Origin of the sequence: Pseudoalteromonas aliena SW19 (assembly GCF_014905615.1) — a bacterium.
GTDB classification, from domain to species: Bacteria; Pseudomonadota; Gammaproteobacteria; order Enterobacterales; family Alteromonadaceae; genus Pseudoalteromonas; species Pseudoalteromonas aliena.
In genome coordinates this window covers 1-115,343 of record NZ_AQGU01000017.1, presented here as the reverse complement: position 1 = coordinate 115,343, position 115,343 = coordinate 1, and the positions used below count along the sequence as shown (strand labels likewise).

Sequence of the window (115,343 nt, the reverse complement as noted above, 5' to 3'; positions counted from 1 at the left end):
CTACTTTAAATTCAGCAGGCACTACTTTTTCAAGCTTTTGTTCTACGGCGACAACATCTTTACCCATAGCAAGCTTGGTACGATTAGAAACACGAAATATATGTGTATCCACGGCTATTACAGGCCAGCCAAAGGCGGTATTGAGTACAACATTAGCTGTTTTACGGCCAACGCCTGGAAGGGCTTCTAGGGCTTCACGATTTTCTGGCACGATGCTGTTATGTTCATCTACCAATATTTGGCACATTTTATACACGTTGGCCGCTTTTGAATTAAATAAACCGATTGTTTTTATATAATCACGCAGTGTGTCGTGGCCTATATCTAAAATGGCTTGTGGTGTATTGGCAACAGGAAATAGTTTTCGGGTTGCTTTATTAACACCGACATCGGTTGCTTGTGCTGAAAGTGTTACGGCTACCAGTAATTCGAACGGGCTTGAATATTCAAGCTCGGTTTCTGGGTGTGGGTTGTTATCGCGTAAGCGAGACAGTATTTGGTGACGTTTTTCTTTATTCATGCAACTTAAAACGCATTAGCTTTTGCTAAGTTAATGCGCTTTCCCCTTAAGTTAAACTAGTAACACGTGCACGAGGGCCTTTTTCAGCCTCTGGCGGTGCGATTTGTTTTGATTTTATTTGTGCGTCTATTACGTTTTTAGCCGCAATAAGCAGCCCTAGGCCTAAAAATGCGCCGGGTGGCAAAATGGCGAGTAAAAATTGGTTATCAAAGCTAAATACTTCAATGCGTAAGCTTTGTGCCCACGGGCCTAGTAATAAATCGGCGCTGTCGAATAACGTACCTTGGCCAATTAGTTCACGCATAGCACCTAAAACGACCAGCACAATCATAAAGCCCAAGCCCATCATTAAGCCATCAAAGGCTGATAGGTGAATTGGGTTTTTAGATGCGTAGGCTTCAGCACGGCCAATAATGGCGCAGTTAGTAACAATCAACGGAATGAAAATCCCTAATGATTGGTAAAGCCCAAATGTATAGGCGTTCATGAGTAACTGCACTATGGTTACAAAGCCTGCGATGATCATGACAAACACCGGAATACGAATATCTTTTGGTACCCAGTTTCTTACGATTGATACGCTTACGTTAGAGCCGACTAAAACAAGCAGTGTTGCAAGCCCTAGGCCCAATGCGTTAGTGATTGTAGAAGTAACAGCTAGCAGCGGGCACAGGCCTAACAGCTGCACTAGGGCAGGGTTGTTTACCCATACACCTTCTTTATATAATGTTTTTAATTCGCTCATTTAGTTACCTCTGCACATGTGGCGTTAGGTGCCGCAAAAATAGCATCAAATTCACTCTGTGCGAACAGTACTGCGTTTTTTACTGAGCCAACCACTGCACGAGGCGTAATGGTGGCTCCTGTGAACTGATCAAATTGTCCCCCGTCTTTTTTAACAGCCCAGCGAGCATCGTTTTCGCTTTGCACTGTTAAACTTTTAAAGGTGGTGATCCAAGAGGATTTTTTAACTTCTACCTTATCACCTAAACCAGGGGTTTCTTCGTGTTTAGTGGTGCGCACGCCTGCAATAGTACCATCACTTAAAACGGCCGTTAGCAAGTTAATGTCACCACTGTAACCACTTGGCGTGACATGCCTTACAACAAGGGCAACGGGTTTGTTATTTTTGCGGGCGCGATAAATTATTTGATTAGCATAAGGGCCTAACCGTTCATCTGAAATAATAACGCAATCGGTTGAAAGCGCGTTATCGTAAGTACTCGGGTCAAGCACTTCTTGCAATTGAGACGTCAGATGTAATTGCTCTTGTTCGGCAATTTTATCGGCTGTTAATGCATTAATTGACGCAACGAGCCCCGTGGTTACAAGGGCAAATGCGGTTAAAATAGCGCCATTTTTAGCCATAGATGAAATAATCATTTTACTGCTCCATGCCCATAAGTACGTGGTTGCGTGTAGTAGTCAATCAATGGCACTGCAATGTTTAATAACAGCACTGCAAACGCAACGGCATCCGGAAAACCACCAAAAGTACGAATTAAATACACAAGTAGACCAATTAAAGCACCGTAAATTAAACGACCTTTATTAGTTGTTGCGGCTGAGACAGGATCGGTCGCAATAAAGAATGCCCCCATCATAGTGGCACCACTTAATAAGTGAAATATTGTACCAGGCTCAGTTCCTGGCGCTGCAATATAACCAATGGCGCTGCACATAGCTAAGCTTGCAATAAAGCTCACTGGGATATGCCAGTTAATGACTTTTTCTTTAAGTAGGTATAAACCACCGGCTAAAAAGCCTAAATTAACCCACACCCAGCCAAGGCCTGCCCATTCATTAAATAATGATTTTTGCATGCTTTCGGTCACCGTTAAGCCGTGGCCAATATCGGTTTTAATAGTATCAAGAGGTGTTGCCATCGTGATGCCATCAATACCTGCACGGACTTGGTCTAAGCTGTAACCAAGAGAGGTGAAGTCGGTAAATATTATGCGCAGTTGTTCAGTAAATCCAATCGGGTTATTTAATAAATCAGTCACTGGTAACCATGAGGTCATTTGCACCGGAAATGAGACTAATAACAGTACATAGGCTGCCATTGCAGGGTTAAATAAGTTAAACCCTAAGCCGCCATATAATTGTTTAACGATAACAATAGAAAATAAGCAACCAATAATAATTATCCACCACGGGGCTAAAGGCGGAATGCTTAACGCTAATAACACAGCGGTTAGCCACGCACTGCCATCACTTAATGCAGGCCAAATAGGGCGCTTACGCAAAAACATTATGGCCGCTTCAAAAACCGTTACTGCAGTTAATGCCAGTACTAACTGAATGAGCACGCCAGTGCCAAAAAATACAACTTGAGCAATGAGTCCAGGAATACACGCAGCTATAACGGTGAGCATTAATCGCGTTAACGATTTATGACTGTGATTATGCGGCGAACTGGCCATGGTTAATTTCATGACTGATCATTTCCTTCTTTTTGTAACTTTTTGGCTTTTGCTCGGGCAATAGCGGCAGCAACAGCTGCTTTTTTCTTATCGTCGCTTGATTTAGGTACGTTAGCGTCAATAGAGCTAGATGAATTGTCAGTATTATCGGGTGCGCTTGGTGTTTCTGCGTCTTGAAGTGCTTTAGCCGCCTTTTTGGCTTTGGCACGGGCAATCGCAGCGGCAACGGCTGCTTTTTTGTCATCAACTGGTGCGTCGGTTTGCGGCGCTTCACTAATGGCAGGCTCTGCATTTTCTAATGCTTTAGCTGCTTTTTTCGCTTTGGCGCGTGCAATAGCAGCGGCAACGGCTGCTTTTTTGTCATCAACTGGCGCTTCGCTTTGTGGCGTTTCACTAACGACTGGTTCGGCGTCTTCTAATGCTTTGGCCGCCTTTTTGGCTTTGGCGCGTGCAATCGCAGCGGCAACGGCTGCTTTTTTGTCATCAACTGGCGCATCAGTTTGTGGTGCTTCACTCACGGTTGGCTCTGCGTCTTCTAATGCTTTGGCCGCCTTTTTGGCTTTGGCGCGAGCAATAGCAGCGGCTACCGCAGCTTTTTTATCATCAACTGGCGTATCAGTTTGCGGCACTTCACTCTCAGCAGGCTCAGTAGCTTCATTTGCTTGCGCTGCTTTTTTAGCTTTAGCGCGGGCAATAGCAGCGGCAACGGCGGCTTTTTTGTCATCAACTGGTGCATCGCTTTGTGGCGTTTCACTCACGGCTGATTCATCTGTTTGAGATTTTTGATCTTTATATTTTCGCGCTTGTTCTTTACGAAGTGCGCGTTCTTTTGCGACTTCACTATTATCAGGCTCTAACTCAGCTGATTGATCGCCGAGTTTTTTAGCTTTAGCACGGGCGATAGCGGCAGCAACAGCCGATTTTTCATCGCCATTATCTGATTTACTTTTAACGCGGGCTAGCGCATCAGCCACTTTTTGTTTCTCGTCAGCTGATTTAGCCGCAGGCTTGCGTTTATGACGGTTTTGCCTTTCTTCTTGCTCGCGATCTAAGCGCTCTTTACGTGCATCAAAACGCTCTTTTGCGCGATCGGCTTTAATTTTATCAGCCTGTTGTTCTTTTATTTCCATTTTGGCGACACGGTAGTATTGCACAAGTGGGATTTCACTTGGGCAAACATAGGCACATGCACCACATTCAATACAATCAAATAAATTGTGTTCCTGGAGTTTGTCGTATTCTTTTGATTTAGCAAACCATTGTAATTGTTGCGGTAATAAAGAGGCAGGGCAAGCATCAGCACACGCACTACAGCGAATACAGGCTTTTTCAGGGCCAGGCTCTGCAAGTTCTTTATGATCAGGCGCTAGTATGCAGTTAGTTGTTTTTACAACGCCAATACGGACTGTGGGCAGAGTAAAGCCCATCATCGGGCCGCCCATAACAACGCGTTGCTGTGGTACAGGTGAAAAACCTTGGCAATCAAGTAAGTGTTTTATTTCAGTGCCTAATAAAGCCCACACATTACCTGGTTTATGAATAGTATTACCCGTAACAGTCACTACTCGTTCAATGAGTGGCTTACCTTCGTACACAGCTTGCTGCACGGCAAACAATGTACCTGTGTTGTGTACAAGTACGCCAATGTCAGCCGGTATGCCGGCGCTTGGCACTTCACGATTAGTGAGTAACTTAATAAGTTGTTTTTCACCGCCCGATGGGTAAATAGTCGGGACCGTTTGCACAATTATTTTTTCGTTATGCTCAGCCGCCTTACTCATCGCTATGATAGCTTCGGGTTTGTTATCTTCAATGCCTACAATACATAGCGTTGGGTTTAGCAACTGTTGCATGAGTTCCAGGCCTTGAATGACCTCAATTGCATGCTCACGCATTAAGGTGTCGTCGGCTGTAATATAGGGTTCACACTCAACCGCATTAACAATCAAAAACTCAATCGGTTGCTTTGTGTCAGCTTTTATATAGGTAGGAAAACCTGCGCCGCCCATACCGCTAATGCCTGCTTGATGAATTATATTTACTAATTCGTCGTGACTCAGCGTTGTTGGATTATTAATTGGGTTAAGTGCCACCCATTCATCTTTACCATCTGGTTCAATAACAACACTTAGCTCTGGTAATGCAGAAGGGTGCGCCGAAGGCTGTGGAGCTATGTCAGTAATAATACCCGAACTTGGTGCATGCACAGGTACTGACCAGTTTGCAGTAGGAGCCGTTAAAGCTTGGCCTTTAAGTACATGTTGGCCTTTTTCGACAAGTAACTTACCGTTTGCGCCTATGTGTTGCTTTAGCGCCACTACGAGCTTATCGGGCAATGGTAGGCGCGTAATGCTCGCACTATTAGAGAGTGATTTTTGTTGTGGTGGGTGTATGCCGCCAGAAAATGGCCAAACAACCCCTTTTTTTATTTGTTCAAGTAACTTATCCACTCAAACCTCTAATCTATTTGTGTAACTGGAATAGCATCTAGCTGCCATTTCCAGTTTTGTTTAGTTTCGGCTACAGGCAGCATATCAATGCAATCTACAGGGCAGGGCTCAACACATAAATCGCAGCCGGTACATTCATCAATTAATACCGTGTGCATTTGGCGAGTAGCGCCTAAAATAGCGTCAACAGGGCAAGCCTGAATACACTTAGTACAGCCAATACATTCGTCTTCGCGAATGTAGGCTACTGTTTTTATTGGCTCTGCTTGTTCGCCGCCGGCAAGTGGTTTTTCATCAACACCCATTAAGCCTGCAAGCTTTTTCATGGTTGCTTCGCCGCCAGGTGGGCATTTATTTATTTCATCACCATTTGCAATTGCTTCTGCATAGGGACGACAACCAGGGTAGCCACATTGTCCGCACTGGGTTTGCGGTAAAATGGTGTCTATTTGCTCAACAATGGGATTGCTCTCTACGCGAAATCTTATCGCAGCAAATCCTAAAATCAACCCAAAAACCAGCGCTAGTGAGCCAAGCGCAATTAAGGCATAAAACAAGGTCATATTAAAATTTCACTAATCCGGTAAAGCCCATAAACGCCATCGACATTAAGCCTGCGGTTATCATGGCAATAGAGGCGCCTTTAAAAGGGGTGGGTACGTCAGCTGCTGCTAAACGCTCACGTAATGCTGCAAATAATACCAGCACCAACGAAAAGCCAACCGCAGCGCCAAAACCATACACTGCCGATTGTAAAAATGAGTGATCTTCTTTGATATTTAATAAGGCGACACCTAATACAGCACAGTTAGTGGTTATTAGCGGTAAAAATATTCCTAATAAGCGATACAGAGTTGGGCTCGTTTTACGTACCACCATTTCGGTAAATTGCACCACAACGGCAATCACTAAAATAAAGCTCATTGTGCGCAAAAACTCGATGTCGAGTGGAATTAAAATATACTGATTTACTAAATAGCTGGTAACAGAGGCGAGCGTAAGCACAAAAGTAGTCGCCAAAGACATACCAATAGCCGTATCAAGTTTCCCTGATACGCCCATAAAAGGACATAAGCCTAAAAATTGTACTAATACAAAGTTATTAACCAGAACAGTACCAATCAATAACAAGACATATTCAGTCATACGAGCCTCGCGCTATTAAAATCATAGGTATTATCCTTTTTTCTGATGTGATTAACAACATATGCAGTGATTATCATTTAAATAAACGATATTAATTTAAGGGGTAACAACAAAGGTGTAAAAATACTGTGATTTGTATGTGATCTTTACTTTAAAATTATGACTTTAATAGTACAAATTTATAAAAAACGATCACACTAATATATACTTTAAAACTAAAAAAGTAGGGGGATAAGTGTTTGGGAGGTGGCCGTTACATATCTTTAGGTTTTTCTATGTAATAGCCTTGTACACCATCTAAAAGAAGAGTCTCAACAATATGCTTTTCTTCTTGACTTTCAACACCTTCTGCAAACACGCTAACACCTATTCTGTGTGCTAAGTCGACCATAAGTCGCATAAAGTATTGATTGTTTTTGTCATCTTCTAAACCACGAGTGTAGCTTGCATCCATTTTAATAAAGTCAGGCTTTAAATCACGGAAAAATTTAAATGAGGTTAAACCAACACCAAAGCGTTCAACAGTAATACGAGCACCAACTCGATGTACCATATCAATAAAGCGTTTACTGGCTTTAATATTTTGTTGTAAACCAAATTCACTCACTTCAAAAATAAGTTTTGACGCAATGTGCGTATCTTTTAGCAAGCGTCGCTCTAACCAAATGACAAATTGATCATTATGCGCACTTGAGGCGGTTACATTCAGCCCAAAGTTTTTTTCAGAAAGGTTGCGAGTTTTTATTTTCTCAAGTGAAGAATCAATAATTAACTTATCTATATCTATGGCCATATCAAGCTTTTCGGCCATTGCTAAAAACGAAGCGGTAGGAAGCGTTTGGTTTTCTTCGGTTTTAAAGCGAACTTGAATTTCGGCATAGGCTTTACTGTTTTTACCTAAAGGCATAATGTTTTGCATAACTAAATGAACGCGCTTGGATTCAATAACTTCGTTAATTACTTTACGCCAGTTTTGATTACCAAAACCTGCACTTACATTGTTAATTAAGTCGGTTTCGCGTTGAACGTGCCATGCATTTACTTGTTTTGATTGCGCCATACTCATGGCGTTATCAACAATCGAAAGCAGCTCGCCTAACGGTTTGCCTTTTTCGTAGCCCACAATTCCCGTGTTAGCTACTGAGCTTAGTTCTTGGTTTTGTTGATACTGCGTAAAACGAGACTGTAAGTTTTCGCCAAAGCGCTCAGCTTCTTTCAAAGGCACATGAGGCAGTACGACAGCAAAATCAGAACTATTTAATCGAAACACTTGGCTGCCTGTATAAGTGCCACTTATGTGTTTAACTATATCTGCAACAGCTTTGACGTATTCGTCGCCTTTTTGGTAGCCACGTGTTTGATTTATAATTTGCAGTTCGCTACAGCGGATCATTGCGAGTGATCCGAATGTACTTTGTTCTACGTTTTCAATATTTTTTTCGTAATACTCAACAAACATATTGCGGTTGCCAAGTGCCGTAATTACATCTTTATACGCTTCTTGTTTAATACTTAATGCAGCATTTTGAATGTCGTCATTTTTTGACTTTAAAAAGTAGGACAAACGGTTAAAGCTCGGCACGAGATCTTTACCTAGCTTTTGCAATTTAGAGCCGTCTAATGCAATTTTTAAATCGTTACTTGCTTGGTTTTGGTTGATATAAATATCGATGACATCGGCAATAGTCATACTGATATTTCTATTCAAACGATAAAAAATAGATTTCATTAAAATAACAGGAATAATGACTAAAATAGCAGACATAAAAAACACAATAAAAAACGATGTTTGCAGTTGTTCGCCAAGATGCTGAATATTAATTGTAAATTCAACTTTAATATCGGCTGCGGTATTAACTGCAAACTGTGGTCGTACAGAATTAAAAACAGACTCTATAAACTGAGCAAACACAGGGAGGCGAGCAGGGGAGTTTATAGTGAATACTTCAGCCCCTTGGAAGTCTCTTAACGTAAAGCGTGAGAATGTTTTACCATCGGCAAGCGCGTTTTTTAAATTTTGGGCGGCTTCGTCATTAAAAGAAGAATTATCAATATATTTCGTTATTGTATTTTGCGCATTTATTTGTGCGTCGCTTACTGCGCTATCAAACTGAGCGGATATAAAGTAAGTTCCTGCAACTACGCATAATAGCCAAGAGATAAGTTGTATAAGAATAAGTTTTTTAAAGCCGGCCATTTTTAAGTCTTTTAATTCGAAAGGGAAGGGATCAAATATTAGATTAATAAACTAAGTTTAATGCATTCAATCATGCTTTAGTTATGGCGTTTATGGTAGTGTAATTTAAGAGGAATGTCTATGAAATTATTAGAATTGGCTCCCCCTCCCCGACTCGAACGGGGGACCTGCGGATTAACAGTCCGTCGCTCTAACCAACTGAGCTAAGGGGGAACTAAAGTAGTGCTGTTATTATGATTTGGCTCCCCCTCCCCGACTCGAACGGGGGACCTGCGGATTAACAGTCCGTCGCTCTAACCAACTGAGCTAAGGGGGAACTACATACCATAATCATAAACTTGGCTCCCCCTCCCCGACTCGAACGGGGGACCTGCGGATTAACAGTCCGTCGCTCTAACCAACTGAGCTAAGGGGGAATCGTTTATGGTTGAAAAACTTGGCTCCCCCTCCCCGACTCGAACGGGGGACCTGCGGATTAACAGTCCGTCGCTCTAACCAACTGAGCTAAGGGGGAAGCGTCTTGCCTTTCAACGGGGCGAAATATTAATGACCTCACCGCAAACTGTCAACATATAAAAGATCATAAATTGAAAAAAGAGGTTTATTCGTTGTTTTTATACTCAATCTGCGTGTTTTCTGGCTTTATTTAGATTTTTTTCCAGAAATTTTAGGTGCTAGAACACGATGTAAATTGCTTTTTTATTTAATTTATAGTGTTCATTGAGTAAATAAAATACAGCTTTTAAGTACTTAGTTAACGAAAGTCAGCTAAAAAACATAAAAAGAAGGTTTCATTCTTTTTATAAAAATAGTCTTTGTTCTTTTTAAATGAGCAGGTTTTTGTAAATCTGGTTTTAAGTACAATTTAAAATAAATTAATTTTTACGTAAAACAGTTCTCATTTTATACGCACGTTAAAGATAGCGAATGAATAGTTCAAAAATAATACAATCAATAACTTGCGGTATACTTATACAAAATTTATTTAGCCTAACACAAGTGATAATAGAGACTGTTTTACTGGTGAATGTGTTTTTTTGTTGAAATTGTAAAAATGGCATTAATAGAACATCTGATGTTGGTAAAGACTAACTAAAGAGTTTGGTTCTGTGAAAGCCTTTATAAATGCGGCTTTGAATGAGTTATCCACGGTTTCTGTGGATAACTCTGTTTATGAAACCTGAAGAACATTAGCGGCACTAGAGCTGTAGGGTGCTACACCGATTTCAAGCTTTTAAATCATTATTTTTATATCTATAAAAAACAATAGGTTAATCTTTTTGGTTTGTATCAGGGAACCTGATGAAAGAAATTATTCGTCACGATAAATCAAAGCATTGCTTTGTGCGAAAAAGCATCAGTAATAAGTGGCTGTTTGTAATAAAAGTAACGAAAATGTGTTTTAATTGTTTTTTAGGCTGTTAAGGCTCTATTTTAACAAAAATACGTAAAAATCCACATTAACTCTTTTTTAAAATCCTTACTTAAGCGGCTACTACAAATCTATTGATAAATCCGTGGCTTGAATTGCCTTGATGCTTTAAAATGATCAGCTCAGTAAAAGAGGCTAATTTATACCATGCGCGCAATTTCAAAAACTCAGACTCGCCCTGATTTACTAAATGATCCAATTCCTGCAACACTTAAAAAAATGACCATTCCGATGATTTTTGGCATGATCACTTTGATGATGTTTAATATTGTTGATACATTCTTTATTAGTTTATTAGGTACAGACCCACTTGCTGCCGTGAGCTTTACGTTTCCTGTTACGTTTACGGTTATTAGTTTGGCAATTGGATTAGGGATAGGCACCTCTGCGGTAATCGGTAAAGCGCTTGGCAGTAATAAAATAGATGAAGCGCGCTTTGATGCAAGTATTTCTATACTAGTGGCGTTTGTTTTAGTGCTTATTTTATCGTTTATTGGGTATTTGCTAATCGATCCCATTTTTACGTTATTAGGCGCAGGCCAGCAAGTACTTCCTTTGATACATGAATACATGAATGTGTGGTTTATTGGTAGTGTATTTTTAATTACGCCAATGATTGGTAATTCGGTATTACGTGCCAGTGGCGATACTAAAACGCCAAGTATTGTGATGGGCGGAGCAGGGCTTATAAACGCAGTACTCGATCCCCTTCTTATTTTTGGATTTGGGCCTATTCCAGCAATGGGTATCCAAGGCGCGGCCATTGCGAGTGTAATTGCATGGGGGGTTGCAGTCGTTATTATTTTATATGTACTGATAGTAAAAAAACGATTGTTGAGTTTAAAAGCAGGTTCTCAAACAGTGATCGGCGCTATTCGTAAAATGTTAAAAATAGGTTTACCTGCCGCAGGGGCAAACATGTTGACTCCAGTTGCAATGGCTGTAATGACTGCTATGGTTGCTCATCATGGTCCAGAAGCCGTTGCTGCATTTGGTGTTGGCAGCAGGATTGAGTCTATAGCCAGTATCCTTGTACTTGCTTTGTCGATGACACTCCCGCCGTTTGTGAGTCAGAACTTTGGGGCAGGTAAGTTATGCAGAGTAAAAGAGGCCTACATTGGTACTTTAAAGTTTGTAATGATTTGGCAATTCGTCATTTATATTATCTTAATTGCCCTTTCTGGCTTTATTAGCCAAATGTTTGGTAAAGAGCAAGCGGTTATAGATGTTATAAAACTCTTTATCTATACCATTCCATTAAGCTATGGCTTGCAAGGAGTGATCATATTATCTAATTCTTCGTTTAATGCATTACACAAACCAATGAATGCATTATTTTTAAGTGCTATTCGTTTATTTGTTTTCTACTTACCATTTGCTTATATAGGCAATGAACTTGCTGGTTTAACTGGCCTATTTATTGGTGCCGCGTTGGGTAATTTATTTACCGCATTAGTATCTTATAAGTGGTTTGTAAAAGAGCTTGAAGCTTTGAGCCGTCAATCGTTAAAGGAGTGCACTAATTGAGCGATCATTTTCAACTAAAATCACACTTTAAGCCAGCGGGCGATCAGCCCACGGCTATTAAACAGCTGTGCGAGGGATTAGAAGCTGGACTTGCGCACCAAACTTTACTCGGTGCTACAGGTACAGGTAAAACCTTTACTATGGCTAATATTATTAACGACTTAAATCGTCCGACAATAATAATGGCGCATAATAAAACACTAGCCGCACAGTTATACGGTGAGATGAAAGAATTTTTTCCTAAAAACGCCGTTGAATATTTTGTATCGTATTACGATTACTACCAACCAGAAGCGTATGTTGTGTCAAGCGATACATTCATCGAAAAAGACGCGTCTATTAACGAACACATCGAGCAAATGCGTTTAAGTGCCACCAAAGCACTGCTTGAGCGCCGCGACACCATTATTGTGGCATCAGTATCGGCTATTTATGGTTTGGGTGACCCTAAGTCATACATGAAAATGATGCTGCTTTTAAAAGTGGGCGAAAAAGTAGATCAACGCGACATGCTGCGCCGTCTTGCCGAAATACAATATACCCGCAACGACATAGATTTTAGCCGTGGTACTTACCGTGTACGCGGTGAAGTGGTTGATATATTTCCGGCAGAATCTAGCACCTTCGCAATTCGCGTAGAAATGTTTGATGATGAAATAGAGCGCTTGAGTATTTTTGACCCGCTTACTGGCGCCGTCGAAAAGCATATAATACGCACCACTATTTATCCAAAAACACACTATGTTACCCCGCGTGAAAAAATACTCGGTGCTATCGATAAAATACAAGAAGAACTCAAAGAGCGACGAGCCCAGTTACTCAGTGCCAATAAATTAGTAGAAGAGCAACGCGTAACACAGCGTACGCAATATGATATAGAAATGATGCGGGAGCTAGGTTATTGCTCTGGGATAGAAAACTACAGCCGTTATTTATCAGGTCGTACGCCTGGCGATCCGCCGCCAACATTACTTGATTACTTACCAGACGACGCATTAATGATTATTGATGAATCGCACGTAACCGTATCGCAAATTGGCGCTATGTATAAAGGCGACAGAAGCCGTAAAGAAAATCTTGTTGAATATGGTTTTAGAATGCCCTCAGCAATGGATAACAGACCGCTACGTTTTGAAGAGTTTGAAGCCATAGCACCGCAAACTATTTATGTATCGGCAACGCCAGGCGACTTTGAATTAGAGCGCTGCGTAGGTGAAATAGCAGAGCAAGTAATTCGACCTACAGGTTTGCTTGATCCACTCATAGAAGTACGCCCAGTGGGGGATCAGGTTGATGACCTCCTATCAGAAATTTATAAAAGTGTGGAGAAGGGCGAGCGGGTACTGGTCACCACATTAACCAAGCGTATGTCGGAGGATTTAACCGACTATTTAAGTGAGCATGGTGTAAAAGTACGTTACTTGCATTCTGACATAGATACAGTTGAACGAGTCGAAATTATTCGCGATTTACGTGCGGGAGTCTTTGATGTGTTGGTGGGTATTAACTTACTTCGAGAGGGCCTGGATATGCCAGAAGTGGCGCTAGTAGCGATACTTGATGCAGACAAAGAAGGCTTTTTACGCTCTGCACGTTCAATTATTCAAACCATTGGTCGTGCTGCTCGTCACTTAGATGGTCGCGCAATTTTATACGGTGATAAAATTACAAAATCGATGGCTAAGGCCATGGACGAAACAGCGCGCAGACGCGAAATTCAGCATGCTTATAATATTGAACACGGTATTGAACCGCATTCGTTAGCCAAAAAGATTCTTGATGCGATGGACATAGGCGAAGACGCTGGGCCTAAAGATAACCTTAGACTTGTTCGTAAAGACTCTAAAAAGGTACTTAGTGCGAAAGAAATTTCAGTACAAATTAAGCAGCTTGAAACCAAAATGCATGCATACGCAAGCGATTTAGAATTTGAAAAAGCGGGCTCCGTTCGCGACGAAATACATGAACTACAACAACAGTTGATTAATTAACAATGACAGCAAACTTTACACCTATTATTACTGCGCTTGAAGACGCGCCAATTTTAAAAAATGAACTATGTCGTGTTTTTCATGGGCGAGGCCACAGCGTCGAAGCGCTAAGCCACATTAATTTAGACTTTTATCCGCCCAGTTTATTTTTGGTCTCGTACGACGAAATTGATGAGCAAACACTAAGTGAGCTCACTGATGCTGTGTGGCAATGGGCGCAAAAAAACCAGCCAGAGCTTATTACGTCACTTGTTTATCAGCAACGTGCTGGCGTGCAAAGCCAAAACACCGTGGTTTACGGGCAATTGCCGAGCCAACATGTTGTAACCGAAAACGGCATTCGTTTTTTAGTGGATTTACAAAGCCGTCAAAATACCGGAATATTTCCCGATATGCGCAGTGGCCGTGAATTTGTAATGGCGAACAGTAAGCACGGCAAAGTACTTAACTTATTTTCGTATACGTGTGGGTTTTCTTTGGCGGCCATGCAAGGTGGTGCAGACCATGTAATGAATATGGACATGAGTAAAGGCGTACTTAAGGTTGGTAAGCAAAACCATCAATTAAATGGTTTTGACAAAGGCGTCAGTTTTTTACCACATGATATTTTAAAGTCGTTTGGAAAATTAAAAAAAGCAGCCCCGTTTGACTTAATTATTGTTGATCCGCCAAGTTTTCAAAAGGGGAGTTTTATTTTAACGAAAGACTATCAAAAAGTGTTACGCAGGCTACCAGAGTTACTAAGTGATACAACAAAGCTGCTACTTTGCGCTAATAGCCCAGAGCTGAGCGAGGACGCATTTAAAGCACTTATTACAGAGCATACGCAAGGCGCTATTGAGTTTGTTGAACGTTTATCACCTACAGCACGCTTTATTGAAGTGGACAGCGACAGAAGTTTAAAGGCGCTTGTCTATAAAACGTCACAAACACCTGCTTAAATGAAACTGAGCAAACGTTTAGCGACTATAGATGCGTTAATTACCGAACCTGAAGATATAATTTGGGATTGCTGTTGCGATCATGGTTATTTGGGCTTAGCGCTACTAAAACGAAACGCAGCTAATAAAGTCGTTTTTGTTGATATAGTGCCTGATTTAATGGCAAATTTAGAGTTACTACTTTTAAGAGTAAGTAGTGCTCAAAGCATGCATTCAAACAACGATCAATGGCAAGTGTTGTGCAAAGATGTAGGTACTATCAAATTAACCAGTGATACTAAGCAAGTTGTTGTTATTGCAGGTGTCGGTGGTGAGTTACTGCTAAAGCTTATGCAGCAAGTAGTGGCTAATAATAGTATGCACATAATACAAAATGTACGTTTTATTTTATGCCCGGTACAGCATACTTATACATTAAGAACGGGTCTTGATTTATTAGGGTTAGGCTTGCTTAGCGAGCAAATAATTGTAGATAACAAGCGTTTTTACGAAGTAATTGAAGTTAGTTTTAATAGCAACACTACACTTAGCAAAACGGGTGATATGATGTGGCAATATGATAACGCAGTGCATAAAGCCTACAAGCAGCAGTTGCTAAATCATTATACTAAAATGCTTAATAAAGATGCTCTTTACTATCAAAAAGTTATAACAGACTATCAAGGACTCATCGATAGTTAAAAAAGCCTAAAATTGAGGCGCACGTGTGATCTAATTACGACATTGAAGACGTAATATGGTTACAGTTAATATCTTGCCTAGTGCAGGTTTATTTGGTTTATTTATGTCAGATAAAAATAGTCACCTTAATACGTTATTTAGTAACGAACAAAAATGGCAACACAGCTATGAGCAGCCAATCTCTTACGCACCGCTTGTGCAATTAGCTAATAATAGCTGGGTAGTTCCCCAGCATTTTTTACGCTACAAACATACGTTAAATAGCGTGAATAAAGTGCTCGAGAGTATTGAGTTTTCAGCTCATTTTAGAGTGCTTGCTGCACAAAAAGGTGAAGAAATTTATCTGCAAGTAGCTGTTCTCAGCCCTGACAATTATCAAAAAAATGATTCTCATAGCGAAAGTAAAGCCAAAAAACTTTTATTTGGTAGACGCTGGATTGTAGAAGAAAACTTACCGACTTCTGAGCTTATTCAAACTGCATTTTTAGCACTAAAAATAGCACGTGAACACGAAGTACGAGAGCTATTTCAGCTTATTCAAGATGGTTCAATAAGCACGCCTTTTAATAATCATCACGACTTACCGGTAATGGCGCAAAACCCTGAGTTAGTTATTGCAAACAGCAATGAAGTCAGTATTAATAATATTATTAAGCGTGTTGTATTTGCGGATGCAGCCATTGAGCTTAAAAGTCATCAAGCAATTACAGCCGAACAGCACTTGTTCACTGTTGAGTTGCAATGCAGTAATTGCCAATTAAGTGAGTTTAATAACAAAACGTTGGCTTTTTTAACAAGCGATGCATCAGCTAACAGCTTTTTACATGGTTTTATTTCTGCTTTAGTAAATACGAGTAATGATTATGTCAGCGAGCAATTCAAATACCAAGGATTTACACGTTTTAGTAAAAATGTGGCAGTAGCACAAATTGGTAAGCTAAGTATTGCAATGCGCTCACCAAGTACGGTCGGGCTTTGCTCTATGGGTAAGCAACACGCTAATCAATTAAATTTTGAAATAGACAGTGGGCGAGCACCACAAGGCTGCGGGCAAGCTATTGGCGGGTTTTTAGCTGCTCACGGCATAGAGCAGCCAGAAAACGCGCACTTATATCCTGATTATTTATAACAACTTAAAGCTTATTAATTTCATCTTTAACGCTAAAGCTTGAATCAGTAACAATGGCCTCAAGTGTTTGTACACGCTCTTTTAATGCAAGCACTTGTGCGTTTGTTTCAGCTAGTTGTTTATGGGCATCGCTGTTGTTGTTTTGCATTTTATGCTTAAACTCAAGATGCTTTTTATACATATCATAAAGTACTCCTGAGCCAACTGAAATCAGTACAATCAGTACAACCATCGTAGTTCCAGACATAACCTCATTCCTTATTATTCGTTAATGATTTAAGTATAACCTTTAAGTGCTTTTGATAAAGCTGACAATTGTAACTTAATTTGTATGGCTAATGTGAATCTTGGGTAGGGAGTCTATCTTTGGCAGTTATTTAACTTTTATAGCATTGGTTTGATCTAATTAATCAAGCAAGCAATAGCTTAATACCGGTCCGCATCAATGTTTTATCAATTTGAGGGCTTATACCAAACTGCATAAATCTTTGATCAATTTAACGAATTAAATTGCACTATAACGTCGTTAAAAATTTTTTATTTAGAATAACTAGATACAAAAATTTTTGCCTAGTTCTAGCGTAATTTTCTTAACGTTAAATAGACCCCATATATAAGCAGATTGGTATTAAACCTGACGATAACAGAGCTAAAAACTTCTGCTATGCGATTGGGTGGATTAGAAAGTAGGTCCATGCAGAAACAATTGCTGAGAATAATTAAGTAGTGAAATTTTGGATTGTTATCGACAATGCTTTCTTATCTCAAAATAGCGCACTTAATTAAGCGAATTAGTATAGTTAAAAAAGATTTATAAATTTAAAGTTGGATCTGTGGGAGTTTAATAAAAATATTTTTAATGATCTATGTGGTGAGTGATACAGAGCTTTCACGAGTGACCATCTCCATTATTTGTGAATGGTGGCGATGCTCTTTTTTTACAGCTTAGATAATTACCCACATAGAATTTTATACTGTAAAAATTCATAGTGTTTGTTTATAAAAGAATATTTATTGATTTTAACAAGGAGAATTTTTAGAAATGCTTCTATGTGGTGGGTGATTACTTGGCTTGATACTAGTGACCATCTCCATTATTTGTGAATGGTGGCGATGCTCTTTTTTTACAGCTTAGATAATTACCCACATAGAATTTTATAATGTAAAAATTAAGAGTGATTATAAAAGAGTATTTATTGATTTTAACAAGGAGAATTTTTATAAATGTTTATATGTGGTGGGTGATACTGGACTTGAACCAGTGACCCTCGCCTTGTAAGGGCGATGCTCTCCCAACTGAGCTAATCACCCACATATAATAAGTACGCCTGTTATTAAATGCTTTTATTTGAATTAAACACTTAATATGTAATTTGGTGGGTGATACTGGACTTGAACCAGTGACCCTCGCCTTGTAAGGGCGATGCTCTCCCAACTGAGCTAATCACCCAAATTACATTTTAATATACACCACTGAAATAGTGGTGGGTCGTACTGGACTTGAACCAGTGACCCTCGCCTTGTAAGGGCGATGCTCTCCCAACTGAGCTAATCACCCAAATTACATTTTAATATACACCACTGAAATAGTGGTGGGTCGTACTGGACTTGAACCAGTGACCCTCGCCTTGTAAGGGCGATGCTCTCCCAACTGAGCTAATCACCCAAATTACATTTTAATATACACCACTGAAATAGTGGTGGGTCGTACTGGACTTGAACCAGTGACCCTCGCCTTGTAAGGGCGATGCTCTCCCAACTGAGCTAATCACCCAAATTACATTTTAATATACACCACTGAAATAGTGGTGGGTCGTACTGGACTTGAACCAGTGACCCTCGCCTTGTAAGGGCGATGCTCTCCCAACTGAGCTAATCACCCAAATTACATTTTAATATACACCACTGAAATAGTGGTGGGTCGTACTGGACTTGAACCAGTGACCCTCGCCTTGTAAGGGCGATGCTCTCCCAACTGAGCTAACGACCCATATTAAAACTTTAAAACGTGACTATTAAAACAATAATAGGTTTATATGTGGTGGGTGATACTGGACTTGAACCAGTGACCCTCGCCTTGTAAGGGCGATGCTCTCCCAACTGAGCTAATCACCCACATATAAATTAAAACGCTACTATTAAAATAAATAGTACTGGACTTTAACCAGTGAACCTCGCCGTTACTTGCAAGTAGCGGTGATGCTCTTTTTTCTAACTGAGCTAATCACTCATTTAGATTTTTTGTAATATGCACCATTCTGAGAATGGTGGGTCGTACTGGACTTGAACCAGTGACCCTCGCCTTGTAAGGGCGATGCTCTCCCAACTGAGCTAACGACCCATATTACAATTTTAAAACGCGACTATATAATATGATAATAGCTTTTATATATGGTGGGTGATACTGGACTTGAACCAGTGACCCTCGCCTTGTAAGGGCGATGCTCTCCCAACTGAGCTAATCACCCATATATAAATTAAAACGCTACTATTAAAATAAATAGTACTGGACTTTAACCAGTGAACTTCGCCGTTACTTGTAAATAGCGGTGATGCTCTCTTTTTTCTAACTGAGCTAACGCCCCATAAAGAATCTTAGATATGAACACTTAATAAAAAGTGGTGGGTGATACTGGACTTGAACCAGTGACCCTCGCCTTGTAAGGGCGATGCTCTCCCAACTGAGCTAATCACCCACATCTAAACAACACCACATTGCTGCGTCGTTGTGGGGCGCTATTATAGATAGAGTTGGAAATGTGTCAACACTTGAATGATAAAAATGTGCTGAATGAAGATTTTATAAACAATGGGGCAGGGTTGGAGTCTATTTTATCATCAAATCCAAAGTTGTAGTTTAAATAACGTTCGAGAACAGTGCAATATTGTATTATCACTGTACTTAAATTACGTTTGTTTTAATCATTGGATTCAAATAAGTTAAGCTGTTTGTAATAAATGTAGTGTAGACGCTGTTCACATTAGCTTTATGTTAGGGCTTGATGACCTTTCAGGATTCGAGTTTTTATCTTTAGATCAAAATGAGTTATAGCTAAAAACCATTCTAAATGGAGCATGTTGGTTTTCTTAGGTGCAATATTTATTGCCTCACAATTAATTTAAGTGGTCATTTTTCACCACTTAGCAGAATTAGCGCTGTCTTTTAAAGACCAAGTTTATTAAATTTGTTCAATCTAGGGTATGTAATCGCGACGAGGGGGGGTTATAACTAAATGAGCCTTATAGAAATAAGCATACTATCCTTACTTAGCGTAAAACTAAATGCACAACGGTAAATTCATTTTTGAAAGATAAACATGGCTAGAATTCATCATAAATTTAATTTGCATATAAATGTATACCTTTTATCTTCATTAGAGATTGGGTGTGAAACAGAAAAGTAGAGTAGTTCTAGCTAAAAGTTTTAAAGTTGCGGTTAAGTTACAAGCAATGAAAGGGGATTCCTATTAAAATTGTGTTTTTTAGCATGCTTGATAGCCAGTTTGTTGAAAATTAAACCATTTAAATAATGCTAAGTAAAAAACTGTTGACTTTATTTTGGGTGGTGCATAGAATGCGCCCCGCACTAAGCGATACCCGACGTGTTTATCATGGCGAGTATTGATTAAGTTGGGGCCATAGCTCAGCTGGGAGAGCGCTTCGCTGGCAGTGAAGAGGTCTGCGGTTCGATCCCGCATGGCTCCACCAAAAATTAGTGTTTTGTCCTAGGGTAGCAGTTTTCTGTGTCCCCATCGTCTAGAGGCCTAGGACACCGCCCTTTCACGGCGGTAACAGGGGTTCGAATCCCCTTGGGGACGCCACTTAACTTTTATTAGTTATAGGCGGTTTTACCGAGAAAATAGCGTCACAATTAAAGCTCGAGTCTTTACTTGTATTAAACGCAATTACCTTAAAGCTCATGATGTGAGTTGAACTTATCAAATGTCCTAGTGACACATTTATGTGTCCCCATCGTCTAGAGGCCTAGGACACCGCCCTTTCACGGCGGTAACAGGGGTTCGAATCCCCTTGGGGACGCCACTTACTTATTTTTAATAGGGAAGTGCAGTGTTATTAAGAAAGCTCGCCTGAAACGAGTCTAAAAATTCAGTTGTCCTAGTGACACATTTATGTGTCCCCATCGTCTAGAGGCCTAGGACACCGCCCTTTCACGGCGGTAACAGGGGTTCGAATCCCCTTGGGGACGCCACTTACTATTTAAAGTATTGTATAAAGCAGTGTGACACCGAACTCTCTATGCACGACGTTATCAGGAGTACTAATCTCTTGGGGACGACAATTACTATTTTAATAGTTAGTGCAGTGTTATTAAGATTAAAAATCCAAAAATCCAAAAATCCAAAAATCCAAAAATCCAAAAATCCAAAAATCCAAAAATCCAAAAATCCAAAAATCCAAAAATCCAAAAATCCAAAAATCCAAAAATCCAAAAATCCAAAAATCCAAAAATCCAAAAATCCAAAAATCCAAAAATCCAAAAATCCAAAAATCCAAAAATCCAAAAATCCAAAAATCCAAAAATCCAAAAATCCAAAAATCCAAAAATCCAAAAATCCAAAAATCCAAAAATCCAAAAATCCAAAAATCCAAAAATCCAAAAATCCAAAAATCCAAAAATCCAAAAATCCAAAAATCCAAAAATCCAAAAATCCAAAAATCCAAAAATCCAAAAATCCAAAAATCCAAAAATCCAAAAATCCAAAAATCCAAAAATCCAAAAATCCAAAAATCCAAAAATCCAAAAATCCAAAAATCCAAAAATCCAAAAATCCAAAAATCCAAAAATCCAAAAATCCAAAAATCCAAAAATCCAAAAATCCAAAAATCCAAAAATCCAAAAATCCAAAAATCCAAAAATCCAAAAATCCAAAAATCCAAAAATCCAAAAATCCAAAAATCCAAAAATCCAAAAATCCAAAAATCCAAAAATCCAAAAATCCGTTTATTCAGCAAAAATAAAGTTTTTAATTGCTAATATGATCTTAAATTTAGTGATTATTAGAGGGCATTATGGCAAGTGGGTGGGCACGAGACGGTGCAATTCAAGATCAAATAGATGCAAGTGTGAATGACGCTGTACAATATGCAAGAAGTAATTTAATATCAGGCGCGAGTGCCGAGTTATGTGAAAAGTGTGATGAGGCAATTCCGCAAGCTCGAAGGTTAGCACTACCTGGCGTACGCTATTGTGTTCAATGCCAAGCTACTATTGAGCGCAAAAGAGCAGGTGCTAGCACGGTTAACCGACGTGGTAGTAAAGACAGTCAATTACGTTAAAAGGTGCCTTGAGCACCTTTTTATATTAATCTAGAAACGATTCATGTTTTCTTTTTTCTGAATAAGCTCAATAGCATAGCCATCAGGGTCTTTAACAAAGGCTATTTCAGTGGTGCCACCTTTTACAGGGCCAGGCTCCCGGCTAACATTACCACCTGCGGCTTTTATATCTGCACAGGCTTTATAAATATCGTCAAACTCAATCGCGATATGACCATAAGCATTGCCTAAGTCGTAGCTATGAGTATCCCAGTTGTAGGTTAGCTCTAACACTGTGTTATCTTTTTCATCCCCATAGCCTAAAAACGCGAGGGTGTAACGATACTCTTCATTATCTGCGCGACGTAATTCTTTCATGCCCAATATTTGAGTATAAAACGCAATTGATTTGTCCAAATCAGCAACTCGTAACATGGTATGTAATAAACGCATTTGTGCACCTTAGCTTGTGGTTAAATTTGCATAGGCTTTCAATAATACAGGTGCAGTACGCCAATTTGTAGGCTTGTGAAAAAATCCTTTCAGATTTGTTAAACAGGTAAGAAAGGCATGGCTATTTATAACACAGTAATCAACAGAGCTGAGCTCATAGAAAAATAGTGAGTTAGTTTTGATGTATTATAAACGATCGCGCGCAATCGGAGTCGCTATATAAGCTAGCATCTATTTATTTTAAGCTTTTTCTTGCTGCATCAGTTGAAAGCCTATATTGATCCTAAAGTACAATAACTTTAAGTCGCTACTTAGCGTCAATATCGAAAGGGCGAACGGATATAGTAAATCACCATTAGAGTAATTTTAAGATTGAATAATAAGTGCAAATACTGGATACTGTTTTTATATACAGTTGTGGCGATGTTATGAAACAAGAATTACCAGCAAAGTACTATTTAGCGCATTTTAGAGAGCTTATTGAGTTTGTATCCAGCAAGTGTATACACTTGCTTGAACCCAAACATGAAGTGTTTATTGCTAAAATTAACCAGCTTGATGAGCAAAGCCAGTGTATGTTGGCGCGTGTATATTCACGAAAGCCTTATCTAGTACAGGCGCAGTCGCTCAATTATGAAGAAATAGCGTCACCGCATCAGGCTATCTATACGCTAAAAACGGCCGGTATTTTATTTGAGCCAAACGAGCTGCACTATGCACAGCTTTTAACACATTTAACGAAACCTTCCTTGGTTGAGTTACTAAGTAGTTACCCAGAACAAATAAGCTTTAAAAAGAGCGCTGCTAAAGGTGTGCTAGTGGATATTGCATGTGCATTTTTTAAAGATTGCCCACAAGAGCTTGCCCCGCTTTATAGCCAGTATGTTATTAACAGCCGCAGTGATTTTTACGAGTATTTTGAGTTTTTATTTGCAGGTAAGCTCAGTCGTGGTGATGTGAATCATCAAAACCGGTTTGTAATGCGAGATTTAGGTTTAACTACGACACGTGAAGGGCACAGTGAGAGTTTATCGCGCTTTGAAACACTTAATGAAGCGCAATCAAACTATTTATTAAATCGCTGCCGATTAACATTTAAAAATATAACAGATGAAAACGATTATTTTCCTCTAGCGTCGCAGGTTTTATTGCAAGTCGCGCATGGTGCAATTGCGGTTGCGTTAAAAAATAAATTATTAGTTAGGCTTTATCGACAATTAAAAGGGGTTGATAGCGAACTTGCTTTTAGCTTACTTGAAGCCTGCATGGATGATAGTGAAGCACAAGAAATTCAAATAAGAGAGCAATACCGACTCGGTAATAAAGAGTGGGTAAAAGCGCGCTTAGACGCCATTATTGAAAATCCACTTACTGATGATTTACTGTATTTTGCTGATGATTTTTTAATGCGTAAATTTAATAAAAAAACACGTTCGCGTTTGAGTGCAATGCTTGCCGACACACAGTGCGTACTCGAAATTGATGAACTGTACCGAGGTGAAGTAGAGCAGGGCGTAAACGATTATTATACTCACCAAGGTATGCAAGTATTTAATACCGAAAACACGCTTTGGCAAAGTTTATTTGGATTAGTATTTTGGCACGAGCTATTTATAGAGTCGCCTTATCCGCCTTGTAACGAATTTGACATTTATCCGCAGGTATTAAGGCTTGATAACTTTTATGAAGCGCAGAAAACACAAATAAATGATCGTTTAGCACAGTGCCAAACACCTCAAGCATTACTTAATTTAGTATGTAAAAATGCAGCGCAATATTTTGAGCAACCCAATGGTTTATTTAGGTGGCATAATGAGTTACTACAACCGCTAGAAGCACTTATTTTAAATAGCCCTATTAAGGCGTTAATTACTCATTTAACGAAGATGAGTAAGCATTATTCACAGCTAAAAGACGGCTACCCCGACTTAATGGTAATTAATAATGGCCAAGTACATTTTGAAGAGGTAAAAGCCCCAGGCGATAAACTAAGGCGCAACCAACTAACCACCATCGATAACTTAAAAAATGTGGGCTTTGAAGTACATATTGCTGCGGTTAAATGGTTTGTAGACCCTAACCGTGTTTACAGTGTGGTCGATATAGAAACCACTGGCGGTTTGAAAGGCGGCAACCGCATTACCGAAATTGGCCTTATAAAAGTGCAGCACGGAAAAGTAATTGATAGCTGGACTACCTTAATTAATCCACAGCGACATATACCAGGCTTCATAACATCTTTAACTGGTATTAGTGACAGTATGGTTTATAACGCTCCTGTATTTGCCGAAATAGTACAGCCGTTGTTAGATAAGCTCACAGGCACTATTTTTGTAGCCCATAACGTTAATTTTGACTATGGTTTTATTAAAAAAGAATGCGAGATGGCAGGGCACTTTTTTAAAATGCCAAAAATGTGTACTGTGGTTGAATCGCGCAAAGCGTTTAAAGGACTGAAGTCGTATTCACTGGGTAATCTCTCATCACACTTTAATTTAAATTTAACCAGCCATCACCGCGCCCTTGCCGATGCAACCGCCACAGCTGAGTTATTGTTACTTATTCAGCAATCTCAAACCAACGAATAAACAGCAAGCCTTGACGTAAAAAGTAGTATGAACTTTTAAGCACTTAGCTGGTTTAACTAAGTGCTTTTTTTTGTGGTAAAAGGCAGTAACAAGCATAGTCCTACAATTACAAAAAGTGCGGCTAGCGCGTATTGACCTTTGTGGATTGAAATTCGTTCAATTTAGGGGGGATTTAATCGCGGCGCGAGGTTTGTAATCGAGTGGGCTCGGTAACGGCTCCTGCGTTACTCTAATGGCTCGCATCCCTGTAATAATCAGTAAAAACAAAAGGGCAGCGCATGTTTGGTATTTATTATGTTGCGTTATCGCCTATTTATGGGAATAACCACATAGGCTCTGCCTTGCCTAAAAATCCACCATAAAAGGTCAACTCGCCTTAGATGGCGTTGCACTACTCTTAGTTTATGTATTGAATAAGAATTAATTCGCAGCCAGTTTTTTTTCAAAATCATCTTTAACTATTTCGAGTGCTTTAAGAATGTCTTCTGGAGCAATATCATGTTGCTCCAGAATCATGATCAAATCGACTGCAAGTTTAATATGTTCAGGCGCTTGATTTAGTGAATTGCTCATTTAGGTCTTTCTTTTTTGAAATTTGGTTAATAGCGACATTAATTGCCGTTTGAACGCGTTCTTCCATATGTAAACGCTCAGTTTGTGGTAAGTAAAATGCCATATCTACATCATAACGAATGTATCGAGGAGGAAGTTGATTTAATATAGTACAGCAAAAATCTGCCATTACATCTTCGTTATATTGCTCGCTAAGTTTAAGTTTTATTATTTCTTCAAGAACAATTTTTTCGTAGTAATTGTGTATGTCGTCATGTAATCGCATATTCCTATCACTCTTTTTTATTCCATGCTGTTGATATTGAGTTTATACCAAGGTTAGTCATAAATCGATAGCAGCTTTGAATTGTTATTCGGTATACGGAAGGTTGTTAATTTTATCTGATTTTTAAAGTGAATAGCTGATATAGCTATGCTTTGATCAGAGCAAAATTGGCAGTTAAACACCATAACAAAAGTGTTTTAACGAAGCTGTTGCTTTTCTACTTGTTGTATTTTATCTTCGGTTGCAGAAATTGCTTTTCTGCATCGTCCTAAGCGAGCATGTGTACTTAATATTTCAAGGTTAAGCTTTTGTGCTTTAGCAGGCGACGCTTTATCCATTTGCATTTTTCGCTCTTCAATCATAAGCACTAAACGACGTTCAAACTCATGGTTTTGTTTTAATTCGTCGTAAAGTTCGTGCGACGACTGCATGATTTTTTGTACAGCTTGTTTGTAAACCGCTTGTTTTGGGCGTGGTTTATAGTGGCTTTTGTTTTCTTTAACCCAAATAGGCGTTGATTTAATGACGTTAAAAATTGCTTGCACTTGAGTTGCTATACGCTCAAGTGCATAGGTATAAGCGTGGCGATGCTCGCTTGGCGGTAACCTTGATACTTCGTCTTCTATTTCAATTACATAGTCTGCTAAGTTCATACTTTTTGTACTAAAAACGGCGCGATCAAATAAGCTAGGTTGCGCTTGCATGTAACGGTTTTTAGAAAAAAGTTTAGCTTTATCAAATTGCTCGGCTTGCTGTTTTAGCGTTGCAATTTGATGACGTAGTTTATCTAAAGCCATTGAATGCATATTAAAAATAAGCCTCGTAAATTAGTTTTAGCGCTAAAAGTATAACCATGGTATTAAAAACTGGACGAATAAATTTACTACCAAAACGTATCGCTGAATGCGCGCCAAACCATGCACCTAGCATGATAAAAAAGCCCATTGTTATGCCAAGTAAAAAGTTTACATGGCCCAAAGCAACAAAGGTGATCAATGATACAAAGTTAGAAACAAAGTTCATTGAACGCGCTAAACCACAATTGAGTAGCAGGTTCATTTTGTAAAGCATGCCATTCGAGGCAGTCCAAAAAGTACCCGTGCCAGGCCCTGCTAAACCATCAAAAAAACCTAATGCTAAACCCTGTAGCCATTGTTTTATTTTCATTGCTTTGTTTAGTTTAGGGAGCTCATCCCCTTCGGTGGTACTTAAATTACCAAATAAGCTATAAGCGGCAACCAAAATAATAATAATCGGGAGTAGCTTATTTAAAAAATCAATACTTAAATGATCAACAATAACAGTCCCTAGGAGTGCGCCTATTGCGGTAGCAATAATAGAGGCAGCCCAAAACTTTGGACTAAATAAGTTTTTTTTGTAATAGGTATAACTTGCCGTTAAAGAACCAAAGCTGGCAGCGAGTTTATTGGTCCCAAGTGTTAAATGTGGAGGTAGGCCAGCGGTTAATAAAGCGGGCACAGTTAACATGCCACCGCCGCCGGCGATAGCGTCTATAAAACCTGCGGCAAGTGCAACAGCACATAAAACAGCCCAGGTTGTTGGATCGAGTGCAAGTTCAAACATTAATAATCTATTTGTCTTTTAAAAGGTGGTAGGGTGTCGAGCATGGCTTTGCCGTATCGCTTGGTAACTAAGCGCCTATCGAGAATAGTAATACAGCCTTCATCACTCTCTTTTCGCAGCAGTCTACCACAGCTTTGTACCAATTTCTTTGCGGCGTCGGGCACGGTAATCGTTAAAAATGGATTTCCGCCTTTACTTTGTACAAATTCTGCTTGTGCTTCTTCTATTGGGGAAGTCGGTACTGCAAACGGTATTTTGGTAATTATTAGGTTCTCTAAATATTTCCCAGGTAAATCAAGCCCTTCTGAAAGGCTCTGTGTCCCGAATAAAATACTGCCTTTGCCTTCGTCTATATTTTTAGTGTGTGCTTTTAGTAAAGCTTCTCGCGACATCTCACCTTGAACTAATAAGTTAAAACCTTTTGTTCTAAGAAACTTTGTTACGTGGTCCATTTGCCAGTAGGAAGCAAACAATACAAGGTTTGCTTTTTTATCATTTAGGTACTCTGGTAATGTTTGAGCTAAATGGTCGCTAAAGTCTTTATCAGTTGGTTCTACTTTCGATACTGGGATACGTAAAGTGGCTTGTTTTGGGTAATCAAAAGGAGAGGGTGCTTTAATAAATTTAACGCCTTCTTCTTTAGCAAGTCCGGTTTCGTAAGCAAAGTGATCGAACGAGCCGAGTGCACTTAATGTAGCAGAGCACAAAACAGCGCCCGCGCATTCTCGCCATAACTTATCTTTTAAATAATAACCGACTTCAATAGGGCAGTCGCTTAATAGATGATCGTGGTGATTTTTGTATTCAAGGCGTTTTATCCACCTCGCATGAGGCGTACCTTCACCTTTTTTAGCGTAACTAAACCAGAGTTTGTTTAGTTGCTCTAGCCGATTAATATATTGCCCGCTTTCACCTAATATTGGATCGGCAACGTACGGTTTTATATCGCCGTCGCTTACATCTTGCGTAAGGGTGTCGTGCATTTTGTTCAAGCAGCGCAGGGCATCTTGTGTGGCTTCACTTATGTCTTTCGCTTTACTATGCAGCGACTCTGGAATTTCACCGTGCTCAAAGCGGTAAGTATCATCTTTTGAGTATTCAAAGTCGGCATTATCAAGAATATCACGCACTACTTTTAAATCTTTATTAGCGTCATTAATACTGTCGCAAAGTTTAAAATTTTGCCCTATTGCTTTTTGGCCTACTAAAATTTTAGCCATTTTTCCACTAAACTTAGTGAGCTTATCAAGCCACTCTATGGTGCCTTTTATTGTGGCAGCAGCAGATGAAAAATCGCGAGTTATATGTGCTAAATGGTGCGCTTCATCAATAACGTAAATGGTGTTGTCGGGCTCTGGTAAAATTTTACCGCCACCCAAATCTAAATCAGCAAGTAGTAATGAGTGATTAATTACCAGTACGTCCATTTGCATCAATTGATTACGAGCAAGCTGAAACGGACATGTTTGATGGGCCTTCATTTGGCGCTGACACGAATGTTTATCGCAGGCTATTAAATTCCACACTCTGTCGGGAACTGTATCAGCCCAGCTGTCTCTATCGCCTTGCCATTTTTTATTTACATACGCGTTGTATAGCTCATTTAAGCATTTGGTTTCCATTGCGCTTAAGGGTGAAGTAAGCGTTGGCATAAAGTCCATCTGTGTTTGGCTATCACCATTTACAGCATTGTGTAGTTTGTGGGCGCAAATATAACGATGACGACCTTTTACTAAATCAAATTTGAAGTCGAGCCCTGAATGCTTTTTAAAGAACGGGAGCTCTTTTGCTATTAATTGCTCTTGAAGTGCAACGGTTGCAGTCGAAATAACCAGTTTCTTTTTTTGTGCCAAGGCCAGTGGCAATGCCCCTAAACAGTAGGCAAGAGACTTACCTGTACCGGTGCCTGCTTCAATAACACATATACGTTGTTTTTTGTGATAGTCGCCTGCAAGGGTTTTTGCTATTTCGGCAACAAGGTAGTTTTGGCTACTTCGCGGGCGGTAATCAGTTAGGTTATTAGCCACATGCTGGTGTACTTGCCTAATTGTTTTTTTTAGTGAGTCAGAAAGCATGGGATGATTTACCTAAAGTATGTATATAATTACAGTGTATATATTAAGTGGGATCGTACATTGACACAAGCAATCTATCAGGGCTTTATTTTATCAAGGCAACAATACTCGTCAAAAAGTAGACGAGGGATCACCTTGTGTTATTGGCTCGTATCAGAGCAAGGTCCTATTAAAGTGCTCGTTGAGGATCAACAAGCTGTGTTTTTTATCCCTCAAGAAAAACATGACTTTGCCAAAGCTGCATTAAATAAGGCAAACCTAAGCGCCAATTTTAAAGTAGTAGACATGCAACATTTTAGTGGAGCTGCATGTATAGGATGTTATTTTAATGATGTAAGTACCCTTTATAAAGCACGTACACTCCTTGAGCCGCACTTAAGTATATACGAAGCCGATATACGCCACAGCGATCGTTTTTTAATGGAACGTTTTATTAAAGGCGGCGTATGGGTTACAGGGGATGTGTCTCAAAAAAATGGTTTTATTTTAATTAATAATGCCAAATTAAAAGCGAGCCCTGAATATACACCCACGCTGACATCGCTCTCATTAGATATTGAGTGCAATGGTGAAGGCGTATTGTTTTCGGTTGGACTAGTAGGAAATGGCCTTGATACCGTTTTGATGATTGGTGAGCCTCAACAGCATAATCAGCCATTTAATATAGATTGGTGCTTTGACGAGATTAATCTACTACAAAAGCTACAGCAGTATATCAATAATAATGATCCTGACATTATTGTTGGTTGGAATGTCATTGAATTTGATTTTAGCGTTCTTAACACGAGAGCGGAGGCGCTGGGAATAACGCTTAATTTTGGCAGAGAGCAGCAATCTTTAAATATAACAACAGGGCACTATACGCGTCTGTCGTTACCGGGGCGAAGTGTTATAGATGGCATTGATACCTTAAAAAATGCCACTTATCACTTTGACAATTACTCACTTGCGAACATTTCTCACAAGGTACTTGGCGAGTCTAAGTTAATTCAGGCGAATAATCGTTTAAGCGAAATTATTCGCCAATTTAACGAAGATAAATTGAGTTTAGCCGCCTATAACCGACAAGACTGCATTCTCGTTAATCGGATTTTTACTCAGTTACAACTTTTTGAATTTGCAATAGTGAGGACTCAACTAACAGGGCTTGAGCTTGAACGAATGGGGGGCTCTGTTGCAGCATTTACTAACTTATATTTGCCATTACTACATCGCAGCGGGTATGTTGCGCCAAATTTAGGCGATCACGGTTTGTCGTTTGAAAGCCCCGGTGGGTATGTAATGGAGTCAGTGCCTGGGCTTTATAAAAATATACTTGTTTTAGATTTTAAAAGCCTATATCCCTCAATCATGCGCACATTTTGTATTGACCCTCTTGGGCTCATTAAAGGATTAGATTCACCTGAAAATGCAATTGAAGGGTTTAATGAAGCCGTTTTCTCACGAAATGAACACCACTTGCCAAAGTTAATTAAGCACTTAACACATACCCGTCAGAAGGCAAAAGACACTGAACAGCCAATGCTTTCACAAGCGATAAAAATTATAATGAACAGCTTATATGGCGTACTTGGCTCTAAAGGCTGCCGATTTTACGATCCCCGACTTTCAAGTTCGATAACATTACGCGGGCATGAAATTATGCAAACAACCCGTAAGTGGATAGAAAAGTTAGGTTATGACGTGATTTATGGCGATACCGATTCTATTTTTGTAAAGGTTGATGATCAGCTAACGGCTTTGAGTTGCAATCAAATAGGTAAAGATTTAACACTCTACATTAATAATACGTGGAGTCATGATATTAAAGAACGTTTTGGGCTTACTAGCTATTTGGAAATTGAGTTTGAAACCCATTACAGCCCATTTTTTATGCCCACAATTAGAGGTAAAAAAACAGGTTCAAAAAAACGCTATGTAGGCCAAATCATTAAAAACAGTATGCCTAAACTTATCTTCAAAGGTATGGAAACGGTACGCAGTGATTGGACCGAACTTGCTCAAGAGTTTCAAACCGAGCTATTTAAAACTCTTTTTAGCGACAGCTTTAACATAGAGCAACTGCATGTAATTATAGATAGTTATACAAAAAAACTACATACAGGGGCGTTTGATAATAAATTGATATACCGAAAACGCTTAGGACAAAACTTAAGTGATTACATCAAAAATATTCCTCCACATGTTCAAGCAATAAAAAAACATAAAGTTAACAACCCTGATTTCGAAGTAAGACGAGGGCAAATAATTGAATACGTTTACACACTAACAGGTGCAGAAATCTATAATACATTTAACAAGTTCAACTATGAGATCTATGTTCGCAAACAACTAGAGCCAATTGCAGAAATGATCACGAGTTCAATCGATGATTCACATGTGCAAAAAGAGTTATTTTATTGATATTAAAGGTTATATTTTATTTTTTTTTAAAGATTAAAGAAATAATTACTTTATTTTTTTTTAGATAGTACTTAATTACTCTGCCTAAATATGAATATTTTTATATATTTTATTGAACTTTTATTACAAACTTTCACAAATAAATAAGCTATTGTTATTAATGGTTTTTATTTTTTAATAATTATGGTTATTAAATTGATGATAATGATTTCTTTATTAAATCAGCGACTTAAGAACCAGTGTAAGTAGGCAAAATAAAAGCCTTTTGTTATTTTTACTGGACGAAAGTTAATAATGTGTTGACCTCATTGTTTCACTAGTACTATCATTCATCACTCAATGAGGTCCTACTATACCTAAATAAGGGTATTTTTTGTTTTAATAAATAGGGTTTTATTGCGAACTAATTTAAAAAATTTAGTATAAATAATAAATAAGTATTCTAGGGAGAATTAAATGATAAACAATAAAATTTCAAAGGCAGTTCGCTTAGCGATTGCTTTTGGTGCAGCATCAACAGCAGCATTTTCTGCAAGTTCAATTGCTGCTGAAGAAGGTGTTGAAAAAGTAGAGCGAATTCAGGTAACAGGTTCACGTATTAAACGTGTTGATATGGAAGGTCCAAGTCCAGTTCAAGTTTTTAATAAACTTACAATTGAAGCTTCAGGTACAGAGACTATTGCTGATTTCTTAATTAAATCGAATATCGCTGGTCCAGGTATTGATACAGCTGATGATACGCTAGCTCAAGGTGGTGGTGAAGCAAGCTTTGCAACTAAAGGCCTAGGTGCGGCTTATACAATTTTCTTAGTGAATGGTAATCGTTTACCAGGTACACCAACGGGTGGTAGCGCTAGTCCAGATATCAACCAAATCCCAATCGCTGCAGTAGAGCGCATAGAGTATTTATCTGATGGCGCATCGGCTATCTACGGTGCAGATGCTGTTGCCGGTGTTATTAATATCATAACGAAAAAAGATTTTGAAGGTCTAAACGTTTCAGCTCAATACGGTCAATCTGCTGAAGGCGATGCCGGAACTACATCACTACAGATGGTGACTGGTATTTCTTCTGACCGTGGTAACGTTATGTTTTCAGCTGATTTTTACAAGCGTGAATCTGTTAAAGCAACAGACCGCCCTCTAATCGGTAGTGCTATAGCACCGAACGGTACTGATAGCCGCAGCCCAACTGGTTTTCCAGGCACATGGATTGAAAAAGATTTCTCAGAATCTTTTCCTGTAGCTGGCTGTCCTGAAGGCAATATCCGCCCTACTACAATCGTTGATAGCGGAACAGAATGTTCTTATGACTTTGCTGCGCTTTATCAAGCATTTCCTTACATAGAAAAATTCAATATATTCACTCGTGGCGAATACAATGTATCAGATGATTTAAGCGTCTGGGCAGAGGGTCGTACTAGCAGAACTCAAACAGAAGTTAGAAATGGAGCTGCACCAGCGCCATTCACACTGGTTGGTGCTGATAACGAAGAAAATCCTTACGGACGTGATATGTATATCATTCGCCGTACAGTTGAAGCAGGTCCTCGTGCGAGAGATCAAGTTAACTCAACAACTGGTTTTGCTACTGGTCTAGAGTACTCATTAACTGATGATATTTACGTAGATGCTAAGTACCAAAAGAGCTGGGCACGCCAATCTAGCGTTGGTGTAGGTGGTCAAATATCTAAAAAAGCGCTAACTGCTGCAATTGCTGCTGGCGATATTAAGTTAACTAGCGCTAATTCATTTGAAGATTTTGAAGCTATCTCAGTTGCTACACATCGCCAAGGTGAATTTGAAGAGCAAATAATGAACCTTGGTATTTCAGGAACATTACCTTTTGAACTTGGTGATGAAGCTGTAGGTTTCGCACTTGGTGCAGAAGTACGTGAAGAACAATATTTTGATGTAACAGATATTGCACAACAGTCGCAAGATATAGCTGGTGGTGCGGCGTCTAATGGACGAGGAAGTAAAGATACTGACTCATTCTATTTAGAACTAAACGCACGTCCAATTGAAATGGTTGAAATTTCTGCTGCTGTTCGTAGTGACTCTATTAAAACAACCCTTTCTGACTTGGGTTCTGAGACTACTTACAAATTAGCAATTGCAGTAAGACCAACTGACACATTATTAATTCGTACTTCATATGGTACGGGCTTTAAAGCACCTACATTAGGTAACCTATACCTAGATGAAAGTTTTGGTGTTGTAAAAGCAATTGACACTAAAGCATGTGCTGCTGATGCGGGTCAGTGTTCAACACGAGAAATACGTTCATTAAGTGGTGGTAACCCAGATCTCAAGCCAGAAACTTCGAAAAGCTATGGTTTAGGTTTTGCTTGGGACGTTGATTTTGTAGAAGGTTTGTCTGTAACAGCTGATTATTGGAATTTTGAAGTTTCAGATAAAATCGGATCTTTAGGTGTTCAAGAAATCCTAAATAACGAAAGCGATTACCCTGAACTAGTAAATCGAATTGGTGGACGAATTGCGCATCCTGATGCTTTTGTCAAATCAAACTTACAAAATCTAGCTGAGCAAAGTGGTTCAGGTATTGATTATAATGTTAATTACACATTTGATACATCATTAGGTACTGTTATTGCAGGTGTTAGAGCATCTCAGCTGTTAAGTTCTGAAGAGCAAACATCAGCAATTCAACCTTTGTGTGAAGAAAAAGGAACTACTTCAGAAGCTGAATGGTCTTCTAGTTTCTACACTAGTATTACTAGCGATAACTGGGGTGCGAATGTAAACGTACGCTATGTAGGTGAAACAGTAGACCATGAAGGTGGTTTAACATCAGGTACTTGTGATTTTGCTAAACCTGAGACTCGCCTAGCAGTTGATAGTTATACACAGGTTGATTTATCTGGTCACTACTATATTACTGAATCAGTTAAATTTTCAGCAGGTGTGAGAAATTTATTTGATGAAGAGCCTCCTTTCTCAACGGTAGCTGGTGGTGGTTGGCCTTGGTACGACCAGTCACTATATGACAACATGGGTCGCTTTTATTACACAAAAATTGAATTATCTTTTTAATAACTAGTTCAATTGTTTCGTACTAAAAGTACGTAACAGCGATTAATATAGGCCAGTTGCTTTTGCATCTGGCCTTTTTTATGTATTTTACTCATCCCTGACATGTATGCATTGAGGACTAAATATGAAAGGTTTAAGAGTAAATAACTTAAAAAAATCTTTTTGAAAAGAGGCGTATATTTAATTTGTATAAAAACGATAATCCAGCCACTTTTAGATACAAATAACCTGAATCTTTTTTAATAAAAATCAACTAAATACTTGTTCCAAAAACTGTTATCTTAAATAATTAAGGGGGAGGTATGATTAATTTAGCTTGTTATTTAAGGTGTTGATGGCTTTTATAATATATTTATACATCGATAAAAAAGAAAAATGCAGTAATAAGGAAACCATGATCTGTTTTTATGGCTTCATACATCATTTAGTCATCAATCATCTCGGTAAAATTGTCCCATTGAAAGTATAAAAATATGAATTGATCTATATTGGATCTAACCATTCTTTGCTAAAATCTTCTTATTAAAACCTAATTGTTTTCCCATGAGCTATAAACTAAGACCTTACCAGCAAGAAGCGGTAGAGCGCAGCGTTTTGCATTTTAGAAAAACCAATGAGCCCGCTGTTATTGTATTGCCTACTGGTGCCGGTAAGAGTTTAGTTATTGCTGAACTTGCCCGCATTGCTAAACAAAAAATATTAGTACTTGCTCACGTAAAAGAATTAGTTGAGCAAAACGCACAAAAGTACAAAAGCTTTAATTTAGAGGCGAGTATATTTTCAGCAGGTTTGAAAGAAAAATCGCTTACTCATCAAGTTACCTTTGCTAGTGTGCAATCGTTATCTCGCAATTTAGATAAATTGAATGAGCATTATTCTTTACTTATTATTGATGAGTGCCACAGAGTAAACGGCGATAAAAAAAGCCAATACGGTAAAGTGATTAATACGTTAAAAATACATAACCCTGAACTGAAAGTACTGGGTTTAACCGCAACGCCTTTTCGATTAGGTATGGGCTGGATTTACCATCATCATTATCATGGCTTTGTGCGTGGCAATAGCGAGAGTCCTTTTAAAAACTGTATTTTTGAATTGCCTTTAAGGTACATGATCAAAAATAATTACCTTACCTCCCCTAATGAAGTGGATGCTGCTATTAGCCATTATGATTTTTCTGCTTTGAATGCAAATGCATCTGGGCAATATACGACCGATGACATGAATGCGCTTTTAAAAAAGAGTACCCGTGCAACGAAAGCTATTTTACAGCAAGTAATTCAATACAGTGAAGAGCGTGAAGGTGTTATGGTTTTTGCAGCCACGGTAATGCATGCTCAGGAAATATTAAACTATTTGCCAGCTCATCAAAGTGCACTTATAACAGGTGATACGCCAAACACTGAGCGCGATAAAATCATTAAGCAATTTAAAGCTAAGCAATTAAAGTATCTAGTTAATATATCGGTACTAACAACCGGCTTTGATGCGCCTCACGTCGATTTTATTGCTATTTTAAGACCAACGGAATCTGTAAGTTTATATCAGCAAATAGTCGGACGAGGGTTAAGATTGTCGGATTCAAAGAAAGATTGTTTAGTTATTGACTACGCTGGTAACGGTTTTGATTTATTTTACCCTGAAGTAGGTGATAAAAAAGGTGATAGCGATAATGAACCCGTTCAGGTAGTTTGCCCTGGATGTGGTTTTGCGAATATATTTTGGGGTAAAACTGATTCAGCAGGAAAAGTAATCGAACACTTTGGTAGGCGCTGTAAAGGTTTATTAGAAGACGATGAGGGGCACAAAGCACAGTGTGATTATCGCTTTAGATTTAAAGAGTGCGAGCAGTGCGGCGCTGAAAATGACATTGCAGCACGAAAGTGCCACGATTGCGGTGCAGTAATGGCTGATCCTGATGACAAACTAAGAAATGCGCTTAATTTAAAAGATGCATTGGTATTAAGGTGCAGCGGGCTTAGTATTTCCTTACTAAAAGATGAAATGATTAAAGTTACGTATTTTGATGAAGATGGCGCAAGTTGCGACGAGATATATAATCTTGCTAATAAAGGTGCGCAATATATTTTTAATAAACAGTTTGGTAAACGAGTGGGACATGGACAAACGCCAGTAGATTTTAAATCGGCGCAGCAGGTTTTTGATGCACAATTTGATTTAGTGTCACCTGATTTTGTTATTGCTCGTAAAAGTAAAAAATATGGTTGGAAAGTCGCAGATAAGTTATTTGACTATAAAGGGATTTTTAGAAAAGCGAATCAGTTAAGCCGTTAAGCTTAACTGATGAAGATTTTAGACTAACAGCGTTTAAGCCTCTTCACTGTCCATTAATCCCCAGCCATCGCCATAGCCGTTAGAGCTATTGGCAATGCTTTCAATGTATTGCTCAGCTTGACCAAGTAATGTGTGCTCAGGCACCATTTGAACTTGAGCAATCACTTCCCAAACACCCGTTTCGGTGCATTTTTCAATTTTAGCATTTTGTACTAAGGCATCAGTGACGATTTCCTTTGCAAACTTTTCTGCATCAGCTTGTTGTTCAAATAAAATATAAAAATCAACTTGGTGCATTTTATTTAAATCGATGCCTTCAGCGGCTATTTCGGCTAAAAGTTGGCCGTTATCATCATCAGGAAATTGCATTAAAAAACTCATTAAATTATTTTGTGCTTGTTATCGCTATTGTAACCAAAATAAACGCATAAGGCGTACTAATTTTAATATTTGAATTAATGCTGGGCTCATTATTACTATGATAATATGCGAGCTGAAATCAACGATATTTTAAAAATATAAAGCAAAGGATATTTACTTGTTCAATCAGTTTTTACGTTGTATGTGTGTCTTATTCATTTTTTTTAATACGCAGGCTTTTTCTTCTGAGAAAGTGATTGAAGATTATGAAATAAAAGGGCTTGGTGGCGAGCTAGAAAATAACGTTGCTCTTTATTTAAAACAACTCATTGGTGAAAAACCAACACGTACACTGCGCCGCTATGCTAAAAAACAAGTTGAAAACAGTATAAAAGCGCTAGGTTATTACAGCCCTGTTGTTGAGGTTGATTTTGACAAAAACGACAGCGACTTAATTGTTAAAGTTGAACGAGGCCCTGCAACCCGAATTGAGTCAATTAACGTTGCTTTAAAGGGTGATGGTAAAAATGATGAAGCTCTTCAAGCATTAGTAAAAAACATCAATATTAAACAAGGTGATGTCTTAAATCATGGTATTTACGATTCAGCCCATAAAAAAATAGAGTCGATGTTATTAGAATTAGGTTATTTTGATGCAAAATGGCCAGCAAGAAAACTAGAAGTGTCGCTTAAAAAAAATAGCGCAGCTATTACGTTTTTAATTGATACCGGTGTGCGCTATCAGTTTGGTAATGTTGATATAGCGAATAAAACACCGGCTGCAAAATATATTCGATCTTTAGCGCCTTTCTCTGTGGGCCAGTCCTATAAATCAACGCTTATTGCCGATTACAATCTTGATTTATCAAGTACCCCTTACTTTGCAAGTGTGCGTGTATACGCTGATATTGCAGCACGTAAAAATAGCCAAGTGCCAATTAAGGTCGATGTTTTACACAAACCAGCAAATAGTTATGAAATTGGTGGTGGGTATAGCACCGATTTAGGCCCCAAAGTACGTTTTAAATGGTCTAAACCATGGATAACAGAAAATGGGCATTACCTCGAAAGCAATCTAAATGTGTCACAAAAGCAGCAAGACATTTCAATGGCCTACACAGTACCTATTGATGATCCTAATGATGACTTATGGCGCTTCTCGGTCGGTTACAAATTAGAAGATGAACTGACAAACGACACTTATAGCAAAATACTAACAGGGCAAGTTCAACGCCAATGGTTGACTGAAAACAAGTGGGTAAGAACTGCATTTTTACGCCGCGACCAAGAAACCTATCGAATAGGGGATGAAGTAGAAAAAACCACTGAAATGTTAATGCCGGGTATTAGTTATGCACGTAAAAAATCGAAAGGGGGAACTACGCCTTATTGGGGAGAGCAGTGGTTGGTATCTGCTGAATTCGCTCTAGATGACATGCTCTCGAGTACTAATTTAATAAGAGTGCAATTACAGCATGCTTGGTTAAGGACGTATTTAGATCGCCATTTAGTTTTTTTAAAAGGCAATGTGGGAGCCATGCTTGTTGATGATATAAGCAACGTACCATTTTCACTGCGCTTTTACGCCGGTGGTGATCAAAGTGTTCGAGGCTTTGCGTACCAGTCTATTTCACCAGAAAACGACGAAGGCGAATTGATTGGGGGTAAGTATTTACTATCGGGTACTGTTGAATATAATTACCAGTTTGCTCAAAATTGGCGAGCTGCTTTGTTTGTAGATGGTGGTACGGCAACAAATGATTTTTCAGACCAATTCGAAGTGGGTGCTGGGTTTGGCTTTCGCTATTTAACACCTGTGGGCCCTGTCAGAATCGACCATGCATGGGGCGTAACTAAAGACAGTAAAAGTACGCGTTTGAGTATTACTATAGGGCCTGAAATTTAATGTCAGTATTTAAAAAAGTAACCGCAGTCGCAAGTGCCATATTAGTGAGCCTTTTAGTTATATTATTTTGTTTATTATTTACCGCGCCGGGTAATCAGTTTATAGCTTACAGTGCTAATAAAGCAGTGGATGGTTTGAACATAGATATAAAAAATGGGCGTTTTTTATATAACGATACGTTTAACGTACGATTTAAGAACGATGGACTTGATTTTAATGCTCAGCAATTAAAGCTCAATTTATTTTGGTGGCAGTGCGATGGTATTTGTATAGATAACTTCAGCGCTAAATCTATAGATTTAACGTTACTAAACACCACAGAGTCACAAGAGCAAATCCCTGCACAGACACTTGAAAAAATCAGCTTACCTTTTAATATTGCTGTAAAAAACATTGCGATAAATAAATTCACTCTAGAGCATCCAAGTGCAAAAGTAAGCGTTAATAACTTTAAACTCTCAGCAAGAGCAGACGATTCAAAGCTAACAGTTAAAAGCCTGAATATCCCCAGTATACTGGTTGCATTAAAAGAGCAAGACGCTAAAGCACAAACTGCGCAAAATACTCAAGCGCCCATAACGCAGCTACCAGCATTGCCTAATATAGAATTTACTTCACCACTTGACTTAGTCATTGAAGAGTTTGAAATAGCTAAAGTCACGATAGAGCAAGACGAAATTCAGTATGTGATTGAGAGCATAGCGCTGCAATTAAGTGTGGAAGATGCAATTGTTAATTTAGAGTCATTATCAGCAAAGTATGAACAGTGGCAGCTTAATACGCATCTTAACGCAGAGCTTGCAGGGAACTTGCCCGTAAAAGGGAATGTTGTTTTACAAAGTGAAGAGCACCAAGCCAACTTGCAGTTGAGTGGTGATTTATCAAACTTAAACCTAAATTTAGAAACGCAGGGACAATACCCGCTCAATGTAACGGCAACAGCAAATTTAAAGCAAAAAAACTATCCGTTTGAGTTAAATGGCAAAATTAAACAGTGGCTTATTGATGCACAAAGTAATGAGCTTAAAGTGCAAAATGTTAGTCTTAATGCACAAGGTAATGCCGACGACTATCAGCTTACATTGCAGGCGAGTAGCCAACTAGGTGCGTACCCAGCGGTTGACTTAAATACCCAATTAAAAGGCAGTCTCAGCAAAGCAGCCTTACAAGCGCTAAGTATTAAAGCGAACGAAAGCAGTGCCACTATAAACGCTAATATTGATTGGCAAAAAGGCATACAGGCTAACTTTAATGGCACGCTTGCTAACTTAAAAGCGCAGTACTTAACTGATGCCATCACCAGTGATATTTCAGGTCAGTTTAAAGGCTCGTTTAATGCCGCTGACGATAAATGGCAGCTACAAATGAATAATACAACGTTAAGCGGATTACTTAATGACGTACCGTTAGAGTTCGCTTCAAACTTTAAGCTAGACAATACGTTAAAAGCTAATATTGATAGCTTTTATTTAACTAGCGGCATCAATGAGTTAGCATTAACCGGACACGTTGACGACACTTGGCAGGTTGATGGCAAAGTAATGCTAAAAAGTGATGGTGAGGCTAATTTGCCATTTATTGCTAATGGCAATGCTGATTTAAAAGTGAGAGGGGATAGGCTTACTCCATCCGTTGACTTGGCGTTAATGCTAGAGAGCTTTATTTTTAATGAAATTAATATAAATAAACTGTCACTAAAAGGGCATTTAGATACCGCAGCCGATTGGCAAACCGATGTTGCGGTAAGTGTTGGCTCGGCACTTGTGGTCGAACAGCAAATTAACAGCGTAAAAATTGATATTAGTGGCGACAAAACAGATCACCAAGTTACCGCATCAGTAGATGCAGAAAAAGGCGCTGTAGAGTTTGAAGTTAACGGAAAAATGAATAGCAGCGTATGGAATGGTGAAATAAGCAATATAACGTTGAGTGATAATAAATTAATTTTTAGCAACACAAAAAAAATTGCCTTAATGGTAAACACACAAAATAATGATTTTGATGTAAGTGCGCATTGTTGGCAATCGGCGAAAAGTAAATTGTGCATAGATACTTTATTGCAAACGAATACACTTGGGCAGCTTAGTGCAAAGCTAAGTAACTTATCACTTGAAGAACTCAAGCACTTATTGCCCAATAATATTCGCACACAAGGCGACGTAAAGGGTGACTTTGCTGCAAATTGGCAGTCAGGTGCGCTTAAAACATTACGCGCTAACTTAAATGCCAGTGAATTAACCGCAATTCTCACCTCAGAAGAAGACCGCTTTAAATTGCCAATAGAGACATTACACATCAGTGCGTTTTCAGATTCGCAAATAGGCAAGTTTGAGGCTAATTTAGAATCCAGTGTACTGGGTAAAATTACCACGCAAATAAATATCGATGATATACAAAATAAACAAAGTCTAAAGGGGAATGTGAATATAGATAAGGTTTTATTATCAGACATACAACCTTTCTTAGAAACACTTGAACAGATAAAGGGCGCTATCAGCGGGCAAGTGGCCTTAACCGGTACGTTAAAGGATCCTCTTTTAGATGGCGAACTGAATATTGAAGACATTAATTTAGCAGGTGAACAGCTGCCTATTGCTCTTGAAAAGTCGAATGTAAATATCTTATTTAACAAAACAACAGCAACAGTTAAAGGCAATTTAAACGACCCTCAAGGTGGCAAAATTAAGTTAAGTGGTGATGTTGATTGGCAAGGCGAACAGCCTATCGTTAACGTATCTGTATTAGGTGAGCAATTTTTTGTACGTGCGCAGCAAGGTGTTGTGTTTAAAGTATCACCAGATTTAAAAATAGGCTTAGCCAATAACGCATTAAAGCTTGTTGGTGAAGTGATTGTACCCTATGGCCGTATAGAGATTGAAGAGCTGCCAGAGGGGGCGGTACAAGTGAGTGATGATGAAATTATAGTGGATCAAAAATCAGCAGCAACTAAAAAGATGCCTTTTGATTACGATGTTGACTTAAAACTTATTTTAAAAAATGATGTGAAAGTAGAGTCCTTTGGTTTGGCATCAAGAGTCGCTGGAGATTTAGCAATTAAAATGAGCCAGGGAGCGCCCACGATTGCAACTGGTGAGCTTAATTTAATTGAAGGGACTTACTTAGCATTTGGACAAGATTTAATAATAAGGACAGGTCAAATTGGCTTTAGTGGCTCTATAGAGCAGCCATACTTAAATATTAAAGCTATTCGTAATCCAGAAAATACTGCAAATGATGTTATTGCAGGCGTTACCCTTACAGGTACTATAAAGCAGCCAACACTTAAAATATTTTCTGAGCCTGCAATGGATCAAGCTCAAGCACTTGCGTATTTACTTAATGGGCAACCACTAGGAGAAGGTGACAGCTCAAGCGACGCTATGCTTACACAACTGCTACTTTCTCAAGGTGTGAGCCGAAGTGAGGGGGTGGTTTCTAAGGTGGGTGAGACGTTTGGTTTGTCGGATGTGAGCTTAAGCTCTAAGGGTACTGGCGATAACACCAAAGTAGAAATATCAGGTTATGTTGCACCTAGTTTACAAGTAAAATATAGCGTCGGTATTTTTGACTCATTGAGTGAAGTGGCTGTGCGCTATCAATTACTTTCACAGTTATATATAGAGATAACCAGTGGGTTGTATCAAAATGTTGATGTGCTATATAAATTTGACTGGGAATAACTAAAATAATAATTCTAAGGATGTGAGTGATGAAAAAAATGATATTGTCGGTTTTGTTAGCCGCTTTACTAAGTGGTTGCGCTCAAATACATAACAAGGACGTTACTAAACAATCGTTACCTTTAATGAGCGCGAGTGAGGTAGTTGCCAGTGCAACAGATAACGACTGGCGAGTAGTTGACGCGCAAAATATTTTAAAGATAACGCTGCCAACGGGCGATGCGTATATTGAGCTTAATGAACAGCTTGCCCCAAAGCACACTCAAAATATTAAAAAGTTAGCGCGAGAAGGGTTCTATAAAAATACTAGCATTTATCGGTTTGTTGAAGGTTTTGTCGCACAAGGTGGCGATAGCTCGAGTAAAAAGTTAATTAAAACGGCAGATAAAACAGTTCCTGCTGAGTTTTATTTAACAACAAATAAACCACTTTTAATTACTGAGCTAAATGGCGACGGATATGCGCCAGTTACCGGTTTTTTAAACGGCTTTGCAGTAGCTCAAAATTCAGCACATACGCAAACATGGCAAGTACACTGCAGTGGTGTGTTTGCAATGGCGCGCGATAACGATATAAATAGTGCGAGCACGGAGTTTTTTGTAACGATAGGGCAAGGGCCGCGTTATCTTGATAAAAATATTACGGTGTTCGGCCGAGTGCTAGAAGGGATAGAGCATTTTAACCGTTTAGCGCGTACACCAATTGAAGGTAAAGCATTTAATCTAATTACGAATATACAAGTGCTTGGCGATGTCCAAAGCGATAAAAGTATCTTTAAAGCAATGAAAACAAATTCACCGGTGTTTAAAGATTTGATCCGTGCTCGTAAAAACCGTAATGAACCTTGGTTTGTTAAAGCACATAACTACGTTGATGTGTGTGGCATGCCGATACCCACTAAGCGCGAAGTTATACCAATCCGCAATAATACTTAATCATTTTGCGGGGCTAAACGTGTCGCTACCTGCGTTAAAAAATTCTCATTTACGACTGCATGGATGCAGAAGGTAGAGCAATGCAGGAGCAATTACCGAGAACAACTAAATAACCTGAACTCTGGATAATAAATCTATCTCTAGCAGCTATTTTCAGCGCTAACTGCGTTGAATTTACTTGCAATAGGCCAGCTATTGACGCGTAAATTCGCCTTGTTTTCACTGAAAATCTTTGGCTAGAGAAAATAAATTTAAATATCACCATGATTCAATATGTTAGTAAATCTCTTAACCAGAGTTCAGGTTAAATAGCAATTTTTTTGCCTAGCTATCAACACGTTTTCCCAGCCTCAAAATAGCTCACTTAATTAAGCGAATTGGTATTAATTAAATATACAAATAGAAAAGGAGCCAAGGCTCCTTTTTCAACACTCATATTCCAGTGTAAAAAACTTACTGACGATTAATTTTAACCGCGAACGGTGTATCGTTATAATGCGTAGAGCGATACGGATTTATATCAAGCCCACCACGGCGGGTATAACGTGCGTAAACCTCTAGCTCTTTAATATTAAGCTGCGTGGTTAAATCGCTATAAATACGCTCTACACATTGTTCATGAAACTCGTTATGCGTTCTGAACGAAATTAAATAACGTAATAGTGACTCTCTGCAAACTTTCTCTCCCGTATACCTAATAATAATGCTGGCCCAATCAGGTTGCGAGGTAATTAAGCAGTTAGATTTTAGTAAGTGGCTATGCAGGGTTTCAGTTACGAGTTCATCACGTTGTGATTTAAGCGAATGCGCGTCAATATGGTAATTATCAATTTCAATATCTAAGTCATCAATACATTCGCCAGGCAGGGGGGTGCATGGTAAGCAATTAAATTCATCAGCCTTATATAAGGTTACTTTTACGGGGCTGTTAACCGCGCTTGATAAGTCATCAATTAAGTGCTGTTTTACTACCTCAATGCTTTCAAATCGGGTTTGGTTAAAGCTATTCAAATAAAGTTTAAACGACTTTGACTCAATAATATGGCTGCTCTGACATTCAAAAATAAAGAGGGCGACAGCCACTTGTGGTTTGCCTTTAGCATTAAGCCATGAAAGCTCGTAACCAGTCCAAATGTCTTGTCCTTTAAACGGGAGTGCGGCTTCATCAATATTTAAAGCATCACGATTTAGCTTGCGTGCAATAGGGAAAAGCAAGCTCGGTGTATACACATCCACATACTCGGTAGATTGGCCTAATACACTGCCTTTTAGATCTGGAGAATTGCTGTAATCTGTCATGTTTGCTCTTAAATAGTTACAATAGGAGCATTATATCTAATTTGAATGAGTTTCACAGTATGTCTGTTGCTATGCAGTTAGCCCAACTTCACACACAATTTAGTGAAAAAACCTTTAAAAAAACCTCAAAATACCCGCTGATTGCTCATGATGAGCAGTGGCCAAGTCCGTGCGAAGTAGGAGAGGTAGACGAGCAAGGAAACATTCAGTGGCAGGGGGCTTTGCAGCAGCCTACGGGGTCACTAAACAATTTAGCCAGTGCACTTGAGCTTGAATTTCCAAAAGAGCTTAGTATTTTATACGGGCATATGTACGGCGGCAGTATTTTAGCCAGTATTGATGGCCACAAAGTGGAATTACTTCAAGCGTGGAATGAAGAAGACTTTAATTTATTACAACAAAATATAACGGGTCACGTTTTAATGAAACGTAAGTTAAAACAGCCAGAAACGGTGTTTATTGGTTTAACAGATCAAGATGATTTGCTGGTAAGTGTTTTGATTCACACCGGTGAAGTGTGTTTAGAGCACGTAGGCAAAAAAACACACCATGTACTGGCACCAAATATTGATGCTTTTTTAAAGTCGCTAGAGGTTTAGAGTCTATTCAACAATCAGCTCGGTGCAGTTAGCACCAAGCTGTTGTTATTCATTGATTTAGTGTGATCACTGAAAATCCCACGATATATTAGATACTAAGCCACAAGGCTCGCACCTAAAATCGAATAACCCAAACCACGGCTCAGGTAATTTCCAATTGCCGTGACAGCTAGGGCATTTTCGCTCAAGCTCAGACGTTTTATCTACACCGCCCACGCGGTATAAATAATAATAGGTCGGTTTTTTGGTTAAAAAGCTAATGCGTTTTGTTATGTCTTTTCCGCGTCTAAATAAGTCGCTTTTAATACTCGATATTTCTTCAAGTGCGGGGAATTCACAACGGGTTGCGCCGTTAATTTGAATTTGATCGCAAGCTTGCCAGTCCTCTTGCCACTTTATAAGTGTTTTGTAATCACCATTGGCAATTGCTGGAATACGAAATAACGGCACAGGTAAAAAGTCATCACCACAATAAAGTGGGCTGCAAGTGTGTACATACGTGGTATATAAAATATAGCTCGATGGTTCTTTACAGCAATCAGCCCCATTGGAGTGAATATCTTGTCCAATTATTTTTACTTTTGGTGCCAGTAGCCCAGCACTGTGTAATTTTTCGATACTGTGCTTAACAAACGGACTATTATTTAACGGATGCATGGCATCTTCCGTCGGGCACATAACACGGGTAATAAAAAAGCCATCCTTTAAAACGGTTGGAAATTCTTCCCCCATTATTTGACCATTAAAACGCAGCGCATTCACTAAGCGATTTATTGCTTGTTCGGCTTGTTCTAAGGTGGTGTCTTGGTAACAATCAAAAGTTAAATCAACAACGAACATGTATAGTCTCAAATTATTTTTGTTCTAGCAGCGCAAGCAATTTATCGAGTTTTTGCTCAATTCTATCTAACTGACTGGTTTTAAGCTCAGTATTATCTGGCTGCTGTGGGTTTCTCATGAAGTTATTAATTGAATCAGGGTTATTTTTATATTGACTTACAGCAGCAATAATCATCGGCATAGGAACCGGTTGTGCCAAACGACTTTTAGTTAATGCTACAGTAGGAGTTTTGCCTTCACCAAGAAGGACTTTAATTGCATCAAATACAACTGAATTCATTAGGTATATAACTCTTTAATAAAATAAATACGCAGCATGTAAATGCTGCGTAGGTGCTATGTTAGCAATAAATAAGGGAGAGGGACATTAAATAAAATTACTTACTTTGACGAAGGCGTACATCTAACTCGTCAATTACTTCACTCCAATCACCGTCTTCTGCAAGGGATTCAGCTAAAAAGTGCTGTTGTGCTTCATCCCAAAAAGAGGCTTCTTGGAGCAGTGTTGTGTCTTGTAAGTCATGCGAGGCAATAAACTCATCTATTTGAGCTTCTGAGTTCGGTAACCCAAGTTGTGAAAATAGTGTTGTGATGTCGTGTTTCGTCGTGTCCATGATCTTGCTCCTTAAATGAATGAAAATTCATACTAGTACCTTACTGTATCTCTTGCTAGTTAAACTCTCGCTGAATTTACGGTTAATAATTTTAGGTATATAGTTAGGTATAAAGTTAAACAGCCTATAGCTAAAATAATAAAGGAAATACAATGAGTGTAGCCACACAAGCAGACACGTTCAGCGTACAGTATTTAGCGGCAGAAGATATTAGTACTGCAGCGAGCCTAATTTACCAGGCTTACCATGACGATCCCGTATTACAAAACATGCTCGGTCATAGTGAAGAAAATAAATCGGCTTATGAAAAAAAATTACGATCATTAATTCGCGAAGAACTCAGTAGTTTTTGGCAAGAGAAACAGCCGCTTATTGGTTTATACCGTGACGATAAATTAAAAGCAGTGGCCTGTGTATTTGAATCAAATAGCCAACTGCAAGCTCAACGTTATTGGCACTGGCGATTAAAGTTGATGCTAAGTGCTGGTTATTTGCAGACCAATCAGTTAATTGAAAAAGAACAAACAATTAGAGATGCTCTTACAGGCAAAGGTAATTACTATTTTTTAGCATTTATCGCTGTAGATCCGCATTTTCATGGACAGGGGTTTGGTCGCTATTTATTAAGAGGGTTAGATGATTTAGTTAAATCAAACACTAAGTCAACCGGTATGGCTGTATTTGTTACGCGTAAAGAGCATATTGAATTTTTTAAAACCGAAAAATTTGAAGCATTTAAACAACTTACCTTTAACCAAGTAGATGGCGAGTTACTATTTAAATCAATAATTGAGCCAACTATTTAAAATTATGTGTAAGCCAATGCGCCCAAACGGACGTAAGTCCGTGAGACATCTCTTACATTACCGTGAGCATTATCAGTTAAAGACGACTATTAAGTGGTCTTTTTTTATTTAAGTCATTGTTATTTAACGTTAATTTTATATTTTCATTTTTGTGACAGTTATTTTTTCAATGTTAAGTGCTATTTCTCCTCCATAATTGCTTTAGACTTTACTTTGTCAAGAAGACATAGCTCAATGACTGAGTTACTGCCAAGGATACGGAATAGGCAACATAGCAGAAGCTCGCAGGATGCAAAAAGGACAAGTTAACAAGGACGAACAGGAAGTGCATGATGCACTAAAGTGGCAGGAGCTACTAAAGGATTACCATGGACGATGCTACAGGATGTAGCCAAGTGTTAGTTTACGCAATTTGCCAAGGAGGCAAGAGGATAATGCAGGATGCAAAAATAGCAGGCGCTATTTAAAGGATTACCATGGACGATGCTACAGGATGTAGCCAAGCGTTAGATTACGCAGTTTGCCAAGGAGGCCAAAGGACATTGCAGGATGCAAAAGTGGCAGGAGCTACTTCAAAGGATTAACATGGATGATGCTACTGGATGTAGCCAAGCGTTAGTTTATGCAGGTTTGCCAAGATGGCTATGGATATTGCAGGATGCAATGTGAGGGTAGACAAGGTTGTTTACTCGTTCAGGGGATGATAATACGGATTTATAGATAACGGATATCTAGCAGGAAGCAGTCCAATTGGGGCGTAACTTTAGTTACGCCTTAGTTTTTTTTGTTGGAGTAAATTTAATTTAGCCCTAGATTAAATCCACTTATATTTTATGCGGCGGAACAACCACACTTTTCAAAAACTCATTTTCCATAATTAACACACCTTGATAAGCATTTTCACCGTCGCTTGAAAACTCAAATATAAATTCACTTTTGATGCCAGGCTTGCCGTTCTTTAAAAAACCAAAGCGACGTTTAGCGCATGCAACACTCATCAGCTGCACTTGAAGCTGCTCACTTTGGCGCTTAGCATGAACGTTCGCCGCTTCAGCAACTTTTCGGTTAAGCCAAAATAAGTAAATTACACTACCAATAAGTATGAACGTCCATAAACTTGCCATTTAAGAGAATAACCTTCCAATTGCACGCGCGAGGGTTTCGCTACGATTTTCTTTACGTAATAAGCCTAATAAATGCGGGCGAATAGTCGGTATTGCAACTAAGTCAGCAAAAATACTTGGAAACAACTCATCAATTTGTTGATGATGCGCGCAGTTATCCATAAATACGTGCAGGCGTTCAGGGTTTTCTAACTGCTTAAAACAGCGCCCAGCTATAGTTAATAACACATCTGAATCTTGCCCAGCAGGTGAGCTTAGTACAGTATCAACCAATTGAGCGCACAGCCCTTGAGCTTGACCTTTTGATATTGATCTTAGTGCTGCGGTTATCGCTACAGTGTCGCTATTATTAATCGCTGTTTGTGCGTAATCAACAAGTAACTTACTCATTGATGTTGGTATTTCAACGTGTTCAAGCATAGCACTGAGTGGTTGCAGTACTTCAACAGGCAAATGTGGCCATGCTTTTTGCAGATTACTTAAGTTTGTATCGCTGTCTAAGCGCAGTGCAAAATCGGCAATACCTTGTAATGCAACACTTTGCCAGTTATCAAAACCAACCTTACCGCTAAAGTATAACTGCGCATGCTCGTAGTACTGCGACGCAGGCTGTTTTAATAGTACTTTTACTTGGGCGTTAAATGCCGCTAATTTATTTGCGTTTGGCGTAAAAACATAAGGGTTATTATCAAGCTTTCCATCGGCTTGCTCACCTGTAATTTCAGTCCCTAGCGCTTGAATAACCATATCAGCAAAGTGATCGCGACTAGCACTTACCAGCATGCTTTGCTCATCAAGTGGAAACTTTAAAAACCATACATACGGCTCTTTACTGGCTTTAGTATCCCAAAATTGAATGGCGAGCCATGCATGACCAGCAAGAGGGTAAGGGTATGGCACTTGAGCTTGTTCAATAGCTAAAAACTGTTTTTTATCAAGCTTAGTAATGTGCCTGCCAATATCAAAAGCACGCCACTGAGTACCCGCACCATCTAAAAGCTGGCCTAATGTAGCTATTTGATCACTCATTGTTTTCTCAACTGTTTTTACTGCAAAATTACATTAATTATACGCCATAGCCGCCTATGAGGGAACAGGGTATAATTGCATTACATATATAAAAGAGGGTGGTTATGTACCAGCAAACCCAAACTTATTTAGTGCAGCTAACGGCACTTTTACAAAAGCATGCGCTTTGGCAAAGTGAGCCAATAGACGCTGATGCACTGCTTTCAAGCACTCCTTTTTGTCATGACACAATGGCGTTTGAGCAGTGGTTACAATTTGTATTTATTGAAAAAATACAGCAATTAATAACACACAAGCAACCACTGCCACGTAACTTTGCGATTGCCCCTATGGCGCAAATGATGCTTATTAATAAAGCAGGAAGTGCTGAAATAATTGAATTACTAACAGCCCTTGATGCCTTTTTAGGAGAACCAAATGAGTGAGCGCCCAGCGCCTATTGAATATGGCGAGCTGACTATTTTGTATCAAGATGAAAACTATGTGGCTATAGATAAGCCTTCAGGTTTATTAGTGCATCGCTCGTTTTTAGATAAGCACGAAACCCAGTTTGCTATGCAAATGCTGCGCGACCAGCTAGGACAACATGTATTTCCAGTACATAGGCTAGATAGGCCAACGTCGGGAGTATTGCTGTTTGCACTGAGCTCTGAAGCGGCTCGCGATATGAACCAGCTATTTATTGAAGGCACCATTGCTAAGCGCTATTTGGCCTTAGTGCGTGGTTTTGCACCTGAGTCGGTATTTTTAGATAAAGCACTTAAAGAAGAGCTCGATAAAATAGCCGATAAGTTTGCAGATCAAGATAAAGCACCGCAAGAAGCGCAAACCCAGTTTAATTGCTTGCACCAAGCTGCACTGCCTATTCCCATTGGTAAGTACCCAACAGTGCGTTATTCGTTAGTTGAGTGTTTTCCAAAAACAGGGCGCAAGCATCAAATTCGCAGGCACTTAAAGCACTTATCACTGCCTATTATTGGTGATGTAAATCACGGTGATAACCAGCATAATCAATTTTTTAGGGAGCATTTTGAGCTAAGACGGCTAATGTTATTTGCAACAGAGCTTAGTTTTGTGCACCCTTACAGTAATGAACCAATAACAATTAAAGCGCCACTAGGTGAAGACATGCTTAAAATATGCAAGCAGCTAGGTTGGCCAGAGCAAGAAAAGGATTATTAATGGCACATATTAGTATTTTTGTAGGCAGCGTTAATGGCGGTGCAGAGCGTTTAAGCGATGAAGTTGCAACCACAATAGAGCAGGCGGGTCATACTGCAACCGTAATCACAGAGGCATCACTTGATGATATAAAAAATGCATCGCATATTTTAATCGTTACCTCCACAACTGGCCAAGGTGATGTACCGAGTAATTTGGCTGGGTTGTACTTTGCAATGAATAGCACTTTCCCGATGCTTACTGATAAACCATTTGGTGTAATTGCGATGGGTGACAGATGCTACGGCGATACATTTTGTGGCGCAGGGCGTAGCTTTGACGAGTTACTACGCGATTTACAAGCAAAGCCTGTGGGCAACCGCCTAGAAATAGATGCATGTGAAGATTTTGAACCATGGCCAGTAACCGAGCCTTGGTTAAAAGTATGGCTAGAAAAACTACCTGCTTAATCCTTAACTTTAAGGTATTAAAAAAGGAGCGCATGCGCTCCTTTTTGCTTTTATAGCTTTATAAATTAACTACTTCTGACATCTACTTTAAGTTTTAGCTTTTGGCCAGGTTGTAAGTATTTTTGACCTGCTAAATTATTCCACTTAATGATATCGTTAACAGCTAAGTTAAATTTAGACGCAATACGTGCAAGTGAATCGCCTCGACGTACTTTATACGTAATCGTACGGTTGGTGCTGGCAATAACACTTTGAGGCTTGTTTGCTGATTTATAGACAGTAAGATTTTGATTTAAACGCAGCACAGAGTTTTTCTTCAGCTTATTCCATTTAGCTAATTCATCCATAGTCACATCGTATTCTCGGCTAATATCCCACAATGTATCGCCGCTTTTGACTTTATGGGTAAGTTTAGTTCGTGTGCTTCTATTTGCAGCTAAGCGCATTTGCTTTGGTAAATGCTCGCTATTTATTGCGCCATCAGTCAGCGGAACTAATAATTGTTGGCCTACTTTAATCGTATTTGACTTGAGTTTATTAAGCGAACGAATAGCGCTCAAACTTGTTGTAAACTTTTTAGCAATTACCGATAAGCTATCACCGCGTGCTACTGTATATTGTTGCCAGCGTAAACGATCTTTAATGTCTGTTTGTGTCAGTTTTTGGCTAAATTGCTCTGCTTTATCAACAGGTAACAATAAAGAATGAGGGCCATTAGGATCAGTTGCCCAGCGGTTAAAGCCGGGGTTTAATCTGTATAGCTCAGTAAGTGTCATATCTGCCATATCGGCAGCCAGTGCTAAGTCGATTTGAGAGCCAACATCAACCACTTCAACTACTTGTGCATTAATAACAGGCTGCCACGTGACGTTAAAGTCATCTGAGCGTTTTAATAAATCAGCAAGGGCTAATAGTTTAGGCACATAGGCTGTTGTTTCTCTTGGTAAATCAAGAGACCAAAAGTCGGTAGGTAAATGCTTTTTACGATTCTTTTTAATCGCGCGCATTAAACGCCCTTCACCCGAATTATACGCAGCAATTGCATTTAACCAATCGCCTTCGAGTGTTTTATGTAAATACGATAAGTAATCAAGTGCAGCACGAGTCGATTGCACAATGTCACGGCGACCGTCGTACCACCAGTTTTGTTTTAAATCGAATCGCTCACCGGTTGCAGGCATAAACTGCCAAATGCCAGATGCACTGCGATTAGAATAACCAAACGGATCAAATGCACTCTCTACAATTGGCAATAGTGCAATTTCGATTGGCATCTCACGCTTTTCGACCTCTTCAACAATAAAATGCAAATAGGGCTCTGCGCGTTTGGAAATACGATCTAAGTAAGCTTGGTGCCTTGCGTAATAATTACGCTCTGCCACAACGGGGCGGTTTTGTGGTATGTCGATAGAAAGTTGATAGCGGATGCGCTCCCATACATCATCAAACACGGGGGCTTCTTGTTCTTCACTGTCAATTTGCTGATATTGTGCGTTTACCATCAATGCATTGTTAATATCGTTGGGACTTGCGCCGCCTAGCTGCTGATTTGCTTGCGAGGCAATTTGAGAGTCTGACTCTAAGGTTGTGACTGTTTGACAACCACTTAGCGCGAACGCCAAGACTACTAATAGGGGAGGTTTATTCATAAATACCAATACATTGGGTAAAAAACTCGGCGAATACTACCTGTAATGAGTAAATATTGCCACTGGATGACTTTTTAACGCTAGGCTGAAATTATTTATCCATTTTAAGTCTATGATTTTAAATTAAAATGCGCTAAAAATTATCTTTGAACATTCTAAGACTAGCAAAGTTTTCCCAAGGTTCATTATTTTTTGTGAGTAATATAAACTCTTTTGGTACCTGCTCTGTCATTGTAGGTAGGTCACTGCGCATAAATGGGTTTATTTTTAGCTCTTGCCCGATAGAGGTTGGTAGGGAAATTTGATTGTTAATACGTAATTCATCTATTTTTTTACTGTAGGCAAGGAGTTCAGGGTTACGTGGTTCAACGGCTTTTGCAAAGGTGAGGTTAGCTTGCGTGTATTCGTGCGTACAATAAACTTTGCAACTGGCAGGCAGCGCTCTTAGTTTATTAAATGAGTGCCACATTTGTTCGCTAGTGCCTTCAAATAAACGCCCGCAGCCTGCGCTAAATAATGTATCGCCTGTAAAAGCAAGTTCAGCATTTGTATAACAAATATGATCAAGCGTATGCCCAGGCGTCGCTAAAATAGTAAAGTTAGTATTAAGCACACTGATACTTTGCCCATCATTAAGTGGGTGGGTAACGCCTTTAAACGGGCTATTCGCAGGGCCATAAACCGAGATTCCTGAATAGGCGTCAACTAATGCAGTGACGCCATCAGTGTGGTCGTAGTGATGATGCGTAATTAAAATCCCACCAAGCGTTAAGTTATGCTGCGCTAAATACGTCAATACAGGCTCGGATTGTCCTGGGTCAACCACCCATGCTTGGTTACTGTTATCGGTAGTTAGACACCAAATGTAATTATCAGAAAAGGCTTTGATTGCTTTGACTTGCACCATTGTAAATTGCTCTATAAAGTGACACTTATCACATAGTATAACGAGCTCAAAAAATGAAACCAGCCCTTAGTTTTCAAGAAGGACCCAAACCACTGTCGTGGCAGCAGTTTCCTCATGGGGATTACTTGCGCACAGATATCGAACGTAAGATGGAGCAATGGCTGCCGCGTATGTTTGGCTATCATATGCTTAAGTTGGGTAATTTAAGTGGCGAGTTGAACACAAGCATAAGTATGATTAAACATCAGGTGTGCGTAGCAGAGCCGGGGCCTCATACAGGTGTTGTGGCAGATATCGATGAGCTGCCATTTTATGAGCACAGTATTGATGCCTGTATATTAAGCCACTGCTTAGAGTATCACTCTGATCCACATCATATTTTACGAGAAGCGCATCGCACGCTTATTCCTGGCGGCTATATATTAATTACTGGCTTTAATCCGTTTAGCTTGTGCGGGCTTGCACAAATGTTGCCTTTTAGTGGTCAAAAGCTGCCGTGGACAGGGCGCTTTTTTACCCCTGCGAGGGTTAAAGATTGGTTAAATTTACTTGGTTTTGAAATTGTTAGTGATGAACGTTTTATCTACTCATCACTGGCAAGAGGTAATAGGCTCTCAAGGTTTGAGTTTTGGCGTACATTTGCAAAGCAGTATTTAAAGCCTATGGGCAGTGTATATATGCTGGTGGCACGAAAAAGAGTGGCACCACTTACGCCAATAAAGCCTAAATGGCATGCAAGGCCGCAATTTTCACCTGTAAAAGGCGCGGGGCTTAGGCAAACATCAAAGCAGCATTACAAAACGTGCGACCAAGAAAATAATACCAATTGCATTAAATAAGTGATCTATTATAGCGCTAAGAAAATAGCACATTAACAAGGCGAAAATTGTGACATATAGTTGTTCTATATGAATCATTTTTAACGCAGTTAGTGAGTTATTTAATGCGATAGAATGAACATGTTTTTAATAAAATTGGGTAACAACAGCTAATTAAGGTTGGTAACCTACATCTTCTAGTAAATCTTTACTGCCTGCGGCATCGCGTGCTAAGTCGTCAACTATTTCGTTGTACTTGTGGCCGCTATGCCCTTTAACCCATTTCCATGTCACAGTGTGTTCACTGCATGCCTTATCTAGGCGTTTCCATAAATCGACGTTTTTAACCGGTTTCTTAGCGGATGTTAACCAGCCACGTTTTTTCCAGTTAGTGATCCACGATTCAATACCTTGCTTAACATATTGGCTATCGGTTGTTAGGTTTACTTTGCATTCTCGAGTGAGTGATTCAAGGGCTACAATGGCCGCGAGCATTTCCATTCGGTTATTGGTTGTGAGTTTATAGCCTTGGCTTAATTCTTTCTCATGGGCATCGTAAATCATAAAAATACCATAACCGCCGGGGCCTGGATTACCTAAACATGAGCCATCGGTGTAAATCTCTACGGTTTTTTGCACTGTTTTACCTTGATTTTATGTACAATAAAGTGATTATAGAAAGATACCAGAATCAGGCTAAATTCGATATGGCACGTAGACAAATAGTTTTAGATACAGAAACCACCGGCATCGACCCTAAACAAGGGCATCGTATTATAGAAATTGGTTGTGTGGAGTTAGTAAACCGTCGTTTAACAGGCAATAACTTTCACGTTTATATAAACCCACAACGACCAAGCGAAGAGGAAGCAATCGACGTTCACGGTATTACTAACGAGTTTTTGCGTGATAAACCACTGTTTCATCAAATTGCCCAAGAGTTTTTCGACTATATTGAAGGGGCTGAACTAGTTATTCATAATGCGCCGTTCGATATTGGCCACATGGATAACGAATTTGCATTGCTTAATCAGGGCTATCCTAAAACGAATACATTCTGCCAAGTGCTCGACACGCTTAAAATGGCGCGTGACTTGCACCCAGGCCAAAAGAACAACCTTGATGCGTTATGCCGCCGTTACGATGTAGACAATGCTAAGCGAACGTTACATGGCGCATTACTGGATTCTGAGATTTTGGCCGACGTTTACCTTGCCATGACAGGCGGTCAAACAAAGCTAAACTTAAATCAAAATAAAGATGAAGGCAGTGAACAACGAAAGGGGGGAATTAAGCGTTTAAACAGCGACAGAGCACCATTAGTTGTATTGTGTGCAAGCGATGCTGAGCAAAGTGCACACGAAGCCCGATTAGATCTTGTAAATAAAGAAGGCGGCCAATGTATATGGCGCGCTGAATAAGGCGATATAATGAAAACGATATATTTTGTAACCGTGTTATGTGTTGCTAGTATTTTTACAAGCAGCGCGTACGGCGTTAAGCAAGTTGAACTATTAAAGCGCGACGGGAAACAAAATGAGATCCCTCTGCTGGAGAATCGTTTTCGTATAGATAGCAACCTAGATAAAATAACATTGCTAATTTTTAGGGAACCAGGTTCTCCAGCCGTCGTTCTAGTTAGGCCCGATGGAAGTAAGTACTTAGTGAGTGAGCTTGCTAAAAACCTAGAGGTCGACTGGTATGATGAAATTAGTTACGACATTGTTAGTATTAAAAACCCTATGCCAGGCCCTTGGCAGGCCATAGGTAGGATCCGCTCTAATAGTCGAGTTATTGCATTAGGGAAAATAGATTTAGAGGTACAAGCATTCCCTTCTTTAATCTTTAGAGGCGAAACAATTAAAGTTACTGGCCAAATACTAAATGATGGCGAGCTGATCAATGCTGATTTTTTTAAAGATGTAGTTAACTTAGACCTTAGTTTTATTAGCACCAATAAAGAAAACTATGCAAATTTTGGGGCGGGTAGGGAAGATGTTGCTACGTATAAAGATGATGGCTATGATTTAGATGAGCGTGCGAGGGATGGCGTATTTACAGGAGAGTTAACGTTTAGTTTTCCTGCTGGTGAGTGGACTCCCGTACTTTCTATTATAACGCCTCTGCTTGAACGTCAAATAGTGCAAAACCCATTAATCGTTCACGAACCTCCCCTAAGTTACGATATTGAGCTAGGTAAAGATGAAGACGATCATCTTCTAACAATTAATATCGATAACACAATGGTTGACCCTGCCACCGTAATTATCCAAGGAAAGATTTACTATCCTAACAACGAAGAGCAAATGTTTGTGATAGATGCGGTCGCTAATCAATCACGCCAACTAAGTGTCAAAAATTATGATTGGGGACGATATAATATCGAACTATCCATTTTTGGCACAAATATTAATGGTCGCGAATTTATGGCGACCCTGCCAACGTATAAATTTGAAGTTGCACGACCCATCGAAGTTATTCCAGAAATCGAAATACCAGCAATTAGTGAACCTGAGATAATAATTCAGAGCGAACCAGAAGAAGAAAAAATGACAGCTGCTATGCTAACGAGTCTTATAGTTGGTTGTAATTTACTCATTTTATTAATAGGTTGGTTATCCATTCGTGTATTCGTCCAGAAAAATCCGATAAAATTTAACGTGAAGCTGCCTTTTTTAAAGAAAAAGAAAGTGGGCGAAGACAAAGTTACCGACTCAGGAAAAAATCAACTTGGTAAAAACGGCTCAAAAAATGACAAATCAGGTGAAATTTTAAACCTTTCGATGTCAGATGACTAAAAAACCTATAAAAAAACAAAAAAGCCCTTGACGAAATAGGGGTTGGTTCGTATTATTCACGCCGCTGTCAGGGAGACCTAAACAGCAACGAAAATATGGAGTGGTAGTTCAGTTGGTTAGAATACCGGCCTGTCACGCCGGGGGTCGCGGGTTCGAGTCCCGTCCACTCCGCCATTTTCGAAAAACTTGTAAGTAAAAGCTGGAGTGGTAGTTCAGTTGGTTAGAATACCGGCCTGTCACGCCGGGGGTCGCGGGTTCGAGTCCCGTCCACTCCGCCAACACTTACACAACGTATGGTTGTAAAACATATTCTTATTATGGAGTGGTAGTTCAGTTGGTTAGAATACCGGCCTGTCACGCCGGGGGTCGCGGGTTCGAGTCCCGTCCACTCCGCCAATAAGAAAAAATAACAGTTTAAATATGCGCTGGAGTGGTAGTTCAGTTGGTTAGAATACCGGCCTGTCACGCCGGGGGTCGCGGGTTCGAGTCCCGTCCACTCCGCCAACTATTTAAACGCTGTTATATTACAAGATTTGTATGCTGGAGTGGTAGTTCAGTTGGTTAGAATACCGGCCTGTCACGCCGGGGGTCGCGGGTTCGAGTCCCGTCCACTCCGCCAACAAGTTAAGTAATAACAAGTATAATGATATCTCTGCGGAGTGGTAGTTCAGTTGGTTAGAATACCGGCCTGTCACGCCGGGGGTCGCGGGTTCGAGTCCCGTCCACTCCGCCATTTGATATCATGATTAAAATTAGTAAGTGCATTACCCCATGCACATACCACTGCGGAGTGGTAGTTCAGTTGGTTAGAATACCGGCCTGTCACGCCGGGGGTCGCGGGTTCGAGTCCCGTCCACTCCGCCACTTGTTATTTCCTAAATAATAAGTTTATAAAATCCTTGATTAAATAACTCAATAAAACATTCTTTGACTATCAGCTATCAGCTATCAGCTATCAGCTATCAGCTATCAGCTATCAGCTATCAGCTATCAGCTATCAGCTAAAAAATCGACTACTTACTGCTAACCTGCTAATATTCCTGCCTATTCTTTAATATTCAGCTTTTTATATCTGCATGAATAGCCAAGAATCTAGTCTCACTTTAAAAAAGGAAGCACTAAAATGAGCACATTAGGTCAACAACTAAAGCAGCTGAGAAATAATAAAAAATTGAGCCAACCTGAATTTGCAGAGCAAGTGGGTATAGAGCAAAGTTACTTATCAAAACTAGAAAATGATAAATCAATTCCTTCTAACGACATTTTCAGATCTTTGCTTTTGGCATTAGATATCTCTATTGATGAATTTATGAAACCGCTTGCAGCTAGTCATGATAAAGCGAGGTTAATACAAATAGCAGATGTTGAACAGTGGCTTAAAAAACAAGCTGTTAATACTTCAGTTAAACAACGAACACTGATTTATTTAGTCATGTTTTTAATTTCGTTTGGTTGTGCATTATTTTATGTAGGTCATAAAAATTATGTGTTTAATGAACGCTTTTATGAGTATCGCTCTATTGGAATTATTAAAGCTGATGAACCACTCAATGTTTTCAATCATTGGAAAAATTATATAATAGATCCCAGTGCTGAAAAGCGTGCAGAAAAACTTAAAGAGATGCTTGCTAGGCGTGTTGAGCTTTTTAAATTAATGGATGAGTATATTGGCGAATCATTTGTTGAAGAAGTGACTAGTGGTAAACGTGTTTACACAACAGATGCTATCCCACGCTTCATCTCATATGCAGGTAATAGCTGGCTTGAATTTACTGGACTATTTGCAGTTGTGTTTGGTTTAGCGCTTGCGTTATTTGAACCAAAATTAACGCGTCACCCATAAAAAGCTGCATGCGAACAAGCACACAGCCTTTATCTTAAATTTAGCCCATACTTGTATGGGCTAACGGACTATTTTAAATAGGTATCTAAAAAGTTTAAGTAAGCATTTGAGGCCGTAATACGGTTTTCTTTTTTACTAAAACCATGGCCTTCATCATCAAACAACACATATTCTACGGGTACGCCATTGGCTTTTACCGCAGCAACCAGTTCATCACTTTCTACTTGTAAAACGCGCGGATCGTTCGCACCTTGAATAACCATTAATGGTTTGGTGATATTCTTAGCGTGAAATAATGGTGAAATAGCACGATGACGTTCACCGTCAGTCGCTGGATCGCCCATTTCATCGTACAGTGACTTTTTAAAGCTTTCCCACCAAGGTGGAATAGAATTTAGGGTACGTACCCAGTTTGTCACGCCAAAAATATTAATGCCGACTTTAAATTCTTCCGGTTCAAAAGCCAGCGCTGCTGCGGTCATAAAGCCGCCATAGCTGCCGCCCATAATACCGATTCTATCAGCATCAACCCAATCCAGACCTTGTAAGTGCTGCTTACCAAATACAATATCTTGTAAGTCGTCGGTGCCGTGTTTTTTATCATCTAGGTGGAAAAATGTTTTACCATAGCCTGAGCTGCCACGGTTATTAACGGCAAAAATGGCGTAACCGTGATTCACTAAATGTTGCTGCATGGCACTGTAACCGGTGCGGCTTTGCCCACCTGGTCCGCCGTGCACCCAAATAAGCGCAGGAACTTTATTTGTGCTGCTTGCTTGTTTTGGTTTGTATAAAACGCCAGGTATTTCAAGGCCATCAAAACTTTTAAAGCGAACGATTGTGCTTTCAACTAAGTCGTTTTGGTTAATTTCTTTACTTAGTGTATTTGTAAGCTGTTTTGCTTGATTGCTGCCAACTTGCCACACAAATAAATTACTTGGCGACGTATCTGAGTTTAGATAAAACGCCATCGTTTTTTCGTCATTTGAGAAGTTAACGCTGCGTAAGTTGCCTGCGGGTAATGTAGGCATCGCAATTTCTTTGCCTGTTTGGGTATCGATCACGGTTACTTTGGTGCTAGCGTCAGCATTTACACCACTTACTTGATAACGCCCCGATTTAGAGAAATAAATAAAACTCACATCCCAATCATCTTTTAATGCAGCGCTATGTTCACCTGTGGCTAAGTCATAACGCCATACCTGTGAAAACTCACCTTTAGCGTCTGTTGAGTAATATAAATAATTACTATCAACAGAGAAGGTTTCAGGGCTATATTGCGCTGGTGTATCATGCTTTGAAATTAACTGCGGTTTGAGTGACTTTTTAAACGTATCAAGAATAAAAGTATCGCTGTCTTTGTTAGTATTACTTTTGGATAGTGCGATATAACGGCCGTCGGGGCTGATTGCACCCACGTTTAGTCCTAAGGTGTTTTGATAAATAGGTGTTACTGCGTAGGTTTTACTATCAACACGGTATAAGTCCATAAATTTAGCATCGCGCTTGTTACTGGTGATGAAAAATTGGCTACCATCGTTGGTAAAACCGGCAAAGCTGGCGCGGGTTTCATCCCCTGGCGTTAGATCTGTCATTGTGCCATCAGCTTCACGCACGTACACATGGTATCGTTCATTCCCACCTGAATCTTTGGTAAATAGCACTCGATCATCATTTGGAAAGTAACGCACAGGATAAGTGCTGTCCTCAAAGTTGGTTAAACGAGTTTTTCCGCCAGTTTTCGCATCTACTTCGTACAAGCTGTAAATACCACTTTCATCACTACTGACTAAAATTTTGTCGCCTGTTGAGGAGAAACTATTTCCTGTGATAGAGGTAGTATCAAAAAAGGTACCAGCGTCATAATTTTTAACTGATTGAGTTTGAGTAACTTGCGGATTCGCGGTGCTATTAAATACTGTTGACTGGCTACAACCAGCCAATGCCAGCGTTATCGCACAGGTAAGGCTTGCTAATTTTAAAGACTGTTTCATATCGACATCCTGTTGTTTATTGTTTTGAATTTTTAGTCTCACCTGAACACTTTTTAAACGCAAGTGATTACTGATTGTTAACTGCAACAAAGTGTTACAAAGGGTCTGTCGTTTTAAATATGTCAATAGCTATAATGACACTTCACATTAAAGGATATATTTATGATTGAAGTCATTGGCCTAAATAAGCAATTTTCTGGCAATGTTGTTTTTAAAGATTACAACAAAGTTTTTTCAGATCAAAAGGGGTGTATTGAAGCGCCTAACGGCCAATGAAAAACGACATTACTGATGATGTTGGCAGGGCTTGAAAAGCCGCAAAGTGGTTCACTTGTATTTGCTGGTAGCCGATTGAACACTCCAACAAAAGCCGTAGCAATTGCCAGTGACCGTATTGCGTTACCAGATTTTTTAACTGCAAATCAAATTATTGATTTATCTGTTAACACATTAGGTTGCGATTGGCCCCATTCGCTGGTTAACGGGTTTAACTTTAATGCATTTTTAAATACGCGATTCGAAGCACTGTCGTCGGGCAATCAAAAAAAATGCCAGCTAATTTTAGCATTAATGCGTAAATCACCTTATTTATTATTAGATGAGCCAAGTGCTGCGCTCGATCAAACCAGTATTCATTATCTTTTAAGCCAACTCGATGCTTATTTGGCTGACAAACCCAATGGGCAAATTATCATTACTTGCCATGAGCCCGCTGTGTTTATTGAGCATGGTTTTAAGTGTATCTCGCTATGAGTATCATAAGTATAAAAAGCAAACTTAATCAGTATCTCGCGTTTATAGGTTACCGGTATTTAGCGTACACGTTTGAGCTTAAGCAATTGCTTCAACAGCTAAAAAACTTTGGTTTGTTATTTTTAGTGGTGTTGGGATCATCCGCTCTTGGTTTTGTATTATTGCTTTTTTTAGGTTTAGGGAAAATTATAGATAGTGCAGATACGCCTTTATATGGCGCGCAAATGGCACTATTTTACTTGTTATTGCAAAGCGTGATGATAAGCGCAATGAAACTGGCGATTAAAAATAGTAACCAACGGCTGTTTCAACTTACGATCGCTCACCCTAGCTGGCTTCACCTTGCCGATATTAAATTGTTATTTATCAGCAATGGCTGGCTTATCGCTAGTTTGTTGATAGCGCTTGATCTTACCTTTGCACAGTGGTTAAAGGTGCCGCATTTTATAGTATTTATGTTTATTCAGTTAGGATTAGGCATTGTGTGTTGATACAAACCTAGCGCACTGGTTTATGGTTTTATATTAAGCGGCCTTTTTTTATTCACTCCCATCGACATACCGCCGCTTATTTATCATATTGGTTTTTCAATCATCTTTAGCATTAGCTTGCTTATACCTAGAGTTAATATAAATGGGCGTGTTAGTGTTCGGTCACTGTTTGGTTTTTGGTTTTGCTACTTTGTAAACCACAGCTGGACACTGGTATGGCGTATGTCGTTACTTTTATGTGTGTTTATGGCCTCGACTACGTTAGTCGCTGAGCGTGCTGATCTCGTAAATGTACTTTATGCTGTGGCTATGGCTTTTATTATATTATTTTGCAGCTCATTACAATTTGATTGCGCTAAAGTTTATGCACAATATTGCTTGTTTTTTAAGACATGCCAAAAAGCACGGACGTTTTATATTAGCCAGTTTATACCTAGGGCCTGTTTATCTTTCGAGGTTAAATTTGCAGCAGACTGTTTGGTATTTAGGCAAGGCAGAGCCTATGTAGTGTGGTTATTCCCCATAAATAGGCGATAACGCAGCATAAATGGCAAACATGCGCTGCCCTTGGGTTCTGCCTAGGGGCAATTTACTCTTTGTTGCTCGGTTTTTACTTAGCCCACTAGGTTACAAACCTCACGCCGCGATTAAATCGCCCCTAGATTGAACAAATTTTAATCCTGAAAGGTCAACAGGCCCTAGAATGCTGTTATTTTTAGCGACCTTTGTAACTTACAGCATTACGTTTGATAGATTGAATATGATTTTGTTGAGTTTATGCTTACCATGGTGCTTGTTGCAGGTTTATTTTGCACAATCCAAACCAGCGCATTATGCGCTGGTTTGGATTGTTTTTACAGCAGGGCTGCTTGCTTTACTAAATTAGTTAAGCCGCATCAGCATTTTTTACTACGCTATTACGCGCGGCTTTACCTGCAAGTAAGTCAGCAGGATCAAAGTCATCAACGTTAATAACATCTAAACGAGACTGTTCAACAGCAGCAAGTTTATCAGCTTCTGCTTGGCTTAATATGCCAGCTTCTAGTCCCATTTGCGCTACTTTATCCAGCTGGAAAAATGGCAGTTTAAGGCCTTTTTCTTTACATACACGGTCAAATAACGGTTCAACCTCAAGGATATCTTTAAGCGTTTGCTCTTGACGACCTACAAGGTTAAGTGGCTCATTTTTTAAGTATATGTAACTTGCTAAACGATTACGTGTTTCGCTTGGTACTTGAAGTAACTTAGCAAGTTTATGCTCAAGCTGATCCGTTGGTTTGCGTACTGGGCGGCCAAATGGGAATAACAATATTTTTAATACGCCACGTAGTGGTGCAGAAGGCATGTTATTGATTAAGTCAGCAAGTGCACGTTGGCAATGGTAAAGATGATCTTGGCAACTCCATTTTACTAGAGCAAAATCCTCTTTTTTACGGCCTTCGTCGTTGTAACGCTTAAGCGTTGCAGACACTAAGTATAAGTAACTTAGTAAATCACCTAAACGTGCAGAAATACGTTCTTTACGTTTTAGTGATCCGCCAAATACAGCCATGCTTATGTCTGACATAAGTGCAAGCGATGCACTAAAGCGTGACGCAATACGATAAAACTCAGCGGTTTCGTCGTTGTACGGCACACTTGTAAAGCGAGCACCAGTAAGTGCAAGCCACTTAGTACGTACAAGGTTTGACATAGTAAAGCCAATGTGACCCATTAGCGCTTTATCAAATACATTAAGCGCTTCTTCGCGGTCTTCAATTTCGCACGCACCTAGTTCGGTAAGTACAAATGGATGACAGCGAATTGCACCTTGACCGTAAATAATCATATTACGGGTCAAGATGTTTGCACCTTCAACAGTAATGGCAATAGGTGCACCTTGATAGCCACGACCTAAATAGTTATTTGGCCCAAGCATGATGCCCTTACCACCAAGTACGTCCATTGCATGAATCGTTGCATCACGCATTTGCTCTGTAAGGTGATATTTAATAATGGCAGAAACAACCGATGGTTTTTCGCCTAAATCAACCGCGCCCGTAGACATACTAACCGCAGCATCAGAGCTGTAAGCATAACCAGCTAATTTAGCTAGTGACTCTTCAACACCTTCCATTTTACCAATAGGTAAACGGAACTGACGACGAATGCGACTATAAGCACCCGTTGCTACAGCAATCATTTTAATGCCACCGGCAGAGTTTGACGGCAATGTAATTGCACGACCAACCGATAAACATTCAACCAGCATGCGCCAGCCTTGACCAGCCATATCTGGCCCACCAATAATGTAATCAAGTGGTACAAAAATGTCTTTACCGCGAGTAGGACCATTTTGAAATGGTACGTTAAGCGGAAAGTGTCGACGACCAATTTCAACTCCAGGAGTATCTGTTGGGATAAGTGCACAGGTGATGCCTGGCTCTTTATTGTCGCCAATTAAGCCATCTGGATCTTGTAATTTAAATGCAAGACCAAGTACGGTTGCAACGGGTGCAAGTGTAATATAACGCTTGTTCCACGTTAAGCTAATACCCACAACTTCTTCACCATTCCATTGTCCTTTACACACCACACCGTAGTCTGGGATAGAGCTTGCATCAGAGCCCGCTTCTGGTGAGGTTAAGGCAAAACAAGGGATTTCTTGGCCGCTAGCTAAACGCGGTAAGTAATGGTCTTTTTGCTCTTTTGTTCCATAGTGTTGTAATAATTCACCAGGGCCTAAAGAGTTAGGTACGCCAACAGTTGACGAGAGTAACGTTGATTTACTTGTTAGTTTTTGAAGTACACATGATTGTGCAAATGCAGAAAACTCTAAACCGCCGTATTCCTTTTTGATGATCATAGCAAAGAATTTATTATCTTTTAGATATTGCCATACATCTTGTGGAAGGTCGGTTAGTTCGTGTGTTGCTTCCCAATCATCCAACATGGCACACACTTCTTCAACTGGGCCATCGACAAAAGCTTGTTCTTCAATTGTAAGCTTAGGTACAGGGTATTGATGAAGCTTTTTCCAATCAGGGTTACCGCAAAATAAATCTGCTTCCCACCACGTTGTACCGGCGGCAATGGCTGATTTTTCAGTATCAGACATGCTTGGCGTTACTTTTTTAAACGTAGCAAAAATTGGCTTGATGATATATTGCTGACGAATGCCAGTAACAGAAAGAGGAACCGCGATGACCAAGAAGATCAACCAGCTAATTAAACCAAAAGCACCGGCGAAGGTACCTATAAGTAGGGTTGCGGCAGAAACACCAAGTGCTGTGTTCCAACTCGCTCTGTGGTAAATCGCAGTGCAAAGCAGTACGATTAAACCGAGTGTAAATATGAGTGTCATTTTTATTCCTTAATAGAGGTCAGACCACCTCACTTAGAGTAGCGCTAGTAACAGTATTTTTCAAGTACATTGAAGCGTTAAATTATAGTAAAAATAGTTAAAGGGCGAGATTAGTTTACCTAAAGTCGGCACGACAAACGTTAGCTATATAAATAAAGCTTTGTTGGTTAAACCTTGGCAGCATATATATACCAATTTTATTAAAAACATGATCATTCTATCGCATTAAATAATTCACTAATTGCGTTAAAAATTATTCATATAGAACAACACTATGTCACAATTTCGCCTTGTTATTGTGCTATTTTCTTCGCGCTATAATAGATCACCATTTGATGCAATTGGTATTATTATGCGCGCTAAGGTTGATCATAACTATAATTTTATGATCTTATAACAAAATCGGTGTCACTGTTTATTATTACATTATGAATACTGACTCAAACAGAGTGTTCGAAATGGCGATAGACCTTAGGGCACGTGACCTTTGGTGGTTGAATTTTCAGTAGGCTGTTTGGTATTTAAGCAAGGCAGAGCCTATGATGTGTGGTTGTTCCCCATAAATAGGCGAGAACGCAGCATAAATGCCAAACATGTGCTGCCCTTTGGATTTATTCTAGGGACGGTTGACTCTTTGTTGCTCGGTTTTTACTTAGCCCACTCGGTTACAAACCTCGCGCCGCGATTCAACTGCCCCCAGATTGAACAAATTTCAATCCACAAAGGTCAACATGCCCTAACGTTGAGAGATCCAGATAAAAATATTTTTTTGAACTATTCTTCTGATGGTGAAGCAGAGCTCCCCGCTAAAATACCACCGTCAACATTGAGTTCAATTCCGGTCACATATTTCGATTCGTCAGAAGCTAAGTAAAGTGCTGCATATGCAACATCTTTAGCGTCTCCCATGGTATTTAATGGAATATCACTAGAGATTGCTTTAATGGCTGACTCTCTGGCATCTCCTTCACCTAGCATTGCATCCCACATTGGCGTTAAAATTGCGCCTGGATGTATTGAATTGCAGCGAATAGGGTAATTGTTTTGTGCACAATATAAGGCGACTGTTTTGCTATGATTTCTTACTGCAGCTTTACTTGATGCATAAGCTGCGGCTCCAGGTATACCAACAATGCCAGAGCGAGACGATAAATTCACAATGCTTGCTGATGTTGACTTTTTCATCAATGCGATCGCCGTTTTACACCCTAGAGCGACACCATCTAAGTTAACGCTGTGCACCTTATGCCAGCTCTCAATATCTAGATTTTCTGGATCATGAGGCCCTGTTGTTTCAAGAAATCCCGTAATTCCTGCATTATTAATTAATACATCAAGTCTGCCATATTTGCTTTCAATATAACGTCTTATCAATTCCCAGTCATCGACCTTTGAAACATCTAAATGGTGATACTCAGCTTTACCTTTTATAGAAGATGACACTGTTTGGCCTAGTTCATCATTAATGTCGCTGAGGATTACAGTTGCACCTTCGTCACAAAATAATTGTGCAATAGCTTGCCCAATTCCCCTCGCAGCGCCAGTCACTAAGACCACTTTTTCTTTTAATCGATGCATTATTGCTCCTTCATTATGACGTGTTTAATGGTATGCGAATTAAGTGTGTTTACTCTAAAATAACTGTATTAAATTTTTGAAAATAAGTACCCTGAATTCAGGATATGTAATACCCATTTGCAATAATACCTAATTAATCTGAGCTCTGGATAGTAATACCAAACTGCATAAATCTTTGATCAATTTAACGAATTAAATTGCACTATAACGTCGTTAAAAATTTTTTATTTAGAACAACTAGATACAAAAATTTTTGCCTAGTTCTAGCGTAATTTTCTTAACGTTAAATAGACCCCATATATAAGCAGATTGGTATAAACCTATCTCGAGCAGCTATTTTCAGCGCTAACTGCGTTGAATTTACTTGCAATAGGCCCGCTATTGACGCGTAAATTCGCCTTGTTTTCACTGAAAACCTCTGGCTAGAGAAAATAAATTTAAATATCACCATTATTTAATACGTTAGTAAATCTCTTAACCAAAGTTCAGGTTAATTAATTTGAGGGATTAAACCTGACGCTAACGACTGCATGAATGCAGGAGATAGAGCAATACAGGAGCAATTACCAAGAGCAACTAGAGAACGAATTTTTTTCCTTGTTATTGACACGATTTTCTCACCTTAAAATAGAGCATTTAAATTAAGCGAATTGGTATAATATAGCAATTACAAGAATATATGTGTGACCAAAACTGTGATCACTAATGGTTTTTTACTTCGGTTAATTTTTTAACTATATAAACTTAAAGGTTAATTTATTTTATGTGTGAGTTACTTGGTATGTCAGCCAATGTGCCTACTGATATCTGTTTTAGTTTTTCAGGCCTTTTAGAGCGCGGTGGGAATACGGGACCTCACAAAGATGGGTGGGGTATTACCTTTTATGAGGGTAAAGGCTGTAGAACCTTTAAAGATCCTGAGCCGAGTTATCAGTCCGAAATTGCAAAGCTGGTTAAAGCATACCCTATTAAAAGTGTGTCAGTAATTAGCCATATTCGCCAAGGTAACCGCGGGCGAGTATGTCTAGAAAACACTCATCCATTTACACGTGAGTTGTGGGGGCGCGAGATTACATACGCACACAATGGGCAATTGTCTAATTATCATGATTTAAAAACAGAATATTATCGTCCGGTGGGAAATACCGATAGCGAACTGGCGTTTTGTTGGTTGCTTGATAAAATTCGCGAAAAATACCCTAAGCGTCCAAGTAATATGGCGTCGGTTTTCAGATATGCCGCTAAGCTTTCGCATACACTGCGTGAAAAAGGGGTGTTTAATATGCTACTTACCGATGGCGTATTTGTTTTAGCTTATTGCACTAATAACTTACATTACATAACGCGCCGTGCGCCATTTGGTAAAGCAACATTAATTGATGCCGATATGGTGGTTGATTTTCAACAAGAAACCACACCAAACGATGTAGTAACAGTGATAGCCACAAGGCCTTTGACGAATGATGAGCGATGGCAAAAAATGCAGCCAGGGGAGTTTGTGTTATTTAAAATGGGTGAACTTATATAGCTCACCCATTTTATTTAAATAACCTGAAAATAGCTGCTCGAGATAGGTTGATTATCCAGAGTTCAGGCTAAATAGCTATTGTTGGACAGGTGTCGGCGCTGCTGTAACAGCCGTTGGCTGGGTAACTGTAAAGGAATTCATTTGTACTTCAAATTGCTCTGTACCTTTTTCACCTTTCCACATACGCACTAACATGTAATCCATCTCTGGTGCAAACCATGCAATAGCTTGGCGTTTATCGTTATCGTATAAACGCTTCACTTTAATTGTATCTACGTTTCCGATTGGTAACGGAATCATCTCTTTTCCTACAACTTCAAAGTTATAGTCGCGACGATTACCTTTTTTATCAATCAGTGGGAATGAAAAACTTGTTTCACCTTTTTTTAAGCCTTCGCGTACTTGCACTTGATATGAAATAGCGTCCTGAAAATCATCTGTCCATTCGCATTCAAGTGGGTATTCACTACTGCTGCTAGTGACTACTTTATTTTGCGTATCAAAGTCTATTTTGTAGTCTTTATCTGGGCCTGTACCGGTGCGGATCATCGAGTAATGATGCGGAGTAACCTTGCCATTTTGAAAAGTAAATTTTGATGTTTCTTCACGAGAGTCAGAGAAAATCATCCACTCAATATTACTGTGGTATGTTAACTGGTAAGTATTGTCGGCTATTTTTTTGAGCTCACGCACAGCTTCACCATGATTTTTACCTTTACGCAAAATATCATAGTTAGCTTGATACTGGGTCAATTCGCCTGCAATCAGGCTAGTTGGAAGTAAAGCGCCCGCACATAATAGCAAGGCACTTATTTTTTTATTGTGGGTAGTGCGCGCCGTGTGCAGGAAGTTGTTTTTTGTCAAGAACTGCATAATCTGCTTCCATAGTAAGTCTGTGTTCACTGAACCATTTGACCACCAAAGGATAAATTATATGCTCTTGCTCATGCACGCGTTTTGCTAATGTGTCTGCTGTATCGTCCTTGAGTACAGGTATTTGCGCCTGAAGTATAACGGGACCGCCGTCTAATTCTTCAGTAACAAAATGAACACTTACGCCATGAACATCGTCTTTTGCATCAATTGCTCTTTGGTGGGTATTCAGCCCCTGATACTTAGGCAACAAAGATGGATGAATGTTCAACATTTTTCCAACATATTTTTGCACTAAGCTAGGAGTAAGAATACGCATAAACCCAGCTAATACAACTAGATTCGGCATAAAAGAATCGATAATGTTCATTAATTGCGCGTCGTACGCTTCGCGCGAGTCAAAATCTTTATGACTGAGCACCTTTGTGGCAATACCTGCTTGTTTAGCGCGTTCTAGGCCATAAGCGTCTGTCTTGTTACTAATGACAGCCGCTATATGCCCGTTTATCTCGCCACGTTCGCAGGCATCTATGATGGCTTGCAAATTAGAGCCACTGCCTGAGATCAAAACTACCAGACGAGTGGGTGCCATTACTTAGCACCACCTACAATTTCAACTTGTTCTTCGTCAGCGGCTGCGTCTTGAATTTCACCAAGATGCCAAGCGTTTTCGCCCAAGTCTTCTAACATTGTTAAGCTTTGTTCAAGTTTATCTGCAGGGACCACTAAAACCATGCCTACACCACAGTTAAATGTACGGTACATTTCATGTGTAGTAATGTTGCCGTTTTCTTGTAACCAGTTAAAAATAGGTGGCCACTGCCAGCTATCACCTTTAACAACAGCTTTTGCCGACGCAGGCAATACGCGTGGAATGTTTTCCCAAAAACCGCCGCCAGTAATGTGCGAAAGAGCATGTACGTCAACGCTTTTAAATAACTCAAGTAAAGGTTTAACGTAAATACGCGTAGGCTCAAGTAAGGTTTCGCCTAATGTTTTACCTTCAAAGTCAGCGCTGGTATCTGCGTTTGACACTTCAAGGACTTTACGAATTAAAGAAAAACCATTTGAATGAGGGCCGCTTGACGCAAGGGCAATAAGCTGATCGCCTGCGGCTACTTTTGTGCCATCAATAATTTTTGATTTTTCTACAACGCCTGTACAAAAACCTGCCATGTCGTAGTCTTCACCATCATACATACCTGGCATTTCAGCTGTTTCGCCACCAATTAGGGCGCAACCTGAAATTTCACACCCTTTACCAATACCTGTCACTACGTCGGCTGCTGTGTCTACATCTAGCTTACCTGTTGCATAGTAATCTAGGAAAAACAGGGGTTCAGCACCTTGAACTATTAAATCGTTTACACACATCGCAACTAAATCAATACCAACAGTATCGTGCTTTTTTAAATCGATTGCTAAACGTAGTTTAGTACCTACGCCATCTGTGCCTGCAACGAGTACTGGTTGCTTATAACCTTCAGGAATTTCGCAAAGTGCGCCAAAACCACCAATTCCGCCCATCACTTCAGGACGACGCGTTTTTTTAACTACGCCTTTAATACGCTCAACAAGTGCATTACCAGCGTCGATATCTACGCCCGCGTCTTTATAGCTAAGAGACTGTTTTTGTTCGCTCACAGGTTTTCCTCAAAATAGTTGTTTTGGGTTGCTTAGAAACGCGCGTATTTTACAACAATTGCAACAGCGCGGCTAGCGCAAATATACCTTTGAAATAATTAACAAGGACACTTGTCCGCTGTTAGGTTGTTAATTACACAAAAAAGCACCCGTAGGTGCTCTTAACGTTTTACGCTTTGGCCGTTAATATGGCTCTAAGCGGAGCAGGGTAACCCTCAATGGTTTTGCTGGTATCGTTTGGATCTAAAAAATCAATTAATGACTCGTTTTCCATCCAATCGGTTTTACGTTGTTCATCTAAAGTAGTAATAGCGCAATCTTTTATTTGCACATCTTTAAAGCCAACACGTTCCATCCATAGCTTTAGTGCTGCAGTACTTGGAATAAACCACACATTGCGCATTTTAGCGTAACGATCGGTAGGGACTAATACTGTGTTTTCGTCGCCTTCAATTACCAACGTTTCAAGTACAAGTTCACCGCCTGGGCGAAGCTGCGCTTTTAGCTGCGCCAAAAAGTCGATAGGTGAGCGACGATGATAAAGTACGCCCATCGAAAAAACCGTATCAAACGCTTTAAGCTCGGGTAATGCTTCAACGCCTAGTGGCAATAAATGCACATTTTCGTCTGGGTTGTAGTGTTTAATAGCCTGAAACTGACATAAAAATAAATCAGATGGATCAATACCCACCACAAATTCTGCACCTTCACCGCGCATACGCCATAAATGATAACCAGAGCCGCAACCAATATCTAAAACAGTGCGGCCTTTTAGTGGCTCAATATGCGGTAGGAGTCTGTCCCACTTCCAATCACTGCGCCACTCTGTATTTATTTCAATACCGTGCACAGTGAATGGGCCTTTACGCCATGGCATCATACGTTTTAATAAATGCAGTGCTTGTTTTTGTTCACCTTCACTTATTTCGCCAGCAGCGCCAATTTCTACCTTAGTAGAAATATCAACATGGCGTGTTGAAACCTCAGGCAAGTTTTTAAGCACTTTTTGCCATTTGGGTAAATCGCCGTGGCTTGCCTCTAACTGCCAATGCTTTAATTGCGCAGGTAAGGTTTCTAACCAGTGGCTAAGTGGGCTTTGTGCAATAGATGCGTAAAATTGATTAAACCATTGAGACATTAATAACTCTCTTTATTTAATTGCTACCATTGAGCAAAAATTAAAACATTGATACCACACTTGCGTTTGGCTAAAGCCAATGTCACTTAAACGATTAACGTGAGTACTGAGTGTGTCGGGACGCATTACGTTTTCAATAGCGGTACGCTTTTGGCTTATTTCAAGCTCAGAGTAACCATTGTGACGTTTAAAGTCGTGGTGCAAATCTATTAATAAATTATCGCATTGCTCATTTTCAGCTTTAATTTTTTCGCTTAGCAGCAATACACCGCCAGGTTTTAAATTCGCGTATATTTTTTCAAGCACCGCTTGGCGCTGAGCATGTGGAATAAACTGTAATGTAAAGTTCATTGCAACAACCGATGCATTTTGAATCTCAAGCTCATTAATATCGCCTAAAGTGACAGTAACTGGCACATCAGACTTAAAACCTTGTAAATGTACTTTACAGCGTTCAACCATAGCTTGAGAGTTATCTACGGCTATTATATGGCAGTTATCGGTACGAATGTTACGGCGCATGCTAAGCGTGACGGCACCCAGTGAGCAGCCTAAATCATATAAATTAGAATTACTTTGTGCATATTGCCCAGCAAGTTTGCCCATCGTACTTACAATAGTGGCATAGCCAGGCACAGAGCGCTGGATCATATCGGGGAATACTTCGACTACATTTTGATCAAAACTAAAGTCTTTAACTTGTTGCTCAGAGGCATAAATACTGTCTTTTATGGTCACGAAAGCAGTCTCTTTAAAAATAATAGTGCTATTTTAACATTTTATACTGGATAGTCAGTGATAAATTCAGTAGCTTGACTAGAATTATGAATAATAAGTACAAAAAGAGATTATTAAATGAGTAAAAGTAAGGTTATTAGTACAGACGATATCTTAGCAACCCTGTGTCACTCGGTAACAGGTGTGCTTACATCAGCCAGCGGTAATGGCATTAGTTATTCTGCTATGGTTCAAAAAATAACACGTACTTGTATGCGACCAGACATTGGTTGTTTTGTATTGTTTGATGGTGGTTTTACCGGTCTTGTAATTACAAACTTTACCTCGCAAGCTGCGATGGAAATTTATGGCGATTACATGCGCAATATGGGTATGCCTGAAGAAGAAATAGCGCACAGCCATTTATCTGATGATGTGTCTAACGTGTTAGGTGAGTTAATGAACCAAATTGTTGGCGACTTTACTTCAAAAGTGCGCGAGCAATTACACACCTCTATCACGCAAAATCAGCCAAAAATGATGGCAATTAACAAACAAGTTCAGATCTCGGTAGATACTACGATGGATCGCCCACAAGCCCGCCGCGTAACGTTTACCACCAGTAAGCAAAATATCTTTTATCTAGAGCTTGCTATGGATAAAACTGAGTTTATTAAACTGCATGATTTTGACATTGTAGAAGCTATAGACCCTGATGACATCATTGAGAATGAAGCAAAGCAACAAGCTGAAAAATCTAAAGCGGCTGCGTCTTCTGGACAAGATGATGACGATGACGACTTCATGGCAGGCTTAGGGCTTTAAAGCGAAACGTTTAAGCTGGTAGCTTGTAATAAATGATAAAACAAAAAGCGCGATTTTATATTGCGCTTTTCTGTTTTTGCTAGGCATCTTAGTTTCGCAATTAACTTTTTATCGCAAATTATGTAGGCTCAGTGTAAAGCATCTAGTTATAAGGATTTGCCCCCATCGCCACTACCACACAAAAAATTCGTAAATCTAATTCTAACTGATGATAACTCGGCTCCATATGGCAGCACAGTTGGTAAAAGCTTTTGTTGTGATCTTTTTCTTTAAAGTGGGCAAGCTCATGTACCACTAACGCTTTTAGTAATGGCTCTGGGGCACGCAGCAAGTCGCTGTTTATTGCTAAATCGTGTTTGCGGGTTTTACCTTGCATACGATACGTATGTGTACCAAGTGCATTAGTGATCATGTCGCCTTGCTTTTTAAATGCCGCACGACCAAACGGTGGGGCGTTTTTTAAATACTGTTTTTTAAGCTCTGTGGCGTAGCTATAAAGTAGTTTATCGCTGGTAATAGTGTGTGCTTGCGGATACTTTTTAAGTAAGTAGTCACATACCTTGTTGTTACTTATAAGGCTTAATACTTGCTCAACAATGTTAGCTGGGTAGCCGGTAAAGTAACGTGCGTATTCACTCATTATTATTTCTCTGTCGTTTTACTTTTAAAAAAGTGCTTGCTGGTGGGCTTCTTTTTCGCCAGTAAATGGGTTTAATGCTTTGTGATTATAACCAAGGTCCTTACAAAACTGCCTTGCTAATAATGGCGCTTCTCGGTTATCTGCCGTATGAAAAAACACATAAGGTGTTTTTCCTTCATCAAGCCATTGTTTTACTTTACTTAGCCACGGTTTATAAAAGGGTTTATAGTCGTTTTGTAAATCGGCTATAACAAAGCGCGTCATGGGTTGCGTGCTTGTAGCAATGGCATGCACGGGTAAATGCGGCTTTTTTTGTTGTGCATCTATTAGCGCTTCGGTTGTTGGTTTTACGGCAAAGAGGGCGCGAGTATCCATTGATATGCGATTTATGTTGTTTGCCATTAATAACTGATTAAGCGCTATTTCGGCTTCACCTTTTTGAAAAAACGCAGTATGACGTACCTCTACACCGTAATTAACCTCTTTTGGTAATAGGCTAATAAATTGGGCGAGTTTGGGTAAGTCGTCAGGGCCAAATGCTTTAGGTAATTGCAGCATGATTTGCCCAGTTTTTTCTAAAATAGGAGTAAACAAGTTTAGCCAATCAGTAAGCTCGGTTTGCACATTAGTAAGGTGCAATTCGTGGCTAAAGCGACGATTAAACTTAAACGTAAATTTAAAATCGTCGGGAACGCTGTTTGCCCAGCGCAACACGGTGCTTGGCGATGGGTCGGCGTAAAAACTGGTATTGCCTTCCACAGAATTAAAGTGTTGTGCGTATTGGCTAAGCATATCGGCGTTTTTACATTGGCTTGAAAATAAATTGCCTTTCCATGCGTTGCTCGACCACTGTGGGCATCCAATATATAACATACAAACTAGCGCCTTATTATAAAGTGGCGATAGTGTAGCAAATAACAAAACGAGCTGCTGTAAATTCAAGGGTAAAAGCCGTACACGCCCTAGCATCTTAATGTTAGTTGAGTATAATGCAGAGCTTAATTTGATTATTTTTAGATTGCTAGCGGCTTTATTTGTATTGTGGTGACCTGTTTTTTAAATCACACGCCTTAAAACAAATAACTTTAACCGTTTAAGCCTTTTATCTGACAGGAAAACTATGCGCTCTATATATTGCGGACAGCTAAATAAAACTCACGTAGATCAAGAAGTAGAACTATGTGGCTGGATCAACAAACGACGTGACCTTGGTGGACTTATCTTTGTCGATTTACGCGATAGAGAAGGTTTAGTGCAAGTTGTATTCGACTCTGACATTGAAGAGCTAATGAGTTCAGCGAACACACTTCGCCAAGAATTTTGTGTTCAGCTAAAAGGCACTGTACGTGCACGCCCAGATAGCCAAGTAAATAAAGACATGGCGACAGGCGAGATTGAAATTTTAGGTACTGAGCTTAATATTATTAACCGCTCAGAGCCATTACCGCTTGATTTTAACCAAGTAAACTCAGAAGAGCGTCGTTTAAAGTACCGTTACCTAGACTTACGTCGCCTAGAAATGAGTGACCGTATTAAATTACGTGCTAAAGCAAGCAGCTTTGTTCGTCGCTTTTTAGATGAAAACGGCTTTTTAGACATCGAAACACCTGTACTTACTAAAGCAACACCTGAAGGCGCGCGCGATTACTTAGTACCGAGCCGTGTTCATAAAGGTAGCTTTTACGCTTTACCACAGTCTCCACAGTTGTTTAAGCAATTGTTGATGATGTCGGGTTTTGACCGTTACTACCAAATTGTTAAATGTTTCCGTGATGAAGATTTACGTGCCGATCGCCAACCAGAATTTACCCAAATAGATATAGAAACCTCGTTCATGAGCTCTGATCAAGTACGTGGTATGACTGAAAAAATGGTCCGCGAAATGTGGCAAACATTGTTAGACGTTGATTTAGGCGATTTCCCAATCATGCCTTACAGCGAGGCAATGAGCCTTTACGGCTCTGATAAGCCAGATTTACGTAATCCAATGAAATTAGTTGATGTTGCAGATTTAGTGAAAGACGTAGAGTTTAATGTTTTCTCAGGTCCGGCTAACGACGAAAAAGGTCGCGTTGCTGTATTAACTGTTCCTGGTGGCGCTAAGCTCTCCCGTAAACAACTTGACGATTACACTAAGTTTATTGGTATTTACGGCGCTAAAGGCATGGCGTGGATGAAAGTAAATGACCACACTGCGGGCGCTGAGGGCGTTCAATCACCAGTGGCTAAGTTTTTAAGCGAAGACGTAATTACTAAATTGCTTGAACGTACTAATGCACAGTCTGGCGATATCATTTTATTTGGTGCTGATAAACGCAACACAGTAAATGAAGCTATGGGCGCACTGCGCGTTAAGATTGGTGTTGATTTAGAAATCACTAACCTTAATAGCTGGGCACCACTTTGGGTTGTAGACTTCCCAATGTTTGAAGAAGATGACGAAGGCACGTTGCATGCTGTGCATCATCCATTCACAGCTCCAAAAGACATTAACGCCAGTGAGCTTGAAGCAAACCCAGCTGCGGCTATTTCAGATGCCTACGATATGGTATTAAATGGCTACGAAGTAGGTGGTGGTTCGGTACGTATTCATAATGCAGATATGCAAGAAACCGCATTTAGAATTTTAGGTATTAACGAGCAAGAGCAACAAGATAAGTTTGGCTTTTTACTTGATGCACTTAAATACGGCACGCCACCACATGCTGGTTTAGCATTTGGTCTTGACCGTTTAGCTATGCTTTTATGTGGTACTGATAACATTCGTGACGTTATTGCTTTCCCTAAAACAACACAAGCGTCGTGTTTATTAACTAACGCGCCAAGTAAGCCTAACCTTGATTCGTTAGCTGAACTTGCAATTAGTGTTGTAGAAAAAGCGCCTTCTAGCGAAGAGTAATTCTGTTTAGCAAATAGCGATTAATATAAAAACCCTTGAGTGGCTTGCTTAAGGGTTTTTTTGTGCTTAAATTTAAGGGTGTTCATAATTTATACCAATCTGCTTATATATAGGGTCTATTTAACGTTAAGAAAATTACGCTAGAACTAGGCAAAAATTTTTGTATCTATTTGTTCTAAATAAAAAATTTTTAACGACGTTATAGTGCAATTTAATTCGTTAAATTGATCAAAGATTTATGCAGTTTGGTATTAACCACGCATGAAAAGGAATTCCTATGTCTGTTAATTTAACTCTATTTGGTGAGTTTTTAGTTTTTTTCATTTTATTTTGCATCCCTATATTTGCCTTTATTAGTTATAAAGTCGGTAAGCGTAAAAGTAACATGCCAAGCATTTTGGCCTTTGTTGGTGGATGCTTAGCATTATTCCCACTATTTGGTTTAATTTTTATTGCTGTGCTTGCGCTAAGAAAAGATTTACCTAAAAATAGCGCCTATGCTCATTAAAAATTAAGTCAACAGTGTCAATTGCCAATCATACTCATTATTTCGAACAACAATTTAGTACTTTGCAACACGCAGAGCAAACAACTGAAAATTCAGAATTTGAACAGTGCACATTTACCGATTGCGACTTTGCAGACGGTCAGTTTAAACATTGCCGATTTATAGAATGCAGTTTTAAAAACTGTAATTTATCGTCACTTAAATGGAACTACAGTTCACTTGAAAATGTAAGTTTTAGCCACTGTAAATTAAATAGTTTGCAATGGACTGACGTAGATTGGCCTGCGCTTAGTATCAATGCACCGGTGAGTTTTAATTATTGCGAGCTCAGTAATAGTTCTTTTTTTGAATTAACCCTTAAAGCCCTCAAACTAACACATTGCTTTGCTAAAAATGTTGATTTTAGACACGCTGATTTAAGCGGTAGTAAGTTTACAGGAACAGATTTTCGCGATAGTGAGTTTTTTCAAACTAACTTAACAAAATGCGATTTTGTAGGTGCTACAGCGTTTAATATTGATTTGAATAATAATATGTTAGCGAATGCTAAGTTTGATCGCTTCGAAGCACTTAATTTGCTTACCAGCCTTAATATAGAACTTTGTGATTAATTTAGTTTAATATGATTACATATCTAGAAGCGACAGCTTGGCTGGGCTTCTAGATACTGCGTGACTGCGTAATTAACGGCTAGGGCCATTTTTATTACGTGCACTGGCAAGCTGTCTTGCGATTTCTAATAACGCTGGTGAAATATCTTCAGCGCCATCTTTAATTAGTTTTGTAACGTCACCTGACGAAAACAAACCGTCACGCGGTGATTTAATACCTAACTCACGAACAAAATCCTTCGTTTTACCTGTGCTGCCTGTTTCAATAAACTTAAAAATAATACGTTCATTGTTGTTTTTAGCAGGTGCTTTTAGTGTTTCGATTTCGTCATGTATTGCAGTTAGTTTGTCTTCTAAAATTTCTATACGTTCTTGAATGCTATTGTATGATTTCATTTATTGGATCTTTTACTAAATATATTAAAACAATGGCGGCTATTATCGCATAGTTTGACAATAGAGAATGCAAACCTATAAAGTAAAAGTTATTTTTAATTAAAAACAATAATTTATATAAGTTTAAACATGCAAAAAACACCCAAAAAGCTTTTTATATTATGCGCACTAGCTCTAAGTACACCAGTAATAAGTACATCAGTTATAAGCACACCAGTAATAGGCGCAACAAGCTTTGCAAATGACGACGTTATAACCGATGAAAGCCGCAATCGCACTATTCCTATCAATATTACACTACCAAGTAACAGTGCGAAGTGCACTGAACAAGTAAAATGCGCTGTGGCGTTTATTAATGCGGGCTACGATATTAGCCATAATGAATATACGTTTGTTAGTAATGTGTTTAATCAGCGCGGATACTTAACAGTAGCTATAGCACATGAACTAAAAACCGACCCTTACCTTAATCGTGAGCAACCTTACTTAACCACTCGCATGGAAAACTGGCATCGTGGTGTAGTAACGCTTAAGTTTTTAGTTAATGAGCTCGCGAGTAAATATCCAACGTATGATTTTACAAATCTCGCCTTATTTGGGCACTCAAACGGCGGGGATATTTCGTCATTATACGGCTCTATTTATCCAAACGAGGTTAGTACTATTATTACGCTCGATCATCGCCGCATGTTGATCCCACGCAATAAAAACATTCGCGTAGTTACACTTCGCGGTAGTGATTACCCAGCTGATGCAAATGTGCTGTTAAACGATTCAGAGCTGGATAAGTTTCCTGTTACGCAAATAATGATAGAAAAATCGCGCCATAACGACATGTACGATGGTGGACCAAAATGGCTGGTCAATAGAATGAGTAAAGAAGTAGAGGGGTTTTTAGATAGCGGGACTTAATTAAAACCCTTTAAATAATTATTTATGAAAATAGTATTAGTAGATGTCACAAGTATAAAAAGTTAAACTTTACTCTTATTAAGCAGTTGAGAATATAACTAAAGTATAGGATTTAAGGATGGATCTAGAATTTAGAGTGTTACAGGCAGAACATGGTGATGCAATAGTTATTAGTGTTGATTTTGAGGGCGCTCGTAAAAATATTTTAATTGACGGTGGACCAGCTAAAACGTTTGAGTTCAGAAACATTCCTCGCCCTTTAAAATTATGCTTGAACGAGATCAAGTCGAAGTCAGAATTTGTTGATTTATTAATATTGACTCATGTTGATGATGATCATATTGGTGGGCTTCTTGTTGGCTTTAATAAGCCTGGATATTTATCGGATTTGACAAAAGAAGTTTGGTTTAACTCAGGTAAATTAGTTTTTAATCATTTTAATCAGCCACTTGATGACTCTAATTACGTAATTTTAAGAAATAATACTGGTGGTAATACTAGTATTGCTCAAGGTATTAAGTTAGAAGATTATCTTGAGGAAAAAAATAAGAACAGTCCTTTATGGACTCATCCACTAATTAAAGCTGGAGATGAATTTGAGCGATTTGGTTGTAAATTCAAATTTCTATCTCCATCACTAGAAAAGCTAGAAAAACTACTTGTAGTCTGGGAAAAGAAAAAAGCAGTATCAAATACCTCTGGTGCTAATAAGGATTACTCTAATTCATTAGAAGAGCTTTTATTGATGGATGAATTTAAAGAAGATAATTCCATCCATAATGGGAGTTCTCTTGCTTTCATTTTTGAATATTTAGATAAATCGTTATTGCTTTTGGGGGATGCCCATCCATCTGTAATTGCAGCTAATTTAAAATTACTTGGCTATTCTGCTAATAAACCATTAAAAGTTAATTATGTTAAAGTTTCACACCACGGAAGCAAAGCAAACACAAATGATGAACTACTATCTTTGCTGGATTGTAATAATTTTATAATATCAGCCAACGGACGACATCACGGCTTACCTAATAAAAAAACTCTTGCCCGTATTCTAAATCGCTTCCCGACCGGCAATTTATATTTTAATTACCCTGATTTAATTGGCGAAATTTTTAGTTCAGAAGAATTAGAAAGGGCTAACTTTAAAGCCCTCCATTGTAAGGATGTTATTTTAGTATGAATCAGATAGCTGCATCGATAGGGCAAGAGCACTCAGTAGTTGTTAATGGTGGAAGCGGTGTTTTAATACAATCAATGTCTAAAGATTATGCATATATTTTAACTGCTAAGCATTGTCTGCAAACAGAAAAAGATGATCCAAGTAGTCCATTGTTTAATGAACACAAAGTAGTTTCTAGTGATAGCGAAACGATTGAAGTTTTAGATATTATTCTTCATGAAACGAAAGATATCGCTATTTTAATAGTACCCCCAAGAGATAATATTGAGTTGATGCTTAGCGATGTGGTTTTGACTAATAATGACAAAGTTAGACTATGCGGATACCCAGATGACAGGAGGCAAGAGCCATTTGGTTATGCTTCATACATTTTTAACTATTCTGATACTGTGAACGGCGAAATTATTTTATCTCCAGAAGGAGCTTTATCTGAAGATAATATAGTAGGGTTTTCTGGAGGCGGGCTATTTAGTTCAAATCAACCAAGTTTACTTTATGCAATTGAAACAAAAATGAGCGGAAATACTGATAGAGAGTTTCATGGCAATATTTCTGCAATTTCTGTTAAGGAATTTATTAACTTAATTAATGAATCTAATAAAAAATATGAAAACCTACCTTTAGCACAAATTTTACCGTTACATCTTTCGAGTTTTGAGCATTTAATCGATTTTAGCTTTAATGTTAGTAAAAGTTGGAGTGACGATAATAAATTAACTTTTCTTATTCAAATTTTAAAAGATATTGCTAAAAATGAAATTCAAGTTAGTTTAAGCCCTAATGAAATATTAGATGATTTTAGACACTATATTCAAGTCCACAGCAGACCTAATCACGAAATACATTGTAAAGATCTTTGGATCTCGCTTTTAGAAGTAATAACAATATCTTTATTAATAGACCAACCAGCTATTATCGATAAAAATTATCTAGAGACAGTTTTTAAGTCTAGACGACTTGTATTTATAGGTGTTAATGGGACTTGGCAACAACATATTAGTGATATATTTGAGGCAGAACTGAAGGACTTTAATTCTGGCGGTATTGTCATAGCTAAAACCCTTTCTCCACAAAACTTAGTTCAGTTTTCTAGGGACAAGCTAAATAAACTTATTGAACTCAAAAATATTAGCCGACCTAAACCGAACCTTAACCACATAACAAATGTTAGATCAAATATTACAAAAATTAGCAGTATTGTTGATTTAAGCGCCTTGCATGGTGAATGCATAGAGCGTAAAGAAGATATCTTCGAAACACTAACAAATATAAATGATTATCCCAACAAATTAGTCGAGTTAAGGCTTGCGTTAGCAAATGAGTATGGAACTTACTTAATGGTCGAGGAGGCTGAAGATGATAAATAACTTTATTGAAGTTAGTGAAGGGAAAGTTGAATTATTGAACACAGTATTTCCTGATGTTAATTTTAAATTATTTCAAGCATATATTGATGGTAGTGCTTATTTTTCTGTTTTTTATTGTACTTTAGCTGATGAGAGTTTACTTCAGCAGCTTTGGAAGCGTATAAATAGCCTCATAAGTGTTGAGTATCAAACTCAAATTGAAAATGATTTTACGCGTTGGAACATATATCTGGTTTTTTCGATACCAATGAAGATCAGTAATTCTCTAAAATACTTGATTGAGAATGACACTTATTTTATGCGAAAAATTGTTGATGATTGTAATAATGGAAAAGAAATAGCGAGTTATCTTGATAATTATATTCTAGGTAAAGATATATCTTTTGGGCCCTCGGTCATTCCGAAAGAAGTAGAAATTCAGTACTCACAAATTACACTAGATTTATTGTCTGCAGACTTGCCATTGAATCGTTCACAAGAAAGCCAGAGAGCAAGAGGTGAATGGCTTGATAGTTTACTTCAAGGAACTGATAGTAATGAAATTTAAACGTGTAGAAATACAAGGTTTTAAAAGTTATTTAGATAAGATAGACGGTACTTTTGATTTTACCGTTAAAGAAGGAATCCCCGCAGATATCGTATCTATTTATGCACCGAATGGATTTGGAAAAACATCTTTCTACGATGCCATAGACTTTTGCATGACTAACAATATAACTCGATATATTAGGGATTCGGGTTTAGCAAATATACATAACACTGATGCAAAAGAGTTGAACCAAAAGGGGCAAAAACAGTACATTTTAAGATCGAAGAACGCTCCTCATGACCTTGAAACTATAGTGAAAGTTTTTACCGACGGTGATGAGTATCAAAGGGAAGTAAGTTTACCTCGTTCAGGAAGTAAAGATTATTCTTTTGAAAATAAAAAGACAGAACCCGAGGAGCGCTATTTTCGTTCAGTTATGCTCACTCAAGAAGCAGTTGATGGTTTTTTAAGAGAGCTTAAGCCTGAATCTCGATACGAAAGATTCATGGAAGAACAACTTGGTGGGGATAACTCACTTGAGGTGACCCGTCAACAAATTCAATTAATGCTGAGCACTCTAAAAAGTAAATTAGTTAAGTTTGAGGATGAAGCTAAAGATATTAACGATAAAAACTTAATGAAAGAGCAAAATAGTGAAACTAATTTTGACTCAAATTGTTTACTAACAACAAACAATTTTATTGTTAAGCTAAATAAACAAGGTTGTAATTTAAATCTATTAGATGATGGCTTTAATGAAGAGAAACATGCAAATCTAGAGCTGCAAATTAATGTTCATAAAAGTAATATCAATAATGAGGTTACACAGTTTTTTTCACAGAAAGAATATTTAGAATCACACCTGAATTCTTTTACTACTTATGAAAATCATCACAATGAAATAAAAAAGCTAAAAGAAATATTTGCTCAGTTATCTAAGCAAGAAGTTGATATCAAAGCTTATGAAGAGCTAAGCAATGAATTGCAAGTTTTACAAGAAAAGAAAAAGACCGATGAGCTTCATTTCAATAGCTTACTTGCGAAGGAAAAAGAGTTCCCTAGGTTTGTTGAAAAAATAAATTTACAGCCAAATTTATCGAAAAAAACAAAAGAAATAAGTGATAGATTAAGTGAAAACGTCAGGTTTTTTGAGAATAAAACGACTGTTTTAAATGATTTAGAAAAGCAAAGAAATACACTTTTTGTTGCAAGGGAAGAGTTTAATAGTAAGAGAAAAAATGCAACTTACTATTACACCGAAATAGTGCGGTTAGAAGCTATTATCGAACAGTTAAATAGCAGTGCAATTGAAACCGAACAAAGTGAATTAGAAGAGAAGGCCTCCAATTTAAAATCCATAGGTTTGAGACTTAAAAACTTAATGATTGAAAATAGTGATTCTTTTTTAGAGCATGATTTCATAAATGAAAAAATTTCTTTAATAGTTACAGAGTATTTAAATACTAAATCTAAAAACAGTGAATTTTTAAGTAAAAAGAAAGATGTAGAAGCGAAAATAAAGAAAACAAAACTAGAAAATAATTCAATATCTAAACTTATAGAACTTGGTACTGAGTTAATTAGCGAAAACCAAAGTGAGAACTGCCCTTTATGTCAACATAAGCATGATTCCTTTGAAGTGTTGGCTAAGTCTATCAGTACTAATTCCATTTTATCTGAGTATCAGCAACTGCTTTTTAAAGAGCTCGAAGACTGCCAAAAAAGTATAAAGTTAACAGAAGGCACTTTAGAAAAGTTGAGGGTAAACTTTACTACTGAAAAAGAAAATTACTTAATAGTTTTGAGAGAGCAACTTAAGCAGGTTTTTGAGAAAAAGCAATTAGTAAAAGAACAATTTAAAAATTTAAGCTTGTATAGAGTTGAACTTGACAAGTTAAAAATATTAACAGGTTACAAAGAATATAAACCTTTCATGACAGCTATTGAAAGTGGGTTTAGTAAAAATGAAGTTTTAATAACTGAAATTGAAGAAAAGATAACAGGTGTTGAAAATGAACGTAGTGCTTTAACTAAAGAGCATACTTATTTAACTACAGAACTAACTACTGCTAATAATCAAGAGAATGAAGTTGATAATTTTATTACCTATTATTCAGCGTTTTTAACGGATTTAAAAATCGCTAATGACTTATTTAAAGATCACTTTAATGAGCAAGAGTTAAAAAGCTCAATTAGTGAAGCGTTGAAAACGTTAAATCACAAATTCGAATTTCGTAACGAGGAGGTTAAAATTGCTAAAGCGAAAGTTGATACTTTAAAAGAACTTTATCCGCCATCGTTTTTTAATCACTTACCAGAAAATAAAGAGAGCTTAAAAACTCAGAAAGCTAAAAACATATCAAAAATCACAGAATTAAACTCATTATTACGCGAATTTTTCACAACAGTGAACAGGTTTAATCTAGGGCACTTATTAGAGGGTGATGATTGGGTTTCACTTAAGCAACGTTTTGGAGATGAAGTATCAACATTTCATCATAAAGTTGAGCAAGGTAAAGCTCAGGTCAATGGTTTAGGATCTTTAAAAGAGCATTCAGATCAAGTATTAGCTTATGTTGAGTTTACTAAGTCTACTAAAAGAATAAATGAGTTGAAACAGAGAATTGTAAGTTGTGAATCGATAAAACAAACATTGATTGCAGATTTAAGGCTTATTAATGATTCTCTAAAATCGCAGATTGACCAGTACTTTCATGTTGATTTGATTAATACTATTTATAGAAAAATAGATCCACATCCTGACTTTAAGAGAATTACATTTCAATGTTTATTTTCTGACGAAGGGAAACCAAAACTACAAGTGTATGTTGAAAATAATGAAGGTAACGATACAATTTCACCAACTTTGAGCTTTAGTTCTGCGCAAATAAATGTACTCAGTCTGAGTATTTTTTTAGCAAAAGCCCTTAATGTAAAAAATGGTGAAAACGATGTTGATTGTATATTTATTGATGATCCTATTCAGTCAATGGATAGCATCAATGCGCTTGGTGTAATTGATTTATTGAGGAATTTAAGTGTTACTCATGGTAAGCAAATAATAATTTCAACTCATGATGATAATTTCCATGAATTACTGAAGCAGAAGCTACCTCCAAACCTATTTAATTCTAAGTTTTTAGAACTGGAGTCGTTTGGTAAAGTCGCTTTTCACGAAGGGCAACATAACTTGGTGAATTAATTTTAGAGCGCAGTGTTACCTGCGCTATATTGATTTTATGGTAGTTACTCTACCAGTTCGCTTACAATAACTGGGTTATTATGTAGTGTTTTATGCACTGGGCATTTGTCGGCTATTTCGAGTAAACGCTGGCGTTGTGGCTCTGTTAAGTCGCCACGTAAAGTGATTTTACGAGTAATGGCTTCAAGGTTGCCAGTTTGCTCACAATCGTCGCAATCTTTGTTGTGATCGCGAGTGTGATCAAGCTCTACTTTTACATGATCTAGCGGTAAGTTTTTACGTGTAGCATACATACGCAGTGTCATGGCCGTACAGGCACCAAGTCCTGCTAATAAGTGATGATACGGATCGGGGCCTAAGTTTTTACCGCCTACTTTTATTGGCTCATCTGCAAGCCAAGTATGATCTTTTGTACTTACGTGCTGAGTAAATACGTGATCTTTTTCTTCAACAAGCACATTGCCACCCGTTAAGCTTGCCGTGTATTTTGTTTTGTCGTACTTAACGTAGCGATTAGCCCACGTTGCAATTATTTGTGCAGCGTAGTCGGCATCGTTTTTATTAGTAAGTAAGTGATCGGCGTTATCTAGGCTAATAAAGCTTTTAGGGTGCTTGGCTGATGCATAAATTTTTTCAGCTTCACTAATATTTACCGTTGCATCAATAGGCGAGTGCATTACTAATAATGCGCGCTTAAGTTTACTAATGTGGCTTTTATCGTACTTGGCTATATCGTCAATAAATTGCTTTTTGATGGTAAATTCACGACCGGCTAAGTTTACTTTAGCTTCACCTGCTGCGTTAATTTCATCAAGGTGTGCTGCAAAGTTATGCGCTACGTGCTGCGCATCTGACGGTGCGCCAATGGTTGTAATAGCCGATACTTCAGGAATATGCTCAGCAGCAGCAAGTACCGCAGCGCCGCCTAAACTGTGGCCAATAAGTAGCTGAGGCGGCGCAAAATGTTCACGTAAATGATCAGCGGCTGATACTAAATCTTGAATGTTTGACGAAAAGTTACTGTTAGCAAAGTCACCATCGCTATTACCTAAACCTGTAAAGTCAAAACGCAGTACCGCGATACCTTGTAGTGTTAATGCGCGGCTAATCCGTGTGGCTGCTGCTATGTCTTTACCACACGTAAAACAGTGGGCAAATAACGCGTAAAACTTAATATCGCCAGACGGGCGTTCAAGTTGGCCGGCAAGTTCTAAATCACCGCTTTTAAAAGATACTTTTTGTCGCATGAGAAGCCTTATTTACACAAATAAAATATATTCTAATAATAGACCAGAGATAGTTACTAAACCTTGCAAATTCAACGTTTTTTTGTAAATTGATCTTGATCAAACCAAGCGATGGTGGCGCAGCTTTGCGGACATATGTCCTTATGTTTTTGAGGTCATTTGTCTATCCTCACATAGCGCTATAATGAAGGCTTTGCTACTTTATATAAGTAATTTAGCACTATTGAAAGCAACTCACTTCACACAACCTATTCACTGGAACGTACAATGCAATTACCTACTGTTGATTATAAAGCTCCCGATGCGGCTGCACAATTTGTTGAATCGTTAAGAAATACTGGATTTGGCGTTTTAAAAAACCACCCAATCCCACAATCTTTAGTTGAGTCTATTTACAAAAATTGGCAAGACTTTTTTAACTCAGAGCAAAAGCAGGACTTTTTATTCTCTAAAGACACTCAAGACGGTTACTTTCCGCCTTCAGTATCTGAAGTGGCGAAAGGCTTTACAATAAAAGACATTAAAGAGTACTTTCATGTGTACCCTAAAGGTCGCGTTCCTGCCCAGCTTGAAGCTGATGTACGTGAATACTATCGTTTAGCAAGTGAATTTGCGGGCACATTATTAAGCTGGGTTCAGGCTGAAGCGCCAGCTGATGTACGTGCTAAATTTTCGATTGATTTAAAAGACATGATTGCCGATTCGGAGCAAACATTGTTACGTATCCTACATTACCCACCAATGACGGGTGATGAAGAACCAGGTGCTATTCGCGCAGCAGCCCATGGCGATATTAATTTATTGACTGTATTGCCAGCATCAAACGAGCCTGGTTTACAAGTTCAAAAAACAGATGGCGGTTGGTTAGACGTGCCATGTGATTTTGGCAGCTTAATTATTAATATTGGCGACATGCTACAAGAAGCGTCGGGCGGGTATTTTCCATCGACAATTCACCGTGTAATTAACCCAACGGGTAAAGCATCTACTAAATCGCGTATTTCACTACCGTTATTTTTACACCCGCATCCAGATGTTGTGTTGTCAGAGCGCTACACGGCAGATAGCTACTTGCAAGAACGTTTGCGTGAGTTAGGTGTTAAGTAACTCTAATACTTAGAGTAATTAAGTATAAACAAAAAACGGCCTATGGCCGTTTTTTGCATTTTTGAGCAACTTGAGCGAAGGTTTAATTTTAATAAACTATGCTCAATTGCCTGCAACGCAAATAATGGCATGCATTCTTAGCTACTACAGGTATAATGCGCGCAACTGGCTAATGTAGCCTTATTTAAAAGAGAGTTTATATGAGTTTTGAAGGTTTAGGTTTATCACAGTCTTTGGTTAATGCGGTTTTAGAAAAGGGCTATGAAACGCCAACGCCGATTCAGGCTCAAGCAATTCCTGCAATTATTGAACGTCGTGATGTTATGGCGGCTGCGCAAACAGGTACTGGCAAAACGGCTGGTTTTACATTACCACTTATTGAGCGTTTGTCGTCGGGCCCTAAAGCTAAAAGTAATCACGTACGTGCGCTTATTTTAACGCCTACACGTGAACTTGCTTTGCAAGTAAGTGAAAACGTTGAAGAGTACGCTAAGCATTCAGATGTGAGCTCGTTTGTAGTTTACGGTGGCGTTAAAATTAACCCACAAATGCAGCGTCTTCGAAAAGGTGTTGATATTTTAGTAGCAACGCCGGGTCGTTTAATTGACTTACATAATCAAAATGCAGTTAAATTTGATAGCGTTGAAGTGCTTGTACTCGATGAAGCTGACCGTATGTTAGACATGGGCTTTATTCACGATATTAAACGCTTAATTGCTAAAATGCCTGCTAAACGTCAAAACTTGATGTTTTCGGCAACATTTTCTGACGAAATTCGTGCACTAGCAAAAGGGCTAATTAATGACCCTGTTGAAATTTCAGTTGCTGCAAAAAATACCACAGCTAAAAGTGTTACTCAGTGCGTTTACGCGGTAGATAAAACACGTAAAACAGCATTGCTAAGCCACTTGATTCGCACTAACGATTGGCAACAAGTGTTAGTATTTAGCCGCACAAAGCACGGTGCTAACCGCTTAGTTAAACAACTAGAGCGCGATGATATTGTAGGCGCGGCTATCCACGGTAATAAATCACAAGGCGCACGTGTTAAAGCACTTGATGGTTTTAAAAGTGGTGAAGTACGTGTACTAGTAGCAACAGACATTGTTGCACGTGGTTTAGACATTGTTGAATTACCGCATGTTGTTAACTACGACTTACCAAACGTATATGAAGATTACGTTCACCGTATTGGCCGTACAGGCCGTGCTGGTGCATCGGGTCATGCAATTTCGTTTGTAACAACAGAAGATGCTGTTGATTTATACGGTATTGAACGTTTTATTGGCGAGCTTATTCCGCGTGCTGAAGAAGATGGTTTTGAGCCTATTAACCCAGTAGCTGAACGCGCATTAGATGCTCGTCCGTTACCGGCTAAAAAGCCTAAGAAAAAGCAGCCTTTTAATAAGCCTAAATCTGATAGCAGCAAGCCTAACAGTAAAAAGCCTAACAATGGTGGTAATGGTACAGGCCCACGCCGTGGTGGTTCTAAAAAGCCAGCAGCTAAAACAGATGACAGCGCGCAAAACCCATGGGCAAAGCGTGAATCTGTTGGCGGTAATGGCCAACGCCGTCGTCGCACAAATAACGATTAATCATTATTAATGATTGTGTTGGCGTTTAATTAATTTAGAATTTAGTTAAAGGCTGATACAAAAAACGCGCTCCCTTCCTGATAGGAGTAGCGCGTTTTTTATTGCCTGTAATTTGTTATTAGCTGATCAAATAGTTAATGGCCAAGCCTACAAATAAAGTAACACTTACGCTAAGTAGTGTGCCGAGCATAACGTACTCGGTAAGTTTTTTATCTTTACTAGCACTTAAATCGCCAAACCTAAATACCGACTTTGCAGCAAGTAAAAAACCAAGCCCTGCAAATTGGTCAAGCAATATAAAGCTCAGCATAAGTACGCGCTCAAGCATACCAATGCTTTGCCCTGCAAGTGGTAAGCTACCAGTACTTGAAAAGTTACTTGTTAAACGCTCTAACATCATTCTTATAAATACGGCGCAGGGGCTTAAAATAATTAAATAACCGCATACCACCCACAGTATTTTGGGATCAGTGAGCATATTATTAATTGCTGTCATAAAGCTACTGTTATCAGTTAGCCAAATACTGAGCGCAATAATAACGAGTATGTGCGCTATTTGATCTAGTAAGAAAGGCACCACGCCTTTATTAGAATACGATTTAGCTATATCAATAAAGTAATGGCTCACCATAATGCTCGCTGTGGCAATTAAAACACTGCTTAGTTGCTGCCACCCAAATGTGTATTCCCACACGGTAATAATGAGTGCACTTGTTACACCATGCACTAGTACATGAAAATAAAGCTTATTGGCTTTAAAGTGGCGGGTGTTTCTGTCGTTTACCCAACTCATAGGTTGCCAGTAAAAATCAGCGAGTAAGTGGCCAATAATAAGCGCGACCAGTAAAAGTGAAAACGTCATTATTCACCTCCTTTAATTATATTTTTTATAACGTGTTGTGTGTGCTTAATAAAGCGTTCTATAAGTTGGTAGTGCGCTAAATTTAGTAGCTTAGTTACATTTTCACGGCTGGTTTTAAGCTCTTTAGCCATTGCAGCGTGGCTGTTGTCTGGTGATGTTAAATAGACATAAAGGGCATTTGCTTGTTTTTGCGTGATTTTAGTGAGCAATACGTCAGCAAAGGCTAAATTAAGATTTAAGCTTTCATCGAGCTGCCGCTCGTTAATACTAAAAACAAAGCGTTGGTTACCTATTTTATCAAGGCCTTGCCCCGAAAGCGTAAAAGCAGAGCCGGTTGCTGTTTTTATATCGCTGCGTGGGTTATCTATTTGCCCAAGCGCTAAGCTTTGGCGTAGCTCATAACCTGAGGATTTAAGGTGTAAATACACTAGTATGGCATTTCTAAAAAGGTGCTCAGGATTATTAACTTGTAACTGAAAGGCATCGCCTCGATATATATTCCAAAGTGTTTGCTCACCCGAAATATTTCGCAAACTTTGCTCTAGTTGGTAAAGCATGGCATCGTACTGCTGCTTAGGGATAGTTTGCGATTTAATAATATCGCCGCTGATCACACCAATCATAAAAATCTCAAAATGGTTACTTTTTAATATGTAACCAATATTGGTTACATAAGAGTATGTAACTAATTTAGGTTACTTAAATATAAATTGCAAGGTACACTTATTTTAATTGCTATTAATCCTCACTAGGACACTAAATGACTTTACAAAACGAGCAGCAAAGCACGAAACCACGAGTCGGTATTTTTGTTGATGTACAAAATATTTATTACACGTGCCGCGAGAGTTACGGAAAAAACTTTGACTACAATGCGTTTTGGCGAGTAATGCAGGCGCAATACAATATTGAATGTGCTTTTGCATATGCAATTTACCGAGGGGATGAAAAGCAAAATCAGTTTCAAAATATTTTGCGTGCGATTGGTTTTGAGGTAAAGCTAAAGCCATTTATTCAACGCCGTGATGGCAGTGCTAAAGGCGATTGGGATGTAGGCATAACAATAGATATGTTAGAGCAGGGTAAAAATCTTGATAAGGTTATTTTGCTCTCTGGCGATGGTGACTTTGCTTTGTTACTTGGACATTTAAAAAATCAATATAATGTACCGTGCGATGTTTATGGTGCCGACAGGTTAACCGCTGAGGTATTAAAACAAAGCGCAGAGCAATTTCATTTAATTGATAATACTTTGCTACTTTAACAGCAAAAAATAGTTAAAAAAGTGCAAGCTAAGTGCCTGCAACATGAGAGATTTTAATACAAAGCCGTAATAGATGAATTAAGCCTTATATAGGCTTTTTTATTACTGTAATCAATTGGGTTTACTAAATGATTATGGTAATTTTAAAGCATAACGAGTTACCAAGGACTTACATGCTTCATTACAGCAACATGCCACTAGACAGAGGCTCAAATTTTCGCAAAGACCCATCGTGGCTTAAAGCGCAAATGTCGGCGCAAAGTAAATGGGTTTTAGTTAAAAATAATCAAACCCTATTTATTAAAGATACCCCAAAAGTAAGCTATTTAAGATATCAACAAGTGGCCCATTTAGATTTAACGAGTGCTATTTTTGTTGGTTTAAACAATGCTAAACAGGGTGTGTTTGCACTGGATGTCTCTGATCTGGATGAAAGCGTACTTACACCTTTAATAGAGGACGCGCAGTTTTTTGACATTCGCCAATATGGGCCTCAAGTGACCATTAAATATGCCTCAATAGCCGCCCTTGCGAGAGGTTTATGTTATTGGCATGCCACGCATCGTTTTTGTGGACGCTGTGGTAGTAAAAATCGTTCAGTGGAAGCTGGGCACTCTCGGCTGTGTGAAAACGAAAACTGTAAGCATCCTACATTTCCGCGCACCGATCCTGCGGTAATTATGGTCGTTACTAAGGTATTTGCTGATGGAGTAGAGCGATGCTTGTTAGGTCGCCAAGCTGCGTGGCCTGCTGGTATGTATTCGTCGCTTGCTGGGTTTGTAGATCCTGGGGAGACACTTGAGCAAGCCGTTGCGCGTGAAGTGAAAGAAGAGGCTGGTATAGAGGTTGGAAACGTACGTTATGTTGCATCTCAACCGTGGCCGTTCCCATCGTCAATTATGCTTGGTTTTTTTGCACAGGCAACGTCTGAACAAATTAACGTAGATAAAGAAGAGCTAGACGATGCAAAATGGTTTAGTCGTGAAGACTTAGCACAATTTGGTAATTGGCACGAAGAAGGTGAGCATTTAAAGCTGCCTAGAACCGATTCTATCTCTCGTTATTTAATTGAGCATTGGCGTACAAACCCTTAAGGATTAACAATGTCGAGTAAAAGTAATAAAAACACTCAGCTGGTATCATCAGGGCGTAAAAAAGCCTATACACATGGCGTAGTAAACCCCGTTGTACAGCGTGCATCTACCATTTTATTTGATACCGTAGCAGATTTAAAAGAAGCAGCTAAAACCCGTGGCGATAAAACGTTATTTTATGGGCGCCGAGGGACAACAACACACTTTGCGCTACAAGAAGCGATTACAGAACTTGAGGGCGGCGAAGGGTGTGCATTATACCCCTGTGGCGCAGCAGCGATCAGCCAAGTGTTATTATCGTTTTTAAAAACCGGTGATCATATGTTAATGGTTGATAATGCATACGAACCAACCCGTGATTTTTGCGATAAGATTTTAGCCGGATTGGGCATTACAACAACCTTCTACCCGCCAACCATTGGCGCAGGTATTAAAGATTACATTCAGCCAAATACCAAAGTGTTGTTTTTAGAATCCCCAGGTTCTATTACGATGGAAGTGCAAGATGTACCCGCTATGGTAAAAGTAGCCAATGAGCATAATGTAATGACCATGCTTGATAACACCTACGGAAATGGCTTGCATTATCGCCCGCTAGAGCACGGTGTAGACATTAGTATTCAAGCCGCAACTAAATATATTGTTGGCCATTCAGATGTGATGATGGGTGTGGCTGTTGCTAATAAAAAGTATTGGCCAACCTTGCGCGAAAACTCATACTTACTAGGGCAATGTACCAGTGCCGATGATGCGTATTTAGCACTTAGAGGCCTTCGTACAATGGGTGTGCGTTTAAATCAACATGAAAAAGCAGCAATAGAAGTTGCTAAATGGCTTGAACAACATGAGCTTGTTGATCATATTCGCCACCCTGCATTTGCAACATGCCCAGGGCATGCGTTTTTTAAACGTGATTTTGATGGCAGTAACGGGTTGTTCTCATTTGTGATGAAAACCGGCAATCAAAAAGCGATTGATCAATTTTTAGATAGTCTTGAGCATATTAAAATGGGCTTTTCGTGGGGCGGTTTTGAAAGTTTAGTAACGGCTAATTTAACCATGAAAGGCTTGCGTTCAAATACAGGCTGGGATTTAGGGCCGGTTATTCGCCTGCACATAGGCCTTGAAGATGTAGACGATTTAATTAGCGATTTAAGCCAAGCACTTGAGGTTTATAAGCAGTATTTATAATTTTTAACACAGTTTATGTTGTTACATTTAAATGTATTGTTACAAAGCTCACCATAGGTGAGCTTTTTTTTGCTGGTAATTCAAGATGTTTACACTTAGTGTGGATAAATACACAGAAAATAAAACGTCATTAAGGATAGTCAATGGCAACACCATTACCGATAAACGTAGGGCGATTAACGCAAATAGCGGGATTTGAGCTTGTACGTATGTTTTTAACTAAACGTGGACTTATTGCATTAGCTGCCTTTGCATTGGTGTGGCTAATAATACTGCGCTACCCAATAGGGCAGGCAGTAGGCATTGTAAGTGCGCCCGATTTTGAGCAAATAGCCCGAGATATATCAGGTTCTATTGGTTTAAGTAAGTTATTAGATTGGCCTGAGGCCGAATTTGCTATGTATTGGCTAATAGCGCTTTATAGCTTTCCCGTTTTTGGTTTATTTATTTGTAGCGATCAAACAGTAGGCGACAGAGAGCGTGGCACACTGAGGTTTTTATCACTGCGCTCCACTCGCTTTGAAATACTGTTTGGCCGTTTTTTAGGGCAGCTAGCGGTATTAGCCTGCTTAGTGGGCATTACTCTTGTGGCTACGCTCGCTGTACTAGGATTTAGAGATCCAAGTTTACTGGCAGGTGGTTTTGCCCGTGCACTTTCTATATTTTTTATATTAGTGATTACTTTATGCCCATTTGTAGCACTTATGACGTTAATAAATACCTTTGCTCGCTCATCGCGTTTATCTATCGTGCTGGCAATTTTATACTTTGCGGCAGGTGGTATTGTTGTGGGCATATTGCAATGGCAAATACCCGCATTTAGTATGCTTGATTATTTATTTCCGGGTGTGCAAATAGAGCTATTAGCGGGGCAAAATTTACCACTATTGAGCGCTGTGGCTATTCCCCTTATGCAAACTGCGGTGCTACTAAGCATTGCTCAACGTATTTTTGCAAGGAGCTCACTATGAGATCATTAATTACAGCCAGCGGTTTGAGTAAATCGTACGGTGCAAAATTGGCGCTTAATAATGTGAACTTTGAAATTAACAAAGGCGCACCAGTGGCGCTTGTTGGGCCAAATGGTGCAGGTAAAACCACCTTATTTAGTTTGTTATGTGGCTATATAGCGCCAAGTAAAGGAAGTCTTGAAATATTAGGGCATAAGCCTGGCAGTGCTGCTTTATTTAATAAGGTAAGTGCGCTACCGCAAGATGCTCAGCTCGACCCTCGCTTTAGTATAGATAAGCAACTCGCTTTTTATGCAAAGTTACAAGGCATGGGGGCCAAGCAAAGCCAAACCGAAGCACTACGTGTACTTGATTTAGTGGGATTAAAAGAAACTGCAAAGCAGCGTGCAGGGGACTTATCGCACGGTATGCGTAAACGTGTAACGATAGCGCAAGCACTTATTGGCTCACCAGAAATTGTCATGCTTGATGAAGCAACGGCAGGGCTTGATCCGATTCATGCCAGAGAAGTGCGCGAGCTGGTATCTGAATTAAGTGAGCAGGCTACATTTATTTTAAGCTCTCACGATTTAACAGAGCTTGAGCGACTATGCTCACAGGTACTTCATTTAGATAAAGGTGTACTAAGCGAACATCAAACAAAAACTAATAATACCGATAAACACTTTTATACATTAATGCTCAGTGAAGCTTATCAAAATGTTGAGCAACAGCTTCAAGCAATTACTGGTGTGAGTCGCGTATATATGAGTCAACATAAAGAGTATGTTATTGAATATCAGCCAACAGACGAGCCGCTTGATGTTGTATTGCTAAATTTTTGTCATCAGCATAACTGGCAATATAGACAATTAGTTAATGGCCACACACTAGAAAATCAAATATTTAAGCAAGAAAGCATATAAAGATTAATAGTGAGAAGGCAATAACGTTTATTTTAGAAAAATTATTGACGACAAAAACAAAAGTAGAAATAAAGTAGTGCACAATGTATTTTTTTTACTGATTAATAATTGTTTCTATGGTCAAAGTAGGTGTAATTAGCTTTAAAATTAAGCTAATTACACTTTTGAGGGTTATTAAAAAAAGCTTAATAAATTAAATAAAAGGTAATGTGGTTTGAATTTATACCTAAAAAAGTATTTTTTACTAAAAAAAATTTAAATTAGTAAAAATTTTAACTGCGGTAATGCTATTAATGAAGTTTATCGGATAATTGAAAAAGAGATCACTTTAGCTGCAAACTGTACCGTATTTACTGGCTTTTCAAATCATACTTATTGCAAGTAGTTGTTGACTCAATGTTGCAACTACTTTAAATTAACATTTGCTAATATTTAATTACAAATACCTCATTAAAATCAGATTGTTATATAACCCACCATTCAGTTTTCATTCATTTTTTAGGCGTTAGGATGCGCTCCGACTTGAGCTACACAGCTTAAGCATAAAAAGTAATATTCATAGGGAAATTTCAGAATGAAAAAATTAGCCGTTATCATTTCAAGCATTTTATTATCAAGCGCTGCAACCACTGCAATGGCAGCAGATAGCTACCAATCAATTAGCAATTTAGGCTACCAATACACAGATAGTAATAATGATGATCAATTTAAAATTGATTCTACGTATTATTTTTCTCCTAAAAAAACATTAGGTCCGTACGACCAATTTGAATACATTAACAAGCAAAGTAACGTTTATGGTGCTTACACTGATAACGATGCTGGTGATGTAACTGCAATTGGTGGTGAATACTTCTATAAAGATGTTGTTGTTGGTGCTTCTTACGAAAACAGTGATTTTGGTTCAAACAATGAGTCTTACTCATTAACAGCGGGTTATTTTTTCAACCCAGATTTACTTGCAAAAGTAAAATTTGTTGATAATAACGATGGCGATAATTACACATTATTTTCATTAGCATATAACCACATGCTTAATGACACAGATTACGTTGGCGTAACTGTTGAGTCAGATGATGATTTTGATTCTCGTTCAGTAGCTGCTAAATACTTTGTTGATTTACAACAAGGCAACTTTTTAACGGTTGAAGGTACATTTTTAAGCCTTGATGAAGCTGATGATCACTGGAATGTTGAAACAAATTACTACTTCAGTAAAGCGACATCAGTATTTGCATCTTACGATAAAGAAGATGCTTACAGCTTTGGTGCACAACACTTCTTTAACCACAACATCGGTTTAAAAGTAGGTTACGGAAACAACGCTGATGACTCTGATAACGATACTTACTTCGCTAACATGCGTTTTCAGTTTTAATTAAGTTTTAAACTTATTTAATACAAAAGTAATATTGAAAAGCCCGCTAATTTAGCGGGCTTTGTTGTTATTAGACAAGTGCATTATTACCAGCCGCAGTTGCGGCCTTCATTTTGCTTATCTAAGTATGTTTGTAATGGCGCAAAGTAATCGAGCATTGCAGTTGCATCCATCTGTGGTTTACCTGTTATGCTTTCAAGCGCTTCTTGCCAAGGTCGAGATGAGCCCATTTCAAGCATGGCGTTTAGCTTTTCGCCGGCTTCTTTTGAGTTGTAAATAGAGCAGCGATGAATCGCTTTATCGTTACCGGCAATTTCACATAAACTGCGATGAAACTCAAATTGTAAAATATGCGCTAGAAAATAACGAGTGTAAGGCGTATTACCTGGAACGTGGTACTTAGCACCCGGATCAAAGTCGTTTTCGCTACGTGCAATAGGGGCTTGTACTCCTTGGTATTTTTCACGCAGTTCCCACCATGCTTTATTGTAGTTCTCAGGTGTTACTTCACCTGAAAATACCTGCCAGCGCCACTGATCAACCATTAGGCTAAAGGGTACAAAGGCAACTTTATCGAGAGCCATTTTCATTAGTAAACCGATGTCTTTTGATTCATCTGGAACTTGTTCAAGCAAACCAATTTCTTTTAAATATCCAGGCGTAACAGATAAAGCAATGGTATCGCCAATGGCCTCATGAAAACCATCGTTAGCACTTTCTTGGTAAAATAAAGGTTGTTTGTTGTACGCACGCTGATAAAAGTTATGGCCTAACTCATGATGAATAACTGAAAACTCTTCGCCTGTACGCTGAATACACATTTTAATACGCAAATCGTCTTTACTGTCGATGTTCCATGCTGATGCATGGCATTGCACATCTCTATCTTTTGGTTTGATAAACAGTGAGCGTTCGTAAAATGTAGTTGGCAATGCATCAAAGCCCATTGAGGTAAAAAAGCTTTCAGCTCCTTTTACCATTTTGAGTTCGTCATAGTCATGCTTTGCTAGTAATTCGGTTACGTCATAACCCGGATCAGCGTTTTCTGGAGCAACGACATCGTAAATATTACCCCATGCTTGCGCCCACATATTACCAAGTAAGTGCGCTGGAATAGGTTGATTTTGTGGTACTTTGTCTGTGCCATATTTTTCGCCTAACTTAGCGCGAACATGGCAGTGCAGTGAGTTATATAATGGTTTAACTTGGCCCCAAATACGATCAAGCTCGGTGGTGAAGTCATCAGCAGGCATATCGTATTTACTGCGCCACATCGCGCCGGTATCGACATAACCAAGCTCTTTTGCCCCTTCGTTTGTCAGGACTACTTGTTGCGCGTAAAGTGGGCGCATTGGCTTTGATATTTGACGCCAACCTTGCCATAAATCAAGTAGTTCGTTGTAATTTCGGCTGGTGGCCATTGTAGATGTCATGTCGCCTAGGCTCAAACAGCTGCCATCTTCTTTGCAGTATTTACCTTTACCGTATAAACCACCAAGTTGTGCAACAATATTTGAAAGTTGTGCTGTTTTATCTGCGTCTTGTGGTGCTGGCAATGTAAGGGCTAGTTTTAGTTTATCAAGTTTTCGGCGGGCATCGTAATCAAGGACGAGTGTATCGTATTTAGCCGCTTCGTTGGCTAAGCGCACAACAGTTTCGGTCATTTTACGATTAACCTCGGCAGATAAAGCTGACGTATCGTGAGTAATAAAGTTTGCGTAAATCCACTCTGCACGGCTCGATTCTAAATAAAGTGCACTCAATTCTTTTTCTGTGTTTGTTATAAATGTATTTGCATCTTTAGCTGTTACAGCTTTTTTAGTGTGTGCTGAATCGGTGGTGTCTATGTTTATTTCTGCGTCGCAGGCAGCTAAAGCAAGAGTACTTGCGACCATTAAGGCGCTTATACTCAGCTTATGGCGAGGTGTGTTCATCGTATTTATTCCCTTCGTTTATTGTTATTTAGAGCGGTGATAATAACAGTGAACTTTCAAAGAATAAATGAATGCGTTGGTCCGATTGAGGGATTTCGCAATGATTGTATTTAAATCAGGATAGGTCATAATTGAATCACTATTTAATTTAATGTGTAAGGAATGTGCGCATGTCGGTATTTATCATTTTACTGGTTGTGGTGGTGGTTATTTTTGCAGTTAAAGATATTCGCCTAAACCTGATCAGTCGTCCTACATTTAAAATGTTTAAAAAGGTACTTCCCCCGTTATCGCAAACTGAGCGAGAGGCAATGGAGGCAGGCGATGTTTGGTGGGATGGTGAACTATTTAGTGGCAACCCCGATTGGCAAAAGCTACATCGCTTTCCTAAACCTGAATTAAGCGATAAAGAAAACGCATTTATGGCTGATCAAGTAGAGACTTTATTGGCAATGCTTGATGATTATCAAATTGTACAAAAAGATAAAGACTTACCAAAAGAAGTGTGGGATTACCTAAAAACGGAAGGTTTTTTTGCGCTGATCATTCCTGAAAAGTTTGGCGGTCGTGAGTTCTCAGCAATTGCTAATTCAACGATAGTGTCAAAAATTTCGACTAAAAGTTTAACTGCTGCAGTGACTGTTATGGTGCCAAATAGCTTAGGCCCGGGCGAGTTACTCCTTCACTATGGTACTAAAGAGCAGCAAGACCGTTGGCTACCAAGTTTAGCTAATGGCACAGATGTGCCTTGTTTTGCGTTAACGGGACCCGAAGCGGGCTCTGATGCGGGCAGTATTCCTGATTCAGGCGTTGTGTGTATGGGGGAGCACAATGGCGAGCAGGTGATGGGTCTGCGCTTAAACTGGTCAAAGCGCTATATTACACTTGCACCGGTGGCTACAGTACTAGGCTTGGCATTTAAAATGTATGATCCTGATGGTTTGTTGGGTGATAAAAAAGAGCTGGGAATTACGTGTGCGCTTATACCAACAAATCATCATGGCGTTGAAACGGGTGAACGTCATTATCCGCTTAATATGGCCTTCATGAATGGCACAACGTACGGTAAAGATGTATTTATACCACTGGATTGGATTATAGGTGGGCAAGAATGCGCAGGGCGCGGTTGGAGAATGCTTGTTGAGTGTTTAAGTGCTGGTCGTGGTATATCGCTGCCTGCATTAAGTGCGGCTACAGGTCACTTGGCATCAAAAATGACATCGGCTTATGCAGTGGTGCGCCAGCAGTTTGGTGTATCTATAGGGCAATTTGAAGGTGTGCAAGAGGCACTTGCGCGTATTGGTGGTTTAACTTACGCACTTGAATCGTGCAGGCTAATGACAGCAGGTGCGATTGATTTAAAGCTAAGTCCGTCAGTTGTAACCGCAATTGCTAAATACCATATGACCGAAATGGGGCGTACAGTAATGAACGATGCAATGGATATTCATTCGGGCAAAGGGATTCAAGTTGGCCCAAATAACTATTTAGCGCATGGCTATATGGGGATTCCTGTATCGATCACGGTAGAAGGCGCGAATATTTTAACCCGTAATTTAATGATATTTGGGCAAGGTGCCACGCGCTGCCATCCGTTTGTTTTAAAAGAAATGGAAGCCGCTGCAATGGAAGATAATGACGCAGCACTTGGGCAGTTCGATAGTTTATTAATGAACCATATACTATTTGCTGCAAGTAATGCCAGCATGGCATTTGTGCATGGCCTAACTCGCAGCTATTTTGCTAAAGCACCCGTGAGCGGTGAAACCGCAGTTTATTATAAACAATTGAGTAGAATGAGCCGAGGTTTGGCTATTTGTACCGACGTTGCAATGCTAATGCTCGGTGGTGAGCTTAAGCGAAAAGAAATGATATCGGCACGTTTAGGTGATGTGCTGAGCCATTTGTATTTAGCATCAACCGTTTTAAAGCGTTACGAAGACGAAGGACGCCAACAAGCAGACTTACCCTTTGTTAAATATGCAATTGAAAATTCACTATTTGAAATTGGCCAAGCATTTAATGGCTTCTTTAAAAACTTTTCAAACCCTGTTGTTAATTTCATCCTTAAACGCATTGTGTTCCCTGTGGGTAATCATTACCACAGACCAAGTGATGAAATAGCGCAAAGTATTTGTGAGCACATGACTCAACCGGGTGTGTTTCGAAACCGCTTAACGCATTTATGTTATGTAGACGAAAATGCGGGTACGGGGATTATGGAAAATGCATTTTTAGCAATGCATGACATGCAAGCGCAGTTTAAAGACCTAAAACAATGGCAGCGTAAGGGCAGTGTGCCTGCAACGCTTGATATTGAAGGTGCGATAAACTATGCGCTTGAAAATAAGTTGCTCGAACAGGCTGACGCGGATGCAATGCATCATGCTAATAAACTGCGAAAACAAGCCATTGCGGTTGATAACTTTAAAGCAGGTGAGCTTTGAGCAAGTACTTAAATAACCTGAACTCTGGATACTAAACCTATCTCGAGCAGCTATTTTCAGTGCTAACTGCGTTGAATTTACGTGCAATAGGCCATCTATTGACGCGTAAATTCGCCTTGTTTTCACTGAAAATCTCTCAACCAGAGCTCAGGTTAAATAACAATTAAAATACAAAGGCCTTATAAATATAAGGCCTTTGCTTAAGTTTATTTATCGTGCGTAAGGGTCGGCAAGTATTTTATCTACATACCATTTGCCTTTTGTATGTATCATATTTACGCTGCGCATCTCATCAACTTTTTTGCCATTAATATAACCGGTAAAAACAATATTAATTTTAGCTTTGTCACCGTATTGTTCACGTAAGCTCGTATTCGATCTATCAACCTCAATAATCACTTCATCGTATTGCATGTTTATTAAGTTGCGCGCAAACTGTTTTGCAGTGCCGTAGGATTTCATTATACGAGTAAGCCTAGGCGTTGCGTAGGCAGTGGCTTTTTGTAAGTCTTGCTGATTATATAATGCATCAAAGTAAGCGGCTGCTGAATCACCAGGACTGTCACTGGATACTTTAATATCGTCATTACACCCCAAAGTGAATAGACAGATTATTAGGCTAAGCAGGGTTACTATTTTTTTCATCATCATCGTTATAGTTATTTATTCAGTTTTTAAAGTGTGTAATTAAATAGTGAAGATGTAAAGAGGACGGGAAAGATTGCCTGTGAATATTTTTAATAAATAATAAAAAAGGATGCAAAAGCATCCTTTTTTACAAAATGTTTTATTGAACGAGCTCTTGTTCACTAAATTCTTCATCAAACATTGGGCTTGATAAGTAACGCTCAGTAGCACTTGGCAAAATAACGACGATATTTTTATCAGCATTTTCTGGCTTTTCGGCAATACGCTTGGCTGCAACAACGGCAGCACCTGATGAAATACCGACTAAAATACCTTCTTTTTTCATTAATTGATGCGCCATTGCAATTGCATCTTCGTTAGATACAAGCTCTGCACCATCAATTAGTGTCATATCTAGGTTACCAGGAATAAAGCCTGCACCAATACCTTGAATTTTATGAGGGCCTGGCTTAATAACCTCTCCGGCAAGCGTTTGGCTAATAACGGGAGAATTAGTTGGCTCAACCGCAATAGATTTAACGTTTAGGCCTTTTTCTGTTTTAAGGTAGCGGCTAACACCGGTAATTGTACCACCAGTACCCACACCCGCTACAAAAAAGTCTACTTTACCATCAAGGGCATCATAAATTTCAGGGCCCGTTGTTTCAAAGTGAATCTTAGGATTTGCCGGGTTTTCAAATTGCTGTAATAAAATATACTTATCAGGTGCGGTTGCTTGAATTTCTTTTGCTTTTTCAATTGCGCCGTTCATACCTTTAGCACCGTCGGTAAGCACTAGGTTTGCACCTAATGCTTTTAATAGCTTACGGCGTTCTAAACTCATGGTGTTTGGCATAGTCAGCGTTAACTTGTAACCACGTGCCGCAGCAACAAATGCTAAAGCAATGCCTGTATTTCCCGACGTTGGTTCGATAAGTTCTTTATCTTTCGTTAGCTGGCCTGATTTTTCAGCTTCCCAAATCATTGATGCACCAATACGGCATTTGATACTAAAGCTAGGGTTACGAGATTCAACTTTAGCGTATACATTCCCACCTGTAACACGGTTAAGTTTTACCAGCGGTGTATTACCGATGCTTAGTGAGTTATCTTCAAAAATAGTAGACATAATGTTCCTTTGGATACAATCTGATCAACGTATTAGCAGCCTTTGCTACTAACTATATAGACACACTTTACTGGGAGTTAAAAAAAACTAAAGTAAAGTTTGGCTATAACATATATCTATTGAGCTTATAACTAAGTGAAATAAAAATCCACAATAGCCGGCACTTTAGTTATTAAAGGTATGTACAGAGGTCGCGCTTATTTTATTGGCTTTGAAATGCGGATGAAATCTATTCATTTACCCTATATTATCTGCAAAATCTTCATGTGTTGTTGATTATTTGTGCGAATGAACCACCGTTGAACATTTTTATGACACAAGCTAAGTAAAACATGATAAAAACACGTATCTAAATTCAATAAAGCAATCACAATGAAGTTAATCTTAAAATTAATTGCCGGTATTGTTGCCGGTATTCTGGTCGGACTCTACGTACCAATTACGGGTGTTGAACTTTTATTCACGGTAAAAGAGCTGATAGGTCAAATTATCTCTTTTACTATTCCGCTTATTATTTTGTTTTTTATTGCATCGGGTATTGCAGGCCTACCAAAAGGGTCAGGTCACTTACTTGGCAAAACAGTCGGGTTTGCTTATAGCTCTACAATTATTGCAGGTACGCTTGCTTTTTTATTAGTGAGTGCTGTTATCCCATTTTTAAGTGGTGGCATAACATTCGAATCAGAAATCGCAACAGAAATAGGTAGCTTTATAGATTTAGAAATTCCACCGCTTATGGGGGTTATGACCGCATTAGTTACTGCCTTTGTATTTGGTATAGGTATGAGTCAGCTAGAATTAGACACACTGAAAAAAGTGTCCGATCAGGGACGTGATGTTATTGATGGGCTTCTGTCAAAGGTAATTATTCCGGCTTTACCATTTTATATCGCGGGCGTATTTGCGGAAATGACAGTAGCGGGGACGGTGGTTGATACGCTGCAAACATTTGGTGTGGTACTAATTGCTGCACTTGTTATGCATTGGCTATGGTTAAGCGTTTTATATATAGCGACAGGTATCTTGCTTAAACGCAATCCAATCGAATTAGTTAAAAATATGCTACCTGCTTACTTTACGGCATTAGGGACTATGTCGAGTGCGGCAACGATTCCGGTATCACTGCAATCAAGTAAAGCAAATAATGTAAAAGAAGATGTAGCTAACTTTACTGTGCCGCTTTGCGCCACTATTCACCTATCTGGATCAACGATTACAATAGTAACCTGTGCAATGGCTGTTATGTTTTTATCGCCAAATATGGCAGTACCTTCATTAATGGAGATGATGCCATTTATTATGATGCTAGGTGTCGTTATGATTGCAGCCCCTGGTGCGCCAGGTGGGGCTGTTATGTCGGCACTTGGGCTATTAACAAGCATGCTTGGCTTTAATGAAGGGGCTGTTGCATTAATGATTGCACTTTATTTAGCACAAGATAGCTTTGGCACTGCGTGTAATGTAACAGGTGATGGTATCATTGCATTATGGGTTGATCGTTTTAGCGATAAAAAATCATCTTAAACTATTAGACTGAGGCAATAACATTAGTTATTGTCTCGCTTTATCTCTGTTTGTATGGCAAATTAATTTATTAAATTGCGTGTTGTTAGGTAAATGAGGATGTTCCATTGATTAATGTACTTTTAGTTGATGACCATGAACTTGTACGAACAGGTATCAAGCGTATTCTTGATGACGTACGAGGGTTTAAAGTAATTGGCGAGGCTAAAACCGGCGAAGAGGCTGTGCAGTTCTGTCGTCAGCATGCGCCAAACATCGTATTAATGGATATGAACATGCCAGGTATGGGCGGATTAGAAGCGACTAAAAAGATTTGCCGCTATTGCCCTGATGTAAAAATCATTGTGCTTACTGTTAATTGTGAAGACCCATTTCCGAGCAAGGTAATGCAAATTGGCGCACATGGCTTTTTAACCAAAGGTGCAGGCTCTGACGAAATGGTCCGCGCTATTCGCTGTGTTCATGCTGGACAACGTTATATAGCCCCAGAAATTGCACAACAAATTGCATTAGCGCAAGTGACAGGTCGTACCGACGAAAACCCTTTTCAGAGTTTATCTGAGCGCGAACTACAAATTATGCTTATGATCACCAAAGGTGAAAAAGCACAAGATATAGCTGAGCGTTTAAACTTAAGTTCTAAAACAGTAAACAGTTATCGCTATCGGATGTTTGAAAAGCTAAATGTGGGTGGAGATGTTGAACTGACCCATTTGGCTATTCGTCATAAAATGATTGATATAGACGTGTCGTACTAATCATAATCTATGTCTGAATTTGATCATGCACATTTTCTTAAAACGCTATCAAGTGAGCCTGGTGTCTACCGTATGCTTGATAGTGGTGGCCAAGTTATTTATGTTGGAAAAGCCAAACACCTAAAAAAACGAGTCAGTAGTTACTTTAGAAGTAATATCACGGACAGTAAAACGCGTGTTTTAGTGAGTAATATTTGTGATATTGACGTCACTCTTACCAATACTGAAACCGAAGCGCTGCTACTTGAAAATAATTTAATAAAAAAATACCAGCCTCGTTACAACATATTATTACGCGACGATAAGTCGTATCCTTATATTTTACTGACCAGCCATAAACACCCTCGTTTAGCTTTTCACCGGGGTAGTCGTAAAATTAAAGGCGAATACTTTGGGCCTTTCCCAAGCGCAGGCGCAGTATCTGAAAGCTTGCGGTTAATGCAAAAAATCTTTCCTGTTCGTCAATGCGAAGACGCTTATTACCGCGCAAGAAGTCGCCCATGCTTACAATACCAGCTTAAACGTTGCTCAGCGCCGTGCGTGAACAAAGTAACGGATGATGATTACAGTGAGCAAGTAGATTACGTACGTAAATTTTTAACGGGTAAATCTCACGAAGTTATTGCTGATTTAATAAAAAAAATGGAAGAAGCCAGCCAGCAACTCAATTTTGAACTGGCGGCAAAAGTTCGCGACCAAATAATGCTACTTCGTAAAATGCAGGAGCAGCAGTCTATTTCGGGTAATTTTGCTGAAATGGATGTGGTAGGCTTTGCCCATTTGAATGGTTTAAACGGTATTCATTTATTAATGATCCGCGATCATAAAGTACTAGGTAGTAAAACGTACTTCCCAAAAGTGCCAAAAGATTCGAGTGAGCAAGAAATACTAACTTCATTTTTAGGGCAGTATTATTTAGCGCCTGGCGCGACAGGGCGTATTGCAAAAGAAATCATATTACCGTTTGAAATAGAAGAAAGCGGGGCTTTAGGTGAAGCCCTCACACAAATAAGTGAGCGCAAAGTAACCCTTAAAGTAGTTACCCGTGGTGAACGCGCGCAATACTTACAACTCGCAAATAAAAATGCATTAAATAGTATTGCGGTTAAACAAAGTACCCAAGACTCTATTAATAAACGTTATGCACAATTAAAAGCAACGCTACGCCTTGATGATATAACACGGATGGAATGTTTTGATATAAGTCACACTATGGGAGAGAACACTGTTGCTAGTTGTGTTGTGTTTGATTCGCAAGGACCAAATACAAAAGAGTACAGGCGCTATAACGTAACGGGTATTACTGGTGGTGATGATTATGCAGCAATGGAGTTTGCACTTAACAAACGCTATAACAAGCTAGTAGACGAAGAAAAAATTCCTGACGTTATTTTTATAGATGGTGGTAAGGGGCAACTCGGGCGTGCTGAGCAGTACTTTTCTAATTGGTCGCATACAAAAATGCCTTTATTAGTCGGTGTAGCAAAGGGGACTAGTCGAAAGCCTGGTCTTGAAACACTATTAATAGATGGTGGCCGTAAGACTATTCCAATGGATTCGGATGCACCTGCGCTGCATTTAATCCAGCATATACGAGATGAGTCTCACCGCTTTGCCATTGCAGGGCACCGTAATAAACGACAGAAACAACGAACACAATCACTATTAGAAGAAATAAATGGAGTAGGTTCTAAGCGCCGCCAAACATTATTGAAATATTTAGGGGGCATGCAAGGGGTAAAAGCTGCTAATATAGAACAGTTAAAGAAAGTTCCTGGGATCAGCCCTGACATGGCTGAGAAGATATTTAACCATTTGCACGATAAGGGTTAGCCTTACATGCAATATAGCAAAAAAGACATATCCAAGTAGTTATGTGGAATATTCCAAACACACTCACAACCTTTAGACTTTTTCTTATCCCCATTTTTTTGGTGATATTTTATTTGCCTTATAGCTGGGCTTTTTTTGCTGCAGCCTTTATTTTTTGGCTTGCATCTATTACCGACATACTCGACGGTTATTTAGCAAGAAAGCTTGAGCAATCAACCCCTTTTGGTGCTTTTTTAGATCCTGTTGCTGATAAAGTCATGGTATGTGCAGCACTTGTCGCATTATCTGAACAATATCAATCAATGTATATGACAATACCGGCCCTCATTATAATAAGTCGTGAAATAATTATTTCTGCACTTCGTGAATGGATGGCAGAGCAAGGTAAACGCGGTAACGTAGCTGTGTCAAATATGGGTAAAATAAAGACAGCTGCGCAAATGTTAGCCATTATCGGTTTGATTTGGCAATACGATACGTGGATGAACTATTTAAGTTTTGGGTTATTGTATATAGCCACCTTTTTAACTTTGAGTTCTATGCTGCAATATTTACGCGCAGCGTGGGATGAATTGACTAAAAACTAGCTCTAAATGTATAATAACGCAGCATTTTAGATAAAAAACAAGCAAACAGTTCAAAACTAGCATTTTTTATATTGACGCGTTTAATAATCTCTGTAGAATGCGTCCGTGTTGAGAGGGCATAGCCCCCGAGATAAACAAAACGGTAATTAATTGGTTATCTGAATGCTCACATAAATCATAATGTGTTAATTCAAATAGCTGATAATAAAATGCGGTACTAGCTCAGTTGGTAGAGCGCGACCTTGCCAAGGTCGAGGTCACGAGTTCGAGCCTCGTGTACCGCTCCAAGTTTATCTCAAGGTTATTACCCCGCACTGGGGCGGAATGGCAGAGTGGCCATGCACCGGATTGCAAATCCGTTCACCCCGGTTCGACTCCGGGTTCCGCCTCCAATCAACACTCCACACGCTTTAATTAGCAAACTCGATGCCCGAGTGGTGGAATTGGTAGACACAAGGGATTTAAAATCCCTCGACTAACAAGTCGTGCCGGTTCAAGTCCGGCCTCGGGCACCACTTTGTGGTTTAATTGCATTACCAAGTGTAATTTATAAAATAGTTAATTTAGAATTAATATGATGCGGTACTAGCTCAGTTGGTAGAGCGCGACCTTGCCAAGGTCGAGGTCACGAGTTCGAGCCTCGTGTACCGCTCCATATTCGTTTTATCCACTTGCTTTTAATAGCAAACTCGATGCCCGAGTGGTGGAATTGGTAGACACAAGGGATTTAAAATCCCTCGACTAACAAGTCGTGCCGGTTCAAGTCCGGCCTCGGGCACCACTTTATATTATTTTACCAAGGTAATTTAGAGTTGATAAACAATATTTTGCGGTACTAGCTCAGTTGGTAGAGCGCGACCTTGCCAAGGTCGAGGTCACGAGTTCGAGCCTCGTGTACCGCTCCAAATTAATTGGAAATATTTAGGCGGAATGGCAGAGTGGCCATGCACCGGATTGCAAATCCGTTTACCTCGGTTCGACTCCGGGTTCCGCCTCCATATAATTTACTCCACACGCTTTAATTAGCAAACTCGATGCCCGAGTGGTGGAATTGGTAGACACAAGGGATTTAAAATCCCTCGACTAACAAGTCGTGCCGGTTCAAGTCCGGCCTCGGGCACCATCTTTATATTAAGCGCTCTGCTTAAAAAAAATTTATAACACTTATAAGTTAACCCCAAAACCTGATTTACAATCCTTATATTTACTATGATTTATATTATTTTTGATATGCCATACTTTATGTATGTCCTACCTAATAATATCGTTGTGTGATAGTTTAGTAACGGCTTTTTATACCTATTGCTAAGCGTAATATAAGATCTCTAAATCCAGTCCTATAACGGTTCAAATAAACTAGGCACGTAATCCATAGTGATACATTATTCCTAGTGTTAATTAATGCACTTTTAATTGGGCTAAACGTCATAGACTTATGATACCAACCCGTAAAATAAACCATTAGCCTTAAAAATCCAAAACAGTAAACCAATCCACACTTCTAGAGCAAACAACATAAATTTATGCGCTGCTAGCATAAAGTAACTGTCAAATTGATCGGTAATGCATGCTCAGTGGAAGTTAAAAGTCGCGGGTAATAGTAAGTCTAGAGTGATGGTGAGAGCTTCAAATAGGTAAACAATAAAGTGCTTATACATGATTCAGAGCTATGGACATTAAACATCTGTTTTTGTAGGTTGTCTTATTTAAGCAGATAATGTCTATACAGTTCTTATCGGCTGTAACAGCTTTTACTTATAAAGGATAGAGTGATTTAGTGTAAGTACTTTTTATTTTTAGAACTAAAAAAGCGAGCCGTAGCTCGCTGCTTATTGTTTATTTCCAGGCCTCGGGGTCGACCTCTTTAGCAAGCTTTGGATGCTTAGTTTTATCAAATGTAGGCGTTAAACCTTGTTTTCGTTGCTCGTTATAATCTTTAGAGAGCCATACAACAACACCTGAAAGCATAAATAGCGCTATAACGTTCACAATAGCCATTAAGCCCATTGATATATCTGCAAGCGTCCAAATTAAACCAAGCTCACCGACTGCACCAAACATCACCATAACTAAAACAACAAGTCTAAAGATAAACATACCTTTATTAGAGTTGTGTTCTAAAAACATTAAATTTGTTTCAGCATAAGAGTAATTCGCAACAATAGACGTAAAAGCAAAAAAGAGTATAGCGATAGCAATAAAGTAAGTACCCCAATCTCCAACATGTTCTTGTAATGCAGCTTGAGTAAGTTCAATACCTAATACACCAGACTCAGGTACTAATTGCTGTGAAAGCAAGATAAGTGAGGCAGTGGCGGTACAAATTACAATAGTATCAATAAATACACCTAACATTTGCACATAACCTTGTGATGCCGGATGTGGAGGGTAAGGCGTTGCCGTAGCAGCGGCATTAGCAGCACTACCCATACCAGCTTCGTTTGAAAATAAACCACGCTTGATCCCTTGGATCATAGCTTGCGTTATGCCATAACCAATTGCACCGGCCCCTGCTTGCTCAATACCAAAGGCACTTTTTATAATAAGCACTAGTACATCCGGTAGCGCAGTAAAGTTAACAGCACAAACATAAAGAGCAACCAGCAAATAAGCTAATGCCATAAATGGCACAACCATTTCAGCAAAGCGAGAAATTGTTTTCAGGCCACCAAAAATAATGATGCCAGAGCCAATCACTAAGAAAATACCTACTATATACTTAGGTACACCAAATGCCACTTCAAATGCGGCAGCAATAGAGTTTGACTGCACAGCGTTAAATACTAAACCAAAGGCTAAAATCAAGCATAATGAGAATAAAACGCCCATCCAGCGCTTACCTAAACCATTTTGCATATAATAAGCAGGGCCACCTCTGAAGTTACCTTCAGCATCTTTTGTTTTATAAGCCTGTGCTAAAGTACTTTCAGCAAAACTGGTTGCCATACCTATTAATGCAATCAGCCACATCCAAAAAATAGCACCAGGGCCGCCTAAATATAATGCAACCGCAACGCCGGCCATATTACCGGTGCCAACGCGGGCCGCTAGCGATGTACAAAAGGCTTGAAAGGATGAAATTTCGTCTTCACCACATTTACGAGAACCAAACATTACTTTAAACATATGTGGGAATTGTACAAATTGAATAAAGCCTAATCGAAAAGTAAAAAAGAGACCTGCTGCTATTAATAAGTAGACGAGAACCTGGCCCCATAAAAGGGCACTTATACTGTTTATTATGTCTGTCATGGGTACTACCTAAATACATGAGTTAAAAAAGTGACCGCAACTTATCACATCAAGATAAAAGTGTTTAGTTTTAAAGTGTAAAAACAAGAGTTATCAACAGGGTTTTGTGGGTAACGTGTGCTTATCGTGTGCGCTTGCTTGGGGCTTAATTTTAATTACTATTTTATGTAAATAACGCTTGCGTAAAATCCGCCGCTCCCTATAATGCGGCCCCACTGAGACGGGATATGGCGACGCGCAGCGGACAACGCCTAGCGAGACCCAAACTACTCAGGGTGTTAAGTAAAACTTAGTGTTGATAAATATAACTTTTACCAAAATTAAGTGTTGACAAAAAAATAGGAAAGCGTAATATGCGCAGCCCTAGCGAGATAAAGTTTAACTTTAACCGCAACGTTCTTTAAAAATATAAAGCAATCATCTGTGTGGGCACTCGTACAGATTGAGTTCTAACAGCCAAGCTACTTCGTTCTTTATTGAGCAAGTAACGAGGCAAACAAATTAGAGTCTCAATTGAAAACTGAGTGACCAACAGAAGTAACTTATTTATAAGTTGCTTCGGCACAGTCAATTCAATATCGAAAGATATTAAAATAAATTCAGAATTCATTGAGCTGTCGAAAGACATAAAACTTTTTAATTGAAGAGTTTGATCATGGCTCAGATTGAACGCTGGCGGCAGGCCTAACACATGCAAGTCGAGCGGTAACAGAGAGGTGCTTGCACCTTTGCTGACGAGCGGCGGACGGGTGAGTAATGCTTGGGAACATGCCTTGAGGTGGGGGACAACAGTTGGAAACGACTGCTAATACCGCATAATGTCTACGGACCAAAGGGGGCTTCGGCTCTCGCCTTTAGATTGGCCCAAGTGGGATTAGCTAGTTGGTGAGGTAATGGCTCACCAAGGCGACGATCCCTAGCTGGTTTGAGAGGATGATCAGCCACACTGGGACTGAGACACGGCCCAGACTCCTACGGGAGGCAGCAGTGGGGAATATTGCACAATGGGCGCAAGCCTGATGCAGCCATGCCGCGTGTGTGAAGAAGGCCTTCGGGTTGTAAAGCACTTTCAGTCAGGAGGAAAGGTTAGTAGTTAATACCTGCTAGCTGTGACGTTACTGACAGAAGAAGCACCGGCTAACTCCGTGCCAGCAGCCGCGGTAATACGGAGGGTGCGAGCGTTAATCGGAATTACTGGGCGTAAAGCGTACGCAGGCGGTTTGTTAAGCGAGATGTGAAAGCCCTGGGCTCAACCTGGGAACTGCATTTCGAACTGGCAAACTAGAGTGTGATAGAGGGTGGTAGAATTTCAGGTGTAGCGGTGAAATGCGTAGAGATCTGAAGGAATACCGATGGCGAAGGCAGCCACCTGGGTCAACACTGACGCTCATGTACGAAAGCGTGGGGAGCAAACGGGATTAGATACCCCGGTAGTCCACGCCGTAAACGATGTCTACTAGAAGCTCGGGTCCTCGGACTTGTTTTTCAAAGCTAACGCATTAAGTAGACCGCCTGGGGAGTACGGCCGCAAGGTTAAAACTCAAATGAATTGACGGGGGCCCGCACAAGCGGTGGAGCATGTGGTTTAATTCGATGCAACGCGAAGAACCTTACCTACACTTGACATACAGAGAACTTACCAGAGATGGTTTGGTGCCTTCGGGAACTCTGATACAGGTGCTGCATGGCTGTCGTCAGCTCGTGTTGTGAGATGTTGGGTTAAGTCCCGCAACGAGCGCAACCCCTATCCTTAGTTGCTAGCAGGTAATGCTGAGAACTCTAAGGAGACTGCCGGTGATAAACCGGAGGAAGGTGGGGACGACGTCAAGTCATCATGGCCCTTACGTGTAGGGCTACACACGTGCTACAATGGCGCATACAGAGTGCTGCGAACCTGCGAAGGTAAGCGAATCACTTAAAGTGCGTCGTAGTCCGGATTGGAGTCTGCAACTCGACTCCATGAAGTCGGAATCGCTAGTAATCGCGTATCAGAATGACGCGGTGAATACGTTCCCGGGCCTTGTACACACCGCCCGTCACACCATGGGAGTGGGTTGCTCCAGAAGTAGATAGTCTAACCCTCGGGAGGACGTTTACCACGGAGTGATTCATGACTGGGGTGAAGTCGTAACAAGGTAGCCCTAGGGGAACCTGGGGCTGGATCACCTCCTTATACGATTTAGAACTTATTTGTTCGTAGTGTCCACACAGATGATTGTTAGTTAGTTTTACCCATTGGGTTTAACTAATTAATATGCTCTTTAAAAATTTGGAAAAGCTGATAATAAAATTCGTATGAATGACATTTGTTATTTGTACAGAGTTTTCAAAAGTAAAAAAGAATGATAGCAGTATCATTCAGTGCCATTTAATTGTTTCTTTGAAATGATTGATTGGTATCTACTTTAGTATTCAATATTAACTTCTGGCGAAGTTAAACTGTCACTAACGTATGACTGGATCTAACGATTTAGTATTGCGACGTGGATTTGATACTTAGGCAACGCCGCTGATATTTTTGTCGCTGGGCGCATAACGTGTTATGTAACCAAGCAAAAGTTGATAGCAAGGCAGCATAAGTAACAAAGACCAAGCAAGACCCGTTTGGGTTGTATGGTTAAGTGACTAAGCGTACACGGTGGATGCCTTGGCAGTTGGAGGC

The 115,343-nt window shown here is 39.3% G+C and carries 89 protein-coding genes, 34 tRNA genes, 1 rRNA gene and 2 pseudogenes (1 of these 126 running past the window's edge); 68 read left to right on the top strand and 58 right to left on the bottom strand.

What is annotated here, in order from left to right:
- The 12 genes from nth to PALI_RS00660 form a co-directional block, all read right to left on the bottom strand.
- A protein-coding gene (gene nth / locus PALI_RS00715) for an endonuclease III (protein ID WP_193154449.1) crosses the window boundary here: on the bottom strand, positions 1-520 show its 5' portion. 113 nt of this gene lie to the left of the window's left edge; only the first 520 of its 633 coding nucleotides appear in the window; its start codon is at positions 518-520; the stop codon falls past the left edge of the window.
- A gap of 46 nt (positions 521-566) precedes the next feature.
- Positions 567-1,265 carry an electron transport complex subunit E gene (locus tag PALI_RS00710; protein WP_193154448.1) on the bottom strand — a complete coding sequence of 233 codons (699 nt, stop codon included), beginning with the start codon at positions 1,263-1,265 and terminating at the stop codon, positions 567-569.
- Positions 1,262-1,903, bottom strand: a complete 642-nt coding sequence (rsxG, locus tag PALI_RS00705; protein WP_193154447.1) for an electron transport complex subunit RsxG — start codon at positions 1,901-1,903, stop codon at positions 1,262-1,264. Before rsxG ends, PALI_RS00710 begins: the two co-directional genes overlap by 4 nt.
- Positions 1,900-2,958, bottom strand: coding sequence for an electron transport complex subunit RsxD (gene rsxD, locus PALI_RS00700; RefSeq protein ID WP_193154446.1), 1,059 nt, complete (start codon positions 2,956-2,958; stop codon positions 1,900-1,902). The genes rsxG and rsxD overlap by 4 nt, the downstream gene beginning before the upstream one ends.
- On the bottom strand, positions 2,955-5,396 hold the full coding sequence (rsxC, locus tag PALI_RS00695; RefSeq protein ID WP_193154445.1) for an electron transport complex subunit RsxC: 2,442 nt from the start codon (positions 5,394-5,396) through the stop codon (positions 2,955-2,957). Before rsxC ends, rsxD begins: the two co-directional genes overlap by 4 nt.
- Before the next feature lie 8 nt (positions 5,397-5,404).
- A complete protein-coding gene (gene rsxB, locus PALI_RS00690) occupies positions 5,405-5,959 on the bottom strand; it encodes an electron transport complex subunit RsxB (RefSeq protein ID WP_007379057.1) in 555 nt (184 codons plus the stop codon).
- Between the two features lies 1 nt (position 5,960).
- Positions 5,961-6,542: an electron transport complex subunit RsxA gene (gene rsxA, locus PALI_RS00685; RefSeq protein ID WP_008134172.1), complete on the bottom strand. Its 582-nt coding sequence runs from the start codon at positions 6,540-6,542 to the stop codon at positions 5,961-5,963.
- A 253-nt stretch (positions 6,543-6,795) separates the two neighbouring features.
- Positions 6,796-8,739, bottom strand: coding sequence for an EAL domain-containing protein (locus PALI_RS00680; RefSeq protein ID WP_138586978.1), 1,944 nt, complete (start codon positions 8,737-8,739; stop codon positions 6,796-6,798).
- 136 nt (positions 8,740-8,875) lie between these two features.
- Positions 8,876-8,952 (bottom strand) — tRNA-Asn (locus PALI_RS00675).
- Positions 8,953-8,978: 26 nt separating this feature from the next.
- Positions 8,979-9,055 (bottom strand) — tRNA-Asn (locus PALI_RS00670).
- Positions 9,056-9,078: 23 nt separating this feature from the next.
- Positions 9,079-9,155: transfer RNA gene (locus PALI_RS00665), tRNA-Asn, on the bottom strand.
- 21 nt (positions 9,156-9,176) lie between these two features.
- Positions 9,177-9,253 (bottom strand) — tRNA-Asn (locus PALI_RS00660).
- Between the two features lie 1,065 nt (positions 9,254-10,318).
- Here PALI_RS00660 and PALI_RS00655 point away from each other — a divergent pair.
- From PALI_RS00655 to PALI_RS00635, 5 genes are all read left to right on the top strand, one after another.
- Positions 10,319-11,698 carry an MATE family efflux transporter gene (locus tag PALI_RS00655; RefSeq protein ID WP_193154443.1) on the top strand — a complete coding sequence of 460 codons (1,380 nt, stop codon included), beginning with the start codon at positions 10,319-10,321 and terminating at the stop codon, positions 11,696-11,698.
- On the top strand, positions 11,695-13,689 hold the full coding sequence (gene uvrB, locus PALI_RS00650) for an excinuclease ABC subunit UvrB (protein ID WP_193154441.1): 1,995 nt from the start codon (positions 11,695-11,697) through the stop codon (positions 13,687-13,689). Before PALI_RS00655 ends, uvrB begins: the two co-directional genes overlap by 4 nt.
- 2 nt (positions 13,690-13,691) lie before the next feature.
- Entirely contained in the window at positions 13,692-14,630 is a 939-nt protein-coding gene (locus PALI_RS00645) for a class I SAM-dependent methyltransferase (protein ID WP_193154439.1), read from the top strand.
- Complete coding sequence (locus PALI_RS00640; RefSeq protein WP_193154437.1) at positions 14,631-15,311, top strand: tRNA (adenine(22)-N(1))-methyltransferase; 681 nt, start codon at positions 14,631-14,633, stop codon at positions 15,309-15,311. It begins immediately after the preceding gene.
- A 103-nt stretch (positions 15,312-15,414) separates the two neighbouring features.
- Positions 15,415-16,440 (top strand): hypothetical protein, encoded by a 1,026-nt coding sequence (locus PALI_RS00635; RefSeq protein WP_193154478.1) that lies wholly within the window; start codon positions 15,415-15,417, stop codon positions 16,438-16,440.
- Between the two features lie 4 nt (positions 16,441-16,444).
- On the opposite strand, the gene PALI_RS00630 is transcribed toward PALI_RS00635, so the two are convergent.
- The 12 genes from PALI_RS00630 to PALI_RS00575 form a co-directional block, all read right to left on the bottom strand.
- Positions 16,445-16,687, bottom strand: a complete 243-nt coding sequence (locus PALI_RS00630; protein ID WP_193154435.1) for a hypothetical protein — start codon at positions 16,685-16,687, stop codon at positions 16,445-16,447.
- A 988-nt stretch (positions 16,688-17,675) separates the two neighbouring features.
- A tRNA-Val gene (locus PALI_RS00625) sits at positions 17,676-17,751 on the bottom strand.
- A gap of 63 nt (positions 17,752-17,814) precedes the next feature.
- A tRNA-Val gene (locus PALI_RS00620) sits at positions 17,815-17,890 on the bottom strand.
- Between the two features lie 32 nt (positions 17,891-17,922).
- Positions 17,923-17,998 (bottom strand) — tRNA-Val (locus PALI_RS00615).
- Between the two features lie 32 nt (positions 17,999-18,030).
- Positions 18,031-18,106 (bottom strand) — tRNA-Val (locus PALI_RS00610).
- A 32-nt stretch (positions 18,107-18,138) separates the two neighbouring features.
- Positions 18,139-18,214, bottom strand: a tRNA-Val gene (locus tag PALI_RS00605).
- A 32-nt stretch (positions 18,215-18,246) separates the two neighbouring features.
- A tRNA-Val gene (locus PALI_RS00600) sits at positions 18,247-18,322 on the bottom strand.
- A gap of 32 nt (positions 18,323-18,354) precedes the next feature.
- Positions 18,355-18,430, bottom strand: a tRNA-Val gene (locus PALI_RS00595).
- A 49-nt stretch (positions 18,431-18,479) separates the two neighbouring features.
- Positions 18,480-18,555: transfer RNA gene (locus PALI_RS00590), tRNA-Val, on the bottom strand.
- A gap of 150 nt (positions 18,556-18,705) precedes the next feature.
- Positions 18,706-18,781, bottom strand: a tRNA-Val gene (locus tag PALI_RS00585).
- A 51-nt stretch (positions 18,782-18,832) separates the two neighbouring features.
- Positions 18,833-18,908, bottom strand: a tRNA-Val gene (locus tag PALI_RS00580).
- A gap of 152 nt (positions 18,909-19,060) precedes the next feature.
- A tRNA-Val gene (locus PALI_RS00575) sits at positions 19,061-19,136 on the bottom strand.
- A gap of 936 nt (positions 19,137-20,072) precedes the next feature.
- Here PALI_RS00575 and PALI_RS00570 point away from each other — a divergent pair.
- From PALI_RS00570 to PALI_RS00545, 6 genes are all read left to right on the top strand, one after another.
- Positions 20,073-20,148 (top strand) — tRNA-Ala (locus tag PALI_RS00570).
- Positions 20,149-20,185: 37 nt separating this feature from the next.
- A tRNA-Glu gene (locus tag PALI_RS00565) sits at positions 20,186-20,261 on the top strand.
- Positions 20,262-20,405: 144 nt separating this feature from the next.
- Positions 20,406-20,481: transfer RNA gene (locus tag PALI_RS00560), tRNA-Glu, on the top strand.
- Positions 20,482-20,574: 93 nt separating this feature from the next.
- Positions 20,575-20,650, top strand: a tRNA-Glu gene (locus tag PALI_RS00555).
- 77 nt (positions 20,651-20,727) lie between these two features.
- Complete coding sequence (locus PALI_RS00550; RefSeq protein WP_193154433.1) at positions 20,728-21,420, top strand: hypothetical protein; 693 nt, start codon at positions 20,728-20,730, stop codon at positions 21,418-21,420.
- Positions 21,421-21,471: 51 nt separating this feature from the next.
- Complete coding sequence (locus PALI_RS00545) at positions 21,472-21,738, top strand: DksA/TraR family C4-type zinc finger protein (protein WP_138586131.1); 267 nt, start codon at positions 21,472-21,474, stop codon at positions 21,736-21,738.
- A 30-nt stretch (positions 21,739-21,768) separates the two neighbouring features.
- On the opposite strand, the gene gloA is transcribed toward PALI_RS00545, so the two are convergent.
- Positions 21,769-22,170, bottom strand: coding sequence for a lactoylglutathione lyase (gene gloA, locus PALI_RS00540; RefSeq protein ID WP_193154432.1), 402 nt, complete (start codon positions 22,168-22,170; stop codon positions 21,769-21,771).
- A 428-nt stretch (positions 22,171-22,598) separates the two neighbouring features.
- Here gloA and PALI_RS00535 point away from each other — a divergent pair, with 428 nt between their 5' ends.
- Complete coding sequence (locus PALI_RS00535) at positions 22,599-24,758, top strand: exonuclease domain-containing protein (RefSeq protein ID WP_226894470.1); 2,160 nt, start codon at positions 22,599-22,601, stop codon at positions 24,756-24,758.
- A 420-nt stretch (positions 24,759-25,178) separates the two neighbouring features.
- Here PALI_RS00535 and PALI_RS00530 read toward each other — a convergent pair whose 3' ends face one another.
- From PALI_RS00530 to dinG, 5 genes are all read right to left on the bottom strand, one after another.
- Positions 25,179-25,331, bottom strand: coding sequence for a DUF2496 domain-containing protein (locus PALI_RS00530; RefSeq protein ID WP_077537511.1), 153 nt, complete (start codon positions 25,329-25,331; stop codon positions 25,179-25,181).
- A complete protein-coding gene (locus PALI_RS00525; RefSeq protein WP_138586127.1) occupies positions 25,303-25,596 on the bottom strand; it encodes a late competence development ComFB family protein in 294 nt (97 codons plus the stop codon). The genes PALI_RS00530 and PALI_RS00525 overlap by 29 nt, the downstream gene beginning before the upstream one ends.
- A 197-nt stretch (positions 25,597-25,793) precedes the next feature.
- Entirely contained in the window at positions 25,794-26,402 is a 609-nt protein-coding gene (locus PALI_RS00520) for a primosomal replication protein (RefSeq protein ID WP_138586126.1), read from the bottom strand.
- A 1-nt stretch (position 26,403) separates the two neighbouring features.
- Positions 26,404-27,180, bottom strand: coding sequence for a TSUP family transporter (locus PALI_RS00515; protein WP_138586125.1), 777 nt, complete (start codon positions 27,178-27,180; stop codon positions 26,404-26,406).
- Positions 27,180-29,255 carry an ATP-dependent DNA helicase DinG gene (gene dinG / locus PALI_RS00510; RefSeq protein ID WP_193154430.1) on the bottom strand — a complete coding sequence of 692 codons (2,076 nt, stop codon included), beginning with the start codon at positions 29,253-29,255 and terminating at the stop codon, positions 27,180-27,182. Before dinG ends, PALI_RS00515 begins: the two co-directional genes overlap by 1 nt.
- A gap of 60 nt (positions 29,256-29,315) precedes the next feature.
- Between dinG and PALI_RS00505 the strand changes: the two genes are divergently transcribed.
- The 3 genes from PALI_RS00505 (at position 29,316) to PALI_RS00495 (ending at position 37,010) form a co-directional block, all read left to right on the top strand.
- Positions 29,316-31,658, top strand: coding sequence for a DNA polymerase II (locus PALI_RS00505; protein ID WP_193154429.1), 2,343 nt, complete (start codon positions 29,316-29,318; stop codon positions 31,656-31,658).
- Positions 31,659-32,114: 456 nt separating this feature from the next.
- Positions 32,115-34,715 carry a TonB-dependent receptor domain-containing protein gene (locus tag PALI_RS00500; protein ID WP_077537515.1) on the top strand — a complete coding sequence of 867 codons (2,601 nt, stop codon included), beginning with the start codon at positions 32,115-32,117 and terminating at the stop codon, positions 34,713-34,715.
- 543 nt (positions 34,716-35,258) lie between these two features.
- Positions 35,259-37,010, top strand: coding sequence for a DEAD/DEAH box helicase (locus tag PALI_RS00495; protein WP_193154428.1), 1,752 nt, complete (start codon positions 35,259-35,261; stop codon positions 37,008-37,010).
- Between the two features lie 33 nt (positions 37,011-37,043).
- Here PALI_RS00495 and PALI_RS00490 read toward each other — a convergent pair whose 3' ends face one another.
- Entirely contained in the window at positions 37,044-37,379 is a 336-nt protein-coding gene (locus tag PALI_RS00490) for a ribonuclease E inhibitor RraB (protein ID WP_138586462.1), read from the bottom strand.
- A gap of 169 nt (positions 37,380-37,548) precedes the next feature.
- Here PALI_RS00490 and PALI_RS00485 point away from each other — a divergent pair, with 169 nt between their 5' ends.
- From PALI_RS00485 to PALI_RS00475, 3 genes are read left to right on the top strand one after another with little or no spacing between them, the layout of a single operon-like run.
- Positions 37,549-39,276, top strand: coding sequence for an autotransporter assembly complex protein TamA (locus PALI_RS00485; protein WP_193154427.1), 1,728 nt, complete (start codon positions 37,549-37,551; stop codon positions 39,274-39,276).
- A complete protein-coding gene (gene tamB, locus PALI_RS00480) occupies positions 39,276-42,956 on the top strand; it encodes an autotransporter assembly complex protein TamB (protein WP_193154426.1) in 3,681 nt (1,226 codons plus the stop codon). Before PALI_RS00485 ends, tamB begins: the two co-directional genes overlap by 1 nt.
- 29 nt (positions 42,957-42,985) lie before the next feature.
- Positions 42,986-43,891 carry a peptidylprolyl isomerase gene (locus PALI_RS00475; protein ID WP_193154425.1) on the top strand — a complete coding sequence of 302 codons (906 nt, stop codon included), beginning with the start codon at positions 42,986-42,988 and terminating at the stop codon, positions 43,889-43,891.
- Positions 43,892-44,344: 453 nt separating this feature from the next.
- Here PALI_RS00475 and queF read toward each other — a convergent pair whose 3' ends face one another.
- Positions 44,345-45,190, bottom strand: a complete 846-nt coding sequence (gene queF / locus PALI_RS00470; RefSeq protein ID WP_077537520.1) for an NADPH-dependent 7-cyano-7-deazaguanine reductase QueF — start codon at positions 45,188-45,190, stop codon at positions 44,345-44,347.
- Between the two features lie 59 nt (positions 45,191-45,249).
- On the opposite strand from queF, the gene syd reads away from it, so the two are divergent.
- A complete protein-coding gene (gene syd / locus PALI_RS00465; protein ID WP_193154476.1) occupies positions 45,250-45,789 on the top strand; it encodes a SecY-interacting protein in 540 nt (179 codons plus the stop codon).
- Positions 45,790-45,855: 66 nt separating this feature from the next.
- On the opposite strand, the gene PALI_RS00460 is transcribed toward syd, so the two are convergent.
- The 3 genes from PALI_RS00460 to PALI_RS00450 form a co-directional block, all read right to left on the bottom strand.
- On the bottom strand, positions 45,856-46,629 hold the full coding sequence (locus PALI_RS00460) for a Zn-ribbon-containing protein (RefSeq protein WP_182701746.1): 774 nt from the start codon (positions 46,627-46,629) through the stop codon (positions 45,856-45,858).
- A 13-nt stretch (positions 46,630-46,642) separates the two neighbouring features.
- Positions 46,643-46,909, bottom strand: coding sequence for a hypothetical protein (locus PALI_RS00455; protein ID WP_193154423.1), 267 nt, complete (start codon positions 46,907-46,909; stop codon positions 46,643-46,645).
- Positions 46,910-47,006: 97 nt separating this feature from the next.
- Complete coding sequence (locus PALI_RS00450; protein WP_193154421.1) at positions 47,007-47,243, bottom strand: DUF2789 domain-containing protein; 237 nt, start codon at positions 47,241-47,243, stop codon at positions 47,007-47,009.
- Positions 47,244-47,395: 152 nt separating this feature from the next.
- On the opposite strand from PALI_RS00450, the gene PALI_RS00445 reads away from it, so the two are divergent.
- Positions 47,396-48,049 (top strand): GNAT family N-acetyltransferase, encoded by a 654-nt coding sequence (locus PALI_RS00445; protein WP_193154419.1) that lies wholly within the window; start codon positions 47,396-47,398, stop codon positions 48,047-48,049.
- 824 nt (positions 48,050-48,873) lie between these two features.
- Here PALI_RS00445 and PALI_RS00440 read toward each other — a convergent pair.
- A complete protein-coding gene (locus PALI_RS00440) occupies positions 48,874-49,173 on the bottom strand; it encodes a DUF3301 domain-containing protein (RefSeq protein ID WP_138586454.1) in 300 nt (99 codons plus the stop codon).
- A complete protein-coding gene (locus PALI_RS00435) occupies positions 49,174-50,202 on the bottom strand; it encodes a DUF3549 family protein (RefSeq protein WP_077537527.1) in 1,029 nt (342 codons plus the stop codon).
- A gap of 104 nt (positions 50,203-50,306) precedes the next feature.
- Between PALI_RS00435 and PALI_RS00430 the strand changes: the two genes are divergently transcribed.
- Genes PALI_RS00430 through PALI_RS00420 form a run of 3 tightly spaced genes read left to right on the top strand, consistent with a single transcriptional unit; the run spans position 50,307 to position 51,833 of the window.
- On the top strand, positions 50,307-50,627 hold the full coding sequence (locus PALI_RS00430; RefSeq protein WP_077537528.1) for a YqcC family protein: 321 nt from the start codon (positions 50,307-50,309) through the stop codon (positions 50,625-50,627).
- Positions 50,620-51,384 (top strand): tRNA pseudouridine(65) synthase TruC, encoded by a 765-nt coding sequence (truC, locus tag PALI_RS00425; protein WP_193154417.1) that lies wholly within the window; start codon positions 50,620-50,622, stop codon positions 51,382-51,384. Before PALI_RS00430 ends, truC begins: the two co-directional genes overlap by 8 nt.
- The gene (locus tag PALI_RS00420; protein ID WP_193154415.1) at positions 51,384-51,833 is read left to right on the top strand and encodes a flavodoxin; all 450 of its coding nucleotides are present in this window, start codon (positions 51,384-51,386) and stop codon (positions 51,831-51,833) included. Before truC ends, PALI_RS00420 begins: the two co-directional genes overlap by 1 nt.
- Before the next feature lie 65 nt (positions 51,834-51,898).
- On the opposite strand, the gene PALI_RS00415 is transcribed toward PALI_RS00420, so the two are convergent.
- Positions 51,899-53,482 carry a LysM peptidoglycan-binding domain-containing protein gene (locus tag PALI_RS00415; RefSeq protein WP_193154413.1) on the bottom strand — a complete coding sequence of 528 codons (1,584 nt, stop codon included), beginning with the start codon at positions 53,480-53,482 and terminating at the stop codon, positions 51,899-51,901.
- 133 nt (positions 53,483-53,615) lie between these two features.
- Positions 53,616-54,389: a hydroxyacylglutathione hydrolase gene (gloB, locus tag PALI_RS00410; protein ID WP_193154411.1), complete on the bottom strand. Its 774-nt coding sequence runs from the start codon at positions 54,387-54,389 to the stop codon at positions 53,616-53,618.
- 53 nt (positions 54,390-54,442) lie between these two features.
- On the opposite strand from gloB, the gene PALI_RS00405 reads away from it, so the two are divergent.
- A complete protein-coding gene (locus tag PALI_RS00405; RefSeq protein ID WP_193154410.1) occupies positions 54,443-55,228 on the top strand; it encodes a class I SAM-dependent methyltransferase in 786 nt (261 codons plus the stop codon).
- A 153-nt stretch (positions 55,229-55,381) separates the two neighbouring features.
- Here PALI_RS00405 and rnhA read toward each other — a convergent pair whose 3' ends face one another.
- The gene (gene rnhA, locus PALI_RS00400; RefSeq protein ID WP_077537534.1) at positions 55,382-55,846 is read right to left on the bottom strand and encodes a ribonuclease HI; all 465 of its coding nucleotides are present in this window, start codon (positions 55,844-55,846) and stop codon (positions 55,382-55,384) included.
- Positions 55,847-55,914: 68 nt separating this feature from the next.
- On the opposite strand from rnhA, the gene dnaQ reads away from it, so the two are divergent.
- The 10 genes from dnaQ (at position 55,915) to PALI_RS00350 (ending at position 59,848) form a co-directional block, all read left to right on the top strand.
- Positions 55,915-56,628 carry a DNA polymerase III subunit epsilon gene (gene dnaQ / locus PALI_RS00395; protein ID WP_193154409.1) on the top strand — a complete coding sequence of 238 codons (714 nt, stop codon included), beginning with the start codon at positions 55,915-55,917 and terminating at the stop codon, positions 56,626-56,628.
- 9 nt (positions 56,629-56,637) lie between these two features.
- Positions 56,638-58,005 carry a TIGR03503 family protein gene (locus PALI_RS00390; RefSeq protein WP_193154408.1) on the top strand — a complete coding sequence of 456 codons (1,368 nt, stop codon included), beginning with the start codon at positions 56,638-56,640 and terminating at the stop codon, positions 58,003-58,005.
- A 97-nt stretch (positions 58,006-58,102) separates the two neighbouring features.
- A tRNA-Asp gene (locus tag PALI_RS00385) sits at positions 58,103-58,179 on the top strand.
- 27 nt (positions 58,180-58,206) lie between these two features.
- Positions 58,207-58,283 (top strand) — tRNA-Asp (locus PALI_RS00380).
- 41 nt (positions 58,284-58,324) lie between these two features.
- A tRNA-Asp gene (locus PALI_RS00375) sits at positions 58,325-58,401 on the top strand.
- A gap of 31 nt (positions 58,402-58,432) precedes the next feature.
- Positions 58,433-58,509 (top strand) — tRNA-Asp (locus PALI_RS00370).
- Positions 58,510-58,547: 38 nt separating this feature from the next.
- Positions 58,548-58,624: transfer RNA gene (locus PALI_RS00365), tRNA-Asp, on the top strand.
- A gap of 37 nt (positions 58,625-58,661) precedes the next feature.
- Positions 58,662-58,738, top strand: a tRNA-Asp gene (locus PALI_RS00360).
- A 54-nt stretch (positions 58,739-58,792) separates the two neighbouring features.
- Positions 58,793-58,869: transfer RNA gene (locus PALI_RS00355), tRNA-Asp, on the top strand.
- Positions 58,870-59,128: 259 nt separating this feature from the next.
- Positions 59,129-59,848 (top strand): helix-turn-helix domain-containing protein, encoded by a 720-nt coding sequence (locus PALI_RS00350; protein WP_193154407.1) that lies wholly within the window; start codon positions 59,129-59,131, stop codon positions 59,846-59,848.
- 68 nt (positions 59,849-59,916) lie between these two features.
- On the opposite strand, the gene PALI_RS00345 is transcribed toward PALI_RS00350, so the two are convergent.
- A complete protein-coding gene (locus tag PALI_RS00345; protein WP_193154406.1) occupies positions 59,917-61,842 on the bottom strand; it encodes a S9 family peptidase in 1,926 nt (641 codons plus the stop codon).
- 162 nt (positions 61,843-62,004) lie between these two features.
- Here PALI_RS00345 and PALI_RS00340 point away from each other — a divergent pair.
- Positions 62,005-62,595: pseudogene (locus PALI_RS00340) on the top strand (ABC transporter ATP-binding protein).
- Positions 62,592-63,623 (top strand): annotated as a pseudogene (locus PALI_RS19975) (DUF6136 family protein). Before PALI_RS00340 ends, PALI_RS19975 begins: the two co-directional pseudogenes overlap by 4 nt.
- 349 nt (positions 63,624-63,972) lie before the next feature.
- On the opposite strand, the gene fadE reads toward PALI_RS19975, so the two are convergent.
- Together fadE and PALI_RS00325 are read right to left on the bottom strand one after the other, a co-directional pair.
- Entirely contained in the window at positions 63,973-66,429 is a 2,457-nt protein-coding gene (fadE, locus tag PALI_RS00330; RefSeq protein WP_193154402.1) for an acyl-CoA dehydrogenase FadE, read from the bottom strand.
- Positions 66,430-67,203: 774 nt separating this feature from the next.
- Positions 67,204-68,007, bottom strand: coding sequence for an SDR family oxidoreductase (locus PALI_RS00325; RefSeq protein WP_138586784.1), 804 nt, complete (start codon positions 68,005-68,007; stop codon positions 67,204-67,206).
- A gap of 763 nt (positions 68,008-68,770) precedes the next feature.
- Between PALI_RS00325 and PALI_RS00320 the strand changes: the two genes are divergently transcribed.
- Positions 68,771-69,535: a class II glutamine amidotransferase gene (locus PALI_RS00320; protein ID WP_138586868.1), complete on the top strand. Its 765-nt coding sequence runs from the start codon at positions 68,771-68,773 to the stop codon at positions 69,533-69,535.
- A gap of 75 nt (positions 69,536-69,610) precedes the next feature.
- Here PALI_RS00320 and PALI_RS00315 read toward each other — a convergent pair whose 3' ends face one another.
- From PALI_RS00315 to cmoA, 5 genes are all read right to left on the bottom strand, one after another.
- Positions 69,611-70,399: a DUF3108 domain-containing protein gene (locus PALI_RS00315; protein ID WP_404935926.1), complete on the bottom strand. Its 789-nt coding sequence runs from the start codon at positions 70,397-70,399 to the stop codon at positions 69,611-69,613.
- On the bottom strand, positions 70,353-71,000 hold the full coding sequence (gene purN / locus PALI_RS00310) for a phosphoribosylglycinamide formyltransferase (protein WP_193154401.1): 648 nt from the start codon (positions 70,998-71,000) through the stop codon (positions 70,353-70,355). Before purN ends, PALI_RS00315 begins: the two co-directional genes overlap by 47 nt.
- Positions 71,000-72,052 (bottom strand): phosphoribosylformylglycinamidine cyclo-ligase, encoded by a 1,053-nt coding sequence (gene purM, locus PALI_RS00305; RefSeq protein WP_193154400.1) that lies wholly within the window; start codon positions 72,050-72,052, stop codon positions 71,000-71,002. The genes purN and purM overlap by 1 nt, the downstream gene beginning before the upstream one ends.
- A gap of 169 nt (positions 72,053-72,221) precedes the next feature.
- Complete coding sequence (cmoB, locus tag PALI_RS00300) at positions 72,222-73,190, bottom strand: tRNA 5-methoxyuridine(34)/uridine 5-oxyacetic acid(34) synthase CmoB (protein WP_193154399.1); 969 nt, start codon at positions 73,188-73,190, stop codon at positions 72,222-72,224.
- A gap of 12 nt (positions 73,191-73,202) precedes the next feature.
- Positions 73,203-73,928, bottom strand: coding sequence for a carboxy-S-adenosyl-L-methionine synthase CmoA (cmoA, locus tag PALI_RS00295; RefSeq protein ID WP_138584608.1), 726 nt, complete (start codon positions 73,926-73,928; stop codon positions 73,203-73,205).
- 117 nt (positions 73,929-74,045) lie between these two features.
- On the opposite strand from cmoA, the gene PALI_RS00290 reads away from it, so the two are divergent.
- On the top strand, positions 74,046-74,732 hold the full coding sequence (locus PALI_RS00290) for a DUF3334 family protein (protein WP_077537546.1): 687 nt from the start codon (positions 74,046-74,048) through the stop codon (positions 74,730-74,732).
- 142 nt (positions 74,733-74,874) lie between these two features.
- Here PALI_RS00290 and PALI_RS00285 read toward each other — a convergent pair whose 3' ends face one another.
- On the bottom strand, positions 74,875-75,372 hold the full coding sequence (locus PALI_RS00285; protein WP_193154398.1) for a M48 metallopeptidase family protein: 498 nt from the start codon (positions 75,370-75,372) through the stop codon (positions 74,875-74,877).
- 24 nt (positions 75,373-75,396) lie between these two features.
- Positions 75,397-76,245: a DUF72 domain-containing protein gene (locus PALI_RS00280; protein WP_193154396.1), complete on the bottom strand. Its 849-nt coding sequence runs from the start codon at positions 76,243-76,245 to the stop codon at positions 75,397-75,399.
- A gap of 247 nt (positions 76,246-76,492) precedes the next feature.
- Here PALI_RS00280 and aspS point away from each other — a divergent pair, with 247 nt between their 5' ends.
- The 3 genes from aspS to PALI_RS00265 all read left to right on the top strand — a co-directional run bounded on the left by aspS (position 76,493) and on the right by PALI_RS00265 (position 79,390).
- Complete coding sequence (gene aspS / locus PALI_RS00275; RefSeq protein ID WP_138584611.1) at positions 76,493-78,271, top strand: aspartate--tRNA ligase; 1,779 nt, start codon at positions 76,493-76,495, stop codon at positions 78,269-78,271.
- A gap of 277 nt (positions 78,272-78,548) precedes the next feature.
- Entirely contained in the window at positions 78,549-78,779 is a 231-nt protein-coding gene (locus PALI_RS00270) for a hypothetical protein (RefSeq protein ID WP_138585234.1), read from the top strand.
- A gap of 14 nt (positions 78,780-78,793) precedes the next feature.
- Positions 78,794-79,390, top strand: coding sequence for a pentapeptide repeat-containing protein (locus PALI_RS00265; RefSeq protein ID WP_193154394.1), 597 nt, complete (start codon positions 78,794-78,796; stop codon positions 79,388-79,390).
- Positions 79,391-79,462: 72 nt separating this feature from the next.
- Here PALI_RS00265 and PALI_RS00260 read toward each other — a convergent pair whose 3' ends face one another.
- Positions 79,463-79,786, bottom strand: a complete 324-nt coding sequence (locus PALI_RS00260) for a hypothetical protein (protein ID WP_010555318.1) — start codon at positions 79,784-79,786, stop codon at positions 79,463-79,465.
- A gap of 129 nt (positions 79,787-79,915) precedes the next feature.
- Here PALI_RS00260 and PALI_RS00255 point away from each other — a divergent pair, with 129 nt between their 5' ends.
- The 5 genes from PALI_RS00255 to PALI_RS00235 all read left to right on the top strand — a co-directional run bounded on the left by PALI_RS00255 (position 79,916) and on the right by PALI_RS00235 (position 86,976).
- Positions 79,916-80,698 (top strand): alpha/beta hydrolase, encoded by a 783-nt coding sequence (locus PALI_RS00255; RefSeq protein WP_193154392.1) that lies wholly within the window; start codon positions 79,916-79,918, stop codon positions 80,696-80,698.
- 118 nt (positions 80,699-80,816) lie between these two features.
- The gene (locus tag PALI_RS00250; protein WP_193154391.1) at positions 80,817-81,878 is read left to right on the top strand and encodes a ComEC/Rec2 family competence protein; all 1,062 of its coding nucleotides are present in this window, start codon (positions 80,817-80,819) and stop codon (positions 81,876-81,878) included.
- Positions 81,875-83,245 carry an ABC-three component system protein gene (locus tag PALI_RS00245; RefSeq protein WP_193154389.1) on the top strand — a complete coding sequence of 457 codons (1,371 nt, stop codon included), beginning with the start codon at positions 81,875-81,877 and terminating at the stop codon, positions 83,243-83,245. Before PALI_RS00250 ends, PALI_RS00245 begins: the two co-directional genes overlap by 4 nt.
- The gene (locus tag PALI_RS00240) at positions 83,235-83,792 is read left to right on the top strand and encodes an ABC-three component system middle component 1 (RefSeq protein ID WP_193154387.1); all 558 of its coding nucleotides are present in this window, start codon (positions 83,235-83,237) and stop codon (positions 83,790-83,792) included. The genes PALI_RS00245 and PALI_RS00240 overlap by 11 nt, the downstream gene beginning before the upstream one ends.
- On the top strand, positions 83,782-86,976 hold the full coding sequence (locus PALI_RS00235; RefSeq protein WP_193154385.1) for an AAA family ATPase: 3,195 nt from the start codon (positions 83,782-83,784) through the stop codon (positions 86,974-86,976). Before PALI_RS00240 ends, PALI_RS00235 begins: the two co-directional genes overlap by 11 nt.
- Before the next feature lie 44 nt (positions 86,977-87,020).
- On the opposite strand, the gene PALI_RS00230 is transcribed toward PALI_RS00235, so the two are convergent.
- Positions 87,021-88,223: a bifunctional alpha/beta hydrolase/OsmC family protein gene (locus PALI_RS00230; RefSeq protein ID WP_193154383.1), complete on the bottom strand. Its 1,203-nt coding sequence runs from the start codon at positions 88,221-88,223 to the stop codon at positions 87,021-87,023.
- Positions 88,224-88,490: 267 nt separating this feature from the next.
- On the opposite strand from PALI_RS00230, the gene PALI_RS00225 reads away from it, so the two are divergent.
- Positions 88,491-89,330, top strand: coding sequence for an isopenicillin N synthase family dioxygenase (locus PALI_RS00225; protein WP_077537554.1), 840 nt, complete (start codon positions 88,491-88,493; stop codon positions 89,328-89,330).
- A gap of 200 nt (positions 89,331-89,530) precedes the next feature.
- A complete protein-coding gene (locus tag PALI_RS00220) occupies positions 89,531-90,925 on the top strand; it encodes a DEAD/DEAH box helicase (RefSeq protein ID WP_008172585.1) in 1,395 nt (464 codons plus the stop codon).
- Between the two features lie 118 nt (positions 90,926-91,043).
- Here the strand turns inward: PALI_RS00220 and PALI_RS00215 are convergent, their stop codons facing one another.
- Positions 91,044-91,787 (bottom strand): DUF3307 domain-containing protein, encoded by a 744-nt coding sequence (locus PALI_RS00215; RefSeq protein WP_193154380.1) that lies wholly within the window; start codon positions 91,785-91,787, stop codon positions 91,044-91,046.
- Positions 91,787-92,410 (bottom strand): hypothetical protein, encoded by a 624-nt coding sequence (locus PALI_RS00210; RefSeq protein ID WP_193154378.1) that lies wholly within the window; start codon positions 92,408-92,410, stop codon positions 91,787-91,789. The genes PALI_RS00215 and PALI_RS00210 overlap by 1 nt, the downstream gene beginning before the upstream one ends.
- A 137-nt stretch (positions 92,411-92,547) precedes the next feature.
- On the opposite strand from PALI_RS00210, the gene PALI_RS00205 reads away from it, so the two are divergent.
- From PALI_RS00205 to PALI_RS00180, 6 genes are all read left to right on the top strand, one after another.
- Positions 92,548-93,051 (top strand): LabA-like NYN domain-containing protein, encoded by a 504-nt coding sequence (locus PALI_RS00205; RefSeq protein WP_010555312.1) that lies wholly within the window; start codon positions 92,548-92,550, stop codon positions 93,049-93,051.
- 173 nt (positions 93,052-93,224) lie between these two features.
- Positions 93,225-94,145 carry an NAD(+) diphosphatase gene (nudC, locus tag PALI_RS00200; protein ID WP_193154474.1) on the top strand — a complete coding sequence of 307 codons (921 nt, stop codon included), beginning with the start codon at positions 93,225-93,227 and terminating at the stop codon, positions 94,143-94,145.
- 9 nt (positions 94,146-94,154) lie between these two features.
- A complete protein-coding gene (locus PALI_RS00195) occupies positions 94,155-95,336 on the top strand; it encodes a cystathionine beta-lyase (RefSeq protein ID WP_193154376.1) in 1,182 nt (393 codons plus the stop codon).
- 143 nt (positions 95,337-95,479) lie between these two features.
- On the top strand, positions 95,480-96,307 hold the full coding sequence (locus PALI_RS00190; protein ID WP_193154374.1) for an ABC transporter permease: 828 nt from the start codon (positions 95,480-95,482) through the stop codon (positions 96,305-96,307).
- Entirely contained in the window at positions 96,304-97,212 is a 909-nt protein-coding gene (locus PALI_RS00185) for an ABC transporter ATP-binding protein (protein WP_193154373.1), read from the top strand. The genes PALI_RS00190 and PALI_RS00185 overlap by 4 nt, the downstream gene beginning before the upstream one ends.
- A gap of 574 nt (positions 97,213-97,786) precedes the next feature.
- Positions 97,787-98,590 (top strand): putative porin, encoded by an 804-nt coding sequence (locus PALI_RS00180; RefSeq protein ID WP_077537560.1) that lies wholly within the window; start codon positions 97,787-97,789, stop codon positions 98,588-98,590.
- A gap of 86 nt (positions 98,591-98,676) precedes the next feature.
- Here the strand turns inward: PALI_RS00180 and PALI_RS00175 are convergent, their stop codons facing one another.
- Complete coding sequence (locus PALI_RS00175) at positions 98,677-100,524, bottom strand: M2 family metallopeptidase (protein WP_193154371.1); 1,848 nt, start codon at positions 100,522-100,524, stop codon at positions 98,677-98,679.
- A 170-nt stretch (positions 100,525-100,694) separates the two neighbouring features.
- On the opposite strand from PALI_RS00175, the gene PALI_RS00170 reads away from it, so the two are divergent.
- A complete protein-coding gene (locus PALI_RS00170) occupies positions 100,695-102,971 on the top strand; it encodes an acyl-CoA dehydrogenase (protein ID WP_193154370.1) in 2,277 nt (758 codons plus the stop codon).
- A gap of 210 nt (positions 102,972-103,181) precedes the next feature.
- Here PALI_RS00170 and PALI_RS00165 read toward each other — a convergent pair whose 3' ends face one another.
- Both PALI_RS00165 and cysK read right to left on the bottom strand, forming a co-directional pair.
- The gene (locus PALI_RS00165) at positions 103,182-103,616 is read right to left on the bottom strand and encodes a hypothetical protein (protein ID WP_193154473.1); all 435 of its coding nucleotides are present in this window, start codon (positions 103,614-103,616) and stop codon (positions 103,182-103,184) included.
- Between the two features lie 142 nt (positions 103,617-103,758).
- Positions 103,759-104,727, bottom strand: a complete 969-nt coding sequence (cysK, locus tag PALI_RS00160; protein ID WP_193154369.1) for a cysteine synthase A — start codon at positions 104,725-104,727, stop codon at positions 103,759-103,761.
- 372 nt (positions 104,728-105,099) lie between these two features.
- On the opposite strand from cysK, the gene PALI_RS00155 reads away from it, so the two are divergent.
- The 12 genes from PALI_RS00155 to PALI_RS00100 all read left to right on the top strand — a co-directional run bounded on the left by PALI_RS00155 (position 105,100) and on the right by PALI_RS00100 (position 110,552).
- On the top strand, positions 105,100-106,251 hold the full coding sequence (locus tag PALI_RS00155; RefSeq protein WP_077537565.1) for a dicarboxylate/amino acid:cation symporter: 1,152 nt from the start codon (positions 105,100-105,102) through the stop codon (positions 106,249-106,251).
- A 107-nt stretch (positions 106,252-106,358) separates the two neighbouring features.
- On the top strand, positions 106,359-107,009 hold the full coding sequence (gene uvrY / locus PALI_RS00150; protein WP_007377972.1) for a UvrY/SirA/GacA family response regulator transcription factor: 651 nt from the start codon (positions 106,359-106,361) through the stop codon (positions 107,007-107,009).
- A gap of 9 nt (positions 107,010-107,018) precedes the next feature.
- Positions 107,019-108,842: an excinuclease ABC subunit UvrC gene (gene uvrC, locus PALI_RS00145; RefSeq protein ID WP_077537566.1), complete on the top strand. Its 1,824-nt coding sequence runs from the start codon at positions 107,019-107,021 to the stop codon at positions 108,840-108,842.
- 41 nt (positions 108,843-108,883) lie between these two features.
- Entirely contained in the window at positions 108,884-109,429 is a 546-nt protein-coding gene (gene pgsA / locus PALI_RS00140) for a CDP-diacylglycerol--glycerol-3-phosphate 3-phosphatidyltransferase (RefSeq protein WP_138584392.1), read from the top strand.
- Positions 109,430-109,640: 211 nt separating this feature from the next.
- Positions 109,641-109,716 (top strand) — tRNA-Gly (locus PALI_RS00135).
- A gap of 31 nt (positions 109,717-109,747) precedes the next feature.
- Positions 109,748-109,821 (top strand) — tRNA-Cys (locus tag PALI_RS00130).
- 36 nt (positions 109,822-109,857) lie between these two features.
- A tRNA-Leu gene (locus PALI_RS00125) sits at positions 109,858-109,944 on the top strand.
- Between the two features lie 64 nt (positions 109,945-110,008).
- A tRNA-Gly gene (locus PALI_RS00120) sits at positions 110,009-110,084 on the top strand.
- Positions 110,085-110,123: 39 nt separating this feature from the next.
- Positions 110,124-110,210, top strand: a tRNA-Leu gene (locus tag PALI_RS00115).
- 48 nt (positions 110,211-110,258) lie between these two features.
- Positions 110,259-110,334 (top strand) — tRNA-Gly (locus PALI_RS00110).
- 19 nt (positions 110,335-110,353) lie between these two features.
- A tRNA-Cys gene (locus tag PALI_RS00105) sits at positions 110,354-110,427 on the top strand.
- A gap of 38 nt (positions 110,428-110,465) precedes the next feature.
- Positions 110,466-110,552, top strand: a tRNA-Leu gene (locus PALI_RS00100).
- 713 nt (positions 110,553-111,265) lie between these two features.
- On the opposite strand, the gene PALI_RS00095 is transcribed toward PALI_RS00100, so the two are convergent.
- A complete protein-coding gene (locus PALI_RS00095) occupies positions 111,266-112,681 on the bottom strand; it encodes an alanine/glycine:cation symporter family protein (RefSeq protein WP_193154368.1) in 1,416 nt (471 codons plus the stop codon).
- Between the two features lie 637 nt (positions 112,682-113,318).
- On the opposite strand from PALI_RS00095, the gene PALI_RS00090 reads away from it, so the two are divergent.
- Positions 113,319-114,854 (top strand): 16S ribosomal RNA (locus PALI_RS00090).
- Positions 114,855-115,343: the final 489 nt, after the last annotated feature.

What these genes read in the sequence shown, in the direction of transcription:
- PALI_RS00710 (WP_193154448.1), bottom strand. Translation starts at nt 1,265, where the DNA reads ATGAGCGAATTAAAAACATTATATAAAGAAGGTGTATGGGTAAACAAC.
- rsxG (WP_193154447.1), bottom strand. Translation starts at nt 1,903, where the DNA reads ATGATTATTTCATCTATGGCTAAAAATGGCGCTATTTTAACCGCATTT.
- rsxD (WP_193154446.1), bottom strand. Translation starts at nt 2,958, where the DNA reads ATGAAATTAACCATGGCCAGTTCGCCGCATAATCACAGTCATAAATCG.
- rsxB (WP_007379057.1), bottom strand. Translation starts at nt 5,959, where the DNA reads ATGACCTTGTTTTATGCCTTAATTGCGCTTGGCTCACTAGCGCTGGTT.
- rsxA (WP_008134172.1), bottom strand. Translation starts at nt 6,542, where the DNA reads ATGACTGAATATGTCTTGTTATTGATTGGTACTGTTCTGGTTAATAAC.
- PALI_RS00680 (WP_138586978.1), bottom strand. Translation starts at nt 8,739, where the DNA reads ATGGCCGGCTTTAAAAAACTTATTCTTATACAACTTATCTCTTGGCTA.
- PALI_RS00655 (WP_193154443.1), top strand. Translation starts at nt 10,319, where the DNA reads ATGCGCGCAATTTCAAAAACTCAGACTCGCCCTGATTTACTAAATGAT.
- PALI_RS00645 (WP_193154439.1), top strand. Translation starts at nt 13,692, where the DNA reads ATGACAGCAAACTTTACACCTATTATTACTGCGCTTGAAGACGCGCCA.
- PALI_RS00640 (WP_193154437.1), top strand. Translation starts at nt 14,631, where the DNA reads ATGAAACTGAGCAAACGTTTAGCGACTATAGATGCGTTAATTACCGAA.
- PALI_RS00635 (WP_193154478.1), top strand. Translation starts at nt 15,415, where the DNA reads ATGTCAGATAAAAATAGTCACCTTAATACGTTATTTAGTAACGAACAA.
- PALI_RS00630 (WP_193154435.1), bottom strand. Translation starts at nt 16,687, where the DNA reads ATGTCTGGAACTACGATGGTTGTACTGATTGTACTGATTTCAGTTGGC.
- PALI_RS00545 (WP_138586131.1), top strand. Translation starts at nt 21,472, where the DNA reads ATGGCAAGTGGGTGGGCACGAGACGGTGCAATTCAAGATCAAATAGAT.
- gloA (WP_193154432.1), bottom strand. Translation starts at nt 22,170, where the DNA reads ATGCGTTTATTACATACCATGTTACGAGTTGCTGATTTGGACAAATCA.
- PALI_RS00535 (WP_226894470.1), top strand. Translation starts at nt 22,599, where the DNA reads ATGAAACAAGAATTACCAGCAAAGTACTATTTAGCGCATTTTAGAGAG.
- PALI_RS00530 (WP_077537511.1), bottom strand. Translation starts at nt 25,331, where the DNA reads ATGAGCAATTCACTAAATCAAGCGCCTGAACATATTAAACTTGCAGTC.
- PALI_RS00525 (WP_138586127.1), bottom strand. Translation starts at nt 25,596, where the DNA reads ATGCGATTACATGACGACATACACAATTACTACGAAAAAATTGTTCTT.
- PALI_RS00520 (WP_138586126.1), bottom strand. Translation starts at nt 26,402, where the DNA reads ATGCATTCAATGGCTTTAGATAAACTACGTCATCAAATTGCAACGCTA.
- PALI_RS00515 (WP_138586125.1), bottom strand. Translation starts at nt 27,180, where the DNA reads ATGTTTGAACTTGCACTCGATCCAACAACCTGGGCTGTTTTATGTGCT.
- dinG (WP_193154430.1), bottom strand. Translation starts at nt 29,255, where the DNA reads ATGCTTTCTGACTCACTAAAAAAAACAATTAGGCAAGTACACCAGCAT.
- PALI_RS00500 (WP_077537515.1), top strand. Translation starts at nt 32,115, where the DNA reads ATGATAAACAATAAAATTTCAAAGGCAGTTCGCTTAGCGATTGCTTTT.
- PALI_RS00495 (WP_193154428.1), top strand. Translation starts at nt 35,259, where the DNA reads ATGAGCTATAAACTAAGACCTTACCAGCAAGAAGCGGTAGAGCGCAGC.
- PALI_RS00490 (WP_138586462.1), bottom strand. Translation starts at nt 37,379, where the DNA reads ATGCAATTTCCTGATGATGATAACGGCCAACTTTTAGCCGAAATAGCC.
- tamB (WP_193154426.1), top strand. Translation starts at nt 39,276, where the DNA reads ATGTCAGTATTTAAAAAAGTAACCGCAGTCGCAAGTGCCATATTAGTG.
- PALI_RS00475 (WP_193154425.1), top strand. Translation starts at nt 42,986, where the DNA reads ATGAAAAAAATGATATTGTCGGTTTTGTTAGCCGCTTTACTAAGTGGT.
- queF (WP_077537520.1), bottom strand. Translation starts at nt 45,190, where the DNA reads ATGACAGATTACAGCAATTCTCCAGATCTAAAAGGCAGTGTATTAGGC.
- syd (WP_193154476.1), top strand. Translation starts at nt 45,250, where the DNA reads ATGTCTGTTGCTATGCAGTTAGCCCAACTTCACACACAATTTAGTGAA.
- PALI_RS00460 (WP_182701746.1), bottom strand. Translation starts at nt 46,629, where the DNA reads ATGTTCGTTGTTGATTTAACTTTTGATTGTTACCAAGACACCACCTTA.
- PALI_RS00455 (WP_193154423.1), bottom strand. Translation starts at nt 46,909, where the DNA reads ATGAATTCAGTTGTATTTGATGCAATTAAAGTCCTTCTTGGTGAAGGC.
- PALI_RS00450 (WP_193154421.1), bottom strand. Translation starts at nt 47,243, where the DNA reads ATGGACACGACGAAACACGACATCACAACACTATTTTCACAACTTGGG.
- PALI_RS00445 (WP_193154419.1), top strand. Translation starts at nt 47,396, where the DNA reads ATGAGTGTAGCCACACAAGCAGACACGTTCAGCGTACAGTATTTAGCG.
- PALI_RS00440 (WP_138586454.1), bottom strand. Translation starts at nt 49,173, where the DNA reads ATGGCAAGTTTATGGACGTTCATACTTATTGGTAGTGTAATTTACTTA.
- PALI_RS00435 (WP_077537527.1), bottom strand. Translation starts at nt 50,202, where the DNA reads ATGAGTGATCAAATAGCTACATTAGGCCAGCTTTTAGATGGTGCGGGT.
- PALI_RS00430 (WP_077537528.1), top strand. Translation starts at nt 50,307, where the DNA reads ATGTACCAGCAAACCCAAACTTATTTAGTGCAGCTAACGGCACTTTTA.
- truC (WP_193154417.1), top strand. Translation starts at nt 50,620, where the DNA reads ATGAGTGAGCGCCCAGCGCCTATTGAATATGGCGAGCTGACTATTTTG.
- PALI_RS00420 (WP_193154415.1), top strand. Translation starts at nt 51,384, where the DNA reads ATGGCACATATTAGTATTTTTGTAGGCAGCGTTAATGGCGGTGCAGAG.
- PALI_RS00415 (WP_193154413.1), bottom strand. Translation starts at nt 53,482, where the DNA reads ATGAATAAACCTCCCCTATTAGTAGTCTTGGCGTTCGCGCTAAGTGGT.
- gloB (WP_193154411.1), bottom strand. Translation starts at nt 54,389, where the DNA reads ATGGTGCAAGTCAAAGCAATCAAAGCCTTTTCTGATAATTACATTTGG.
- PALI_RS00405 (WP_193154410.1), top strand. Translation starts at nt 54,443, where the DNA reads ATGAAACCAGCCCTTAGTTTTCAAGAAGGACCCAAACCACTGTCGTGG.
- dnaQ (WP_193154409.1), top strand. Translation starts at nt 55,915, where the DNA reads ATGGCACGTAGACAAATAGTTTTAGATACAGAAACCACCGGCATCGAC.
- PALI_RS00390 (WP_193154408.1), top strand. Translation starts at nt 56,638, where the DNA reads ATGAAAACGATATATTTTGTAACCGTGTTATGTGTTGCTAGTATTTTT.
- PALI_RS00350 (WP_193154407.1), top strand. Translation starts at nt 59,129, where the DNA reads ATGAGCACATTAGGTCAACAACTAAAGCAGCTGAGAAATAATAAAAAA.
- PALI_RS00345 (WP_193154406.1), bottom strand. Translation starts at nt 61,842, where the DNA reads ATGAAACAGTCTTTAAAATTAGCAAGCCTTACCTGTGCGATAACGCTG.
- fadE (WP_193154402.1), bottom strand. Translation starts at nt 66,429, where the DNA reads ATGACACTCATATTTACACTCGGTTTAATCGTACTGCTTTGCACTGCG.
- PALI_RS00325 (WP_138586784.1), bottom strand. Translation starts at nt 68,007, where the DNA reads ATGCATCGATTAAAAGAAAAAGTGGTCTTAGTGACTGGCGCTGCGAGG.
- PALI_RS00320 (WP_138586868.1), top strand. Translation starts at nt 68,771, where the DNA reads ATGTGTGAGTTACTTGGTATGTCAGCCAATGTGCCTACTGATATCTGT.
- purN (WP_193154401.1), bottom strand. Translation starts at nt 71,000, where the DNA reads ATGGCACCCACTCGTCTGGTAGTTTTGATCTCAGGCAGTGGCTCTAAT.
- cmoB (WP_193154399.1), bottom strand. Translation starts at nt 73,190, where the DNA reads ATGTCTCAATGGTTTAATCAATTTTACGCATCTATTGCACAAAGCCCA.
- PALI_RS00290 (WP_077537546.1), top strand. Translation starts at nt 74,046, where the DNA reads ATGAGTAAAAGTAAGGTTATTAGTACAGACGATATCTTAGCAACCCTG.
- PALI_RS00285 (WP_193154398.1), bottom strand. Translation starts at nt 75,372, where the DNA reads ATGAGTGAATACGCACGTTACTTTACCGGCTACCCAGCTAACATTGTT.
- PALI_RS00280 (WP_193154396.1), bottom strand. Translation starts at nt 76,245, where the DNA reads ATGTTATATATTGGATGCCCACAGTGGTCGAGCAACGCATGGAAAGGC.
- aspS (WP_138584611.1), top strand. Translation starts at nt 76,493, where the DNA reads ATGCGCTCTATATATTGCGGACAGCTAAATAAAACTCACGTAGATCAA.
- PALI_RS00270 (WP_138585234.1), top strand. Translation starts at nt 78,549, where the DNA reads ATGTCTGTTAATTTAACTCTATTTGGTGAGTTTTTAGTTTTTTTCATT.
- PALI_RS00260 (WP_010555318.1), bottom strand. Translation starts at nt 79,786, where the DNA reads ATGAAATCATACAATAGCATTCAAGAACGTATAGAAATTTTAGAAGAC.
- PALI_RS00255 (WP_193154392.1), top strand. Translation starts at nt 79,916, where the DNA reads ATGCAAAAAACACCCAAAAAGCTTTTTATATTATGCGCACTAGCTCTA.
- PALI_RS00250 (WP_193154391.1), top strand. Translation starts at nt 80,817, where the DNA reads ATGGATCTAGAATTTAGAGTGTTACAGGCAGAACATGGTGATGCAATA.
- PALI_RS00245 (WP_193154389.1), top strand. Translation starts at nt 81,875, where the DNA reads ATGAATCAGATAGCTGCATCGATAGGGCAAGAGCACTCAGTAGTTGTT.
- PALI_RS00240 (WP_193154387.1), top strand. Translation starts at nt 83,235, where the DNA reads ATGATAAATAACTTTATTGAAGTTAGTGAAGGGAAAGTTGAATTATTG.
- PALI_RS00235 (WP_193154385.1), top strand. Translation starts at nt 83,782, where the DNA reads ATGAAATTTAAACGTGTAGAAATACAAGGTTTTAAAAGTTATTTAGAT.
- PALI_RS00230 (WP_193154383.1), bottom strand. Translation starts at nt 88,223, where the DNA reads ATGCGACAAAAAGTATCTTTTAAAAGCGGTGATTTAGAACTTGCCGGC.
- PALI_RS00225 (WP_077537554.1), top strand. Translation starts at nt 88,491, where the DNA reads ATGCAATTACCTACTGTTGATTATAAAGCTCCCGATGCGGCTGCACAA.
- PALI_RS00220 (WP_008172585.1), top strand. Translation starts at nt 89,531, where the DNA reads ATGAGTTTTGAAGGTTTAGGTTTATCACAGTCTTTGGTTAATGCGGTT.
- PALI_RS00215 (WP_193154380.1), bottom strand. Translation starts at nt 91,787, where the DNA reads ATGACGTTTTCACTTTTACTGGTCGCGCTTATTATTGGCCACTTACTC.
- PALI_RS00210 (WP_193154378.1), bottom strand. Translation starts at nt 92,410, where the DNA reads ATGATTGGTGTGATCAGCGGCGATATTATTAAATCGCAAACTATCCCT.
- PALI_RS00205 (WP_010555312.1), top strand. Translation starts at nt 92,548, where the DNA reads ATGACTTTACAAAACGAGCAGCAAAGCACGAAACCACGAGTCGGTATT.
- nudC (WP_193154474.1), top strand. Translation starts at nt 93,225, where the DNA reads ATGCTTCATTACAGCAACATGCCACTAGACAGAGGCTCAAATTTTCGC.
- PALI_RS00195 (WP_193154376.1), top strand. Translation starts at nt 94,155, where the DNA reads ATGTCGAGTAAAAGTAATAAAAACACTCAGCTGGTATCATCAGGGCGT.
- PALI_RS00190 (WP_193154374.1), top strand. Translation starts at nt 95,480, where the DNA reads ATGGCAACACCATTACCGATAAACGTAGGGCGATTAACGCAAATAGCG.
- PALI_RS00185 (WP_193154373.1), top strand. Translation starts at nt 96,304, where the DNA reads ATGAGATCATTAATTACAGCCAGCGGTTTGAGTAAATCGTACGGTGCA.
- PALI_RS00180 (WP_077537560.1), top strand. Translation starts at nt 97,787, where the DNA reads ATGAAAAAATTAGCCGTTATCATTTCAAGCATTTTATTATCAAGCGCT.
- PALI_RS00175 (WP_193154371.1), bottom strand. Translation starts at nt 100,524, where the DNA reads ATGAACACACCTCGCCATAAGCTGAGTATAAGCGCCTTAATGGTCGCA.
- PALI_RS00170 (WP_193154370.1), top strand. Translation starts at nt 100,695, where the DNA reads ATGTCGGTATTTATCATTTTACTGGTTGTGGTGGTGGTTATTTTTGCA.
- PALI_RS00165 (WP_193154473.1), bottom strand. Translation starts at nt 103,616, where the DNA reads ATGAAAAAAATAGTAACCCTGCTTAGCCTAATAATCTGTCTATTCACT.
- cysK (WP_193154369.1), bottom strand. Translation starts at nt 104,727, where the DNA reads ATGTCTACTATTTTTGAAGATAACTCACTAAGCATCGGTAATACACCG.
- PALI_RS00155 (WP_077537565.1), top strand. Translation starts at nt 105,100, where the DNA reads ATGAAGTTAATCTTAAAATTAATTGCCGGTATTGTTGCCGGTATTCTG.
- uvrC (WP_077537566.1), top strand. Translation starts at nt 107,019, where the DNA reads ATGTCTGAATTTGATCATGCACATTTTCTTAAAACGCTATCAAGTGAG.
- pgsA (WP_138584392.1), top strand. Translation starts at nt 108,884, where the DNA reads ATGTGGAATATTCCAAACACACTCACAACCTTTAGACTTTTTCTTATC.
- PALI_RS00095 (WP_193154368.1), bottom strand. Translation starts at nt 112,681, where the DNA reads ATGACAGACATAATAAACAGTATAAGTGCCCTTTTATGGGGCCAGGTT.